Consider the following 115,343-nt stretch of genomic DNA (forward strand, 5'->3'; position numbering starts at 1 on the left):
ACTGGTCGATATTGTTGGCGTTGAGCCCGGCGCCTTCGATGGACACGCTGCCCTGGTCGACCTGATAACCCGACACCTGGCCGTTGCTGATCACCGGTTTACCGGTGGTCAGGGTCGCCTGCGGCGTGTTGATAAAGCCGCAGCCACTGCAACTGATGCCGTAAGGGTTGGCGACGATCACATGGGCCGACTGCCCCGCCACTTCGGTGTAGCCACGCAACTGGCTGGGGCTACCGCCGTTGACTTCGTTGAGGATGGTGGTGGCGGCACGGCCGTTGAGGTTGCTGTTGCCGAGGATGATGCCGCCCAGTTGGGTGGACTGGGTCCGGGCCGTGGCGTTGTTGAGGATGACGCCGTTGGCCCCGACGTTGTAGTCGTGGAACTGGTTATGGGACAGGCCGCTGCCGTTGGGCGCGGCGATATTGACGATGGGCACGCCATTGCCCGCCTGACCGAGCGTGGTTCCCGGCGCGCTGACCACGATACCGTCCGCCTGGGCCCACAGCGGCTGCCAGAACATCACGTTCGCCAACAGGAACGCCATGCCGCGCTTGGGCAGTCCCAGGAAGTGCCCGCGGGTTTTCAGGGCAGCAGAAGGTTGGCGCGCAAGGAAGGCGAAGTGGCGAACGTCCATGTCAGAAAATCTCGAATCAGATACAGCGGAAAATTAAAGGAAGAAATCCAGGCGGAAGTAGATCGGCGCTTCACGCTCAGTGATCGGCCCCGGTCTTTCCAGGGAATGGGCAAAGGTCACGGTGGCCGCCACGTGTTGCCCGCGGGCAAACAGTTCCAGCGAGTCGCTGGTCATGCGCCCGTGCTGCTCGGCGTTGTAGCGGTCGCGACGGATCACGCCCTGGTCGTAGCCGAGGCTGGTGCCATACTCGGCGAACACCGGACGCATCCAGTCCAGGGTCACCGGCCGTGTCCAGCGCAGGTCGTTGCGCCAGTAACCGCCGCTGTCGCCGGACAGGGTCTGGTCCTTGTAGCCGCGAATCGACGACTGTCCGCCCAGGCTCATGCGCTGCGAGCTGAACAGCACGTCTTCGCTGCGCTGGCCGGTCATCAGGCTGCTGAAGCTGAAGGACTCGCCCCACAGCTTGAATGGCTGCAGGTAGCTCAGCGTCGCGGTGTATTTGCGGTAGCGGGCATCGGCCTGGCCCGGTTTCGGGTCGTGATTGCCCTGGGCATCGAACGCACCGATGCCGTCCTGCATGCCCAGATCGACGTTGACGAACGCCCCGCCGATCCGCCGGCCGTGGTTGATGCCGAACTGGGCTTCGCTGATGCGGTTGCTGCTGACATCCAGCTTGCTGTCTTCGATAAAGTTGTTGGTGCGCAGGTAGGACACGCCGGTATTGAGTGAAGTCTTGCTCAGGGCATCGCGGTAGATGACCCGCTCCAGTTTCAACTGATGGTTCTGGCTGTCGCCGGTCTGCTTGAAATCGAAGCCACTGGCCTTGGCCAGCGAGCGGTATTCACTCTCGCTGTAGGTGTAGCTGAGGTTCCACCAGCCGAACGGCAGGTTGTAATACAGCATCGCATTGCGCGAGGTTTTCTGGTGATCGCTGAGGGCATCATGGCCGCCGCGCAGGGACAGCTGGTCGGCCAATCCCAGGGGGCTGTCCCAGTCGAGGCTGGTGCCCCACTGCTGTTCGCCGGTGCTGCGCTGGCCGTCGTTGTGCCGGGCCAGCCCGACCCGCCAGGGTTTCTGCGGAGTGTTCTTGACCAGCACTTCGCTGCCGCCGACCTCCTTGCCCGGGGCCAGCTCCATCTGCGCCTGGTTCGACGGCAGGCGATTCAACTGGTCGACCATCTGCTCGATTTCCCGCAGGTTCAGCAGATCCCCCGGCTTGCCGGGAAAAGTCATTGCCAACTGGCGGTCGGAAATACCACTGCCCTCGTCCCCCTTCAAGCCTTCGAGCCGACCTTCGACCACCAGCACCTTGAGGTTGCCGCTGGACAGGTCCTGCTGCGGCAGATAGGCACGGCTGGTGACCAGGCCTTTCTCGATATAGTGGTCGGTGATGACCTTGAGCAACTCGTTGAGCTGCGGCACACCCAGGCACTGGCCGATGTAAGGCTTTAACAGACGCTCGCGCTCGGCCTCGGACAGCGAGTCGGCGCCCTTGAGTTCGATGGTCTTGATCGGGAAGCAGCGGGTGTCGACCGGAGTCGTCGGCGCCACGGGGGCCGCGGCTTTGCCGGGCAGGTCCTTGAGCTCTTCGAGACGGCGGCGCTGTTCTTCGAGGAGGCGATCCTGGCGATCGCGGATCAGGTCGGTGACCCCGGGGTTATCAGCAGCATGAGCGGTATTCAGGGCAGAAACACACAGCAACGCAGCGCACAGCCTCGTCCCGAAGGCGAGTGGAGACATGATCGATCCCTCGAAATACAGCTGATATCAAAATAATGGCGCGATGGTAGAGAGACGACTCTATGGCGTCAACAAATGTAGCTATTTATTTCAGTCTCGATACGGACGTGAAAAAGCATCCGTTCCAGTCGAAACGGATGCTTTCTGGCAGGTTGATCAGGCCCTGGTATTGACCGTCACGGCAGCTCCGGTGCTGCCGAACTGCTGCAGGTTCTGCAGGACGTTGATGGCTTTCTTGTAGGCAGGGACCATGTAGTTGGAATACTGGTCGTTCTTCAGGTTGCGATCCTGGATGGTGTTGATCTGCGTGGCGAAATACTCCAGGGCATTGAAGTTGTCGTCCGGCTTCGTCTGCGCCCCGAACTTGTCGAAATCCTCACCGGCATTGAGCATCAGGCTCGCCGTGAAGGTATCGATCAGGCCGTTATCCTTCAGGAACGTACTGATCTTGCCCAACTGCGTGGGGCTCACCTGCTCCGGATTGAAGTCCTTGAACCTCGGCCGCAGCTTGGCACTGGCCATCTTGCCGGTGTCGAGCGCCAACGGATCCTTGCCGATCGTCTGCAACAACTGCTTGGCCTTGTCGCTCTGGATAGTCGACTTCTGTGCTGGACTGGCAGCATCCGGAACGAAGATCCTCAGCCCCGCCGCCGTGGCCCAGGCCCCCACCGCGCCCATGCTCATGACTGACCTCCCCGGCCCAGGCGCGTGAAAATCCGACCATGCTGCTGACGTGCGGTGGAGACGACCATGGAAAGTATCCCTGAACGATTGGATTTAGGCGCCCGGCGTCCCGATCGGATCAGCGTGGCGGCGGCTTATATTTCAATTGACCTATAATTTACCTACACAGTATTACATTTAGTTACATTTAAACAGCCATGTCATCAACGTCGCCATGAAGGCGCGCGCGACCGAGCCGCCCAGGAAAGTTGGGCACAAGATGGGTGTCGATCAGGCGGGAAAGGTCGGGCGAGTCGCAGCAAGAGGGCGGCGCGAAGACCGCGAAACACCCGCTCCAATCCGAAACGGGTGCTGGCAAGAGCCCTTGTCAGGCCTTGGTGTTGACCGTCACGGCAGCGCCGGTGCTGCCGAACTGCTGCAGGTTCTGCAGGACGTTGATGGCCTTCTTGTAGGCGGGAACCATGTAGTTGGAGTACACGTCCTTCTTCAGGCTGCGATCCTGGATGATGTTGATCTGGGTGGCGAAATACTCCAGGGCGTTGAACTTGTCGTCCGGTTTTTTCTGCACCCCGAACTTGTCGAACTCCTCGCCGGCATTGAGCATCAGGCTCGCCGTGAAGGTATCGATCAGGCCGTTATCCTTCAGGAACGTACTGATCTTGCCCAGTTGCGTAGGCGTCACTTGCTCCGGGTTGAAGTCCTTGAACTTCGGTCGCAGCTTGGCGCTGGCCATCTTGATGGTGTCAATCGCCAGCGGATCCTTGCCGATCGTGCGCAAGAGCTGCTTGGCCTTGTCGCTCTGGATCTTGGACTTTGCTGCCGGAGTGGCATCCTTGACGAAAATCTTCAGGCCTGCCGCGGAGGCCCACGACCCTACCGTTCCCATGCTCATGACCGTACTCCCTGGCTCAGGCGATTGAAAATCTGATCATGCTGGTGACTTGCTGATGAGGCAGTCATAGGAAACGTCCCTGAACGATAGGTATAAGAACTCCGGATTCTAGTCAGATCGATCTGACGGACAACCGATATTCCAATTCAGTTACAATTTATCTACATTTCATTACATTAAAATGGCCACCCCCTCGATCAGGCCGCTATCCCTCGCACCAGAGCCTTCCGAACTTCTTGTACGAACGTACCTAAAGACCCTCCATACAAAGCCGATAACCTGTCGAAGCCCTGAAAAGCTCACGAACAATAAAAGCCGCTTTGCAAGGACAGGTCCCATGCCCATGTTCCGTACGATCCAAGCCCGCTACACGCTGTTTCTGGTCCTGTTCATCCTGCTGCTGTTCGTACTGACCGTCGTTGGTATCAGCCAACTGGTCGCGCCGAAACTGCGGCACACCGAGGAACAGGTGGCACTCAACCGCATTGCCGAAGTGGCGGAACAGATCCAGGGCGAACTGAACAAGGTCCAGGCCCAGCAACGCAGCATCACCCAGACCATCCCGCTGCTCGACAGCGATGCCATCGACAAGGTCCTGCCGGGACTGGTGGATCAGTACGGCGAGCTGAAGGTCTTCGGCGGGGGCATCTGGCCCCTGCCCGGCCAGCGCACCCCGGGGCAGAACAAGCACAGCACCTTCTGGCACCGCGATGCCAACGGCCAGTTGAAGGTCAACACCTTCTGGAACAGCGCCGAAGCCCCCAACTATTACGACCAGCCCTGGTACAAGGGCGGCATGGCCACCCCGCGCGGCCAGTGCGCCTGGGCCGCGGCCTACAAGGACGACGCCAGCCAGGAGCCGCGCACCAACTGCGCCATGGCGATCCAGCGCAATGGCGTGCCTTACGGCGTGTCGACCATCGACGTGACCCTGGGCTTCTTCAACGACCTGGTGGCCCGCAAGGAAAAAGACCTCGGCGCCGAGATGCTGATCGTCGAGGCCGACGGCAAGATCATCAGCAACAGCACCCATATCAACAGCCCAGTGGTCCTGAAGAACATCAATGACCTGGCGGGCAACTCGCCCTTCGCTGCCCAGGTCAAGGCCGGCCTGCAGGAGCGCGACAACGGCCGGCGCCGGGTCGAGTTCGATAACGAGGGCGTCGCCAGCACCTTCTTCATGCGCCCCATCGAAGGTTCGCCATGGTTCCTCGCCACTTCGCTGCCGACCCAATCGATCACCGCCCAACGCGATGACGTGCTCAAGACCCTCAGCCTGCTGCAGATCCCGATGATCCTGCTGCTGGTGCTGCTGCAGATCTACGCCATCCGCAAGCTGGTGCAACGCATGCAGGCGCTCAAGGCCAATATCGATGCCCTGTCCAGCGGCGATGCCGACCTGACCCGGCGCATCACCATCCGCGCCGAAGACGAACTGGGCGCCATCGGCCATTCGGTGAACCGTTTTATCGTCTACCTGCAGAACATGATCGGCGAAGTCACCCAGGCCACCGGCGACATGGCCGGCAGCCTGGAAAAACTGCAACAGACCTCGGCCCACACCAACCAGATCCTGACCCGCCATGCCTCGGAAACCGACCAGACGGTAACCGCCATCACCGAAATGAGCAGCACCGCCGAGACCGTGGCGCAGAACGCGGCCGAAACCGCCGCCTTCACCCAGCGCGCCAGTGAACACGCCGACCGTTCGCGGGTGGTGGTGGGCGAGGCGTCCGGCAGCGTGATCGCCTTGATCGACGAAGTGGCCAGTGCCACCCACAAGGTCGAAAGCATGCAACAGGACGCCCAGCGCATTACCGAGATCCTCGGGGTGATCGGGGCCATCGCCGGACAGACCAACCTGCTCGCGCTGAACGCGGCCATCGAAGCGGCACGCGCCGGGGAACAGGGCCGCGGTTTCGCGGTGGTCGCCGACGAAGTGCGCGCCCTCGCCGCCCGGACCCAGGCCAGCACCTCGGAAATCAATGAAATGCTGACCCGCCTGACCCAGGGCGTCAGTTCCTCGGTGGCGGCCATGGAAAACACCCAGGCCAGTTGCCAGTCCGCCGCCGATGCAACGGCTCGGGTCAACTCGGGGCTGGATGAAATGGCCGGCTCCGTCAGCCATATCAACAGCCTGAGCACCCAGATCGCCACGGCCGCCGAGCAGCAGAGCGCGGTGACCGAGGAAATCAACCGCAGCATGGTGCAGATCCGCCACATGGTCGAAGAACTGGTGAACAGTGGTCATGCCACCGACAGCAACACCCGCAGCCTGCTGGAAGCCAACAACCGCGTCAGCGTACTGATGGGCCGTTTCAAGGTCCGTTGAACCGCGCACTGCCCTGCTCCCCCGTGCCCCGCACGGGGGAGCATCGATTGATTGTCACCCAAACGGGTGGAATCACCCGGCATCGCCTATGCTGACTCCTGCTTCGCCCTCCAAACAAGGAATGCAGCAGGAGTCGACATGGAACAGCCCTCTTTCCAGACTTACGCCAAGACCCTGAGCAACGAGATCTATATAGAAGCCGATATTGCGATGCTCTACGCCTACGTGACGCAGCCGGACCGCTGGCATGAGTGGCACCCGACCTCCGTCAGCGCCGAGACCGGCATCCGCGGCTCGCTGCCCAAGGATCACCGTTTCACCGAAGTCATCGACCTGCTGGGACTGCGGGTCGACATGAACTACCGCGTGGTCCTGGCCGACCCGCCCCATGCCTTCAAGACCGCCTTCACCTCCGCCGTCGTCGACGGCTGCATCCAGTACCAGTTGCAGCGCCAGGGGCGAGGCACGCATTTCACCCGCACCCTGCAGTACATCACCGAACTCAACCTGAATGGATTGCAGGGCCGCATGATCGACCTCTCGACCCAGGCCATGCACAACCTCAAGCGCGTGATGGAAACCTCGCCACACACCCTCGCCTGACAAATTCGTCATCTGTCCCTCAGGTTGCCGACAGCCACGACGGTGCACCCTGGCTGCCCGTCGTCGCCCGCCACAAGACTGTTTCAGACTGTTTCGCAAGCCGGACAACACGGTGTTATCGGCGAGAATACCCGGCCTCTCACTTCGCATCCCAGGACGTCCCCATGAAAAACTCCTTGCGCCTGGCCGCCCTGTCGGCCCTGTTCATCAGCAGCCTGGCCCAGGCTGGCGAACCGCTGTCCATCGATGTACACCGCGACGCCAGTTGCGGTTGCTGCAAAGCCTGGATCGCCCACCTGCAAGCCAATGGCTTCAAGGTCAACGACCATGTCGAAGCGGACATGAGCGCCGTGAAACAACGCCTGGGCGTGGCGCCACGGCTCGCCTCCTGTCACACGGCGGTGATCGATGGCAAGTTCGTCGAGGGCCACGTCCCGGCCGAGCAGATCATTGCCCTGAGCAAGCGCGCCGACCTGCGGGGCATCGCGGTACCGGGCATGCCCCTGGGCTCCCCCGGCATGGAAATGGGTGATCGCCAGGACGCCTTCCAGGTGATCGGCCTGACCAAGTACGGTACCGACCAGGTGATCGCCGACTACCCGGCCCGATAATCCGCGGGCCCTGGCACGGGGCCTGGCGCACGAAGGAGGCGCGCCCGTTAATCCAGGGTTAATCGCGCCTGAGCAGCATCGGGGGCAGATTCTTCCGGAGGTCCCGCATGTCCACTTCACGCTCCCTTGTCCTCGGCAGCCTGTTCCTCGCTGCCTCCCTGCCCGTGCTGTCCCATGCCGCCGAAGGCCCGTCCTATGGTCCGGAGCTGCAAGGCTTCGACTACCCCTACCCGGTCGAACACTTTGCCTTCCAGTCCCAGGGCAAGTCCCTGCAGATGGGTTACATGGACGTCAAGCCCAGCGGGCCGGCCAATGGCCAGAGCGTGGTGCTGATGCACGGCAAGAACTTCTGCGGTGCCACCTGGGATGAATCGATCAAGGCCTTGAGCGCCGCCGGCTACCGGGTCATCGCCCCGGACCAGATCGGTTTCTGCACATCCAGCAAGCCCGATAACTATCAGTACAGCTTCCAGCAACTGGCGAGCAATACCCACGCCCTGCTGGAAAATCTCGGCATCCACAAGGCCGTGCTGCTCGGTCATTCCACCGGCGGCATGCTAGCCACCCGCTACGCCCTGCTCTATCCGCAACAGGTCGAGCGCCTGGCGCTGGTCAATCCCATCGGCCTGGAAGACTGGAAAGCCCTGGGCGTGCCCTACCGCACCGTCGACCAATGGAACGAGCGCGAGTTGAAGCTGACCGCCGAAAGCATTCGCAACTATGAACGCAACACCTACTACGCCGGCCACTGGAAACCCGAGTTCGACCGTTGGGTCGATATGCTCGCCGGCCTGAACAAGGGGCCCGGGCATGTCGCGGTGGCCTGGAACTCGGCGCTGATCTACGACATGATCTTCACCCAGCCGGTGTACTACGAGTTCAAGGACCTGCGCATGCCCACCCTGCTGCTGATCGGCACTGCCGACACCACGGCGATCGGCAGCGATATCGCGCCGCCGGAGGTCAAGACCCGCATCGGTCACTATGATGTGCTCGGCAAGCAGGTGGCCAAGCTGATCCCGCACTCGACCCTGGTGGAATTCCCCGGCCTGGGCCATGCCCCTCAGATGGAAGAGCCGGCCCGCTTCCACAAGGCCCTGCTCGGCTGGCTGGCCGCCAAACAATAAAAGAGGAAACAGACAATGACGTTGCAGATTGCGGTAATCGATGACTGGCAAGGCGTGGCCGGCGACGTGGTGGACTGGTCCGCGCTCGAAGGCATCGGCCAGGTGCATTTCCTCCACGACTACCCGGCCGACAACGGGGTCATGGCCGAACGCCTGGCGGGCTTCGATGTGATCTGCGTGATGCGCGAGCGCAGCACCTTCAACGAAGCGCTGCTGCGCCAGTTGCCGCGCCTGAAACTGCTGGTGACCGGCGGCATGCGCAATGCCGCCCTGGATATCAAGGCCGCCACCGCCCTGGGTATCCAGGTCTGCGGCACCGACAGCTACAAGCACGCCGCCCCGGAGCTGACCTGGGCGCTGGCCATGGCCCTGAGCCGCAATCTGCTGAAGGAAGCCAACTCCCTGCGCGCCGGGGATTGGCAGCAGGGCCTGGGCAGCGATCTGTATGGCAAGACCCTGGGCATTCTCGGCCTGGGCAGCATCGGCCAGAAAGTCGCCCGCTACGGCCAGGCATTCGGCATGCGGGTGATCGCCTGGAGCGAAAACCTCACGCCGGAACGCGCCGCCGAATCAGGTGTGGAATACGTCGGCAAACAGGCCCTGTTCGAACAGGCCGACCTGCTGTCCGTGCACCTGGTGCTCAGCGAGCGCTCCCGCGGCCTGGTGGACGCCCGGGCACTGGGCTGGATGAAACCTTCCGCGTACCTGGTCAACACCGCTCGCGGGCCGATCGTCGACGAACAGGCACTGATCACCGCGCTTGAGCACGGTCGACTGGCCGGTGCCGCCCTGGACGTGTTCGAACAGGAGCCGTTGCCGGCCGGGCATCCCTTTCGCACCCTCGACAATGTCCTGGCCACGCCCCATGTGGGCTATGTCAGCCAGAACAACTACCGGATGTTCTACAGCCAGATGATCGAGGATATCCAGGCGTGGGCGGCCGATAAGCCGATCCGCGTGCTCGGCTAGACCATCAGGTGGACCGTGCCCGCTTCCATTCGGGCACGGCCGCACCGGGCCCGCGCACTTTTTTTGCTCCTGCCACGCCCCCTCCTCGAACACCCACCCCACCCGTCTGCGCCAATCGGGTGCAGCCGATCACGAACGATCGTTCCAAAAAAAACGCCAGCCATTGCCCCATATACCCGTCCGGTGTTTTTTTCCCATTTGTCGTCTAAACAAGGCCCTTCGCATGGGCGACATCTCTCCTACACTGTTTTTTGGGCCTACTGACCACTCAGTCATTTCATCGAAAAAAAGTCGAAACTTCTGAAACAGCGGTCGGTCAGGTTAAAGGTAAGGCGTCTGTTGCGGGTGTCATGGGCACAGACGCTTCCCACCCTTTCTTGTTCCGGTGCGTTGCGCGGTATTCGCTCAATCGCCCTGAACGGGTGTGTCCGACCAAAGGATGTGGTTTCGGCACACTGTGTGAAAGGCAGGGATCAGATCAAATAAAACGGGAGAGACACATGATCAGCGCTGCGTTGGAAATTCAGGGAGAAGGTTTGATTCAGGCCAGCGAATCGGTCCCCGTGTCGACACCCTTGACCGGAGGGAAGCCGTTGTCACCGGCAGTGGCCGCCAACCCGAACAAGAAGAAAGTGCTGTTTGTCACCTCCGAGTTCGCCGATCTGGTCAAGACCGGCGGCCTGGGCGACGTCTCCGCCGCACTGCCACGGGCCATGCACCACCTGCATGATGTCCGCGTGCTGATTCCCGGCTACCCGCAAGTGCTGCACAGCGACAACCCGATCCATATCATCGGCGAGCTCGGTGGTCATGCCGCCTTGCCGCCCTGCAAGATCGGCCGCATGGACATGCCCGACGGCCTGGTGATCTACGTGCTGATCTGCCCCGAACTGTTCGAGCGCGAAGGCACGCCCTACGGCGCCAACAACGGTCGCGACTGGCCGGACAACCATATCCGCTTTGCGCGCCTGGGCCTGGCCGCCGCCGATATCGCCGCCAACCTCGCGCAGATCCACTGGACCCCCGACCTGGTCCACGCCCACGACTGGCCCGCCGGCCTCGCCCCGGCCTACATGCACTGGCGCGGCCAGCGTACGCCGACGCTGTTCACCATCCACAACCTCGCCTACCAGGGCGTGGTCAGCCTGGCCTGCTGCCCGGAACTGGGGATCCCGCCCCACGCCCTGCAACAGGAAGGCATGGAGTTCTACGGCAAGCTGTCGTTCCTCAAGGCCGGCATGGCCTATTCCAGCCATATCACCACGGTCAGCGCCACCTACGCAGAGGAAATCACCACCCCGGAGTTCGGCTGCGGCCTCGACGGTTTCCTTGCCAGCAAAACCTACCAGGGCCTGCTCAGCGGTATTCCCAACGGTATCGATGAAAGCTGGGACGCGGCCACCGACAGCCATCTGGTCTGCCCGTTCAACATCGGCGACTGGGACGGCAAGGCGGCCAATGCCGCCCATGTGCGCCAGTTGTTCGGCCTCGAGCCCTCCAGCGGTCCGCTGTTCGCCGTGGTGTCGCGACTGGTCTACCAGAAGGGCCTGGACCTGACCGAAGCGGTCAGCGAATTTATCGTCCGCGCCGGTGGCCAGATCGCGATTATCGGCCGTGGCGAACCGGAAGAGGAGCAGGCCATGCGCCAGCTGGCCCTGCGTTTCCCGGGCCAGATCGGCGTACGCATCGGCTTCAACGAAACCGATGCACGGCGGATGTTCGCCGGCAGCGATTTCCTGCTGATGCCTTCACGCTATGAACCCTGTGGCCTGAGCCAGATGTACGCCCAGCGTTTCGGCTCCCTGCCGGTGGCGCGCAATACCGGCGGCCTGGCCGACACCATCGAGAACGGCGTGACCGGTTTCCTCTTCGACGAATCCACCGTGGAAAGCTACGAAGAAGCCCTGAGCCGGGCCTTCAAGGTGTTCGCCTACCCGCCGCTGCTCAATGCCATGCGCTGCCGGGCGATGGCCGCGCCGTTCAACTGGTGCAAGGCGGTGGAACCCTACGCACAACTGTATGAAACCTTGGTGGCGAATTCCCGGAGCAGATCGGGCAAGCACTGAGGAGGTCTTCATAGATGCCGTTACGGACTCTGGAAACCTGGCCTCATGGTGCTGTCATGCTGGACGCGGAGCATACCCGCTTCGCGCTGTGGGCGCCGGACAGCTATTACGTCAGCGTCGATCTGGAAGATGGCCGCTCACTGGCCATGCTGCCGCAGAACGATGGCTGGTTCACCCTGGAAACCCGCTGCGGGGCCGGTACCCGCTACCGCTACAACATCGACGGCGAACTGCAGGTCTGCGATCCGGCTTCCCGGGCCCAGGCCGGCGGCGTGCACGCGCCGAGCGTAGTGGTCGATCCCCTGGCCTATCACTGGCAACACAAGGACTGGCAAGGGCGGCCCTGGCATACCGCGGTGATCTACGAGCTGCATGTCGGCGCCCTCGGCGGCTACCGCGCGGTTGAGCAGCATCTGCCGCGCCTGGCCGCGCTGGGGATCACTGCCATCGAGCTGATGCCCCTGGCTGAATTCCCCGGCGAGCGCAACTGGGGCTATGACGGCGTACTGCCCTATGCGCCGCAGTCATCCTATGGCTCGCCCGAAGACCTCAAGCACCTGATCGACAGCGCCCATGGCCATGGCCTGATGGTGATCCTCGACGTGGTCTACAACCACTTCGGCCCGGACGGCAACTTTCTCGGCCGCTATGCCAAGGACTTCTTCCGTGACGACTGCCAGACGCCCTGGGGCGCGGCCATCGATTTCCGCCGCCGGGAAGTGCGCGACTTCTTCATCGACAACGCCCTGATGTGGCTGCTGGAGTACCGTTTCGACGGCCTGCGCCTGGATGCGGTGCATGCGATCAACGACAGCACCTTCCTGCGCGAACTGTCCCAGACGGTACGCCAGCAGGTCGACCCGGGGCGGCATGTCTGGCTGACCGTGGAAAACGAATTCAACCAGGCCAGCCTGCTGGAAGAGGCCTACGACGGCCAATGGAACGACGACGGCCACAACGCCCTGCATGTGCTGCTGAGCGGCGAAACCGAGTCCTACTACGCCGACTACGCCCGGGAAACCACCACCAAGCTGGCACGCTGCCTGAGCCAGGGTTTTGTCTACCAGGGGCATCCCAACCGCCACGGCCGCAGCCGCGGCGAGCCGAGCGCGCACCTGCCGCCCACCGCCTTTATCCTGTTCCTGCAGAACCACGACCAGATCGGCAACCGGGCACTCGGCGAGCGTCTCAACCAGCTCTGCCCCGCTCCGGCTTTGCGCGCGGCCACCGTGCTGTTGCTGTTGTCGCCGATGATCCCGCTGCTGTTCATGGGCGATGAAACCGGTGCCGAGCAACCCTTCCTGTTCTTCACCGATCACCATGGCGAGTTGGCCGATGCCGTGCGCGAAGGCCGGCGCGCGGAGTTTGCCGAATTCGCCGCTTTCGCCGATCCGGAGCGGCGGGCGCATATCCCCGACCCGAACGCCCCGAGCACCTTCGAGGCCTCGCGCCCGGACTTCGACGCCGCCGCCCACTTCACCCGCGAGGCCACGGCGCGGCTCTACCGGCAGTTGCTGGAGATTCGTCACCGCGAACTGGTCCCCCGACTGCCCGGCGCCCAGGCCCTGGGTGCCGAGGTGCTGGCCGAGGGTGCCCTCAGCGCGCGCTGGCAACTGGGCGATGGCAGCCTGCTGCGCATCGACCTCAACCTCAGTGCCTCCCCCGTCGCGCATAGCGCCGACAGCACCGCCCGCTGGTTGTTCGAAAGCACCGCGGGCGCCACCCGACAGCTGGACGAAGGCAGCCTGGCGCCCTATTGCGCCCTGGTCAGCCTGAGCAACGATGAAGACTTGTCGTCCCTTGATGGAGAGTCACGATGAACGATGCGCAGCTGGAAATTCTTGCGAGCCGAGCGGGCCTGGCCGTTGACTGGGTCGATGCCAATGGCCGGCCGCAGAAGGTCCGGCCCGAGGTCCTGCGCAAGGTCCTGGCCGGTCTCGGCCATCCGGCCGATGACGATGCCGCCATTGAACGCAGCCTGCTGGAACTGCAACGGGTGCAACAGGACAAGCACCTGCCGCCGCTGCTGACAGCGGACTTCGGCCAGGGGCTGGACCTGGCCCGCTACTTCAGCGCCGATACACCTTGTGAGATTCAGCTGGAAGACGGTGCGGTACTCAATCTGCGACTGGACCAGGACGCGGTGCTGCCGGGCCTGGTGCCGGTCGGCTACCAGGCCGTGAGCATCGAAGGCCAGCATTTCACCCTGGCCGTCGCCCCCGCCGCCTGCCACAGCATGGCCGACGCCACCGATACCCGGACACCCCGGGCCTGGGGCCTGAGCGCCCAGCTCTACAGCCTGCAACGTCCCGGCGATGGTGGCTTCGGCGATACCCTGGCCTTGGAAGACCTGGCCCGGGCAGCCGGCGAACGGGGTGCCGATGCCCTGGCCATCAGTCCACTGCATGCGATGTTCAGTTGCGACCCGCAACGCTACAGCCCGTACTCGCCCTCCAGCCGCCTGTTTCTCAACAGCCTGTATGCCGCGCCGGGGGCGATCCTCGGCGAGCGAGCCCTGCGCATGGCCATCGACACCGCCGGCCTGGCCGATGAACTGCAGGCCCTGGAACAGTTGCCGCTGATCGACTGGCCTCGGGCGGCGCGCGCCAGGCAGCGTCTGCTACGCGCCTTGTACGATGGTTTCCGGCTGGGCGACCATCCCCTCGGCGAGGATTTCAACAGCTTCCGCCTGGCCGGCGGCGAAGCCCTGGAAAACCACTGCTGTTTCGAAGCGCTGCAAGCCTGGCGAGTCGCTCGCGACGAAAGCAGCGACTGGCGCCATTGGCCCGAGGAATGGCGCCATCCACGCGGCGCGGCACTCGCCCGCTTCGCCGAGGAACAGGCGCAGGAAATCGGTTTCTATGCATTCAGTCAGTGGCTGATCGCCCGTTGCCTGGAACGCGCACAGAACGCGGCCCGGGGCAGCGGCATGGGCATCGGCCTGATCGCCGACCTCGCCGTCGGTGCCGATGGCGGCGGCAGCCAGGCCTGGAGCCGGCAGGACGAGCTGCTGGCCGAACTCACCGTCGGCGCGCCGCCCGATATCCTCAACCGCTCCGGGCAGAGCTGGGGCATCTCCGCCTTCGCCCCTGAAGGCCTGAAGCGCCATGGTTTCCGCGCCTTTATCGAAATGCTGCGGGCCAACTTCGCCCACGCCGGGGGCCTGCGCATCGACCATGTGATGGGTCTGCAGCGACTCTGGGTGATTCCCCTCGGTTCGCCACCGAGCGACGGCGCCTACCTCTACTACCCGGTGGACGACCTGCTGCGCCTGCTGACCCTGGAGTCCTCGCGACACCAGGCCATCGTCCTCGGCGAAGACCTCGGCACGGTGCCCGACGGCCTGCGGGAAAAACTCAGTGCCCGCTCGATCCTCGGCATGCGCGTGCTGCTGTTCGAACAGGAGTACGACCATCGCTTCAAGCCCATACTCGACTGGCCGGACAATGCGCTGGCCACCACCAGCACCCATGACCTGCCCACCCTCAACGGCTGGTGGCATGCCCGGGACATCGACTGGAATATCCGCCTCGGGCTGATCGATACCCCGACCGCCGACCACTGGCGCCAGACCCGCCAGCATGAACGCGAAGGCCTGCACCGGGCACTGAGCGCGGACCCACAGAATTTTCGCGACGAGTCCCACGAGACCGACCAGGTGGTGGATGCCAGTATCCGGTTCCTCGGGCATACCCGTGCGCCGCTGGTGCTGTTACCGCTGGAAGATGCCCTCGGGATGGAGGAACAACCGAACCTGCCCGGCACCATCGACAGCCACCCCAACTGGCGCCGCCGCCTGCCGGGCAACAGCCGTGGGCTGCTGGACGATATCGATGCGGCACGGCGCCTCGAACTGCTGGCCTGCGCCCGTCTCCAGGCCGCCGAGCGGGATCGATGAGCGGCCCGGCACAAGCGCCACTGCGCGCCACCCTGCGGCTGCAATTGCACAAGGGCTTCCCGCTCGACGCGGCCACCGCGTGGGTCCCTTATTTCGCCCGACTGGGTATCAGCCATCTCTATGCCTCGCCGCTGCTCAGCGCCCGGGCCGGTTCGATGCACGGCTACGATGTGGTCGACCCGACCCGGGTCAATCCGGAACTGGGTGGCGAGCCCGCGCTGCGGCGCCTGGTCGCCGCCCTGCGCGAACACGGCATGGGCCTGATCCTGGACATCGTCTCCAACCACATGGCGGTGGGCGGTGCCGATAACCCCTGGTGGCTGGACCTGCTGGAATGGGGGCGACGCAGCCCCTATGGCGAGTTCTTCGACATCCAGTGGCATTCGCCGGACCCGCTGCTCGAAGGCCAGTTGCTGATGCCGTTTCTCGGCAGCGACTATGGCGTCGCCTTGCAGGACGGCACGCTGCCCCTGCGTTTCGATGCCGCGAGCGGCGGTTTTCACGTCGAGCATTACCAGCACCATTTTCCGATCTGCCCCCGGGACTACGGGCAGATTCTCGCCGACCTGCCGGGCCTGGACGATCTGGCCGTGCGCTTCAAGGCCCTCAATACCCTACCCGACGCCTACGGCCAGGCCCGGCAACTGCGCGCCGCGCTGGCCAGCCGCACGGAAAGTCACCCGGCGCTGCTGGCCAGCCTCGAGCGCTACGACTCCCGTGAACCGGAGGGATTCCAGCGCCTGCACCGGTTGCTCGAACGCCAGCATTACCGCCTTGCCAGCTGGCGTACCGCCGGCGACGACATCAACTGGCGGCGCTTCTTCGATGTCAACGAACTGGGCGGCCTGCGCGTCGAACGCCCGGCGGTGTTCGAGGCCACGCACCAGAAGATCTTCCAGCTGATCGGCGACGGCCTGGTGGACGGCCTGCGGATCGACCATATCGACGGCCTCGCCGATCCCCGCGGCTACTGCCGCCGGCTGCGACGCCGGGTCGATGCCCTGGCGCCGGACAGGCACCTGTCGATCCATGTCGAGAAGATCCTCGGCCAGGGCGAAAACCTGCACCGCGACTGGCAGGTCGACGGCACCACCGGCTACGAGTTCATGAACCAGCTGTCGCTGTTGCAGCACGATCCCCGTGGCGCCGAACCGCTGGCCGAACTCTGGAGCCGTCTCAGCGAGCGCCCCGCCGAGTTCGCCCAGGAAGCGCGACTGGCGCGCCAACAGATGCTCAACGGCTCGCTGGCCGGCGATTTCGAAAGCGTCGCCCAGGCCCTGCTGCAGGTAGCCCGCGACGACCTGATGAGCCGCGACCTGACCCTCGGCGCGATTCGCCGCGCCTTGCAGGCACTGATCGTGCATTACCCGGTATACCGGACCTACATCAATGCCTGCGGTCGCCCAACCGAGGACGAGCGTTTTTTCCAGCAGGCCCTCGCTGGCGCCCGCACCACCCTCGGCGAAGCCGACTGGCCGGTGCTCGACTACCTGCAACAGTGGCTGGGCGGCCAGCGCTGGCGTGAGCGCGCGCCCGGCCGCGAGCGCAAGCTGCTCAGGCATGCCTGCGTGCGCTTCCAGCAACTGACCTCGCCGACCGCCGCCAAGGCCGTGGAGGACACCGCGTTCTATCGTTCGGCGGTGCTGCTCTCACGCAACGACGTGGGCTTTTCCACCGAGCAGTTCAGCGCGCCCGTGGAGGACTTCCACGAGGCCAACCGCCAGCGCCTGCGGGATTTTCCCGACAACCTGCTGACCACCGCCACCCATGACCACAAGCGCGGTGAAGACAGCCGTGCACGGCTGGCCGTCCTGAGCGAATGCAGTGCGACCTATGTCGGCTGGATCGAACAATGGCGCACGCAGGCGGCAACCTTGCGCGATGACCCGGCGGCGCCCTCGGCGGGCGACGAACTGATGCTCTACCAGGCCCTGCTCGGCAGTTGGCCGCTGGACCTTGCGGCCGATGACCTGCCCGCGCTGCGCGAGTACGCCGGGCGCCTGCGGGAATGGCAACGCAAGGCCCTGCGCGAGGCCAAGCTGCAAAGCAGCTGGAGCGCACCGAACGAGGCCTATGAAAACGCCTGCCACGGTTTTCTCGACACCCTGCTGCTCAAGCCCGAGGGCCTGGCATTACGCAGCGCCATCGCTGCCGCCGTGCAATTCATCGCCGGCGCCGGCGCGCTCAACAGCCTGGCCCAATGTTTGCTGCGAATGACCGTGCCGGGGCTGCCTGACCTGTACCAGGGCAATGAGTTCTGGGACTTCAGCCTGGTGGACCCGGACAACCGGCGGCCGGTGGATTTTGCCGTTCGACAAGCGGCGCTGGAGGCTTCGACGACAGCGCAGGCACTGCTCGCGGACTGGCGCAGCGGCCGCATCAAACAGGCGCTGATCGCCCGTACCCTGGCGCTGCGGACCAGCCACGCCAGCCTGTTCAGTCGTGGCGACTATCAACCCCTGGAGGTGTCCGGCGAACACGCCGGGAAGGTGTTGGCGTTCAGTCGCGCGACAGCGACGCAAACGGCCATTGTGATCGTGCCGAGACTGGCGCTGTCCCTGTTGGCCACTGACGATCCGCCGTGGGTAGCGGCACCGGTTTGGGGCGATACACGGGTCAGACTGCCGTTCACCACCCCGACCGGCAAATTAAAGGGACTTTTTTCAACCAGCGCAGTCACAACCCTGGGAGAACTGAGGGTCGGTGACGCGCTTGGAGACTTCCCGGTCAATCTCTTTATCCAACCTTGAGTTCACTTCAGGAGCATGGCGATGAGTACCGACGAAAAACGCATTCGTGAGTTTGCCTATCAGATCTGGCAATCGGAGGGACAGCCCGACGGCCAGGAAGCCCGTCACTGGGAAATGGCCCGCAAGCTGGCCGAAGCCGAGGCCCTGGCACCGAGCAAGCCGGCCACCGCCAAGGCCAAGCCGAAGGCCGCCACCCCGACGGCCAAGAGCGTCGCCAAGCCGGCGGTGAAAGCCGCTGCCAAACCGGCAACCCAGGCAGCAGAGCCGGCAGCTAAAAAGCCGCGCGCGCCACGCAAGCCGGCCAGCTGAGCAGCGGCTGACGCTGCGCACCACGCAGCGGACGCAAAGCGCGCCACAAGACATTCCCCCCACGGAGCATGAGGGCGATCGACCGTGGGAGCGGGCTCGCCCGCGAACAGCCCTCCAGGTCGCTGAAAGCACAGGAGCACCACATGACCAAGCCCAAGCAAACCACGCCGACACCCGATGGCGAAGCCTCACGCATCCGCGAAGGCCTGCCCTTCCCGCTCGGCGCCACCTGGGATGGCCTGGGGGTCAACTTCGCGCTGTTTTCCGCCCACGCCACCAAGGTCGAACTCTGCCTGTTCGACGCCACGGGCGAGGTCGAGCTGGAACGCATCGAACTCCCCGAATACACCGACGAGATCTATCACGGCTACCTGCCCGACGCCCACCCGGGGTTGATCTACGGCTATCGGGTGCATGGTCCCTACGACCCGGGCAACGGTCATCGTTTCAACCCCAACAAACTGCTGATCGACCCTTACGCCAAGCAACTGGTCGGCCAGCTCAAATGGTCCGAGGCGCTGTTCGGCTATACCATCGGCCACCCGGACGCCGACCTCAGCTTCGACGAGCGCGACAGCGCACCCTTCGTCCCCAAGAGCAAGGTCATCGATCCCGCCCACACCTGGGGCCAGGACCAACGGGTCAGCGTGCCCTGGGACCGCACGATCATCTACGAAACCCATGTGCGCGGCATCAGCATGCGTCATCCCGCCGTGCCCGAGGCGGTACGCGGCACCTTTGCCGGGTTGATGGTCGATGACGTGCTGGAACATATCCGCAAGCTGGGCGTTTCTTCGGTGGAACTGCTGCCGATCCATGCCTTCGTCAATGACCAGCACCTGCTGCACAAGGGCATGACCAACTACTGGGGCTACAACAGCATCGCCTTTTTCGCCCCCGATCCGCGCTACCTCGCCAGCGGCAAGATCGCCGAGTTCAAGGAGATGGTCGCGCACCTGCACGAAGCCGGCCTGGAAGTGCTCCTGGACGTGGTCTACAACCATACCGCCGAAGGCAACGAGCAAGGTCCGACGCTGTCCATGCGCGGTATCGACAACGCCTCCTACTATCGGCTGATGCCGGACGACAAGCGTTTCTATATCAACGACTCGGGCACCGGCAACACCCTGGACCTGAGCCATCCGTGCGTCCTGCAGATGGTCACCGACTCGCTGCGCTACTGGGCCACGGAAATGCACGTGGACGGCTTCCGCTTCGACCTGGCGACCATTCTCGGGCGCTATCACGATGGTTTCGACGAGCGGCACAGCTTCCTCGTCGCCTGCCGCCAGGACCCGGTGCTGCGCCAGGTCAAGCTGATCGCCGAACCTTGGGACTGCGGGCCCGGCGGCTACCAGGTCGGCGGTTTCCCTCCGGGCTGGGTCGAATGGAACGATCGCTTCCGCGACACCGTGCGGGCCTTCTGGAAAGGCGACGATGGCCAGCTCGCCGACTTCGCCGGGCGCATGACCGCCTCCGGCGAACTGTTCAACCAGCGTGGCCGGCGCCCCTACACCTCGGTCAACTTCATCACCGCCCACGATGGCTTCACCCTGCACGACCTGGTGTCGTACAACGACAAGCACAACGAGGCCAACGACGAAAACAACCAGGATGGCAGCAACAACAACCTGTCCTGGAACCATGGTGTCGAAGGTCCCACCGACGACCCGGCGATCAACGCCCTGCGCCTGCGCCAGATGCGCAACTTCTTCGCGACCCTGCTGCTGGCCCAGGGCACGCCGATGATCGTCGCAGGGGACGAATTCGCCCGTACCCAGCACGGCAACAACAACGCCTATTGCCAGGACAGCGAGATCGGCTGGGTCAACTGGGACCTGGACGACGACGGCAGGTCCCTGCTGCGCTTCGTCAAGCGCCTGGTCAAGCTGCGCCTGGCCTACCCGATCCTGCGCCGGGGGCGCTTCCTGGTGGGCGACTACAACGAGGAGATCGGCGTCAAGGACGTCACCTGGCTGGCCCCGGACGGCAATGAAATGACCACCGAGCAATGGCACGACGGTCACGGCCGCTGCCTGGGCATGCTGCTCGACGGGCGGGCGCAGGTTTCCGGCATCCGCCGCGCCGGTGCCGACGCCACCCTGCTGATCGCGGTCAATGCCCACCATGACGGGGTCAATTTCCGCCTGCCCGAAGTCCCTCAGGGCATGTACTGGACCTGCATGGTCGATACCAACGACGTGGTGATCAAGGGCCAGGAGCGCTTCGCGTTCAACAGCGAATACACCCTCACCGGACGCTCGCTGGTGATGTTCGAATTGCAACACGATGAAGAGGACTGAGGAGCCGGCGAGTCCGTAACAATAAAAGTCGCATTTCGGACAACTTGAGCGATACTTGCCGTCGGCGCTCCAGGATGGGGGCGCCCGCACCTGCTGTCTGAATCAACGTGCACACTCTCACCACACAAGGACGTGGCCACATGAAACATCAATCCGCAGCCCGCAACGAGGCTGCGCCGCTGATCTGGAACGCTTCGCGGCAACTGGCCCGGGTGCCGACGCTGAGTCTCAATCGCCTGGTCGAACCGGGTAGCCGGGTGGTGGTCATCGCCCCCCATCCCGGTGACGAAGTCCACAGCTGCGGCGGCCTGCTGCAGATGCTCTCGACCCTCGAACATCCCCTGCAACTGATTTCCATCACCGATGGCAGCGCCACCTATCCGGGTTCTCGGATCTGGTCGGAGCAGCGCCTGAGCGTGGTCTGTCCACAGGAAACCGCCGAGGCCCTGCGCCGCCTGGGCATCGAATTGCACAGCCTGAAGTGGATTCGCGGCGGCTTCCAGCATGGCGCCCTGGAACAACAGGAAGATGCCATCTACCAGTGCCTGCGGCGCTACCTGCGCCCCGATGACGTGGTGTTCACCACCTGGCGGGAAGATGGCGATGCCGATCATGACGCGGTCGGCCGTGCCAGCGCCCGGGCCTGTACCGCCACCGGCGCGCGACTGGTCGAGCTGCCGGTCTGGGCCTGGTTCCGGCCCCTGCGTGACGAAGGCCTGATCCCCTGGCACCGGGCACGCAAGGTGCGCGTCGACACCTGGGGCGTGGCGCGCAAGCTGCACGCGATCCATGCCTATCACAGCCAGTTGCAGGGCGACCCCGAGCGCGGCATCCAGCCGATCCTGATGCCGGCGTTGATCGAACGGGCGCGGCAGCCCTTCGAGATGGTGTTCATCTGAGTCAAACGGGCCGAAAAGTACGCTTTTCAGGCCTGTTCAGAATCAATGCGAATAGACTAAATAACCTTATGATCAATGGGTTGAAACCGCTGATTCAGCCCGTCTGTTTATTCGCTATTTTCTTGACGCAACCCCACACCTCTCCTTAGCTACAAAGTGACTATCCCCGGTTTTAAAACCCAAGGGACAAGCCCTCGGATGCCCGCCTGGAGCGGGTCGCCGAGGGTTTGCCCCGATGATTTCGGCCGCCCCTCGTTCGGGGGTAGGAGAGACGCCAGTGCAGGTATCTATGCGACAGCAAGGAACACCCGATGAAAACGTTCATGATCCACCCCACCCTGAGGACAATGGTCAATCTGGCTTCGACTTCCCTCCTGCTGTGTTCCGCCGTGGAACTGCAGGCGGCCCCGGCCGGGGACGATCCGCAGCTCTGGCTTGCCAGCAACACCCCCTCCCTGCTGCCTGCCGGCCAGCCATGGGCGCTGGACAACAGCGAGCGCCTGCCCGGAGCGCGCTTTGCCGCCATCGTGGCGAACAATGGCGACCCCGAAACCTACACGGGATTCCATGACCGGGCGCTGGGCCTGAACGAGGCCGGCAACCTCGACCCGTTGTTTTCCGGTGCCTTCGGCGACCTGCTGATCATCCCCGGCGCCTATGCCAATCGCAGCGGCGGGCACACTGTCAGGGCCGGGGTATTCACCGGACAAAGCGGACCGCTGGACCAGGTTGACGGATTTGTCATGGCGCCCCGCGATCCACGCGCCGACGGCCTGAATGCCGCGGGCAACAATGTCGGGGCGTTCTGGAGCCTGACCGGACAGCAGGGCTGGCACGTCAATCTCACCGCCATGAACAACCAGGGCACGACCTATATCCGCTCACCCCAAGGCACCCTGCAAGCCACGTCCTCCAAGGGCCAGACGTTTTCCCTGGAAGGTGGCTTCCCCATCGGCCTGGGGAACAACTGGGTCATAGAACCCCAGGCACAACTGGTCAACCAGCAAGTCAGCGGCAATGTCGCCGGCCTGACGGAGGCCTCGGCGGACCAGTCGCTCTGGAGCGGCAGGATCGGCGCCCGCCTCAAAGGCGCCTACGAGGTCCGTGGCCTGCCGGTGGAACCCTACCTGCGCACCAACTTCTGGCACACCTTCGGCACCGGCAACACCTTGAGCCTGGAGCAGGTAGACAAGATCAGCAGCAGTCGCAATGCCTCCACCGTGGAACTGGGACTGGGCCTGGTGGCCAGGGTCTCGCCGACCGTCAGCCTGTATGTCAGCGCGGACTACAGCGGCACCTCCGATGACAATGGCCTCAATGGGATCATCGGCAATATCGGCGTAAGGATGCGTTGGTAGGCACCGCCCCCTGTGGGAGCGGGCTTGTCGGGACGCCGCGCCGCCGCGAAGCGCCTGGCGTCCTCGCCGACCTCATCGCCGGCAAGCCGGCTCCCACAAGGATCGCGACCTCAGGAGTGCCCCTGCGGCTGCAGCATCAACACCGCCAGCGGCGGCAGGTTCAGCACCAGCGACGTGGCCTGTCCATGGCTGGCGTGGTCCTCGGTGAAAGCCCCGCCCCCATTGCCATAATTGGAACCGGCATAGATCGCCGCGTCGCTGTTGATCACCTCCTTCCACTGCCCGGCAAAAGGCACGCCGATCCGATACGCCTCGCGCGGCACCGGGGTGAAGTTGGCGACCACCAGCAGCGGTCGCCCTTCGCGGCTCCAGCGCAGCCAGGCGTAGACGCTGTTGGTCGCGTCATCGCCGATCAACCACTGGAAGCCCTGGGGGGCACCGTCCTGGTCGTACAGCGCCGGCTCGTCGCGATACAGCTGGTTGAGATCGCTCACCAGCTTCTGCACACCGAGGTGCTCGGAGTATTGCAGCAGGTACCAGTCCAGTTGCTGGTCGTGATTCCACTCGCGCCACTGGCCGAACTCACAGCCCATGAACAGCAGCTTCTTGCCCGGATGCCCCCACATGAAACTCAGGTAGGCCCGCAGGTTGGCGAACTTCTGCCAGCGGTCGCCGGGCATCTTGTCGATCAGCGAATGCTTGCCGTGCACCACTTCATCATGGGAAATCGGCAGGATGAAACGCTCGGACCAGGCGTACACCAGGCCGAAACTCAGCTCGTTGTGGTGATGCGCACGGTACACCGGGTCCTGCTGGATGTAGTGCAGCGAGTCATGCATCCAGCCCATGTTCCACTTGTAGGCGAAACCCAGGCCGCCCTGCTGGGTGCCCTGGCTGACTCCCGGCCAGGCCGTGGACTCCTCGGCGATGACCAGCGCGCCCGGGGCTTCCAGGGCTACCACATCGTTGAGATGACGGAGGAAATCGATGGCCTCGAGGTTCTCGCGGCCGCCATGCCGGTTGGGTACCCACTCCCCGGCCTTGCGCGAATAGTCGCGGTAGAGCATCGAGGCCACCGCATCCACCCGCAGCCCGTCGACATGGAAATGCTTGAGCCAGTGCAGCGCCGACGCCAGCATGAAGCCGTGCACCTCGGTGCGTCCGAGGTTGTAGATCAGCGTGTCCCAATCCTGGTGAAAGCCTTCCAGCGGGTTGCCGTACTCGTACAGCGCCGTGCCGTCGAATTGCGCCAGGCCATGGGTATCGGTGGGAAAATGCGCCGGTACCCAGTCGAGAATCACGCCGATACCGGCCTGGTGGCAGGCATTGACGAAGGCGGCGAATTCGTCCGGCGTGCCATACCGGGCACTGGGCGCGAACTGCGATAGCGGCTGATAGCCCCAGGAGCCACCGAAGGGATGCTCCATGATCGGCATCAGTTCGATATGGGTGAAGCCCAGTTGCCGGACATAGGGAATCAGCCGCTCGGCCAGCTCGCCCCAGCTGTACTGGCGGGACACCTCGCCCACCTCATCGATCTCGCACTGCCAGGAACCGGCGTGCAGTTCATAGATCGACAGCGGGGCGTCCGGCCGTTGCCGCTCGCCGCGCGCCTGCATCCAATCCTGGTCCTGCCAGTCGATGCGCAGCGGCGAGGCCACCCGCGAGGCCGTGTCCGGCGGCAACTGGGTCGCCAGTGCCACCGGGTCGGCCTTGAGCGGCAGGATCGCGTCGGCGGCGAGAATCTCGTACTTGTAGGCCTCCCCCGGATGCAGGCGCGGGATAAAGATTTCCCAGACCCCGCTCGAATGGCGCAGGCGCATCGGATGGCGACGGCCATCCCAGATATTGAAGTCACCGACCACCGACACCCGCCGGGCGTTCGGCGCCCAGACCGCGAAGCGCACACCGTCGATGCCGTCGACCGTCATCACCTGGGCACCGAAACAGCCGCTCAGGTCGCGATGATTGCCCTCGGCGAACAGGTACAGGTCCATCTCCCCCAGCAAGGGGCCGAAGCTGTAGGGGTCTTCGCAGATCTGCTCGCCGCCGGCCCACTGGATCCGCAGCAGGTAGGGCTGGCGATCGGCGAAACGGCCGACATACAGGCCCGGCACCGCGTTGCTGTCCAGGCGGCCCAGCACCTCCTCGCTGCCACGGGCCAGGACCTCGACGCTCAGCGCCCCCGGCAGGAACGCACGGATGAATTGCCCGCCCGCACCGTCGTCGTGGGGGCCGAGAATGGCAAACGGGTCCTGGTGTTCGGCCCGCACCAGCGCTTCGATATCGTGGCTGGCGGGTAACAGGCTGGCCTTTGTCTTACCTTGTTCCTTACTTGAACTCATTGCTGCTCTCCACCGGACAAGGATTTCACCTCACTCAACAACCCGCTCAAGCCGTGCAGGGGCACGGGTAGCCAGGTCGGACGGTTCTCCGCCTCATAGACAATTTCGTAGGCAGCCTTCTCCAGACTGAACAGGGCCAGGGCCGCTTGCGCGCCCGCCGGGTCCTGCCATGCATGAGCAAGACTAGTCGTTGCCTGCCGATATGCCCGGATAAACGCCTCGCGTGAATCTTTCAGGTAACGCTCGGCAACCCGCTGCAGCGCGGCTTGCGCCTCCGGCGAGGAGTCGCCGGCGTGGGAGCGGTCGAGCGCCATCGCCGCGGCATAGTCGAACGAGCGCAGCACCCCGCTGACATCCTTGTACGGGCTGTGCTTGCCTCGACGCTCCTGCAACGAACGCGCCGGTTCGCCCTCGAAGTCGATCAGGTAGGCATCGCCCTGCACCACCAGCACCTGACCCAGATGCAGGTCGCCGTGCACGCGAATGCGCAAGCCGCCCTGCACCTGCGCGGCAAGCGCCTGGACATGGGCGACGATGGCCTTTTTCCGGGCCGTCAGGTGCCTGACCAGGGCCTGGTCCGCGGGGGCCAGTTGCGCCTGATGCTGTTCGAGCAATTGCAGGGCCCGGGTCATCTGGCTGCCGATCTGCTTGCCCCAGGCCTGGCTGTCCTTGGCCGTACTCACCTGGGCGCTGAAATCCGCATTGGCGGTCGGCGCGGACAGCACCTGGTGCATCTCGCCCAGGCGCTGGCCCAGCAAGCCGGCGAAGTTCGCCAGTTCGTCGAGGGCATTGAACGGCTGCGGGTGCTCGACCGTGCCGTCGGCCAGTTCATCGCGGATCGCCCGCTCCAGGTTGTTCTGGGTCCAGACCCAGGCATCGCCCTGGTTGTTCAGCAGGCCCTGGGCAATCATCAGCAGGCTTTCCCCGCCCTCCGGATCACGGCGCACCACCGACCCCAGCAACGGCGAAATATGCCTGAAGCCGGCGGCACTCAGGTAGGCACTCATTTCCAGTTCGGGGTGAATGCCGGCGCTGACCTTGCGGATCAGCTTGAGCATCACCCGCTCACCCACCACCACCGAGCTGTTGGACTGCTCGGCGGACAGGTAACGCACCTCGGCATCCGCCGGCAACGGCTGCGCCAGCAGTTCGGCGCTGGCCTGGAAATGCAGCTCGCCGGCGCTGCCGCTGAGCACGCTGCCGGCCTGCAAGCCCTGGATCACCGCCCGCACAAAACTCTCGAGACTGAAGGCATCGGTGATCAGACCCACCTGGCGCCCGCGCCGGACCCGGGCCAGTGCCAGTTGCTGGGGCAGCGCGGCATTGATGTGCTCTTCGGCCAGCAGGCCGAAGGGTATCTGGTAGCGGCTGACCTGGCCGCCGACCGTCACCTCGACTTCGCCGAGCAGCACCGGTTGCTGGGCATCGCCGAAACGCAGGCCATAGAGCAGATGCACCTGTTCGATGGCGGCATCCTTGTTGGCGAACCAGCGCCGCTTGGGCAGCCACTCGGGCAACGACACCTGCTCCAGGGTGGTGCGCGAAGGGGCTTCGAGCAATTCTTCGAGGCGCTTTTTCAAGACCAGGGTGGTGAAGTCCGGCAGGCTCTGGGGGGCTTCCACATGCCAGCTGGGCATCTGCGTCTCGGCAGCCAGGAGGAACCAATAGAAGCCGTAAGGCGCCAGGGTCAGCAGGAAATTCAATTGCCCGATAGGCGGAAAGGCGTTGCCCCCGAGCATCTCCACCGGCACCTTGCCAGCAAAGTGCGACAGGTCCAGTTCCGCCGCCTGGGCGGTACGCGAGACGTTGGCGACACACAGGATGATTTCGCTCTTGCCATCCGCCCCGGTGTATTCGCGGGTGTAGGCGAGGATCCGGCGATTGGCCGGCGATAGCATTTTCAGGCTGCCGCGACCAAAGGCCTTCTGCTGCTTGCGCACCGCCAGCAGGCGTCGGGTCCAGTTCAGCAATGAATGGGGATCGCCGGCCTGGGTCTCGACGTTCACCGACGGATAACCGTAGAGCGGGTCCATGATCGGTGGCAGTACCAGGCTGGCCGGATCGGCGCGGGAAAAACCGCCGTTGCGGTCGATCGACCACTGCATCGGCGTACGCACACCATCGCGGTCGCCCAGGTAGATATTGTCGCCCATGCCGATTTCATCGCCGTAGTACAGGGTCGGCGTGCCCGGCATCGACAGCAGCAGGCTGTTGAGCAGTTCGATCCTTCGGCGGTCACGCTCCATCAGCGGCGCCAGGCGCCGGCGGATACCGAGATTGATCCGCGCCCGGCGGTCGGCGGCATAGTAATTCCACAGATAGTCGCGCTCACGGTCGGTGACCATCTCCAGGGTCAGTTCATCGTGGTTACGCAGGAAAATCGCCCACTGGCAGTTGGCGGGAATCTCCGGGGTCTGGCGCAGGATGTCGGTGACCGGAAAGCGATCTTCCTGGGCCAGGGCCATGTACATGCGCGGCATCAGCGGAAAGTGGAAGGCCATGTGACACTCGTCGCCGTTGTCGCCCTTCTGGTCACCGAAATACAACTGGGTGTCTTCCGGCCACTGGTTGGCTTCGGCCAGCAGCATGCGGTCGGGGTAATGGGCGTCGATTTCGGCACGGATCTGCTTGAGCACCTGGTGGGTCTCGGGCAGGTTCTCGTTATTGGTGCCGTCGCGCTCGATCAGGTAGGGAATGGCGTCCAGGCGCAGGCCGTCGATGCCCATGTCGAGCCAGTAGCGCATCACCGACAGCACCGCCTTCATGACCTGCGGATTGTCGAAGTTCAGGTCCGGCTGGTGGGAGTAGAAACGGTGCCAGAAGTATTGGCCGGCGACGGGGTCCCAGGTCCAGTTGGACTTCTCGGTGTCGAGAAAGATGATCCGGGTCTCGTTGTACTTGTCATCGGTGTCGGACCACACATAGAAGTCCCGCGCACTGGAGCCCGGCTTGGCCTTGCGGGCCCGCTGGAACCAGGGGTGCTGGTCGGAGGTGTGGTTGATCACCAGCTCGGTGATCACCCGCAGGCCGCGCTTGTGCGCCTCGGCGATGAACCGCCGGGCATCGGCGAGGGTCCCGTAGTCGCTGTGGACCCCGCGATATTCGGCGATGTCGTAGCCATCGTCGCGGCGTGGCGAGGGGTAGAACGGCAGCAGCCAGATCGTGTTGACGCCGAGGTCGGCGATATAGTCGAGCTTGGCAATCAGGCCGGGAAAGTCGCCGATACCATCGTTATTCGAGTCGAAAAAGGACTTTACATGCACTTGATAGATGACCGCATCCTTGTACCAGAGGGGGTCATTGATAAAGGTTGCTGGGCGGGATTTCTTCGCCATGCTTCATTCCTCTTTTGACGATCGTTCCCACGCTCCGCGCGGGCATGCATCCGGTGACGCTCCGCGTCACCAAAGCGCACGCGGAGCGTCCAGAGCCGCATTCCCACGCCAAGCGAGGGAACGATCATTGATCATCAGATCGTGCTGATCCGCCAGATCCCGAACGGCTGGTGCCAGGGTTCGATGCGCATCCACTGGGTCTTGCCGTACCAGGTCCAGGTATGGCCATTCATCAGGTCTTCACCCCGGGTCGGGGCATCGTCAGGCAGGCCGAACTCCCACAGCGGCAGTTCGAAATGCGCCTCCTGGGCGTTGTGCGGGTCAAGGCTGACCGCCACCAGGATGAAACTCTTGCGGTCGGCGGTGCGTTTGCCGAAGTACAGGATGTTGTCGTTCCAGGCGTTGTAGACCTGCAGCCCCAGGTGCGTCTGCAACGCCGGGTGCTGGCGGCGGATACGGTTGAGCTGGGCGATCTCGGCAATGATATTGCCCGGCGTGTTGAAGTCCCGCGGGCGGATCTCGTACTTCTCCGAGTCCAGGTACTCTTCCTTGCCCGGCACCGGCGCCGACTCGCAGATCTCGAATCCCGAATACATGCCCCACAGGCCAGAGCCCATGGTGGCCAGGACCGCGCGGATGAGAAAGCCGGCGCGGCCCGACTCATGCAGGAACGCCGGGTTGATATCCGGGGTATTGACGAAGAAATTCGGCCGGTAGCACTCACGCCAGGGCGACTGGTTCAGCTCGGTGAAATAGCTCGCCAGCTCGGCCTTGGTATTGCGCCAGGTGAAGTAGGTGTAGCTCTGGGAGTAACCGACCTTGCCCAGGCGCGCCATCATCGCCGGCGTGGTGAAGGCCTCGGCGAGGAAGATCACCTCGGGATGACGACCGCGCACATCGGCAATCAGCCACTGCCAGAAGGGCAGCGGCTTGGTGTGCGGGTTATCGACGCGGAAGATCTTCACGCCCTCCCCGACCCAGCCGAGGACGATATCGCGCAGCTCGATCCACAGGCTGGGAATGGCGTCGGCCGCATAGAAGTCGACGTTGACGATATCCTGGTATTTCTTCGGCGGGTTCTCGGCGTATTTGATTGTGCCGTCCGGCCGCCAGTTGAACCAGCCGGGATGCTGCTGCAGCCAGGGGTGGTCCTGGGAACACTGGATGGCGAAATCCAGGGCGATCTCCAGGCCATGGTCGGCGGCGGCGGCCACCAGCCGCCGGAAGTCCTCGCGACTGCCCAGTTGCGGGTGAATCGCCTCGTGCCCACCCTCCTCGCTGCCGATGGCATAGGGGCTGCCCGGATCGTCGGGACCGGCCGTCAGGGCGTTGTTCGGGCCCTTGCGATGGCGGCGCCCGATGGGGTGGATCGGCGGGAAGTACAGCACGTCGAAGCCCATATCGCGGATCGCCGGCAAACGCGCGTGCACATCATTGAAGGTGCCATGGCGCGACGCACGGTCGGTGACGGAACGGGGGAACAACTCGTACCAGCTGGCGAACTGCGCCAGGCCGCGCTCGACTTCCAGGGGAAAATCATAGCTGCGGCTGAGATAGGCATGATGATCCGCCAGACGCATCAGCACCGCCGTGGCCGGCTTGAGAAAACACTCGACCTGGCCGTCGTTGGACAGGTGGGACAGTTCCTCATGCAAGGCCGTCAGGCGCTGCACCAGGTCGCCCTGGCTGCGTTCGATGGCCTGGTGCACATGTTCGCGCCCTTCCTGCAACTCCAGGTCGATCGGCACCCCGGCCACGAATTTCTTCTCCAGTTCGTAGCAGAAGCTGCCGAACTGATCGATCCAGGCCTCGATCCGATACACATAATGGCCCTGGCCGCCGACCCGCAGCCGCCCCTGCCAGGCGTTATTGCCCTGGTCGGTCATCACCGAGCGCTGCCAGTCGGCGGCATCGGCGGCCTTCCAGGCCAGCATCACCGCCAGCTTGTCATGCCCATCGGTAAACACCTTGGCGTTCACCGTGAGTTCCTGCCCGGCCACTGCCTTGACCGCGAACTGCCCACCATCGACGGACGGCGTCACGTTCTCGATGGCGATGCGTGGCAGCAATAGCGCCTGGGACAAAGGCAGGACTTCGGTGATTTCCTCGTCCAACGATTTATCAGCTGTCATCGAGCATCACTCCTTACGTCCTGTGGACGCTCTACCCTGCATGATCATGGTTCGTCGCGACTGGCTTCATCCTGAAAGGCCGCTCAAGTTCGGAGCCGGAGGCCCGCTGAAAAGTTCAGACGGATTTGCCGGGAACGTCCACTCGTCCAAAAAGTGCAGTCAACCGCGAATGCACAGGGTCAACCGCTACACACGGTGCCCGGACCCTGCAGGCCCGGACCACGCATAAAAGAGGCCACTTCATGAATATTCCGATTCCGGCAGAAACGCCCGATCCCAATATCGACCAGCCGACCTTGCCGCCGACCGAGCCGCAACCGGTGCCGGAGCAAGAACCGCCCGGCACCACCCCGCCGCCGAAGATCGAGCCGCCGACCACCATGCCGCCGGTGATCGCGCAGCAAGAATAGACAACGCCTAGGGCGCGGGCGGCTGTTTTTCCAGCAGCCGCACGACCCGGGGCATCAGGCTGAACACCCCCAGGGCCAGCAGTGTGCTCAGCACCGCCGTCGACTCCCGCCCCAGGCCCGCCGCCACGCCGATGGCGGCGGTCATCCACAGGCCGGCGGCGGTGGTCAGGCCCTTGACGTGCTGGCCTTCCTCATCGGCATGGCCCTTGAGGATCGTTCCGGCACCGAGGAAGCCGATGCCGGCGATCACCCCTTGCACCACCCGGCTCATTGCATCGGCCTGGGCCCCGGACATCTGCGGCACCAGCACGAACAGCGCCGCGCCCAGGGCGACCAGCATATGGGTGCGCACACCCGCGGCCTTGCCCTTCTGTTCCCGCTCGAAACCCAGCACCCCGCCGAGCAGGGCGGCAATCAACAGGCGCAAGGTGATCCGGGTCACCTGCTGGGCATCGCCGATATCGGCGAATTCAGCTTGCAGCGTCATCCATACGGTGTGCCACCAGGCCTGCATGATCCTGCCCTCTTTGCGGTCGATAAGGGATGGACACCCCCGCGAGTGCGCCAGTTCGGTCCATGACCGCTAATCGGCTGCGACGAACGATGGCCGGCCCCGGCGACCTAATGTCTGTCAGCCAGAGAAAAAGGAGAACACCATGCCCGTGAAGATCGATCCAAGCAGCCAGACCTGCACCCTGGAAGGGGACCATGAAGGGAACCCTATCGAGGTCCACGGCTCGGCACGGGACGTGACCATCACCACCGATGACGCCCTGAGGATGTCCCGCGCGGAACTCGACGGCCAGTCGATCGTGATCACCGAACAGGAAGCCGATGCGTTGACCGTCGCAGGTGCATTCGATGGCCGCCACCACGTGAAGACCACTTCCAGTGATTCGGTGATTTGATTGACCCGTGTCAGCGTGCCTGCCGCGCCCTTGTGCCAAACGGCGGCGGGCACGCCGTTCGTGGCGTCGCAGGCGGTGAGGCAACTTGTCGCAGGCAGTCGCTCGCGGCCATCTGATCCGCTTTTTATTCAAATACCTGAGTCTGTTATGCAAACAGTTCGCTCGGCATAGTGCCCTGGCCTGATGGAGGCTGACGAGCGACAGACCATGAGCGAACGAATCCCGGTCCAGATAGTTGAAACCTTCGAACCTTTGCCGTCCGATTTTCAGCGCAGGAACATAAAGGCCAAGTCCAGCGACAACCTGATCCATACCCGCAGCTTCACCGGCCTGTTCCGCAACCTGCGGCTGAGCGGCGCGGGCTTTCTCTTCCTGCTGTTCTTCGGCACCGTCTGGCTGAACTGGGGTGGGCGCCAGGCCGTGCTGTGGGACCTGGCGAACAGCAAGTTCCATATCTTCGGCGCGACCTTCTGGCCCCAGGACTTTATCCTGCTCTCGGCATTGCTGATCATCTGTGCCTTCGGCCTGTTCGCAATCACCGTGTTCGCCGGACGGGTCTGGTGCGGCTACACCTGCCCGCAGAGTTCCTGGACCTGGCTGTTCATGTGGTGCGAGAAAGTCACCGAGGGCGAGCGCAACCAGCGGATCAAGCTGCAGGCGGCGCCCTGGGGGCCGAACAAACTGGCCCGGCGGGCCGCCAAGCACACCCTGTGGCTGGCCATCAGCCTGCTGACCGCACTGACCTTCGTCGGCTACTTCACGCCGATCCGGCCGCTGGTCCATGAACTGGCGACCTTGCAGATCGGCGGCGTCAGCCTGTTCTGGGTACTGTTCTTCACCGGCGCCACCTATATCAACGCCGGCTGGCTGCGCGAAGCGGTGTGCATGCACATGTGCCCCTATGCGCGATTCCAGAGCGTGATGTTCGACAAGGACACCCTGACCATCTCCTACGACGCCGCCCGTGGCGAGAACCGTGGCCCGCGCAAGCGTGAAGTGGCCCCGGCCAGCGTCGGCCTCGGCGACTGCATCGACTGCCAGATGTGCGTGCAGGTCTGCCCCACCGGCATCGACATCCGTGACGGCCTGCAGATGGAATGCATCGGCTGCGCGGCGTGCATCGACGCCTGCGACTCGATCATGGACAAGATGGGCTATGCCCGCGGGCTGGTCAGCTACACCTCCGAGCATCAGTTGCAGGGTGGCAAGACCCACCTGCTGCGGCCACGGCTGATCGGCTACAGCGCGGTGCTGCTGATCATGATCGGTGCCCTGGTGGTGGCGCTGGTCGAACGGCCGATGGTGTCGCTGGACGTCAGCAAGGACCGTGGCCTGTTCCGGGAAAACAGCCAGGGGCAGATCGAGAACATCTACAGCCTCAAAGTCATCAACAAGACCCAGCAACGCCAGCAGTACCGCCTGGAACTGCTCGACGGCGAAGGTTTCCAGTTGCAGGGCAAGACCGAGCTGAGCCTGGCGCCCGGCGAGATTGCCGACTTCCCCGTTTCGGTGGCGATGACCACCGACAAACCGGCGAGCAGCTCCCGCGAACTCGGTTTCCGCGTGATCGATGACGATGAGCCCGGTATCTACAGCGTGGCGAAGACCCGCTTTGTCGCCCCGCTGAATCGCTGATGACATAGAATCCCCGGGCGCGAGAAGCCCCGGGAACGCCCCTCGAACAAGACTTGCGTGCCTGCATCGAATGAGCCAAGCCACCATGAAACGCTACGAGAAATTCGCCGACGATATCGCCGAACTGATCCGCTCCGGAGTCCTCGGGCCCGGGCAGCGGGTGCCGTCGGTGCGATATGCCAGCCAGACCTACGGCGTCAGCCCGTCCACGGTGTTCCAGGCCTACTACCTGCTGGAGCGCCGCGGGCTGATTCGCGCCCGGCCGCGCTCGGGCTACTTCGTCAACACCCATGCACCCAGCCCGTTCTCGGAGCCGGTGATCAGCCACCAGGTCCACGAGTCAACCGAGGTCGATGTCAGCGAACTGGTGTTCTCGGTGCTCGATTCGATCAAGGACCCGACCACCGTGCCCTTCGGCTCGGCCTTCCCCAGCCCGATGCTGTTTCCCCTGCAACGCCTGGCCCGCTCCATGGCCAGCGCCAGCCGCGAGATGGACCCGCGCATGGTGGTCACCGACCTGTCGCCGGGCAACCCGCAACTGCGCCGGCAGATCGCCCTGCGCTACATGGTCGGCGGGCTGATGCTGCCCATGGAGGAACTGCTGATCACCAACGGCGCCCTGGAAGCGCTGAACCTGTGCCTGCAAGCCGTCACCGAGCCCGGCGACCTGGTCGCCATCGAAGCCCCGGCGTTCTACGCCTGCCTGCAGGTACTGGAACGCCTGAAGCTCAAGGCGGTGGAAATCCCCGTGCACCCACGGGACGGCATCGACCTCGGCGTGCTGGCGCAGACCCTCGAGCGCCACCCGATCAAGGCCGTGTGGTGCATGACCAGTTTCCAGAACCCCATGGGCGCGACCATGCCCGAGGCGAAGAAACAGGCACTGGTGGAACTGCTGCGCGAGCACCAGGTGCCGCTGATCGAGGACGATGTCTACGCCGAACTCTATTACGGGCAGCAGGCCCCGAAGCCGGCCAAGGCGTTCGACAGCGAAGGCCTGGTGATGCATTGCGGCTCGTTCGCCAAGAGCCTGGCCCCGGGCTACCGCATCGGCTGGGTCGCGGCGGGACGCTATGCGCAGAAGATCGAACGGCTGAAGCTGATGACTTCGCTCTGCGCCTCGATGCCAGCCCAGGCGGCCATCGCCGACTACCTGCAACACGGCGGCTACGACCGGCATCTGCGCCGCCTGCGCTATGCCCTGGAAGAACAGCAGAGCGCCATGCTCGCGGCCATCGCCCGCTACTTCCCGGCACAGACCCGGGTCAGCCAACCGGCCGGCGGATACTTCCTGTGGCTGGAGCTGCCGGAGCAGATGGACTCGTTGAAGCTGTTCCAGATGGCCCTGGCCCAGGGCATCAGCATTGCCCCGGGGCCGATCTTTTCACCGGCCCGGCGCTTCAGGAACTGCATTCGCCTGAACTACGGCAGCCCCTGGGACGACGCCTCGGAGAAAGCCATGGAAACCCTGGGACGCATCGTCCGTTCGTTCTGACGCTCAGGCCGGCACCTCGGCGGACCAGTGCATCAGGTACGCCGCGCCGGTCACCCGGATCAGCGGATGGGGCACCACCTGGCATTCACCGACAATCCGGAAACCGTGGCGGGTGTAGAACCGGCAGGCGCCGCTGTTCATCGCATAATCGATCAGGCTCAGGCCCTTGAGCCCCAGTGCCGCGCAGCGCTGACGGGCGAGCGCGAGAAAACGTGCGCCCAGCCCCTGGTTACGCCAGCCTTCGTGCAAGGCCAGGCTGGAGATATACAGCGTGTCGGGAATTTCCAGGTCGGCATAGGGCGCCAGGACCGGGTCAGTGGCCGGCGCCGGATCGGGGTCGTGCAGCATCGGGTAGCTGTGCAGCATACCGATGACCTGGCCGCCGGCCTCCGCCATCAGGCAGTTTTCATAGGAGAACTCCACGCCTTCGCGGCGGTAGCGGCGCTCGCCGACATCCAGCAGCGACTCGCCCTCCTCGGCGATCCGGCTCCAGATATAGTCGGCGGCCCCCTCCGAGGATATCTGGAACAGCCGGGCAATCTCGCGGGCATCCGTGCGTAGTGCCGGACGGAAGGTGACGGTCATCGGACAATCCTCTGTGACGGCTGAGCAAGTCAGCGCAGACGGTGAATTTCAGCCGTCACATACTGAGGATACGGGCGGAACGACGAGTGCACCGGAACGACACCCTGGCGACCGAAACCGACTCAGCGGCCGCCGGCCAGGTCGATAAAGGTCCCGGTGGCATAGGAAGCCTTGTCCGAAAGCAACCAGACAATCGCCTCGGCCACTTCTTCGGCGCGGCCGCCACGGCCCATGGGAATGGCCGACTCCAGCTTGCTGACCCGATCCGCGTCGCCGCTCAAGGCGTGGAATTCGGTGTAGATATAGCCGGGGCGCACCGCGTTGACGCGGATGCCCTCGCCCGCCAGCTCCTTGGACAAGCCGAGGGTGAAGGTGTCCAGCGCGCCCTTGGAGGCTGCGTAGTCCACGTATTCGTTGGGCGAGCCGAGACGGGCCGCCGCCGAAGACACATTGACGATATTGCCGCCCTGCCCGCCATGGCGCGGCGACATGCGCAACACCGCATGCTTGGCGCAGAGGATCGGCGCCAGGGTGTTGACCTTCAGGGTTTGCAGAATGCGGAACTCGGACATTTCATCGACCCGCGACTTATGCCCGACGGTCCCGGCGTTGTTCACCAGCGCGGTGACCGGGCCAAGCTCGGCGTCCACCCGGCTGAACAGGCGGATCACCTCGTCCTCGATACTGACATCCGCCCGCACCGTGATGGCCTGTGCGCCCAATGCCCGGACCTGCTCCAGTACCGCATGGGCGGCGTCCGTGTCGCTCATGTAGTTGATGCAGATCCGATAACCCTGCCGTGCCGCCAACAACGCAGTCGCCGCGCCGATACCACGGCTGCCGCCGGTGATGACGATGACTTTTTCCATTGATCCCTTCCCCCGCCAACTGGTAACCCTGTGCCCTCCAGAATAACCGCGCCGGACGCGGTTTGTGTAGCCATCAAACGTCCTGGAGCCGACCCGGGCGCTGCCACCGGGCCGTTCAGCCCAGTTCCCGCAGATACGCCCAGGGATAGATGCCCTGCTGGTGCCCGTCGTCGAACACCAGTTGCACACCATAGCCCTGGGGGTTGATCCCGACCAGGCGCACCTCGGCCGTGACCAGCTCGATACGCCCCCGCAGGCGCGCCGCCCGGCACTGGGCGCAGGGGCATGCGGCACGCAAGCGGGCATAAGCCAGGGACTGCTCGCCATCGGTCCAGGTCAGCACCAGTTGCCCGTCACTGCGCGCATGACGCACTGCCAGGGGCTGCATCAGGCGCCACCGACGCCCAACTGGGCCAGGGCGATACGCACCGATTTGCGCACCTCCGGATCACCGTCATGCTGCGCCGCCTGCAACGGCGCAATCGCTTCGCGCTGCCCCAGCTCGCCCAGGGCCAGGGCGGCTTCCTTGCGCAGGTTGCTGATGCTGTGACCGAGCAGTTCGATCAGCGCCGCCAGGGCTCCGGCATAGCGCAGGCGCCCCAGTGAGCGCGCGGCACGCAGGCGAACCTGCCAGTAGTCGTCGGCCAGCGCCGCTTCCAGCGCCGGACCGGCCTGCCCGAGACCGACCTTGCCCAGGGTGGTCGCCGCCTCTTCGCGAACCTGCCAGGCCGGATCCAGCAAGGCCGACTGCAACGCCGGCAACACCGCGGGATCACTGGCCAGGCCCAGGGCTCCGGCCGCCACGCGGCGCACTTCCGGCTCGGGGTCGGCACTGGCCAGGTGCGCCAATGCCGGCAACGCATCGAGTTGCTTGAGCCAGCCGAGAATCCCCACCGCCTCACGCCGGACGCTGGCTTCGGGGTCCTGCAGCGCTTGCAGGGCCACGGGGGCACTTTCAGCCAGGCGCAGCTCGCGCAGGGCCCGCAAGGCGCTGCCGCGGACAAACACATCGGGGTGGCCCGCCCACGGCAGGATCACGTGCCCGGCCTCCTCGGTCTTCAGCAGGCTCAGGCTCTGGGCCGCCACCACCCGGACCTTGTGGTCCCAGTCGAGCAAGGCCTTGCACAGGGCACTGACCACCTGCGGTTCTTCCCAGGCTTCCAGCAGGCGCGCAGCCTCGGCGCGCACGTCACCGTCCGGATCGGCCTCCAGGGCGTGGATCAGCCAGGGCAAGGCGTCCGGGTCTTCCAGGTCGGCCAGCTCGATCAGGGCGATGCGGCGAACGCCGGCATCTTCATGTTCCAGGCGCGGTTGCAGGTCGAGAATGTCGGGGTTGTCGCTGATCAGGTCGGTCATAGGGCAAATCGCGGTTGGGTGTTTTCAAGGGGCAGCCCGAGTGGGGTCAGGCGCGGTAGTTGACGGCCATCCTGGTGCCGCAGCAGTTCCAGGCAGTGGCGCTTGAGGCGGACGAATTCGGGGCTGGTCAGCAGTTCCGGCTGGCGCGGCCGGGGGAAGTCCAGGCGCAGGTCTTCGATAAACCGGCCCGGGCGCGGACTCATCACCAGGATCCGGTCGGCCAGGAACAGCGCCTCGTCGATATCATGGGTGACGAACACCACGGTGGTCTGGATCCGTCCCCAGATATCCAGGAGCAATTCCTGCATCTGGCTGCGGGTCTGGGCGTCGAGGGCACCGAAAGGCTCGTCCATCAGCAGCAGTTTCGGCCGGTTGATCAGCACCCGGGCAATCTCCACCCGTTGCTGCATGCCGCCGGACAACTGGCTCGGCCAGTGCCCGGCAAAGCCTTCCAGGCCGACCCAGCCGAGGAATTCGCGGGCCTGGCGCTGGCGCTCGGCCTTGCCGATGCCCTGCATCTTCAGGCCAAAGGCAACATTGTCCAGCACCCGGCGCCAGGGCAACAGGGTGTGTTGCTGGAACACCATGCCCCGGCTCGGCGAAGGACCGTCGACCGGCTGGCCATCGACCTGCAACGAACCGCCACTGGGCGCCAGGTGGCCGGCCAGGGCGCCGAGCAGGGTCGACTTGCCACACCCGGACGGCCCGAGAATGCAGACGAACTCCCCCGGTGTCACATCGAAGCTCAGGGCCTGCACCGCCTCGAAGGCCTCGGGGCCGTTGCCCAGGTGAATCGACAGGCCGTCGATGGCGATCCGGCCCGCGGCGGAAAAGCGTTCGGCGACACTCATCAGCGTTTCTCCTGCGGGCGATACCAGGGCGTCAGCCGCGCCCCGAAACGTTTGACCAGGCCGCTGCTGGCCATGCCGAGCACGCCGATCAGCAGCATGCCGACGATGATGTCCGCGTAGTTCTGCAAGGTGTAGGCCTCCCAGGTGTAGTAACCGATGCCCCATTGCCCGGAGATCATTTCCGCGGTGACCAGGCAGAACCACGAAGTGCCCATGCCGATGGCCAGGCCGGTGACGATGCTTGGCGCGGCGCCGGGAACGATCACCTCGCGCAGGATCGCCAGGCGCCCCGCTCCCAGACTGCGGACCGAGGCGATCAGGCGCCGGTCCACTGATTCGACGCCATGCACGGTATTGAGCAGGATCGGGAACAGCGCACCGGTGAAGGTGATAAAGATCATCGACAGTTCCGAGGACGGGAACATCAGGATCGCCAGGGGAATCCAGGCCACTGCCGGAATCGGCCGCAGCACTTCCAGCGGCGGCAGCAACAGGTCCTCGGCCCACTTCGAACGGCCGATGGCCAGGCCCAGCGCCACCGCGACCAGGGCCGCGGCCAGATAGCCGCTGGCGACCCGGCCGAGGCTGCTGAGCAGATGCCGGGGCAGCGCGTGGGAGTTGAACAACGCCCACGCCGCCTGCACCACCTCAAGCGGCGACGGCACGTTGCGAAAGGTCACCAGCCCGAGATCGAGATGCATGCGCGCCGCCACCTGCCAGGCTCCCAGGCAGAGCAGCAATGAAGCGAGGCGCAGAGTCCAGCGGCGCCCGAGATCGACAGACAAGCGACTCATGTTCCTCACCTCAACGCTGGGCCAGGGCCTGGCGGCTGGCATCGGCGAAATCCCGAACCTCGCCGCCATGGGCCTGGGCAAACTGCCGGGCCTGCTCCTTGAGCAGGAAGGCGTTCAGGCGGCCCTTGGCATCGCTGACAAACCAGGCTTGCGCAGCGAGCAGCTTGATCCCGCTGTCACTGGCCTGGGCATAGACCGCGCGCACTGCCTTGCCGGCCTTCTGCAGATTCGCCAGGTCGGCGAGCGCCGCCTGGGGCGAGGCGTAGCTGCGCACCTTGGGTTCGTCCTTGAGCCAGATCTGCGCGACCTGCTTCGGATCGGTGATCGGCTTGCCGCTCAGCGCATCGTTGGCAACCAGCGGCTGCTGGGCGTAGTTGGCCAGTTGCTTGTCGTAGTCGAGACCGGACTCCTTGAAGGCCTGGCGAATGAAGTGGTCATCGATAAAGGTCTCGGTGTTGAGTCCCCGATCCGCCTTCTTCAGCAATTTCAGGGTGTCGATGGCCGTGGCCACGGCCTTGCGGTACTCGGGTTTCCAGGTCAGGTCGCGGGTCTGCAGGCCCAGCGGGCCATGGAACAGGTAATTGACCTCGGCCTCGACCCCGGCAACCTTCTCGATCAATTGGCTGTACTTCTCCGGATCGGCCGCGAGCAACTGGTTGGCCTCGATACTGGCGCGCAGGTAGGCGACGACGATTTCCGGGTAACGCCTGGCGTAGTCGCTGTCCACCAGCGCACCATGGAAGGTCGGTGCCTTGGCCTGGGAGCCGTCATAGATTTTGCGGGCGAAACCACGGTTCTCGAACAGCTCGGCGAACGGCACGAAATCGGCATGGGCGGCGATCTTGTTGGCCTGCAAGGCGGAACCGGCGACTTCCGGCGGCTGGGCGATCACCGTCACGTCCTTGTCCGGGTCCCAGCCCTGGGCCGCGATGGCCCGTAGCAACATACCGTGGGCGGTCGAGGCGAACGGCACGGAAATGGTCTGGCCCTTGAGTTCGCTGAACGACTGCACCGGCGAATCCTTGGGCACCACGACGCCGTTGCCGCTGCCTTCGATGCTGCCCGACAGCACGCTGATAAACAGGCTGTGCTTGCCCGCCGCCTCATGGGCCACACCGTTGAGTGCTCCGGGGAAATCGGCCATGGCACCGAAGTCGAGTTTGCCGGCGACCATTTCATTGGTCAGCGGCGCGCCGCTGGTGAAGTTCTTCCACTGGATATCGTACTGGGCGTCCTTGTAGGCGCCGTCCTTGGGCAGGTACTTGTCGAGCAGCCCGAGTTCGCGGATCAACAGGCCGCCAGTGGCGCAGTTGATGGTGCTGTCCTGGGTGCCGATGGCGATGCGGATAGTCTCGGCCTGGACGCCAAAGGCGCTCAGGGCCAGGGCCAGGCCGGCAAGAGTGATGCGTGCACGCATGGGTGTTTCCCCTCGAATCATGAAAGATGGAGTCGTCTCCGCCGCCGGGAACCGGGGTGGGAAACGAGGGGGTGCTGGATCAGGCGTCCGGTGGTGGGCCGGTGGCGTTTTTTTTCTTGTGAGTCTTGCAAGTGTGGCGTTTGTCGCCTCAGCGCAGCAGGTAGGGAATCTCCACCTTTACCGCACCGGTCGGGCAGTCCTTTTCACAAGGCATGCAGTACCAGCACTCATCGAAGGCCATATAGGCCTTCTGGGTCGCCGGATTGATTGCCAGCAGGTCCATCGGGCAGACATCGACACAGACGGTGCAGCCCTTGTGGGCGATGCACTTGTCCTCGTCGACGGTGACCGGCGCATTGCTGCGAAAGAATATTTCCTGGGGCTGGAAGGCCATGGCATGGTGTCCTCTATATTCTTGTTAACAGTCGCTCAACCTGAAGAGATACACTCCTTGTAGGAGCCGGCTTGCTGGCGATAGCGGTCTGTCAGTTGAAACTTCCTGACCTGATCCACCGCCATCGCCAGCAAGCCGGCTCCTACAGGTTGTGGGTTTCAGGCCGCTTCGTTGGCGACCCGCAAACGGTTGTAGGCTTGTTGCTCATCGGCATCGAGGGCGATCAGGTAGGGTTCGACCGGCTTCTTGAAGCTGACCATCCGGCCGTTTTCATCCTTCTTCAGGTGGCAATGGCAGAACCACTCGGCGTCATCGCGCAACGGATAGTCGACCCGGTGGTGGTACAGGCCCCAGCGGCTTTCCTTGCGAAACAACGAAGCGCGAGCGGCCATTTCCGCGCAGTCGCGGATCACCGAAACCTCCAGGGCACGCATCAACTCGTGAGGGTTGCCGGCCTTCATCTGGTCGAGATCGGCCTCGATGGCAGCGAAACGCTCCAGGCCGATTTCCATCTTTTTCGTGACCTTGGGCGGCTGCAGGTAATCGTTGACGAAGCGCCGCAGCTTGTACTCGACCTGGGCTGGCGGCAGACCGTGTTCACGCTGCAACGGCGCGTAGACCCGGGCCTTTTCCCTGGCGATCTGCTCGTCGTCCAGCGCGGTGAAATCGCGTCCGGCGACATAGTCGGCGGCGTTGAAACCGGCGAACCAGCCGTAGGTGAAGGCACCGAGCATGTAGTTGTGCGGCACGGCGGCCATGTCACCGGCCGAGTACAGGCCCTTGACCGAGGTTTCCGCGCGTTCGTTGACCCAGACGCCCGAGGCGCTGTGACCGCTGCAGAAACCGATCTCGGAGATATGCATCTCGACCATCTGCTGGCGGTAGTCGGTGCCCCGCCCGGCATGGAACTGGCCGCGGCTCGGACGTTCGTTGCTGTGCAGGATTTCCTCGATGTTCTGGATGGTTTCCTCGGCCAGGTGATCGAGCTTGAGGAATACCGGACCGTTGCCGCCTTCGAGTTCCTGGTGGAACTCCCACATCATCTGGCCGCTCCAGTAGTCGCATTCGATAAAGCGCTCACCCTTGTTGTTCGCGGTGTAGCCGCCCAGGGGACCGGTGACGTAGGCGCAGGCCGGGCCGTTGTAGTCCTTGATCAGCGGGTTGATCTGGAAGCATTCCAGGTTCGCCAGCTCCGCCCCGGCGTGATAGGCCATGGCGTAGCCGTCACCGGCATTGGTCGGGTTCTCGTAGGTGCCCATCAGGTAGCCCGAAGCCGGCAGGCCCAGGCGGCCGGCGGCACCGCAGCAGAGAATCACCGCCTTGGCCTTGATCACATGGAAGTCGGCGGTGCGGCAATCGAAACCCATGACGCCATTCACCGTGCCTTCGGCATCGGTCAGCAGGCGGGTCGAGATCAACCGGTTGGTGATCTGCACCCGGGCGCGCTTGAGCTGGCGATACAGCACCTTCTTGATATCGTGGCCCTCGGGCATCGGCAACACATAGGCCCCCATGTGGTGGACCTTTTTCACCGCATAGTCACCGGTCTCGTCCTTCTCGAACTTGACGCCCCAGCGATCCAACTGCTGGATGGTTTCATAGCTGTATTCGGCGTAGGCCAGGACCGCCGCCTGGTTGACCACGCCATCGTTGGCGACGGTGATTTCCTTGGTGTACTGCTCCGGCGTGGCGTGGCCGGGAATCACCGCGTTGTTCAGGCCGTCCATGCCCATGCTGATGGCGCCGCTGCGCTTGACGTTGGCCTTGTCGATCAGCAGCACGCGCAGGTCGCGGTTCTTTTCCTTGGCCTTGATCGCCGCCATGGGTCCGGCGGTGCCGCCGCCGATGACGACGATGTCGTATTCCTGTTCGAGGGTATTGATCGGGTTCATGGGCGCGCGTCCTTCTGACGGTCGATACGCAGGCGGTACTGGAAGGAGTCGCCGCGGTAGTAGAGGTATTCGAAATCCAGCGGAGCGCCTTCGGCATCGTGGGTCAGGCGCTCGATGCGCATGATCGGCGCGCCCTCCTCCACGTCCAGGGCCTGGCCCAGCTCGGCGTCGGCGAGCACCGCGTCGACGGCCAGGTCGGCGTGGCCGAGGGCGATACCGCAGTCGTTTTCCAGAATCAGGAAGATGTCGCGCGTGACCAGGTCGGCCTTTTCCAGCTTCTCGCCAACGCTGTGGGGCAGATAGGTAATTTCCAGGGACACCGGCTCGCGGTTGATCAGGCGGACCCGCTTGATCTCGCTGACCAGACTGCCTTCGGGCAGCGCCAGGCGCTCGGCAACCCGTGCCGAGGCCGGCACCTGCTTGAAGCTGCGCACCCGGTTGAGCACTTCGTAGCCCATCTGCGTCACCGACTCGGCCAGGCCCTGCAGGGTGGAAACGTTCTGGAACGCCTTGGGCTTGGCGACAAAGGTGCCCTTGCCGTGGATCTTGAAGATCAGCCCTTCCTTCTGCAGATCGCCCAGGGCCTGGCGCACGGTGATGCGACTGACCCCGAAGGCCTGGCCCAGGTCGTTCTCCGATGGCATGCGCGCCAGGGGCGGATAGGTGCCATCAAGGATGCGGGTACGCAGCAAGTCCTTGAGCTGGCTGTAGAGCGGGACGGGAGACAGTGGAAGCAGTTGCGCCATGGGCTGGTCCTGACTTGTTATAACAAGATATGGCGTGAACCATATAGGAAATAACCCTGGCCGCTGAAATACCCAATTTATATATGGTTAGAAGAAAATACCGAACGGCCCGCCCGTCATGGGCAGGCCAGCCCTCAGTGAATGCTCAGGCTGCGAAGCCGGCTGGTGGCCACGTTGACATGGAAAAGCCGACCCTGGCGGTCGCTGAGAATCCAGTCCGAGCCACTCTGGCGGATGCGTAGCGTCTCTTCCTCGGGCCAATCCAGGATTGCGCATAATTGCGAGGTGTCGCGGTTCACGAAGTGAAAGCGCCGTCGTTTGCCATACACCGAAAAACCCGTCACCAGCCAGTGCTGATCGGCGTATACGCTGGCCTCGGTATCCTCGGTGATCTCGGGAAAACGAAAGCGCCGCAGACGATTCTGGCCGTTGACCACCAGTTCCTGTTGATCATCGGCCGGGGATTCGAACCAGCATTCGATGTATTCACCCAGGCAATACAACTGCCAGGAGATACTCGCCCGGATCGGCTTCGGTTGCGGATCACGGGACTTCAGCCGGCGCTCGGGCAAGCTGTAGGTCCACTGCTCCAGCGTGCTGTCAGGCAACCGCAGCAGCCAGTACTCATGGTCCGCCGTGACTTCGAGGGACACCAGGGGGCCGGGCAGATCGCCGACATGCCAGAGCGTGGCCAAGTCCCTGTCGATATCCACCACTCGCACCTGCCCATGGGTCACGATGGTCCAGGCCACCCCATCGAAACGCCTGGCAAAAAGCGCCAGGGGCAGAACGCCCAGATCCGTGGCAGTCCCAGTCACCAGGTCAAGCTTGCTGATACGCCACACCGAATCGCGCTGTATCAGTGCCAGGGCGACCCGGCAATTGTTGCCGATCACCAACTGACTGGCCGGTACGGTGAAACGTCGACCGATACTGCCCTGGCGATCCACCACCGCAACCCCCGACTCACCCAGCGCCACCAGGTAATTGTCATCACGCAGCGAGACGGCGTCGTACAGTGCATAGCTGCCCGGTGACGGTGCCGACCAATGCGGCACGGGGATCACTGACTGCAAAGCCTTCGATTGATTGGGGGTAATCACCCCGGCGGGCATATCGAGCTTCAGCAATTCGTCGCCGCTGAGCTTCACCAGGGCGTTCAGGTCCCTTGCCGTCACGCCGGGATGGCCGCCGGCATGATCGGCCAGCACCCCATGGACCATCGCCGCCGCCATCGACCGCACGCTGGGCGACGACGCAGACACCCTGATCAGCTCGATGGCCAGGACGGCACGCTCGTCAGCGCGCTCGCAATCGTCACGCAGTGCACGGACATAGGACTCATAGACCGCCAGGGTGTCGGGCAACAATACTGCTCGCTTGACCAGTGCAGCCGCGGCCAGGGTGCCGCCTGCGGCTTCGGCGTTGAGCAACCATTGCCGGGCCCGTTCGCGCTCGCCGGACAGCGGCCAGATCACTTCCACGGCGTCCAGCCAATCACCTTGCCCCACCAACATATCGGCCCACTCCAGACGCAGGCGCTCAGCCGCTTGCGGCCATTGGGCCTGGAGGCTCAGGACTGCCTCGGCGAACGCCCGATCCCGACGGGCCACCTGCAACGCCCTCTGCCAGTCGCCGGCCAGGCACAGCAGGCGAACAATCACCGCCGGCCGTGAATCCCAGGTCAACGCCAGTTCCGCCGCCTGCTGGTAGCGCTGGTGCTTTTCCAGATAATCCAGCGCTTCCTGGCGCACGTGCAGAAGCTCGGCGAGGACATACACCGCCTCTTCGATACGTCCCTGGCGGTCGAGGCGCTCGAAGGTCTGGCGGTAGAGCTTGCGCAGATGAGCCTGGAAATCCTCCGCCAGATTGAAGGTCAGTGTGGCCCCCCTGGACTGGCCCATCGTCAGTTCATCCCGTGGCTTCGGCGCGCCAAATGCCTGCCCGGCGGAAGGCTGGTCGCTGTCCAGGGGGATGGCATGGCGCAGGGCCTGGGCGATATCGCCTTGCTCGAACATATCGAGCATGCGCTGCATGTAGGCGGCCTGGCGCCGATCCAGCAAGGTCTTCAACTGTGACGCCATGGCCATCCGGCCCAGCCACTGGCGCCAAAGCGATGGTTTGCGGTGATTGGGCGGCTTGCGCTCGGGGACCGGGGTGTCGTCCGCGGGAGCAGTCGGCGGGGCCTGTTTCTTGTGGGCCTGGGCGGCCAGGGCCTGACGCTCGATTTCGATACGTCCGTGGAGCACGCGTCGCAGCAACCACAGGATAAAGGTCAGCACCGCACCCGAGAGAAAAAACCAGACCGGGTCGAAGCCTCCACCGGCCGACGCCTCGACCACCCGCATGGGCACGGTCTGGCCAGGCACGACAGGCGGGGAAAGTACCGCGCTCTCCCAATAGATAACCAGTACCGCAACGACAGCCAGTCCCGGTACCCACCAGGCCCGCGCCGAGGACGTTTCTCGTGGTTCACGGGATTTGCCTGCCGCTGCGGCGGGCATCTTGGCCCTGGCGGCAGCGGCAGCCTTGAGCGCCTTGCCCATCACATCGCGCTCGGCACTGGGGGCACCGATCACATCGCCCAGCACCTGGTGAATATCCTGCGGCTCCCAGACCTCCAGCACCGGTTCGGGCAGGACTTCACGGCAGTCGTAGGTTTCCAGCAAGGAATAGTGATCGATATCGAACCATTGGCCCGGTTGCAATTCGACCCCGTCAGCCAGGTTCAACGCCTGGACACGGGCATCGCGGATCAACCAGAGATCCGCCAGGGGCAGCGCGCTGATTTCAGCCGGTTCGAGCCTTGCCGAACACAGCGCCCTCCCCTGGCGGACCAGCGGCCAGGGCCTGAGACGATCGCAGGCCATCGACGTGGCCTGCTTGAAGCACAGCACATCGCCCTCGGCAAAGCGGTAGACACGGGCCCCCGGCTGCCAGTGCCGGACGATCTGCGCCTGGCTCGTCGCCTCATCGAACCAGTCACGGGGAAACCACAGCGCATCGACGGGCTGCCAGCCGACCAGTCCGGGACGCCGGATGGACATCGCAAGGACTTCACTCATTGGAAAGCTCCTTGCGGGCGGTCTGTATCTGTAGCCGTATCTGGCGTTCATTCACGTCGTAGACCACCAACTCACGCGTTTCGGTGATCAGGGCCAGGATCCCGGAAGCCGGGCAGAAACTGCTTTTCAGGATTCGCGAGGTCGCCGCGTAGAGTGTTTCCGTCCCTTCGGAACTGACCAGGAGGATACCGGTGCCCCCCTCTACGCTGACCACCAGGGCGCATTGCCCGCTCTTGTTCTCATGAAACAGACCGATGGCCCGATAACCTGGCCTCAGGTCGATGCGGGTCATCGGCTGGGGATGGCTGCTGGGAGTGAACACTGTCCAGCTCTCCCGCTTGCCATGACCATTCTGCACGGCACAGGCACCAAAACGACGACGCCAGAATGGCAGGAGAGAAAACAGTACCTGTGTCGCCTCGCGACCATCGCCCAGGGCGAAGGGTTCGTAACGGGTTGCGTTGAGAGTCACGTGACGAACAGACAACTGGCCCGCACTGCGACTGGCATACACCAGCGTATCGTCATCGATCCGCGCCATGCCCAGCACATCGCGATCACGGTAATGGGTGATATTCCCCGAAGAGCCCGGCGTACCATCCTTCTCGGCGGCCATCCAGAACGCCAGGGTGCGATTGCTTGTCAACAGGAAGACCCGGCTGCTCTTGGACGAATGCAGCCACACGACAGGCCGCAACGTAGCCGTGGCGGCAGGCACCAACAGTTCTTCCTGCGGAGGCCGGCTGGCCGGCGTGATGCGCGGTATCTGCCAGAAGCGCAATTGGTCGCCCGCACTCAGGATCGCGCCGATTTGCCGGTTCTGAAAGGTCATCCCCAGTGGCGTTGCCTCACGGGGCCAGAGTTGGCGAATGACCTTCGCGGCTTTCTTCTGCCCGAACCTGGGAATCGAGAAAACCAGCACACCGGGATCATCGAGCAGGCGCACAGCCACATGAGACCCGGTAGTGGAAATCATCGGCGGCAAGGTCAAGGCAATCCTGGCGGTCGTGGTCCTGTGCGCATCCACCGGCACGATATGATCGAACTGCCCCTTGAGCAGTCGCCTGGCCGCCGCCTCGTCGGGCAGAGGCAAGACAATCGGCACACGCCCCGCAGGCTGCGCCTGCAACTCCAGCGCCTTGCCGAACAGGCCCTGCTGGATCTGCAGGCGACGTACCGCCCGGTCCTGCGGGCCCGGCGCCACAGGCAGGCGCTGGCCCACCAGCCAGCACTCGCTTATCGACTCCTCCTGTTCACCGAAGAAATTCTGCCAATGCTGCCAATGCTGTGCGGTCACCGTCGCATAGGTGCGGGCGTCAAGCAGGCGGCGCAGTTGCGCCGGCGAATGCAGTTCGAACAGCCCTGGTTCCTGTTGCAATACACCCCAGCGGAACTGCGCACCATGCTCGCCCGCCCGCCGGGCCAGCAGGATCATCAGCGCCAGGTGAACCAGCCGTGCGCCTCCCAGTTGCAGGGGCCCGGCATCGAACAGTACGACGATCAGCCGCGACGCCTGCTGCGCCCGCAGTTGCGGCGCGAGAAACAGGTGCTCGCCACTGGAAGCCCGGCGCAGGAACTCATCGGCAAACTCATCGGCCAACAGCCACTCACTGGTCAGCAGCCGCTCATAGGAGCCCCGCCGGCGCAGGTCGCCCAGGCCATCCGGCTCGGGGACACCCCCCTGTTGCGTGCCCTTGAAGGGCCCGAGCACAGGGCTGATGCAGCCCAGCAAGGCGCCGAGGGTCGGCACCAGTTCCGGGGCAAACCACTCCAACCATTGGCGCCAGGGTTGCAAGGATTCGGGTAATTGCATGACAGACCTATGGCGCCGGACGAAGACAGGGACTGCGTGAAAGAAAAAGAACCGGCATGCCACTAGCCCCAGTACGTATCAATGCGTGCCAGCAGCTCGGTGCTGACCGGCAGCAAGCGGTCCAGCGGCACGCAGGTTGCCGGTTGATGCCAGACCAGCAGCGGCTGCCGATCGAATTTCGCCAACAAGGCCTGGGCCAACAGATCCAGCGCCGCATCCGGCTGCCACAGGCTGGGCAGCCAGAGCTGCGGGGCATGCTCACAGGCGCAGGCGTAATCGACACCCGGGACCCAGGGTAGACGTGAGGCCTCGCCACTGACGATCAATACGTCACGATTGGCCGTGGCCTGAAGGCCCCGCCGCTGCTCGCCGCTCATCGACGACAAGCGTGCATGCAGTTGCCTGGCGACGGCCCCCCAGGCCACCGCGGCAACCGGTGGCGCGGGATCGGGTTGCACAATCCAGCCCCAGGTCACCAGGGAGGACAAGGTCATGTCGCCGGCATCAGTTGCTTGGCCAGCAGCCCCCGCAGGCCGAGCAGTTCGGGAGGCATGCTGTCCTGTGAGAAGTTCGCATCGATCTCGCGCAATACCGCTTCGGACTCGGCCGGATCGAGCACCTGCCCGGAAGCCACGCGCATCAGGCAATTCTGCGCTGCTTCCACCAGGCGACTGGCGCGGGACAGCGGCTGCAACGTCGCCTCCTCCACGGCACTGAACAGGTTGCGATTACTCGACAGTTGCAGGACATCGCGCAGCACCTCACGGCCATGCTGTTGGGCTTCCTTGGTCGCCAACGCATACAGCAGCGGCCAGAGGTCCGCCTCGCTGGCCTGCAGGCGGCCACCCAGCAGTGCGGCGGCGGCAATCAGTCGCTGGGACTTGACGATGCGCCGGTCGGACAACTGGATGCCCGCCGCACGCAAGCGACGAATCGAGTTGGCCAGTGCAGGCCGAACCGTCTCCATGTCCACTTGCGGCACAGCCTGGCTGAGGGTGTCGAGCTCACCGAGGTTCATCAATTGCCGCACCGGCAGCCGGTCCGATTGCCAGCCGCCACTGAGCAGCGCCTCGAGCTGATTATCCGCAACCGCGTCGACAAACAGATGCAGCAGGAAACGGTCGCCGAATGCAGCCAGCGCTTCGTCGTCGGGTAAGCCGTTGGCGGCGCCGACGCAGATGCGCAGTGGGCAGTGGATCTGGGTATGCCCACGACGGAAGCGGCGTTCGTTGAGCACGCCGAGCAAGGTATTGAGGATCGCCGTAGAACCGAGAAAGACCTCGTCGAGGAAGACGATATCGGCTTCCGGCAGCATGCCGCTGACATCGGTCTCGACCGTGCCTTCTCGCAGCTTTTTCAGATCGACCGGGCCGAACAGCTCCGACGGCTCGGTGAAACGCCCGAGCAGATACTCAAAATAGCGCCCGCCCATGGCCTGGGCCACGCGACGTACCACGGCGCTCTTGGCCGTTCCCGGCGGACCGACCACCAGCAGATGCTCCTGGGCCACGGCGGCCAGCACGATCAGCTCGGCCAACTGCTCACGCCCGATCAGTCCTTCGGTTGCCGCCCTGACGCCCTGACGAATGTGTTGCGCGGCTAGCTGTATGGCGGCCAACATACGACGGATCCTTCCCGAAACAAAAGTGCGGATCTTGCCTCAAACATAGCTGATAGCAAAGCGCCTTCATGCTTTTTCCTTGCTTCGGCAGGCACGGGTGCAGTCGACTCTATGGTTATGCGAAGAGGTTATTTAACCAAAGCCCCCCGCCTCTCATAAGCTCCACCCACCGGACCACCGGCCCCACCCTTCTCACTGTTGTTCCTGCGAGGTGTTCATGGTCGCCCCGGTTCCCGGCATTACCCGTTCCCGCCTGTTGCTTTCAGTCCTGGCCGCCACGTTGTCCCTGGCCGCCTCCTGCGTCGACGCCAACGAGACCCTGCGCATCGGCTATCAGAAATCCTCGACCCTGATCACCTTGCTCAAGAGCCAGGGCACCCTGGAGAAAGCCCTGGCCAAGGATCATATCGATGTCAGCTGGCACGAGTTCCCCAGCGGCCTGCCGCTGCTCGAATCATTGAATGTGGGCAACGTCGATATCAGTGCGGATGTCGCCGATACGGTGCCGGTATTTGCCCAGGCGGCTCAAGCCAGATTGACCTACTTCGCCCAGGAGGCCGCGTCGCCCCAAGCCCAGGCGATCGTGGTCAGGAGCGATTCACCGGTCACGACCCTGGGCGACCTCAAGGGCAAGAAAGTCGCGGTGACCAAGGCCGCCGGCAGCCACTATCTGCTGATCGCGGCGCTGGCCAGGGCCGGGTTGAAATTCAGCGATATCACCCCCGCCTACCTGACTCCCGCCGACGGCCGTGCCGCCTTCGAGAATGGCAAGGTCGATGCCTGGGTGACCTGGGAACCTTTCCTCAGCGGCGTCCAGCGGCAACTACCGACCCGCACCCTCGCCGACGGCCAGGGCCTGGCGAACTACAAGCGTTATTACCTGGCGAGCACGCCTTACGCCCAGTCCCACCCGCAAGTCCTGAAGCAGGTGTTCGCCGAACTGCAGAAATCCGGAACCTGGATCAAGACCCACCCCAAGGAGGCCGCCGAGATTCTGGGGCCGCTCTGGGGTGGCCTGGATACGGCGACGGTCGAGGCCGCCAACCGCCATCGCAGCTATGAAGTGCAGGCGGTCAAGGCCGACCAGCTGGGTGAACAGCAGCAGATCGCCGATGCGTTCCTCGCGGCTGGCCTGCTGCCGCAGAAGATCGATACCCGGGACGTGGAGATCTGGCAGCCCTGAGTCAATGACGGCCACTCGCGAGGTCGGGTGACAGCTATCCGCAGACGCGGGTCAAGGTCACCTGGCCCGCGACATCGCACAGCCCACCGCACTCAGGGCAATCGCCAGGCCGGCCAGGGCATAGACCCAGCTGGCCGAGGCCACCGGCAACAGCACACCCGCCAGCAACGGCCCGACCCCGGCACCGATATCGCGCCACACCGCATTGGATGCCAGGGCCTGGACTCGTCCGGCACCGGGGTTACGCCGGGCTACCAGGGTCACCACCAGCGGCAGTTGCAGCGCCCGCAGGATCAGCACCGATCCGGCCCCGAGGATCAGCCAGTGGCTGCCGAAAGCCGCTAGGGCCAGGCCGCTGAGGATCGAGAACAGCAACAGCATGCGCACCACGCCGTAGCTGTCGGCGGCCCGTCCACCCAGGGGGCTGAGGAGCATTTCCGAGACATAACGCAGGGCCATCAACGCCCCGGCGATAATCACCGCGTTACCGCCCAGCACGGCGGAGGCCTGCAACGACAGCCCGAAGATAAACAGCCCGTCCAGCGCCACGCCTTCGACAAACGACCAGATCGCCACACTGTCCGGCCAGTTGAAACGCCGCCCGGAAGGTGCCGACAGTTCATGCCCCACCGTCGGCAAGCCACGCGCCACCCACAAGCCGATCAGCGAGGCCGCGCACAGCAGCAGGAAAATCAGCCTTGGCCCGAACTGCAGGCTCAACCAGCCGCCCGCGACCAGGGCGATCATCGGTCCGATGGCGATCACCGCCCGCGAGCGCCCTGCCCGGCGCGCCGCACCACTGGGTTCCAGGGTCGCCAGTACTTGCGTCGAGAGGTTCAACGCCGCATAGGACAGGCCCCAGCCCAGGCGCAGCAGCAACAGCCAGAAGAAACCGGAGATCAGCGAATTGCCCAGGGCGCACAAGGCACTGACCCCGGCCGCCAGCATCAGCGTCGAACGATCGCCGTGGCGGGCGTAGTAACGCAGCACGTACCCGTAACCGAAGATCCGCACCAGGCGGTTGGCCGCCAGCAGCACCCCGGCCTGGGCCAGGGTCACGCCAAAGGCCGCGGTGTTCATCGGCAGCAGCAGGTAAAGCAGGACATCGCTGGGCAGGCACAGGGCCAGGACGATGGCGGAACGACGGGAGGCGGAATCGGTCGGGTGAGCAGCCACGGCAGGCATGTGGGACGGGTCTCTACGACGAGGAGCAGGAGCCGGTAAGCATGCCGGTTTGAAACAATCTCTGACAATGTTTTTGTAGCCCCGCGGCCGATGTTGCTGGAGCAACAGTGCTTCAACAGAGTGTTCGCAAGACGACACTTACCAGCCTCGCCCAGCCAACAGACCGGCTTCCCCCTGTCGATCGTTCCCACACTCCGACGTGGGAGCGCAGCTCGTGACGCTGCGCGTCACACCGGCGGACGCAGAGCGTCCAGGGAGGCATTGCCACGCAGAGCATGGGAACGATCAGTCACGCTCGACAGGCAACTGGCACAGAGCCTGCATTATTCCATTTAAGCAGTTCATCGGAGCCATGACTGCTTATTCAGAAATAAGCACCGCCATCCCTCTCCTGGAGCATCCGATGAAAGCCCTCAACCCCATCACCCACGCCGCCCGCCTGCTGGCCGCCGCCACGGCCCTGGTACTGGGCCTGCAACCGCTGGCCCAGGCCGGCGAAACCGTCCCGGCCGAAGTCCATCTGGATTATGCCTATTACTCGCCGGTAAGCCTGGTGCTGCGGCATTTCGGCTGGCTGGAAAAAGCCCTGCCCCAGAGCAAGGTGACCTGGGTCCTGAGCCAGGGTAGCAATCGCTCCCTGGAATACCTGAACAGCGGTGGCGTCGATTTCGCCTCATCCGCCAGCCTGGCAGCGGTGCTGAGCCGCGCCAACGGCAGCCCGATCAAGTCGGTCTATGTCTACAGCCGCGCCGAATGGACGGCCCTGCTGGTACGCAAGGACTCACCCTACAAGACCCTCGCCGACCTCAAGGGCAAGAAGATTGCGGCCACCAAAGGCACCGATCCATACCTCTTCACCCTGCGCAGCCTGCAACAGGCCGGACTGGGCAAGGACGACGTGGAACTGGTCCACCTGCAACACCCGGATGGTCGCATCGCCCTGGAAAAAGGCGATGTCGACGCCTGGGCCGGACTCGATCCGCATATGGCCGCCAGCCAGATCCAGGCCGGTTCGCGCCTGCTGTACCGCAACCCCGACTTCAACAGCTACGGCGTGATCAGCGTCACCGAGACGTACGCCAAGGAACACCCGCAGACCATTGAGACGGTGCTCGGCGCCTACGAAAAAGCCCGTGAGTGGGCCCAGAAAAACCCCGACGAACTGGCCCGGTTGCTGGCGACCGAATCCGGCCTGCCACTGGATGTCGCCAAGCTGCAACTGTCGCGCACCGACCTGAGCAACGCCCGTCTCGGCCCGCAGGACCTGGTGTCATCAAAGGCCGCGGCACCGATCCTCGTGTCCGAAGAACTCGTCCGTCGTGGCGTCAACGTCGACCAGGTGATCGACCAGTTGATCGATACCCGCTTCAACAACGTCGCCGTCGCCAAGCAGTGACCCGGGCAACCCGCGTGCGGGCCAGGAGCGTCCATGACCAGCAAGAGTAAATCCCTCCCCCGCGTCGTTCCGGCCGGTTCCCTGCGTACCGGCAGTTGGCAGCGCAACCTCAAGGGACTGGTCGTGCCGCTAGCGATCATCGTCCTGCTGGAGTTCGTGGTGCGCATCGGCTGGGTGCCGTCCTACCAGATGCCGGCTCCCAGCGAAATCGTCCTGACCCTGCGCGACCTGGCCGAAGGCGCCTTGTGGAAACACATCAGCGCCAGCCTGCTGCGGGTACTCAGCGGCTTTGCCATCGGCGCCGGCCTGGCCCTGGTGTTTGCCGCCTGGGTCGGCCTGAGCCGGGAAGCCGAAGCGTACCTGGAACCGACCTTCGCCGGTTTGCGCTCGATCCCGAGCCTGGCCTGGGTGCCGCTGCTGCTGTTGTGGCTGGGTATCGACGAAACCTCGAAGATCGTCCTGATCGCCATCGGCGCGTTTTTCCCGGTGTACCTCAACGGCGTGGCGGCGATTCGCGATATCGACCGCAAGCTGGTGGAAGTCGGGCAGATGCTCGGTTTCAGTCGCTATCGCCTGGTCCGGCGGATTCTCCTGCCCGCCGCCCTGCCCGGCCTGTTCACCGGCCTGCGCAGCGGCATGAGCCTGGCCTGGATGTTCCTGGTGGCCGCGGAGCTGATCGCCGCCACCCGCGGCCTGGGTTATCTGCTCAGCGACGGCCGGGAAACCTCGCGTCCGGATATCGTGCTGGCGGCCATCATTGTCCTGGCGCTGCTGGGCAAACTCAGCGACGGCCTGCTGGCCGGCCTGGAAAAACGCCTGCTGGCCTGGCGCGACACTTTCAACGGTCAGGACCGGGAGTCATGAACATGAGCGAGCCATTGCTGGATCTGTATGTCGAACGCAAGGCGTTTGCCGAGACCACGGTACTCAAGCAGGTCAGCCTGCAACTTCATGAGCGGGAAGCGGTGAGTCTGCTGGGCCCCAGCGGCTGCGGCAAAAGCACCTTGCTGCGGATCGTCGCCGGACTGGAAAAGGACTTCCAGGGTGAGCTGAAACACAGCACCGCGCCCATCGCCTTCGTATTCCAGGAACCACGCCTGATGCCCTGGTTGACGGTGGAACAGAATATCGGCTTCAGCGAAGACGACCACTACGACCGGGCCTGGGTCACGCAACTGATCGAGGAAGTCGGGCTCGCCGGTTTTGCCCAGGCACTGCCCAAGGCGCTGTCGGGCGGCATGGCACAACGGGTGGCGATCGCCCGGGGACTGTACAGCAAGCCGCGGATCCTGCTGCTCGATGAACCCTTCAGCGCGGTGGATGCTTTCACCCGCATGAAACTGCAGGACCTGCTCCTGCAACTGGCCAGGCGCCACGGCATTGCTCTGCTGCTGGTGACTCACGACGTCGACGAAGCCCTGTACCTGAGTGACCGGGTGCTGGTGATGGATAACCGTCCCAGCCGTATTCGCCAGACCCTGTCGGTCGACCTGGCCCATCCCCGTGATCGCCGCGACCCGGTGCTAGCCTCCCTCAAGGCACAATCGCTGACCGAGTTGCACCTGGCCCAGGTGATCTAGTCCCACCCTGCCGGCCCGGAAGGATCCGAGCCGGCCCCTGTTCCCCCGCCTTTGCCCACGCCTTTTGGCGGATCCTCCATCAATAAAGCCCCTAAATCCGGCGCTTCTTGGTATCGTGTGCGCCGATTTAAGTAGCTACCTATTTATTTTTTCTATCAGCCATACCTTTTATCGTCAATTTTTCTTGCACAAAACAGGTTCCTCATGAGCGATCCCATTCATCTCAAGGATCACGAGACCGAAAAACGCCTGGTCAACAAGCGCCTGATCGCCTGTGGCCTGCTGGTACTGGGCCTCGCCGCCGCCCTGGTGGGCCGCCTGTATTTTCTCCAGGTCACCGAGTTCTCCTACAACTCCACGGTCTCGGAAAACAACCGGGTCCATGTCCTGCCGATCCCGCCTGAACGCGGGCTGATCTACGATCGCAACGGCGAAGTGCTCGCCGACAACCAGCCCAGCTTCAACATGACCCTCACCCGCGAACGCGCCGGTGACGTCGGCCAGGTGCTGGACACGGTGATGAGCGTCCTCAACCTGCCGGAAGAAGACCGGACCCTGTTCGGCAAGGCACTCAAGCAGTCGCGCCACCCCTTCGAGCCGGTGACCCTGCTCTACGAACTGACCGAACAGCAGATCGCCCTGCTGGCCGTGAACGAATTCAAGTTGCCGGGGATCGAGGTCGAACCGCAGTTCGTCCGGCATTACCCGCTGGGCGACCATTTCGCTCATTCGGTGGGTTACGTCGGCCGGATCAACGAGAAGGAAACCAAGCAGCTCGACCCGGTGGAGTACCGTGGCACCCAGTCCATCGGCAAGACCGGCATCGAGCGTTTCTACGAGAACGAACTGCACGGCCATGTCGGTTACGAGGAAGTCGAGACCAATGCCCAGGGCCGGGTCATGCGGGTGCTCAAGCACACCGATCCGATCCCCGGCAAGAACATCGTCCTGAGCCTGGATATCAAGCTTCAGGAAGCCGCCGAGAACGCCCTGGGCGACCGCCGCGGCTCGGTGGTGGCGATCGATCCGAAGACCGGCGAAGTGCTGGCGATGGTCAGCAAGCCGAGTTTCGACCCGAACCTGTTCGTCACCGGCATCCGCGCCAAGGACTACTCGGCCCTGCGCGACTCCATCGACCGCCCGCTGTTCAACCGTGCCCTGCGCGGGCTCTACGCTCCCGGCTCGACGATCAAGCCGGAAGTAGCCATCGCCGGCCTCGACAGCGGCGTGATCTCGCCCTCGACGCGTGTGTTCGACCCGGGCTATTTCCAGTTGCCCAACGTCGATCACAAGTACCGCAACTGGAACCACAGCGGCGACGGCTGGGTCGACCTGAACGCGGCGATCATGCGTTCCAACGACACCTACTTCTATGACCTGGCAAGCAAGCTGGGCATCGATCGACTGCACGATTACCTGAACAAGTTCGGGGTCGGGCAGAAGGTCTCCCTGGACATGTTCGAAGAGTCTTCGGGGCTGATGCCGTCCCGCGAGTGGAAACGCGCCACCCGCCGCCAGACCTGGTTCCCGGGGGAAACGGTGATTCTCGGGATCGGCCAGGGCTATATGCAGGTCACCCCGTTGCAACTGGCCCAGGCCACCACGCTGATTGCCAACAAGGGCGTGTGGAATCGCCCGCACCTGGCCAAGTCGGTAGGCCAGGTGGCGCCGGTGGACGAGAATCCGATCCCGAACATCGTCTTGCGCGACCCCAAGGAGTGGGAGCAGGTCAACTACGCCATGCAACTGGTGATGCATGACCCGCGCGGTATCGCCCGCGCGGCGGCCGTCGGCGCGCAGTACCGGATTGCCGGCAAGAGTGGTACCGCGCAGGTGGTGGCGATCAAGCAGGGCGAACGCTATGACCGCCTGAAGACCTCCGAGCGCAACCGCGACAACGCCCTCTTCGTCGGCTTCGCCCCGGCGGAAGACCCGCAGATCGTGATTTCGGTGATGATCGAGAACGGCGAAGCCGGTGGCCGGGTAGCCGGCCCCGTGGTGCGCGAGATCCTCGATGCCTGGTTGCTGGACAAGGACGGCAAGCTCAAGCCGCAGTACGCGCACCCACTCAAGCCCCATGAGGATCCCAAGGTCTGATCGAGGGCTGCACGCGCGACTCACGTTGCCATCCAACCGGGCCTTGAGCCCGGTTTTTTTATGCCCGCGCATTCTCCAGGGCGCCCGTTCAACGCGGCACTCCCATCAATAAAAGCGATTTGTTGAGCGGAGTATTTGTCGCTTTTTTTGCAGATTCACAATCATTACTTTGGCCGGACAACACCGATAAAAAAACAAGGTCTGCCCTCATGTCTCTGCCTGAAGTCATAAAACCTGCCGTGCGCAGTCATTACCGCTGGGTGGTGGCGGCGCTGATTTTCCTGATTTACACCATCGCCGCCGCCGACAGGGCAAACCTGGGTGTTGCCCTGCCCTTCATTCGCAAAGAGTTCGACATGAGCAATGCCGAGGCCGGTGGCCTGGTCAGCCTGTTTCTGCTGGCGTATGCCTTGGCACAGATCCCCTCCGGCTTTGCCTTCGGCCGCTTCGGCGTCAGCAGGATCCTCCCAGGCGCCATGGTATTGACCTCGCTGCTGACCGGCCTGGTGGGGACGGCCGGCTCGCTGCTTGCGCTGAAGCTGTACCGCCTGGGCCTTGGCGTTGCCGAAGGTCCACTGCCGATCAGCATGACCACGACCATCAACAACTGGTTTCCCCCACGGGAAAAGGGCACGGCTTCGGGAATCTTCCTGTCCGCCGTCAAATTCGGCCCGGTGATCGTGCCGCCACTCTGCGCCGTGATTATTTCGGTCCGGGGCTGGCGCGAAATCTTCTACTTTTTCGCCGTGCCCGGCATCGTCCTCGCGGTGGTCTGGTATTTCATGGTTGCCGATCACCCGTCCCGTAGCCGGTTCGTCAACAACGCCGAGCTCCACTACATCACCGAAGCAACCGACAACATCCAGACGGCTCAACCGACCCGCCCACGGCAGACCCCAGCTTGGCTGCACAGACTGGATCGCGTCATACGGGCTCGTCATGAAACGCCCCTGGAAACCAACAAGCAGGTGTTCACCTCCTGGAACATCTGGGGTTGCGCCACCAGCTACTGTTTTCAACTGGGCGTCTCCAGCGTATTGCTGGCATGGATCCCGACCTACCTGATGACCGTCAAGCAATTCTCGATCATGAACATGGGGCTGGTATCGGCGGCGCCATGGGTAGGCGCGGTGCTGGGCAACCTGATCGGCGGCTTCTGCTCGGACCGGCTGCTGGGCGGGCGGCGCAAGCCCGGCATGCTGCTATCGGCACTGGGCACGTCGCTGATGATGTACCTGCTGATCAATTCGCCTGCCGAACCGCTGCCTTACGGGCTGCTGCTGATGCTGACCGGCGTTGTCCTCAGCCTCGGTTTCTCTTCCTACATGGTCTACCCGATGGGGCTGGCCACCAAGAAAACGTTCCCCATCGCCAACGCCATCGTGAACATGATCGGGCAATTGGGCGCCGCGGCCACGCCTTTCATTACCGGCCTGCTGCTGGATAACTATGGCTGGGGTTATGTATTTGCCTGGCTGGCAATCGGCTCGTTCATCAGCTTCATCCTCTTGCTGACCATCTCCGAGCCAAAGGCAGGACCGGGTCACCCCGGCTGACCTCCCCTTTTGCCCCCACGGCCTGCCCACGACAGCGCAATGGGGGCTTTTTTCATGCCACAGCATCCAGCGCCTTTGCCAACAATCGGGCTAAGGCACAAGCGCCTCGCTGCTCCACTCACCATTCACCAAGCGCTTCACTTGCAGGGGGTTGGCGTTCTGCAACGCAGCGGGCAACAGGTCGTCCGGGTAGTTCTGGTAGCAGACCGGACGCAGGAACCGATCGATCGCCAGGCTGCCGACCGAGGTCCCCCGAGGATCGCTTGTCGCCGGATAAGGGCCGCCATGGACCATCGCGTCACAAACTTCCACCCCCGTCGGATAGCCATTGACCAGGATACGGCCAACCTTCTCCTCCAACAGGGGCACCAGCCATTGATACTTGCGCAGGTCGTCCGGCTCACCGATGAGCGTCGCGGTCAGTTGGCCGCGCAGGGCCAGCAACGCATGCTCGAGTTCGGCGTCGTCAGCCACTTCGATCAGCACGGTGGCCGGGCCGAAGACTTCTTCCTGGAGCAAGGGATGTCCCTCCAGCAGCAAGCCGACGTCGGCCTTGAACAGCTGCGCTTGCGCCTGGCTGCCCTCCTGCGGCTGACCTGCCAGGTGCGTGACGCCCGGGCATGACCTCAAGGCATCGACGCCCTTGCGGTAGCTGCCCAGGCCGCCCGCGTTGAGCAGGGTCTGCGGCGCCTGTACCGACAGGTGCTCCCTGAGCTGTTCGGTGAACGCCGTGAATGCCGCGCCACGGATACCGATCACCAGGCCGGGGTTGGTGCAGAACTGCCCTGCTCCCAGCACCACCGAGCCCGCCAGTTCGCCAGCGATTGCCGCGCCCCGGGCGGCCAGGGCTGCTGGCAGCAGGATGACTGGATTGATGCTCGACATTTCGGCGAACACCGGGATCGGCTGCGCACGCTCGGCGGCGATCCGGCACAGCGCTTCCCCGCCGTGCAGCGAACCGGTAAAACCCACGGCCTGGATCGCCGGATGCCTGACCAGGTCCGCACCGACACCCTGGCCAAAGATCATGTTGAACACGCCCGCGGGCATGCCGGTGCGCGTGGCCGCCCGCTCGATGGCGCAGCCCACCAGGTCGGCGGTCGCCATGTGTCCGCTATGGGCCTTGACGACCACGGGGCAACCGGCCGCCAGCGCCGAGGCCGTGTCGCCCCCCGCCGTGGAGAATGCCAGGGGGAAGTTGCTGGCACCGAACACCGCCACCGGGCCGACGCCGATGCGGTACTGACGCAGGTCGACGCGTGGCAGGGGCTGACGGTCCGGCAGCGCCAGGTCGATGCGCACACCGAGGAAGTCACCACGGCGCAGCACCTGGGCGAACAGGCGCATCTGGTTACTGGTTCTCAGGCGCTCGCCCTGGATACGCGCGGCCGGTAGTGCGGTCTCCCGGCAGACGATGGCCACGAAATCCTGATCCAGTGCATCCAGTTCCTCGGCGATTGCCTCGAGAAACTCGGCGCGCCGCGCCGGACTCAGTTGCCGATAGGGGCCGAAGGCATTCTTCGCGGCGAGGGCGGCCTGCTCGACTTCTTCGAGCGTGGCCTGGTGGAAAGCACAGGACAGGGCTTCCCCGCTGCTGGCATCAAAGCTCTGGTGACGGGGCTCGCCAAGGCCGCTGCGGGCACCCGCGATGAATTGCTGACCAAGTACAGGAAGCATTTTCAACTCTCTCTATGTCATCGGCGCCTGGCCGAAACCTATGAAATCAACAGGCCCAGCCGCCCCGGCTGCCTCTGTTCATGCCGGGGCACCCGGTTTACCTACCCCATTGCAACGCAATCGGATTGGCCGCCCTGGCCAGTTCGAGCAGGCCCTCACGTGTCTGCGGATGCAGTGCTTCCAGGGGATGGCGAACGCTGTCGGAGCGGATCACACCGCCCTCCTTCATCACCGTCTTGGCCGCACGTAATCCGCACTGGCGGTTCTCATAGTTGATCAACGGCAGAATCCGCTCATAAGCCTGGATCGCGTCCTGGCGACGGCCTTCTGCATGGGCGCTCATCACCGGACGGATCAGGTCCGGAATCATTGCGCTGGCCATGACCCCACGCGCACCGGCATCCAGATCGGCCATCAGGGTGATCGCCTCTTCACCGTTGAAAGGCCCCACGATGCTGCTGCCGCCCAGCGTGATCAGCTCGCGCAACTTGGCGGCGGTGCCGGGGACTTCGATCTTGAAGTAACGCACCAGCGGTAGGGTACGAGCCACTTCCGCCAGGAAAGCCGTGGAGAGCGTCACGCCGCTCAGCGGCGCGTCCTGGATCATGATCGGCAGCTGGCACGCCTCTGCGACGCGCTCGAAGTGCTCGCGGATCAGTCGCGGTTCGAGCTTGATGCCCGCGCCGTGATAGGGCGGCATCAGCATGATCAGCGCCGCCCCGTGCTCCGCCGCGTGACGCGCACGCTGGCTGGCGACCTGGGTACTGAAGTGGCTGCAGGTGACCATCACCGGCACCCGCCCCTTGACGTGCGCCAGGCAGAACTCGGTCAACTGCCGCCGCTCTTCATCCGAGAGCAGAAACTGCTCCGAATAGTTGGCCAGGACACAAATGCCATCCACGCCCTGGTCGATCATGCAGTCAAGCACCCGCCCCTGCCCCTCGAAATCGAGCTCGCCGGCGTCGCTGAATGGCGTCGGGGCAACAGGAAACAGCCCCGAGTACGGCCCAGTCGTTTGCATCGCAAAAACCTCTTCCATTGGGAAAACGGCAGGCCGGGCAACGGCCCGCCGCAGACATGAGTCAGCCTCGGCCGTAGGCCGTCAGCACTTTGCGGATCGCGTGGGCGATGCCTTGCAGGTGTTTCTCCTCGAAACGGTCGGTCCACCACATGCACACCGTTTCCTTGCAAACCGTTTCCGCCACCGGACAGACGCTGCTGGAGAAGTCCTGCGGGCTCGCGCCCGGCAAGGTGAAGGGCAGCCCCGACGAGCCGAACGTCTTGCGTTCACGGATGACCGGGTAGCTGTAGAGCGGCACCTCGCCCGGGTAACCGATGAAGCCATCGATCCCCTCGGCCACCAGCGCCTTCATGACCTCGCGCAGCGGGACCGTCAGTTGCGCGGTGTCCACGCGGAACGAATAGAAGAAGTAAACCCCGCGGGTGTCCGGCAACGGCAATACCGGCTGGATAGGCAACCCGTCCAGCAACCCGGTCAGGCGATCGGCCGAGGCGACGCGCGCCTCGACGAACTGATGCAGTTTCTCGACCTGCGCCAGGCCGACGGCAGCCTGCAATTCGGTCATGTGGTAGTTGGGTGCCAGGAACAGGTGGTCACGGCCACCGCGCTCGCGCGGCCAGCCCTTGTCGCTGCACGCGCGCAGGCGACGACCGTTGTATTCGTCGCGGTTGCTGATCACCAGGCCGCCATCACCGGTGGTCATGTGCTTGGACTGCTGGAAACTGAAACAGCCCACATCGCCGAAAGTGCCGCACAACTTGCCCTTGTAGTAAGCCAGGTGCGCCTGGGCACAGTCCTCGATGACGAACAGGTCGTGCTTGCGGGCAATAGCCATGATCGCGTCCATGTCCGCCGGATTGCCGAACACATGGGTCACGATGATCGCGCGGGTCCGTGGGGTGATGTTCTTCTCGATGGAAATCGGATCGAGGTTCTGCGTGAGCGGATCGACATCGGCGAAGACCGGCACCGCCAGTTGCGCGAGCACTGGAATGACCGTGCCGATATCCGTCACCGGCGACAGGATGATCTCGTCGCCAGGCTCGGGATTCAGGTAGATCACCGCGGTATGCAAGGCTGCCGTGCCGTTCGCCACCGCCACGGCCGTGGACACCCCATAGATCTCGGCAAAGCGTTGCTCGAACTGCCGGGTCTTGGGGCCGACCAGGAAGGACAGGCTGCCTGAGCGGATCACTTCCAGCAGCAGTTTTTCTTCCTCGGCACCGAACGTGCGCCCGGATGCGTCACGGAAGCTGGGCAGCGTCCCGTCTATGGCGCGTGGTCCGCCATGGATGGCTAATTCGTTCATCATCAATCCTTCTTGTGAAATGAGTGCGGCCCGTTACAGGCCAAGGAAGTCCGCCATCGACTGCACCTGGTGCTCCAGCATGTGGCGCCCCAAGTGGACCCGGCAGCCGATACCCTCGGCCGCGATCAGCAACGCGGTGCGCTCCGGTTCCTGGACCACTTCCGCCACGGTCATCTGCGGCGTCAGCCCGGCGACATCCAGCGGCAACGGGTCCGTGGCCTGCATACCCAGCGACGTACCGTTGATAATCAGTTGGTGGCCGCTGGGATCACGGCTGCCCAGAGAGACGTCCAGGGCCGGATAGTGACGCAGGAGCCGTTCCTTGAGCTCAAGGCTCTTGTGCTCACTGCGGTTGGCCAGGGTCAGCCGGGCGATGCCGGCCTGGGCCAGCGCGAAAGCGACGGCGTTCGCCGCGCCACCGGCACCGACGAGGTAGACCGACTGGCCGGCCACTTCGATACCGGCATGCTGCAACCCGCGCAGGAAACCGATGCCATCCAGTTGATCGCCGACCAGGCGTCCATCGGCCAGGCGCCGGATGACGTTGGCGGCGCCGACTGCGGCGGCCTGTTCACTCAGTTCGTCGCACAACGGCAGGATGGCCTGCTTGAAAGGCACCGTGACAATGGCCCCATCGAAACTCAACAGTGTCCGCAGACTGTTGACGAAACGCTCGAAGTCTTGCGGTGCAACATTCATGGGCACCATGATCGCGTCACAGCCACGCTCACGGGCAATCCTGTTGATCTTGGGCGGTGCTTTCACATGTTCGGTCGGGTGAGCAAGAATCCCCAGTACCCGGGTTCTGCCCGTCACTTCTTTATTGTTTTCCAGCCTGTCAGGCATATACGTGGCTCCTCTGTTGAAACAACCCGATCCCGTCGCGGCCTGCATGACGAAACAATAAACACCGCGAAACCGGCTGAACCCAAAGTACTGCACTTCATGCGGGGCGAGTAATGAGAAGTACACCCCTGTCGATAACCGTTGGCTATCGCCGGGTGCAGCGGCGTTTCCACAAGGGCTGGCGGCAGGACCGGAGGCGGCTGGAGTTTTCCCGCCTGCTGATGCCTAATGCGGGTCATCTCTTTGAAAAAGCGCACCCTGACGATGATGCCAACCCTGGAAACCATCTCCTCGCGCCTTCGCCTCAAGCAGTTGCGCCTGTTGATTGCCCTGGACGATCACGGCTCCATCCACCGGGCCGCGGAAATCATCGGCATCACCCAGCCCGGCGCGACCAAGGCCCTCCACGATGTGGAGGAAACCCTCGGCGCGACGCTGTTCGAGCGCACCAGCAAGGGACTGAACGCCAATGCGATGGGCCGTTGCGCGATTCGCTACGCACGCTTGATCCTGACCGACCTGGCGCACCTTCGGCAGGAGATGCACGGGATCTTCCAGGGACATGGGGGACGCATCACCGTCGGCACGATCATGGGCGGCGTGCCGCTGCTGACGGCCGGCCTGCTGCGGCTGCGCGAGCGTCAACCCCAGGCGACCATCGAGATAGTCGAAGACACCAGCGTCAAGCTGCTGAGCCTGCTGGACCAGGGCCGCCTGGATATGGCGCTGTGCTACCCCAGTGTGAGCCCGCGCCCCACGGCCTATGACAGCATCAGCATGAAACCCGAAGCCTTGATGGTGATGGCCAACCCCAAGCATCCGCTGGTGGGGCACACCTCGCTCACCCTGGAGGACCTGGCGGATTCCGGCTGGGTGATCTTCTCGGCGAACATGCCGCTGCGCCAGACGCTGGAGCGCGAGTTCCATGAGGCCGGCGTGAACTTTCCGGCCCACCCCATCGAAACCTCGTCCACCTTCGCCACGCTGCTGTTGCTGATCAGCGACCCCCACCTGGTCGCGGTACTGCCTACCGACGTGGCGGAACTGCCGTTGTTGCAGGCCATGTTGACGCAGTTGCCCTGCACCATCACACCAAAGACCGAGCCGTTCGCCATCGTCACGCGTACCCAGGTGGAACTCTCGCAACTGACCCACTTGCTGATCGAAGAACTGACGAAGTAATTCCCCTTGTCGACGCAACCGATATCAGTGCCACCGGGTTGGATATCGCCTGGTCTCGCTCGATTCGGTCACACAGATAACGCTCGGTTATCTCAAGCCTCCGGATTTTCATTACCCGCCCCGCCGGGCCGGCGCTAGGATCGCGCCATGAACCCTGCAGCAAAGCATCCGCTTTCCCCTCCAGTAAGGTGCCGTAATGGAATTGATTGCTAAAACAAGTGCGCAAAGCCAGATTGTGGCGGCCACGATCCGGCTGGATCCGCATGACGACGTGCTGATCGCGCGCCAGCCGCTCCCTGCCGGTCTGTTGCTGGAGGCGGAAGGCGTCGTTGTCCGGCAGGCGATTCCCGCCGGCCACAAGGTGGCCGTACGGCGTATCGAGGCCGGCGAGAACGTTCGCCGTTACGGCCAGATCATCGGGGTCGCGTCGGCCCTGATCGAGGCCGGCGCACACGTCCACAGTCACAACCTCGGCATGGCGCACTTTTCCCGCAATCATGAGTTCGGCATCGACGCCAGACAGACGCCGCATCGGGAAGCGACGTTCATGGGTATCGTTCGCCCGGATGGTCGCGTGGCGACGCGCAACTACATCGGCGTGCTGACCTCGGTGAACTGTTCGGCCACCGTGGCGCGGGCGATCGCCGACTACTTCCGTCGCGACATCCACCCCGAGGCCCTCGCAGAGTATCCGGGCGTCGATGGCGTGGTAGCCCTGACCCATGGCATAGGCTGTGCCGTGGACCCGGGCGGCGAGGCCCTGGCGATGTTGCAGCGAACCCTGGGGGGCTATGCGGTTCACGCCAATTTCCATTCCGTCCTGATGATCGGCCTGGGCTGCGAGACCAACCAGATCGACGACCTGCTCAAGGCCCGCCACCTGCAAGCAGGCCCGCACCTGCGTGTGTTCACCATCCAGGGGACCGGCGGCACGGCGAAATCCATCGCCAACGGCATCGAGCAGATCAAGGCCCTGCTGCCGACTGCCAACCAGGTACACCGGGAAGCGGTCAGTGCCAGGCATCTCATCGTCGGGCTGCAATGTGGCGGCTCGGATGGCTACTCCGGGATCACCGCCAACCCGGCCCTGGGCAATGCGGTCGACCGGCTGGTGGCGGCAGGCGGCACGGCGATCCTTTCCGAGACCCCGGAGATCTATGGCGCCGAACATCTGCTGACACGCCGCGCGGTGAGCAGCGAGGTCGGTGAAAAGCTCATCGCGCGGATCCGCTGGTGGGAAAGCTATTGCCAACGCATGAATGCCGAGCTCAACAACAACCCCTCGGCCGGCAACAAGGCCGGTGGGCTGACCACCATCCTGGAGAAGTCACTCGGCGCCGTGGCCAAGGGCGGCTCGACGAACCTGGTCGATGTCTACGAGTACGCCGAAGCGGTCACCGCCCATGGCCTGGTGTTCATGGATACCCCGGGCTATGACCCGATCTCGGCCACTGGCCAGGTGGCGGGAGGTGCCAACCTCATTGCCTTCACCACCGGCCGCGGATCAGCCTTCGGTGGCGCCCCCTCCCCCTCGATCAAGATCGCGACCAACTCGCACATGTTCAACCATCAGGAAGAGGACATGGACGTGAACTGTGGTGGCATCGCCGACGGCACCGATACGATCGAGGATCGGGGCGCCCATATCTTCGACATGATCCTGCGCGTGGCTTCGGGAGAGCGCAGCAAGAGCGAACGCCACGGCTATGGGCAGAACGAGTTCGTGCCCTGGCAGATTGGCGCGATCACCTGAGAGACAGGAACGTACTGTTCCACGCTGAAGGGGTGCATGGGTGATCAGCTTGAGATCCCATGCACCAAGACACTTGGACCACCAGAGCCCCTCGACGTGACAGAGCGTCCATCCGAGGGGCTGTGCCGCCGTCAGTTTCCGCCCAGGTTGACGGTGCCCTTGCGGATGATGACGTTGCCGTAGAACAGCGTTTCACCCGTGGCGATAATGGCAAAAGCTTCCTTGGCCCGGTCGTAGAAAGCAAAGCGCTCAATGCGACAGAGAGTCGGCGATTCGCCTGGCAGTGCGTCCAGTGCGTCCTGGATCACCGTGTGCGCCCTTACGAGGGTGTCGGGTTCATCTATCACTTCCATCCCCACGACCGGATCGGGTTCGGACTCATCGATCGGCATGACCGAGAGCACGGCCTTCAACATCCGTGGCAGGTCCGCCGCTTCCATGCGGATCAGCCGTTTGGCCACCGTCTGGGCGGGAAAGCTGCCATCGACAATGACGATCTCGTCACCATGGCCCATGGATCGCAAGGCAAAGAGGATGTCAGCGTTGAGGATAGGATCGATACCAATCAGCATGGGAACTCCTTCAGCTCAAGTCGTGGAGGTTTTTGGTGGTGGCCGGGCCGATGGAGAACGCTGAAAAACGCACGGTCAGGCCGCTTCGTTCCGGCGTGCAGGCGGTGGGGCCTACCTGATAACTTTCCGCCTCCGGGAATGGGGCAAGACGCAACAGCGGCCAGAAGACACCGTCACGGGAGGCCTGGATCCGCATCGTGCCTTTGGCCACGGTGACTCTCAGGTAGAAGTCCTCCAGTTCCTTGAAAGGTTGGGAGACCGACCAGTCCGACTGGCCGTCGGTGATGACGGTGCTCAGAAACAACTCACCGTCCGTGAACTCCACGCCGGTTTTCATCCAGCGCGTTTCGTCAATCCGCACCATCAGGCCAGCCTGGTCGTAAAGCGTCCGAAACGCCCCCTGGATCCGAATCTGCGCGGTGAATTCGCTCCCCGTCGGGAAACCGAGAAAGTGCCCCGTATCGCGGATGAAGCCGTAGTGCGTTTTCCGCCAGAAATCGGTTTTCTCGTCAGTGGTCAGGGTGAGGCCGGCGTCATCCGCCACCCAATGGGCTGGCGGGTTCAGCCAGGTTCCGGTACCGAGGTCGATGCTCATAGGGTTATCCTTTTCTTCCAGGGCCTCAACGCAGGTTATAGGCGTCGAGGGCGTTCAGTTCAAAAAAGCGGCTGGCAATCTCGGGGTGCGTTTCGACGAGTCGCTCGGCGATCGCCTTTACCCCGGAGTAGGTAGCCGCCAGGGTGCAAACGGGCCAGTCCGAGCCGAATAGAATGCGCCCGGGGCCAAATACCGTCAGTGCAGTGCGTGTATAGAAGTCGAAGGTTTCTGCTGCACATGACTCGGCGTCCGCCTCGGTGACCAGGCCAGAGACCTTGCACCAGACATTGTCGCTTTCGGCGAGAAGCTCGAACGCTTCGCGCCAGGCGGGGCTGAACCCTTCGGCGATCGGAGGCTTGGCAAGATGGTCAAGGACGAAGCGTCCCTGCGGATAGCGCCTGGCGAGCAGCGTCGCAGCCGGTAGCTCCCTTGTGCGAACCAGCAGATCGAACGTCAATCCAGCCTCTATGACCGCGCCAACCGCTTCCTGTACGCGGGAGCGACACAGCCAGTCAGGATCCGGCTCGTCATGAACGTTATGGCGTATTCCGACGAGCTTGTCGCCACCGGGCATTGCGCGCAAGGCGGCGATCTGCGCCGGCACGTCGTCCGACTGCAGATCGACCCAGCCGACAACGCCCATGACAAAATCATGGGACGCGGCTATCGCCAGGAGGTCCCGGGTCTCTGACAGATCATGCCGGCATTGCACGACGATAGTGGAATCGATGCCATTATCGGCCAACAGCGGCTGCAGGTCGTGCGGAGCGAAATTGCGGCGAAGAGCGCGCATTTCATCGCCCGCCATCCATGGATAGGATCCGGTGGTCAGATCCCAAAAGTGCTGGTGGGTATCGATTATCTGATTCGGCATGCTTTTCTTCATGCTGTTGGAGCATCGGCAGAGATCAGGCCCTGGGTCTTGAGGTCCTGCCACAGGGCACCTGGAATGGGCAGGCGGAACAGCTCAGCGTTTTCCAGCATTTCCTCGGCGGTTCTGGGCCCGGTGAGAACGCTGGCCACTGCCGGGTGAGCGAGGGGAAACTGTATGGCCGCCGCTTTCAAGGGCACACCATGGCTCAGGCAGACCTTCTCCAGCATCAACGCCCGCTCTATGAGCGCCCGGTCTGCGTCCTCGTAATTGAATTTCGCGCCGGCACTCGGATTGGCGAGAATGCCGCTGTTATAGACCCCGCCAATAATGATCGATATGTTTTTCTGGACGCAAAGAGGCAGCAGTTCCGTAAGGGCACCTTGCTCCAGGAGGGTGTAGCGGCCTGCCAGCAGAAAGCAGTCGAAATTGCCATTGCGAGCAAACTCGGCAAGCATCCGGCTCTGGTTCATGCCGGCGCCGACGGCACCGATGGTGCCGTCGGAGCGCAACCGGTCGAGCGCTTTATAGGCACCCTCGATGGCCTGCTGATAACTGGCGTCAGGGTCATGGATATGCAACACGTCAATGCGATCGAGGCCCAGCCGGGCCAGGCTCTCCTCCACCGACGTCATCACGCCGTCATAACTGAAGTCGAAGACCGGGCGCTCGGGCGGAGTGTCCTTGTAGTAACCATCAACGACCGGCGTTTCAGGCACCCGCAGAAGGCGGCCGACCTTGGTGCACACGACATAGTCATCGCCAGACTTGCGCTTTAGAAAAGCCCCCAGACGCTGTTCAGCCATGCCGTTGCCGTATTGCGGGGCGGAGTCAAAGAAGCGAACACCCAGGTCCCAGGCAGCCTCCAGCGTTTCTTCGGCGCTGGTGGCGCTGGTCGGCGAGTAGAGACCACCAATGGCCGTGGTGCCTACTCCCAGCCTGCTCACTCGAAGTTCGGTCAGTCCAAGAGGCACGGCCTCAAATATTTCCTTCATGAAATTTTTCCTCTCATATGCACAGCCATCCAGCTGTGACTTCTTTCATCACAGCAGGAAATAATAATGGCGGGGACTTCTTGTCTTTATTGATGCATCGACCCCACTACACGGCCGTTGCCTTGATTTCATTCCATAGTTCGATACGCCGACCAAAATCTTCAGGCGCCTGCAGGAAGACCAGTTTTTCCGAGTAGTTCAGACCTATCTTGATGTTTGCAGCTTCGTTCGTAGAGTTGCCATAACCGGTTTTTTCACTGATATAGGTGCCGACATCTTTCTCCAGCATTGCATCGACCCAGGCGTGTGCAAGACCGCTATCGCGGGCTTTGGCGCTGATACACCAGCAATCTATCCAGCCGATGGCGCCCTCTTTGGGAATAGTGAGCGCCGCATTGACGTTTCGCTTCTTGAGCATCGCGGCCTGGGGCTCGCCCATGGACATCATCAAATCGATGCCACCCTGGGCAAAGATGCTGACCCCATCGTCAAAGCCGGAATAAAAGCTGGCGATATTGGCTTTCTGAGCCAACAACTTCGTTTTGATCAATGCGAATTGATCATCCGTCAGATTGAAAGGATCCTTGATTCCCAGGGTCAGCGCCGCCGTCACAATGGCGTTGTTGGCATCATCGACGATGATCATCCGCCCCTTGTATTTCTCATCCCAGAGCACCGCCCAACTATCAGGGGCGACCTTGAATACATCAGCGTTGTAAATCAGCGGTATGGAACCCCAGGCGAAGGGCGCCGCGTAAGTCTTGCCATCAAAGACGATGGCCGAGACATTCTGAAAAGTGGGCATCAGGTTCCTGGCGTTCTGGAGCCTGGCCAGATCGAGAGGCTGGATCAGCTTTTCCTGGGTCAGACGCTTGTAGGAAGAGGTCTCGATGGCGATCACGTCATAATCGGCGCCCTGCGAAGCCGTCATTTTTGCGAAGATCTCGTCGACACTGGCAGCATAAGTAACGCTTACCGAAGAGCCTGTTTTTTTCTCGAAGGCCTTCACCCATTGGTCGTCAGCGTAACCTTCCCAGGTCAGCACCCTCAGTTCCTTGCCTGCCGCACTGGCCGAACGCATAAAACCCGGAGTAATTAGCGCACTTGCTGCGACGACTGTGCTCAAAGCCAAAAAGTCACGTCTTTTCATTTCGCCCTCTCTCGATATTTTTAAAGTTATTATGTGCAATATTCCATGGGCGCAATGTTCCGCCCATCCTAAGTTGCTACAACAAGAACGGCAGTCGCGAAGCAATTTTCCAAAGTTCCCCACGTCCATTTATCATGGTTTTATTTTTGAGTTGACGCCCTCTTCTCTCCTCATGCCTTGCGCTCGATACTCTGGCGCAGGGATATCGCGCCTAGCGTTGCAAATACCAGCGTCACACAGAGCACCACCGAGACCAGCGCGTTGATTTCGGGGGTGAAACCGGTTCGCATCATTGCCCATAAGCGCATTGGCAGTGTGCTATCCCCGCCGACCAGGAAGAACGTCACCAGCGTTTCGTCGAAAGAAAGGGCAAACGCCAGCAAGGAACTGGTCACCAGCGCTGATCGCAGCTGCGGGAAAACAATATAGATAAAGGTCTCGAAGCCATTCGCGCCAAGATCGAGCGAGCCTTCAATCTGCGAACTTTCAAGTGTATCCAGGCGGATCATGATCATCCGATAGATCACCGCCAGAATCAGCACGACGTGCCCGATGGTGACGGTCACCAGACTGCGTTCCAGGCCAACTTCCCGAAAAGCCACCAACAACGAAATACCGGTGATGATCGCAGGCAGCACGAACGGCAGGAATATTACAAACTCGATATATTTCTGCCCTTTGCGCGCCCCGGTCTTCATGTAATACGCAAGGGCCAGCGAAATAATTGTCGCGATGACTACAGCACAGGCACCGACAAGCAGTGAGTTCCCGAGCGATTCCAGCAACTGGGAATTCTCGGAAAACTTGCCATACCACTGCAAACTGAAATCAGACCAATCAACCTGGTGATCCTTGACACTGAAGAACGAGAGTGTGACCACTATCGCTGCCGGCGCATAAAGCACGGCGAACGCGAAAACCCCCATGATCCACAGTACAGCAACGGTGATACGTTCCATGGGTGTCATTTTACTCTCCCCGCGCGGGAAATCAGGGACGCAAGCCCGATGATGGCTATGACGGCTACAAGCAGCACGACTGCGAGTGCCGCACCGAACGGCCAGTTGAATGCCATGCCGAACTGACTCCAGATGGCGCGACCGAAAGTGAACCCCTCGCTCCCCCCTACCATTTGCGGAGTAAGGTAATCGCCCAGGGCAATGACCATCACAAATAGCGCCCCGGCAATCGATCCGGGCAGGCTGAGCGGAAGAATGACCGTCATGAAGATCCGGCCAGGCTTGGCCCCAAGATCAGCCGCGGCCGCAATCAACGAGGGTGGAATACGGTCTAGCGCGAGGAATATCGGCAATATGCCAAATGGCAGATAGATGACCGCCATCGCAATCATCACGGCTGTCTGGTTGAATATAAAAAGCCGACTGGGCACATCAATGATTCCCAGGGACAACAAAACCGAATTCAAGAAGCCGTTGTAGCCGAGAATACTGCGCATCGCGTAAATCTTTACGACGTAATTCATAACCAATGGCAGTGCACTGAACAAAAGCAGCAGGTAACGGGCCGAGCCTTCCAGACGCCAGATCAGGTACGAAATGATATAGCCAAAAACCAGGGCGACAAACGCAACGAAAAATGCCAGCTTCAGCGTGCCCAGAAAGACCTTGAGATAACTACCTGCAAAAAAGCCCGCGTAGTTGGCCAGGGTCAGGCTGCCGGTAAGGACACCGCCTTTCTGCTCCAGAAAGCTGTAGGCCAGGAAGGACACCAGCGGGACCAGAACCATCACCGTTGGCACGCCGTAGATAACCAGCTTTACCATGATCTTGGCGAGCTGTAGCCGATTCGGGTTGGCGGCTTCCATATTCAGGATCAGGGCTGTCATCTAGGATTCTCTCGGCACGAAGCTGATATCGGATTCCGACCAGCGCAGCGAGACCTCTGCGCCAACGCCGAGATTGTTCGTCCACAGTGCGGTCGGTATGCGCACTTTGATTCGGTGCGCCGCCGCTCCCAGTGAAAGCGATAACTGCGTGGTAGGTCCCAGGAATGTCACACCCTCAAGCTTTGCCGTCGTGACCTGCTGATCCGGCTTGCACTCGCTCCCATCATGCAGGCTGAAACTTTCAGGCCGGATCGCCAGTTGAAAACCCTTGCCCTTGGGCCCTGGCGACACGTGCCTGCCCAAGGGACTCTCAATCATGGATGCGCCACCTTGGGAATCCGTGATCGTGGGAAGTAAATTATTTTCCCCAAAGAACTTTGCTACAAACTCGCTTTTCGGCCTGTAGTAGATTTCCTTGGGCGTTCCAACTTGAACAAGATTGCCATGGTCCATGACCGCGATACGATCCGACATCGAAATCGCCTCTTCCTGATCATGAGTGATGAATACGAATGTTGTCCGGATTCTGCGCTGCAGATCCTTGAGAAACTCCTGCATCGATCGACGCAACTCGGCGTCAAGTGCCGCGAGGGGTTCGTCGAGCAAGACCACTTGCGGCTCACAGACGATGGCCCTTGCCAGCGCCACACGTTGCCGCTGGCCGCCGGAGAGCGCGGCAGGGTATCGATCCGCCTTGTCCGCCAGATTGACGGTCTCAAGTACGGCCCTGACCTTGGCCTTGATCTGATCGGCAGGCATGCGTCGGATACGTAGACCATATCCCACGTTGCTCGCCACGGTCATATGGGGAAAAAGCGCGTAATCCTGAAATACCGTATTGAACGGTCTTTTGAATATCGGCAGGCTTACAATGTCGGTTCCCCGCAGGAGAATCTGACCGGATGTAGGCGCCGTGAATCCGCCAATCATTCGTAGAATGGTGGTTTTACCGGACCCGGACGGGCCAAGGATAGTAAGAAACTCACCGTCCTTGATGTCCAGGTCAACGGGTTTTAATACATTGATGCTACCGTATGACTTCGTTACACCAACAAGACGAATCAAGTCCGATGTGACGGTGGACAAAACAGGATTAGCTAAAACAGTCATTTTTCTTGTTCTCACCCTAGCCTTAGACAAATACCAACTCACCTCACCCACCTTACCGACTTACTTACCCCATCGCAGGGCAATCGGATTGGCCGCCCTGGCCAGTTCAAGCAGGCCCTCACGTGTCTGCGGATGCAGCGCTTCCAGGGGATGGCGAACGCTGTCGGAGCGGATCACACCGCCCTCTTTCATCACCGTCTTGGCCGCACGCAATCCGCACTGGCGGTTCTCATAGTTGATCAACGGCAGAATCCGCTCATAAGCCTGGATCGCGTCCTGGCGACGGCCTTCTGCATGGGCGCTCATCACCGGACGGATCAGGTCCGGAATCATTGCGCTGGCCATGACCCCACGCGCGCCGGCATCCAGATCGGCCATCAGGGTGATCGCCTCTTCACCGTTGAAAGGCCCCACGATGCTGCTGCCGCCCAGCGTGATCAGCTCGCGCAGCTTGGCGGCGGTGCCGGGGACTTCGATCTTGAAGTAACGCACCAGCGGCAGGGTACGAGCCACTTCCGCCAGGAAAGCCGTGGAGAGCGTCACGCCGCTCAGCGGCGCGTCCTGGATCATGATCGGCAGCTGGCACGCTTCTGCGACACGCTCGAAGTGCTCGCGGATCAAGCGCGGCTCCAGCTTGATGCCCGCGCCGTGATAGGGCGGCATCAGCATGATCAGCGCCGCCCCGTGCTCCGCCGCGTGACGCGCACGCTGGCTGGCGACCTGGGTACTGAAGTGGCTGCAGGTGACCATCACCGGCACCCGCCCCTTGACGTGCGCCAGGCAGAACTCGGTCAGTTGCCGCCGTTCTTCATCCGAGAGCAGAAACTGCTCCGAGTAGTTGGCCAGGACACAGATGCCATCCACGCCCTGGTCGATCATGCAGTCAAGCACCCGCCCCTGCCCCTCGAAATCGAGCTCGCCGGCATCGCTGAATGGCGTTGGGGCAACAGGAAACAGCCCCGAGTACGGCCCAGTCGTTTGCATCGCAAAAACCTCTTCCACTTAACACCGCGAAACCGGATGAGTTGAAAATACTGCACTTCATGCGGGGCGAGTAATGAGAAGTACGCCCCCGCCGATAACCGTTGGCTATCCCCGGGTGGAGCGGCGTTTCAGCAGGCGCTTGCGGCAAGGTCGGGTGATGCGGGTGCGGCTTTGCACTGGGTGCGGGTCAAAGACAGTGTCAGATTTTTTATACTGAGGCGCAAAAACACCTTAAACGCTTGAAACTTTGGCATTTGTTTTTGCGGTGCACTTTATGCTCGGTATCATTCAAACTTCACTGATTCTGCACCTACCCCCCCACTCAAGGCTTAATCAGCATCCTTTAAGCAATGAGTTCCTGAGCGGTAATCATTAGCTCAGTACCTACTCGACTTTTTAACGTATCGATGAAGCGAGTAATTTTTGCATCGATAAACTGGCGTGATGTGTAGACGGCATAAACGTTGCGCTCGTATGTATGATACTCGGGCAAAACACGGACGAGCCTGCCTGAACGCAAGTCCTCGATGGCTGAAAAACCGGCCAGCAAACCTATGCCTGCGCCCTCTCGAACGGCAACCGCCATCGCGTCCATATCATTGACGCTGAAACTCGGGCCCTTGGGGGCAAATGTGGCATCCCCGGTCTTGCTCTTCAATTGCCACTCATCCCGCACATAATCGACGGTGCCCAACAGCAAACACTGATGATCATTGAGATCTTCTGGCGTCATCGGGGCGGCGTTTAGCTCCAGATACTCTGGAGACGCAACCAGCACACAATGGCTAACGCCGATCTTTTGGCTGACATACGCTGAATCCGGCAGTGTTCGGGCAATCAGAATCGAGACGTCCAGTTGGTCTTCCAGGAGGTTAGGCATTCGCTGAGAAAGCATTAAGTCCACGGTGACATCGGGGAATTCCTTACGGTACTCCAGCACGGCACCGGTGACCAATTGCCGCGCTAGCCCAGGCACACAATGCACCCGCAAGGTTCCCCTGGGCCGCAAAGCGGCGTTGCTCGCTTCGGCTTCTGCATTCTCAAGATCCGCCAGAATTTTGGTACAGCGCTCGTAGAAGCGCCGGCCAGCATCTGTCACCGAAAGACGACGGGTAGACCGCTGCAACAGGCGGGTGTCGAGTACGTTTTCAAGCGCGGACACCGCACGCGAGACATTGCCGACCGTAGAGTCCAGATGGTTAGCCACAGCCGTAAAACTACCCATCTCGACAACTTTTACGTACACGGACATGTTCGTAAGCTTATCCATCCAAATCTACCTGTCGATCTGATTCCAAGCGTTCTTCACTGCCGAAGTGCGCCCCCAAAAAACATTAAAGCCTTCAACTTCGAGCCAGATTACCGTTGCCACGTAACGTGGCTCGTATTTGCAGATGCTACACGCTCCTGCCTGGGCTCGATATTACCTCCAGACACAACAATGATTCCCTCCTGGCCGGCTAAATCAAACGGCTCGTACTCCATAGACTCGGTTACACAGGGCGCCTGGACAGTCCCGGCAACCCAGGCGCCGAGTTTTGTACGAATTTTTGATAAACCAACCGAAGGGCAACCCCATGAACACATCTTACGACCCCCTTTATCTTTTTATCGGTGGTGAATGGATCAGTGCCGAAGGGCGCGCAACCGCCGCCGTCGTCAACCCCGCAACCGCACGTGAGATAGGGCGCGTTCCACTCGCCACCGCAGTCGACCTCGATCATGCACTCGAAGTGGCTCAACTGAGCTTTGAACAATGGCGCCAAACCGTACCAGACCAGCGCGCAAAAATTCTCAAACGCGCTGCGGATCTCATCCTGGAACGGGCACCACACATTGCCGAGCAAATGACGCTTGAAGAAGGCAAACCGCTTGGGGAAAGCATGGATGAAGTGACGCGTGCGGCTGAATACTTCGAGTGGTTTGCCGAAAGCGCACGCCGTATCGATGGTCGTGTAGTCCCAGCCAACCGTCCCGGCGTACTGCAAATGGTAAAACGCCAGGCCATCGGCCCTGTCGCTGCGTTCACGCCGTGGAATTTCCCTGCCATTACTCCCGCACGCAAGCTCTCGGCGGCGTTGGCTGCAGGTTGCAGTGTCATACTCAAGCCAGGGGAAGAAAGCCCCTCTACAGCACTGGCTCTGGCGCGTGCTCTCGACGATGCAGGATTGCCTAAAGGCGTGTTGCAGGTAGTGTTCGGCGTACCGGATCAGGTTTCTAGCCACCTGATCGCTTCCTCCATCATCCGCAAGGTGACCTTTACGGGTTCGGTACCCATCGGTCGGCTGCTATCAGCCCGCGCCGCCGAGGGTGTCAAGCCCATTACCCTTGAATTGGGAGGACACGGGCCGGTGCTGGTATTCGATGACGCGGAAATAGAAAAAGCAGCCGTCGAAGGTGTTGCCAACCGGTTTCGCGGGACGGGCCAGGTCTGCATCTCGTCCACGCGCTTCCTGATTCAACGTAGCGTCTATAACCGGTTTGTTGATCACTTCGTGGCAGCCACCCTCGTGTTGAAAATGGGCGATGGCTTGACGCCCGGCATCCAGGTTGGGCCGCTCGCCAATCCAAGGCAACTGGCCAAGATGGAAGAGTTGGTGGCTGATGCTGTCGCCAAGGGTGCGCGCGTATTGGCCGGTGGTAAGCGCCTGGAATGCAGCGGCTACTTTTTTGAGCCCACCGTGTTGGCGGACGTGCCTATGAACGCCCGAGTCATGCATGAAGAACCCTTCGGGCCTATCGCCGTGCTGATGCCATTCGATCACTTGGCTGATGGTTTGAAGGAGGCTAATCGCCTGCCCTACGGGCTTTCAGCCTATGCGTTCACTTCTAGCGCTCGAACCGCCATCGACGTCGCTGACGGGTTAGAGGCCGGGATGATCGGTATCAACCAATACCGCATCGTCGCCACAGAACTTCCCTTCGGCGGCATGAAAGAAAGCGGTCACGGTTCAGAAGGTGGCGTTGAAGGCATCGAGCACTACCTCACCCACAAATTCATCAGCCAGGTTTGAGGAGACATCGTCATGTCCAATATCAATTTCAGCAGCCCTCGTGAAGCGGCGCGGGCGTTTACACCAAAGCTGTCGCACTTCGTCGATTCGACGCTGTACCCGCAGATCTGGAGCGATCCGGCATTGTCCCCGCGCGACCGCAGCCTGATCACAGTGGCCGCATTGATTGCCGGTGGTCACTCGGAAGAGTTGCCCGCGCATCTGCGGCGGGCCGTGAGCAATGGGCTGACCCATGACGAAATCGCCGCCGCGATCACCCACCTGGCGTTCTACGTAGGCTTTCCAGGCGCCATTACGGCATCCGCTATCGCCAATGCCACGTTCACCGAAACCGAGAAAAACTGATCATGAAAGCCATCAACATTAGAGAGTTCGGCGCGCCGGACGTGCTGGAACTGGCAGATGCTCCCAATCCCGAAGTACGCCCGGCTGACTTGCTGGTACGAGTCCATGCCGCTGGTGTGAACCGTGCGGATCTGACCCACCGCACCGGCGGCTATGGTCACCCTAACTTTGGTGATTCACTCATCATCGGCCTGGAGATCGCCGGTGAAGTGATTGCCAAAGGTGATTTGGTCACGGGTTTCGAGGTCGGCGATCGAGTGATGGGCGTTGTCGGAGGGGGGGCCTATGCCGAGCTTGCACGCATCGACTACCGCATGGCCATGCATATCCCTGCGCAGTTGGACTATGTACGCGCAGCGGCGATTCCCGAAGTCTTTGTCACTGCCCATGAAGCAATGATGCACCTGGCTCGGCTCAAGTCCGGCGACTCGGTATTGATCCACGCCGCAGCTGGAGGCGTGGGATCTGCTGCCGTACAGTTGGCCTACGCCACAGGGGCCACGGTGTATGCGACAACCGAAGGCAGCAAGCTGGCACGCGTGGAGCATTTAGGAGCAGATATCGCCATTGACTACAAGACGCAGGATTTTGCCGAGGTGATCGCAGACAAAACCAACGGTCGAGGTGTCGATGTCGTCATTGATTTCGTTGGCGAACCCTACTTTTCACGCAATATCGCATCTCTTGCCAAGGGAGGCCGGCTTATTCAGGTCGGTATTTTGGGCGGAGGCGGTAAGGTGAGCGTAGAACTGGAGCATATCCTTTACCGTCACTTGCAAATCATCGGTACTGTCATGAAGTCCCGTACACAACCAGAGAAGCACGACATGATCAGGCGCTTTCGCGAGCATTGGCTTGATCGCTTTGATGGCGCTGGAAGCCTGGAGCCGGTCGTTGACAGCACTTTCCCGCTGTCACGGGCTGCCGATGCCCATCGCCGAATGGAGTCGTCCGAAAACGTTGGGAAAATCATCCTGACGATGACTGGGTTCGAATCCTAGTATGTCGAAGTAGCGAAAAACTGGAGCAACGGCTATATCCACCATGCTGAGCTTCGTACCAGCGAAGTCATCGCCGTCCGATTTTTCAAGCTCGAATCGCTCCAGTTTGTGAATACCTACTGTTATTTCGACAACTCCCGCTTCCGGGCAGGAAGCGGGATGTACAGACTCGAAGGCGTGCCTATCTCGTTAAAGCGAGCGACCACCATCAACAATAATTTCCGTTCCCACCGTCCAACGAGACTCGTCCGACGCGAGGTACAGCACCGCCTTGGCTACTTCTTCAGGCGTGCCAAAACGGCCAAATGGGATGGTCGCAACAATATCTTTGTTGACCTGCTCGCGGTAGGCATCGGGGATACCCGCCTTGTCGTACAGCGGCGTGTCGATCGGACCAGGGCAGACCGCATTTACTCGAACACCCCGCGGTAGAAGCTCGCTAGAGAGCGTTTTCGACATGTTCAGGAAGGCAGCCTTTGTTGCGGCATAAATGGATGAACGCGCGGCGCCCAGGTGCGCACTGACCGAGGTGTTAAGAACCACCGAAGCAGGGTTGGAGAAGACCGGCAGCAGTGCTTGCAGGAGGAAGTAAGGGCCTTTGACATTGATGTCAAAGGAGCGGTCAAACATCTCCTCGTTCCAGTCTTCGATTGGCATCCAGACGGATACGCCGGCATTGAGGAAGGCAACGTCGAGCTGCCCGTAATGAGACTGAACAGCATGGGCCAGCTCCTTCTGGGCTGTGACACTGGCGGAGTCGGCTCGCAACACCAGAACCTCGCTGCCAAAGACAGCTTGGGCGTTTGCAATGGACTCAGGATTGACACCCGTGACGATCACCCGAGCGCCTTCTGCGAGGAATTGCTTTGCGGTCTCCAGACCAATGCCACTGGTACCACCAGTGATAAGCGTACGCTTGCCTTGTAAACGGGACATGTAGATTTCCTCTCAGTTGTGACGACCAGTCGGACGACTGACCTTCTGAGAGCAACTATGTATTCATGCCAGGGCGCTGATAAGATAGCCAGATAGAATACATCTCATGCAAAATCTGCATGAAAGAGGACGTGTGATGGATCGGTTGTTACTGATGAACTGTTTCGTACGCGCCGTCGAGACCGGCAGTTTTTCATCTGCGGGACGTGATCTCGGACTCGGACAACCGAACGTCAGCCGTTACGTCGCCGCACTCGAAGATCATCTGCAAACCAGGCTGCTTCACCGATCGACAAGAAAGCTGACGCTCACACCGGAAGGTGAGCGGTACTACGCAGATGCGCGGCGTATTCTGGAGTCAGTAGAAGAGTCAGAGTCCTCTCTGAGAGGGAGCGTGGCACCGTCTGGGTTACTGCGCGTCGCATGCCCGACTGCATTGGCGCACACCTTTATCGTGCCCCATGTGGCTAGCTTTCTGGAGCTCTATCCAGAAGTGTCGCTCGATCTCCAGATCAATGATCGCTACGTCAATCTGGTCGACGAGGGAGCCGAGCTCGCGATTCGCATTGGCCACCTGGAGGACAGCGCAATGCGTGCCCGGCCACTAGCATGGTTCGAGCGTGTGTGTGTGGCCAGCCGCGAGTACTTGGAGAAACGTGGCTCTCCCTCTTCGCCTGATGACCTGAAGGAACACGACTGCCTTGTTTACACTCTGCTATCTACCGGTACTAACTGGCGGTTCAAAGGCATCGATGTCCCGGTCTCCGGTCGCCTGCGGGTCAATTCACCCGAGGCGATACGTGAGTACGTCAATGCAGGATTAGGAATCGCGCAAGGCCCTCAATGGCTTTATGAGGAAGGGCTAAGAAGTGGCAATCTTCAGTTGCTGCTTAGGGACTACGTAGCACCACAGGTGCCGATCCAGGTCGTTTACCTGGCGAATCGGCTGCTGCGCAAGCGAGCCATCGTTTTCATGGACTTCATGGCGGATGTGTTTGCAAAAAGCTCTGCATTCCATGTGTAGCGGTCAACTGATCCCGAAGCAGAAAGGGAGCAGAAAGGGGACTGATTTATTTCCCACGACTTTACGCTCCGCTTTTGCCCGATTGCTGACTCTCACTTAACGCAAAACTGCCATGTTTTCCCTAAGCGATGGGTGAGCAATCGTATGGTCAGTAGGTAGTAATAGCGCGTCGATTCAGCGTTCTGGTTAACGTGGTGATTTAGAAACCATACGAGATGCTTTTGCTGCCAGGCCCATGGATTCTCTCGATGCCATCGGTTAGAGATTGCTGCCTGGATTGTATTCGCTTGGCGAAGGTGACGCTGACGAGTGGCGTACGACCCGGTCAGGACGCCCCGCAGGAACAGTTCCATATCGAATGGTTTGCTGACGAAACGCCACTCGACTGAGTAGCGTTTTTGTCAGTTCTAAGCGGGAAACGGGCTACCGCCCCCCGCTACAATCCACTGATTCCGAACGCTTTTGTCGTGCAACAACCTTGCTGATAAGCGAGATCATGGACAGCGGGATTGCGGCTGGCAAGTGCCTTTCAGTTCACGGCGGCAGCCGGTCAGTAGCCTGCCTCTCGCTGATGCCGGAACGCCAATACGTACACGGCTTCTTCCGGGGGAACAAAACGGTAAAGCGCGACATAGCCGGCGTCACCAAAGGCAATGACCAACTCTCGCAACTCAGGCAATTCATCAAAAGGTCGACCGATGTTGGGGTCGGTTTCCAGGCGAGTCAGTTGCTGCTCAATGGTTTGAGCCGCCCTGCGCGCGACCTGCGGGTCTTTCTCCAACAGGAAACGACGGCAACGCTCCAGCCCTTCACCAGCACCCGCGGTGACAATCAGTCGTGGCACTTGGGAAGCTCCGACTCTTCCTCAGTCCCCCAGGTTTTCAACCACTCACGGGTCTCGGCCCCGGTCAAATGCTGGCCCGTCTCCTGGTAGGCCCTCCATGAAGCGAGCGCCTCTTGCTTGAAGCTTTCGCGGGCCTCTTCACGCTCTACATACTGAGAGAGGGCTTCACGCATGATCCAGTGAGCCGAACGTTGCCGGGCGCCCGCCAACAGCTGGATGCGGTGCTTCAAGTCCTCATCGATTTTGATCGACGTCGCCATGCTGGCCTCTCCGATATTCATAGGTATTACCTTTGAATAAGGTAACAAGCACTATGAAACCTGTCTATTCAGCGGAATGCCTTGAATGGGCTTGCAAGCTGTAGCCTGACGGATGGTCACTTTGGCCACTACAACTGATCCCGGACACGACGTTAAGTTTTTCTCGGAATGCACCAATGCCGGCTTGGCGCCTATCACCGCGAAGCGAACTCAATCCTGCCGCTAGCCTAGTCGCGCCACAGTCAATCCTGTGGCCGGGTGTCGCAATCTGATGTGTGTCTGAGGCGCGGTTTCGCGTCATAGTTCTCTAGCTGGCGCTTTTAGCGTTCGGCTAGCGTATCTCTATGGCGAACCGTGCGGGGCAGGCTTCGGTCTGGCCGGTTTCCTCAGACGCCGGTTTGCGACCCTCGTACAGTCTGCCACCCTTTGTCCGTGTCGCAACGGTGGATGGCAGTTCCTTAACCCGTCTGAGGAGATAAGGATAATGGCCTACCCCCCTTTTACGCACGGGCACAGCCAAAAGCGGTCGCTCGCCGGTTAACGGTGTGTCATCGATTCGCACAGTAGTGTCAGAGCCGCACGTAGCTCTCGGTCGCTACCGCCTAACGCATTGCTGGCGATGGCTGCGTTTCTCAGCAGGATCGTCGCAGCATGTTCGACATGCTCTTTCAACAGACGCTCGGATGGGCCGGATAAGGTCAGCGCCCCTTTCAACTCATGGCCCATGGCAAACACCGGCACTGACACGGCGGTGGTCTCAGGGTCCCGCTCGCCGAAGGAAGAGGCCCAGAAGCGCTCGCGGACCTCAGCCAACGCAGGCTCTGCATCACGGGAGAATGCCCGAAGGATCTTGCCTGATGCCCCGGCCTGCAACGGAAAGCGTGCGCCCTCTAACACCGACACCCGCACCGCACGCTTGGGCTCGACCCGAAACAATACGACGCGACTGCCGTTCTCCAGCACATAAAAAGAAGATGTTTCGCCGCTTTCTTCGGTGATCGACTCCAGCAACGGATGAATCACGTCGCGCAGTCGGAACGAGGTCTGGTACAGCTGCGACAAACGCAGAGGCTCAGGGCCGACCGAGTAACGACCATCGGTCAGGCGACGGACGAACCCGGCTTTTTCCAGTGAGGCGATCAGGCGCAGGATTGTGCTTTTGTACAACCCCGTCCGCCGCGCGATTTCGGCCAGGGTCAGACAGTCCTGCTCGATATTGAAGGCTGACAAAATGGCAAATGCGCGGTCGACGGCCGCCACCCCGCCTTCAACATTGGCGGCCGGGTCGGAAATGTTTTTTTCAGATTCGGTAGTCATAGACACTCATTATCGATTCGTCGCTCGCAGGTGGGAGATGATTCACGAACCACCCCGCCAACCCGCAAGACAATATCAGAGCCGCCCGATCCCTTCTGAAAAAAGTGCAGCCGCTGCTCACTACTCGCGTAGGAAAAAACGAAGCAACACCACCATTCCTGCGGCGATGAACATGATGCAGCCCATGACCATCAGCCCAGCGGTGAACGAGCCGGTGTAATCCTTCAAAAAGCCCATCAGGTACGGCCCGACGAATCCGCCAAAAGCGCCAATGGAATTGATCAGTGCGATTCCACCCGCTGCGGCTTGCCCGCGCAGAAACTTGCCCGGCAGGGTGTAGAAAATGGTCTTACCAGCGATTGTGCCGATCAGCGCCAAAGTGATCCCTGCCAGTGCGGGAATCAGTGCATCCATTCGCAGCGCCAGGATTAACGCAAAGCCTGCCAGCAGCATGGCCACGGTCAGGTTGAAAATGCCTTTGCCGGTACGGTCCACATGTTTGGCCCATATCAGCAATGCTACGGTGGCGAAGAAGTACGGAATGGCTGCAACCCAGCCGATCATGCTGACTTCGACGCCGTGGGCCTTGAGCATCTGCGGTAACCAAATGCCGATGCCATAAGAGCCCAGGGTGAAGCTGAAAGTGATCGAGCTGAGAATCCACACGCGCGGGTCTTTTAGCGCGACCTTGAAGCCGTGGCTGTGCTGCCCTTTTGTCCGTTCTTCAGCCAGCATGCCGGTCAGCACATCGCGCTCTTCGGCGGTCAGCCATTTGGCCTCGGCCGGGTGGTTGCTCAGCACCTTCAAGGTGATCAGGCCGAGGATGCACGCTGGTACCCCCTCGATAAGAAACATCCACTGCCAGCCCGCAAGCCCGAGCAAGCCGTGCATCTGCAACAGCCAGATCGACAGCGGCCCGCCCACCAGAAACGAGATCGGCGTGGCCACGGTAAACCAGGCCAGCACCCGCGTGCGGTACTGGGCCGGGAACCACAGGGTGAGGAAGAAGATCACGCCGGGAAAGAAGCCGGCTTCGGCGATGCCGAGGATCAGGCGCACGATATAGAAGCTGTACGGCCCGACGATCATCGCGGTGGCGGCCGCGGCCAGGCCCCAGGTGATCATGATCCGCGCCATCCACAAACGGGCGCCGAAACGGTACATCGCCAGGTTGCTCGGCACTTCGCACAGGCAGTAGCCGAAGAACATGATGCCCGCTCCCAGGCCAAACTGCGTGGCGGTCAGGCCCAGTTGCTCGGTCATCTGCAACGCGGCGTAACCGACGCTGGTACGGTCCAGGTAATTGAAGAAATACGCCAGCGCGAGCAAGGGGATCAAGCGCCAGGCGGCCTTATGCAGGACGCGGGTCTGCTCGGCATCCAGAGACCGCACGCTGCTAATGTCGCTGCTGTGCGGGGGTGTCGTGACGATGGTCATGACGGGCTTCCTCAGCATTTATTTTTATAAGGCTGACGGCGGGAATGTCCGTCAGCGACAGGAATCAGGAGTCCCTTCCAGCGGTATCAGCGGACGATGCCACGCCCGCGCAACGCCTCGATGTCACCCGACGCGTAGCCCATTTCTTCGAGCAGCTCGGCAGAGTGACTGCCCAGCTGCGGCACATTGAGGCGGGTATCGAAGCGACGACCATTCATCTCGAACGGCAGCATTGGCACCTTGACCGCGTCGCCATTCTCCAGCGCCAGATGGGCCAGGCCACCTGACTCGTTCAGATGCCGGTCCTCGAACAGGTCCTGAGGACGCTGGATCGGCGAAAACGGCAGGCCCGTCTGCTCGCACAGGTCCATGACCTCCTGCTTGCTCATTTGCGCCAGACGCTCGCGGACCTGCGGCAGAATCTTCGCCCGGGCCTGCACGCGCTGGGTGTTTTTCGTAAGTTCAGGGTCGCGTCCAAGCTCTGTAAAGCCAAAACTCTTGCAGAAATTGACCCACTGGCTGTCGCTCACAACGCCCATGAACACCTGCTCATCGCCCAGGGTGTTGAAGACGTCGTAGATGGCCCAGGCCGACAAACGACTGGGCATCGGCGCGGCTGGCTTGCCAGTGGTCGCCATCTGCATCATGTGCTGGCCCACCAGAAACGCCGAGTTCTCGAACAGCCCGGTCTGCACGAACTGCCCTTCCCCGGTGTTCTTGCGCTGCCACAACGCCGCCAGAATCGAGATGGCGCTGAACATGCCGCCCATCACGTCGTTAACCGACGCCCCTGCACGCAGCGGACGACCTTCCGGGCCGGTCATGTACGCCAGGCCAGTCATCATCTGCACCACCTCGTCCAGCGCAGTGCGATGTTCATACGGTCCCGGCAGAAAGCCTTTCATCGAGCTGTAAATGATGTCCGGCTTGATCGCCTTGACCTGCTCGTACCCCAGGCCGAGTTTTTCCATGGCGCCGGGGCGGAAGTTCTCGGTGACCACATCGGCGCTTTCAATCAGCTTGCGCACCGCGGCCATCCCTTCCTCGGTCTTGATGTCGACCGCGAAGCTTTTCTTGTTGCGGTTGTAGGTCATCCAGTAGCCCGCGCCGGAACCGGTCAGGCGACGGGTATTGTCGCCTTCCGGGGTTGGCTCGACCTTGATCACCTCGGCACCCAGGTCCGCCAGCACTAGCCCGCAGGTCGGGCCCATGACCATGTGCACGAACTCGACCACACGCACGCCTGCCAGCGGCAGCGCCTGAAGGCTCTGATTGAGCAGGCTCATTGCCCACCTCCGGCGTAATGGAAATTCTTGCCGACGCCTGCGTCTGGGATGAAGCCATACAGCGGCTCACCCGGCAGGCCCTGTTTCAGCCAGGCGCGAGCGGCCACCAGCTTGTCGATGTCCACGCCGGTGCGCAGGCCCATGGATTCGAGCAGGTAGACCAGATCCTCGGTCACTATATTGCCCGACGCCCCCGGCGCGTAAGGGCAGCCGCCGATGCCGCCTTGAGAGGCATCGATAGTGGTGACGCCGACGTCCAACGCCGCGACCACATTGGCCAGGCCCTGCCCGCGGGTGTTGTGAAAATGCGCGCTGCCGGCCTTGCTGCCGATCTCGTTGCGCAGACGGGTGAACACGCGACGCACCTGGGCTGGATTGGCGTACCCCACGGTGTCGGCGAGCCCCACCTCATCGACGCCCAGCTCGACCATGGTCAAGGCCATGCGCAATACGTCGTCTTCGGGCACCTCGCCCTGAATCGTGCAACCGAACACCGTCGACAACCCGGCCTCGACCTCGACGTGCGGGAAGCGCTCGTTGCGCAGGGCCATGACCGCGCGCACTTCGTCGTACACCTGTTGGTGGGACTTGCGGATATTGGCCAGCGAATGGGGCTCACTGACGGAAATCGGCAGGGTAATTTTCTGCACGCCCGCGTTGAACGCCGCTTCGGCGCCCTTGAGGTTCGGCACCAGCGCGGTGACGAACACGTCCGGACGCTGACGCATGTGCGCCACCAGCTCGGCGGCATCGGCCATTTGCGGGAGCAGTTTGGGGGACACGAAGGAGCCGACCTCGATCTCTTTCAAGCCTGCATCAGCCAAGGCCGTCAGCCACTGAAGCTTGAGCGCCGTGGGCATGGTCGCGGTGACGCTTTGCAGGCCATCACGGGGGCCGACCTCGCTGATCAGGATGTCTACGTTGTTATTAGGATTCATCGCCGGTTCTCCGGGTGTGGAAATGCGCTAGTTCTATCTAACAGAACGACGTTCTAAAATAATCATGAGCCGATAAAATCCCACTGTCAACGCCCGTCATCCCGGGCGATGGGCGTGGCGCTCCTGAAAGTCTGAGAGTGTCCGGTGATCAACTGCGAAATGAAAAACAGACAATCCCGGCGGGTTGACAGCTGAAAAAATAAAGTCGAACCTTGTTCTGTCAGTAAACACAACGTTCTGTTAGATAGAACGATAACAATATGGCGAAATGGCTTCGTCACCGTCAAGATCGGTGCTTTCCGTTCGCCCCCGTAGGAGCTGATCCTGTGAGCCTGTACGCCCCGCCTCGCGATCTGTCGACCCGCGTGTTCACCGCGCTGCCCGAAGAATTCTGGAAAGACGGCGACTCCGACTGGGTACGTGCCAACAAGCCCGGGCAGAAGGTCAAAAGCTTTCTCGAAGGGCCGTCCTTCGACCGGGACGGCAATCTCTACGTCACCGACATCCCGTACGGCCGCATCCTACGCATCGATCCTCAGGGCCACTGGACCCTGATCGCCGAATACGATGGCTGGCCCAACGGTTTGAAAATCCACCGCGACGGGCGAATTTTCATCGCCGATTACAAGCAAGGGATTCTGAACCTCGATCCGCACACCGGAGCGGTGACCCCCTTCCTCACCCACAGCCGCAGCGAAGGCTTCAAGGGCGTCAACGACCTGTTCTTCAATGCCAGTGGCAAGCTGTACTTCACTGATCAAGGCCAGACCGGCCAGCAGGACCCGACCGGTCGCGTCTATGCCTATGACCTGGAAAAGCATACCCTCACGCGCCTGATCGACAACGGCCCGAGCCCCAACGGCCTGGTCATGGACCTGGCGCAGAACGCGCTGTTCGTGGCGATGACCCGCGGCAACGCGGTCTGGCGCCTGCCGATCCAGCGCGACGGCGGCACCAGCAAGGTAGGGATTTTCACAGCCATGGCCGGAGGCGTCAGTGGCGCCGACGGCATGGCACTGGACAGCGAAGGCAATCTGTATGTTTGCGATGCCGGCAACGGCTGCGTCTGGGTGTTCGACCCTCACGCCGTGCCGCTGTACCGCATCCGCTCGTGCACCGAAGGACGCACCCTGACCAACCTGGCGTTCGGTGGCGAGGATAATCGGCAATTGTTCATCACCGACTCCTCCACCGGTTCCATCCTGGTCGCCGACTTGCCCCACAGCGGTCAGCCGATGTTCTCGCACCGCTAGACCAATAACCCGCAGAACCCTGTGCGCCAGGCGCACGGGCTTCGCTCGGCCCGAAGAAAGCGAGCCCTGCTGCGCTCGCGCCCTACAAAACCAATAAAAGGGATGCCTATGTTGATTTTTCTGAGCTACGCGATGATCGCCTGCTTCATGTACCTGATCATGAGCAAGCGCCTTTCACCGCTGGTAGCGCTGCTGCTGGTACCGATCGTCTTCGGTTGCCTGGGCGGCTTCGCCACGCAACTGGGCGGGATGATGTACGACGGCGTGAAGATGCTCGCCCCCACCGGCATCATGCTGACCTTCGCGATCCTGTATTTCTGCATGATGACCGACGCCGGGCTGTTCAACCCGCTGATCAAGGTGCTGTTGCGGCTGGTCAAGGGCGACCCGCGCAAGATCGTTGTCGGCACCGCCGTGCTGGGGTTGTGCGTTGGCCTGGACGGCGACGGCGCGACCACCTACATCATCGCCACGGCGGCGTTTTTGCCGCTGTATCGTCTGACCGGCATTCGTTTACAGGTCATGGCAACCGTGCTGCTGCTGGCCATCGGAGTAATGAACATCCTGCCGTGGGCCGGGCCGTTCTCGCGAGCGGCCAGTGCCATGCACGTCGACATCACCGAGCTGTTTTTACAGATGGTTCCCATCATGATCGCTGGCGGTGTGTGGGTGATTTTTGCCGCCTGGTGCCTGGGTCGAATGGAATACCGCCGATTGGGCATTGTCAGCGTCACCGAAGACAAAGTGCTCGAAGGCTACGCGCACGTTCGCCTGAGCGATCCGAAATTTCTGTTCAACATTGTCCTGACGGTCGCCCTCATCAGCTCGATGATGCTCAGCCTGATGCCGCTGCCGATCCTGTTCATGGTCGCCTTCGGCCTGGGTTGCCTGATCAACTACCCGACTCTCAAACAGCAGAAGGAAGTCATCGGTCGTCACGCCGACAACGTGCTGGCCGTGACCCTGCTGATTTTTGCGGCGGGCATCTTCGTCGGCATCATGGGCGGCACCGGGATGATCAAGGCAATCTCCGATAACTTGATCGCCATCCTGCCAGAGCAGGCTGGCCACGGCATGTCAGTAATCACGGCTCTGCTTAGCATGCCGTTCACCTACGTGCTGACCAACGACGCTTTCTATTTTGGAGTGCTGCCCATCCTCGCCGAAACCGCTGCCCACTACGGCATCGGCCCCCACGAAATGGCCATCGCATCGTTGATTGGCCAGCCAGTGCACCTGCTCAGCCCGCTGGTGGCTTCCACTTACCTACTGTGCGGGCTGCTGGACATCGACTATGGCGATAACCAGCGGGTTTCGCTGAAATGGACCTTCGGCACTGTTTTGGTGATGCTGATCGCGGCCATCGCAATTGGCGCGATCACGATCATAAATTGAATTAAACGCAAAAGCTGCCAGGATTTTGGGGGATCCAGAGAGCGTACGGAAGCTCTATGGAATGCAAGATGGTGCCCGAAGCCGGGGTCGAACCGGCACGCCCTTACGAGCGGGGGATTTTAAAACCTTTATCTTTTCCTTATTATTCAAGACCTTAATATTGAATTCCTTTCCGCAAAACCCGGCAAATAGGCTTTATTTTACCCAGTAAAATCAAAGGTCTGAAAGTTTATAGCGGAAAGGAAAAATCCCTCCCCCGGCGTCCTGCCGAACGAACACCATTCCACCATCCCATGCATCTCGTCGCCTCACCCTCGCTGAAACCCGCCGCCTCGATTACTGTACATAAAACCAGCATCAACAAGGCGCGCACCAATGAGCATAGAAGAGGAAGATTTCGGCTTCCTGGGCTTTCCTTCGCCAGAAGGTGCGCAACCTCGAAGAGGTCTGCGCATACCGCGACAGCCTGAACGAGGATTTAGCCGGTAAATCCCCGCAAGACCTACCCGTTATCTGCGCTGAGAACATATATTTTCAGCGCATCATAGGCAGCCTCACAGACAAGCCCCCCTCACTCGGGCAGTATCAGCGATCGCTGCCAGTTCCCGATTTCGCTGGACAGATTTGTCGAGCACGACGGCGAGCAGATCGCCGGGGTTTGGCCCTGGTGTGCAGCTTCCGGAAGATCCGGGATTGCCGCGTGCGCTACTGGCCGCGTGTAGGAACTCTTGCACTCGCTGGCGCAGCCAGTCAGCAGCATTGGCACCAGCAGCATCAGTGCGGGCCTGTTCAAGTTTTTGAGTCGTATCACGTTGTACCTTCTCGGCTGATTGCTGGCGTTGCTGCTCAAGGGCACAGGCATCTGCCTCGGCGGTGACCCTCGCGTTAGCGTCTGCGGTGTCGCGGTCGTTCCAGCGGTGCCACTGTGCGTCCTTCACGCTTTCGCCGAATTGGTAGGCGCCGAACAGCGTAGCGCCCACAAACAGCAGGCAGACGAGATAAGGCGCCGCCCCAGCAGTGTCACAGCAGCACCTTCAGCGCGCGGGAATACAACTCGGCACGATCCGCGGCGCCATTCTGGCTACCGTTGATCCGACCGGTGATCTTCGTGAACTCGCCGGCGTCAGCCAGGGTGTTCCAGCCCCTGCTGCCCCAGAACCAGGCGATGGACATACAGGCCGGCCCGGCTTGCTCGAGCAGTTCCGGCTGGCTGACAAGACCCAGGCCCAGCACTTCGCCACAAGCTCTGTAATTTGCAAGCCCGGTGATCTGGATCAGCCCGCGCCCACGATAGCGCTGGCCATCTCCGTCGGCGTCCGAGGTGTTGCCCAGGCGGACGGCCAGGGCGCCGGTGTCATATTTCTCAGGTACTGGTCGCTGCCCAGTTCACGAACGTATTGACCGGACTCATGGTCAACCTGAGCGATGAACGCTGCAACACGCAGCCGGCCGATGATTCCGTACTTGCTCATTGCAGTGTTGAGAGTATGAACAAAAACGCCGGTTTGGCGGCCGGCGTTGGGAACGATCTGCAGCAGTTGCTGCTGGGTGATCGGCATAGGGGTTTCCCCAGGCAAAAAAAATACCCGTTCATGGCGGGTATTTTCAATTACTATGACGCTGTTTAAATACTAAACCGCATAGGACTCATTTTTAGCCAATCGTTTATAACCATGAACTCCTGCCCACTTCTGTATTTTTCTTCGGCAAGGCTCTTCGACGAAGTGATGTCCAAGCGCGGAAAGAAAAACGAGAATTACAAAGGCAAAAATGCACAAAAACCAGTTCATATCAAATACAGGGAATGCATCGACCAAATTTTTGTGAAACTTAATCAAAAGCAGCAACACAAGAGCCTGAAAGGAATAGAAGCAATAACTGATTTTTCCGAACCAAACAAAAACCCTAGATGACAATGCTCTTGAAATACGTCCATTAGATTGACATAGAGAAATTATCAGGCCGACCACCACTGGCATCACCATCCAGTTATAACCAATATACTGAATTCCTAGCGCACGCCGCTTAATCAAAAGAACGAACACTATCAAGATAACAACAACGGCAAAATTAGGGCGAGAGAACCTGAATCCTCTCTGAACGGCCAAAAACCCACAAACGCCCAAAAGAAACTCGGAAACCCTGAAAGCTGGCAGTGCATAGAAAAACGAAAATGGCAGACCAGGCCAAATTCGGCCGAGTTGCCCGGGCATAACTGACCAGATATATAATATAACTGCAAACGCTGCCAGACGCTTGCTTGAGAGCCTTGACATCCAAGGAGCTACAAATGGGAGTATTGCGTAGCAAAACACCTCAACAGAAATTGACCAACTACCGCCATTATTCCAAAAGTTAAAATAACTCGGAACCCATGCCTGCATAACAAATATATTCGTCACAACAAGAGATGTTGTTTCCCACGCAGTAAATACTTCCCCTCTCCACATCCACGGAATTGTGCTCAATGCTGCTATAACATATATTGGATATATTCTTGCAATGCGCTTCACAAAGTAATCTTTCTTATCCTCATACCGATCAGCATATTGATATGCTAGAAGAAACCCAGAGAGAATAAAAAAAATTGACATCCCTACAGCGCCTTGCTCAATGACTTTTTTTACTATTCCACTTGGCGAAAATGGCCAATTAATCTGCATATGAAATAGAAAAACATACAGAGCAGCGATAAACCTTAATCCAGTTAGCGGTAGTATTTCATTTTTGGTAGACAAGCCTAGCACCCCTCAAAGCAAAACTCCCTTAGAGATGTATCCTATCAGATACATAGGCGCCGGGCCATCATTCAACTCGTGTAGACGGCTTGATTACGGGTGCAGGTGCTGGTCCAGAAAATCAAGACGGAGGCTCTGGCCAGTCGATTGTGGAGGGGAATCCATCCTGTGTAAGCGTCTTAAGGCTACGTGGTACTCTTTCCAAAGCTTCAGGTTTGCCGTGTCGTCGTCGGTAGCCGTGCCAAGATCCACCGCATCTTGCAGCGGAGCAACGCGAAGACCGGCAGAAGCCAGAAGCGTGTTAATTTGCGCATTCGCCTCTGCAATCATCTGTTCGGCTGTAGGGGCATTTGCTGCTGCCTGGGCAGCTCTAACTTCCTCCAGGCTGGCTTCATCAAGCAGCTCAAAATCAAAACTTATAAATGCATCCTGAGAACCGGCAGACTCACATGCATAAATATCATTAGTAGATCTATCGGCGTAACATTTCACTACCTCAATTCTATCCAGTTAGTAATATTTCCTGCGGCGACATTATAAACACATGTGATGCCGCCAGGAGCAATCGCTGTAACTTGACAACCTAGACCGCCCGTCCCCTGAGCGACCCGCCCAACTTGAACGCCACTTACAGATAATATGACTACCGATCCAGCCGCCAAGTTAATTGATACCAAAATTGGTCGTCCAGTTGATTTTTTATATGTAGCACCAATTGCCCTCGATTAAGTAAAATCCTGCCATGCCTGACCAAAGCCGATTCCGACAATATCTACCGAACACCAACTGCTTGAGCTGCTTGACACAAGAACAATCCATGCACCAGTTTGAACAGAAAAAGTAGCTATAGCTGGAGACAATAAAATATTGCCAAACCCGCTTACAACAATAGTAATTATTCCAGCACCAAAACTTAATAACCATCTCAGCTGGCATGGCTGACGCAAGCGGAAAAGTCACATTTATCGCCGACAAGGCAGTGCTTACAATAATTGAGCGCGCATGCGCAGATGCTGTAAGACCAATATCCACAGACGCAGTTACCACGCTTCTAAATTTAAATCCAACACACTGGGAAAAATCGGTTGTTGCAATGCCCGTTGAGTTATCAAACTGCGCAGGAGTTACGCTCGTAGTGCTTGATAGCTGTCCGAGAAGGACAAAATCGACGCCATCGTAAACCACATCGCCAACCTAGTCGGCGAAAAACACTGCAGCAACCTTAGCGCCTACTGCGTTGTATTGCTTGAGGAACTTCGCCCCCTTGGCCGAGGCGTTCAGCGTTGGGTCTACGCCACTGCTCACATGAAACTTCACGCTGAACCGCTGGTTCGGGGCGTATGCAGAAATCGCAGGCGACGGGGTCAGGGTAAGCGCCGTTCCAGTCCCACCCGTGGCAAACGCCTGCGCGATCTGATTCTGGGCCAATTTATAAAGGGACTGAAGAATTTGGTTTTGGATGCCTTTTACGGGCGTCAACCCGGCGGCCGCCAAGACGCTCATTAGCTCTTCCTGAACATCATTCAGGAAATCATCAGTGACCACCGTTGCCTGGATGCCGCCGACCGGATCGCCTTCCGTGAAACTGTTGTCGACCGTGGCGCCCGGGCAGTCAATTCTATGCATGCGTCAATCTCCGTAGGAGAAGAGCGCGTTCGTGTGCGCTGGCTTCAATTGATTTATTTTGCATTCGAGGGTGTCGTTACCCCAGGTGCGCAGCCGTTCACCTACCGCAGACACGCCAGCCCTGAAGGAAATTACTGATGTCTCTGGAACGCGAATCAGCCAGGTGAAGACCCAGTCGCCATTGGTGACCGCTTCCCCAGCGCGAGAAAGCCCCGCGCGGAACGGTCGGTACTCTTGGATCGTAACTGTGTAACCAAGCACCCGGGCCAACTCGATGAAGTAGGCAGCAGAGTGCCCGCCAGTACTGGATAGTTTCTCCAATAGGGCGTTCTTCCGGCCTTGCACCGTTTCCTCGAGAACACCTGAGCATTTATCGGGGAGGCCTGCGCCCCTCTCCCAGTCGCTCAGCATCTCGCTGGTGGTGGACGGGTTAGCCTCCATTGGAAGCGCTTCGCCCCGGACATCTACCCGAGCCAGTTCAATCGACATGCTATCAAGCAGGCTGTGAAGCGTGGTTCCAGATTCCCACGGGAATGCTTGTCCAGGAGGCAGCAGCGTTTTCAACTGCTCCAGGTAGTCGGCAGCTGTCGGCATTACGCCTCCTTAAAAGCTGGAGTAGGTTATGGTGCCTGGCACCGCCATATGCCCGGTGGGGTGGGCGATATCCGCGGTCGGCGCCGTTATCTGATTGTCCGCTTCGCCTGCCGCAATGGAGACAGATTCGCGTAGGCGGCTGATCAATATCGGGCTGCCCGGTTTCGAGTCGCGGACAATCAGGTCGGCGACTTCTGCGCGCACCGCGGACTGGACAGCCGCGGTGTTCGGCGAAAGCTTCACCGCCAGATTGAGCGGATCGGCGATAGGAGCCGCAACAAACACCTCTGCTGTCACCGATGGAAGACGGCCAACCGATGACCGTGAGTATGCTACGCAAGCGCTTTGATGACGCCCGGGAGGCCGCCGACACTCCGAAAGCTGCGTTCCAGCTTCGGGATCTGCGTACCAAGGCCGCAACGGACAAAGAAGAGTCGACAGGTAGTGTCCGTGAAACCCGAGACCAGCTCGGGCATACGACCGTTGGCATGATAGAGCAGTACATCCGCAAGCGCCGCGGCGCAAAGGTCGCTCCGACGAAATGAGCGGATTGCGGAAAAGATTTTCTGATTGCGGAAAAAAATAAAAGGGCCTACCAGCTAAAAATACTGGTAAGCCCTTGATATATATGGTGCCCGAAGCCGGGGTCGAACCGGCACGCCCTTACGAGCGGGGGATTTTAAGTCCCATGCGTCTACCAATTTCGCCATTCGGGCGGCAGCGCGGTGAAGCGGTCAACACAGCGGCTCCTCGGCGGGAACCCCATGGCCTCATAACCTTTTGACGGTCCTGATGCCTGCGCGACAAGGGGACGAATATATACATCCCCTCCCCTTGAAGCAAGTTTGCCGGCGTCAATTTTCGGCAATCGACCTATTTCGCAAGTTTATGATTTTCAAAGGATTGCCTGTTGTTTCAGGTGAGTCGACGGAATATCGCGACGCATGCCGACTGCCATTCGTGCTTTCCCACACCATCACCGACACTTTCAAGGCGGCAACACAGGTCCCTTCTGATCCAGTTCGAGGAATTTTCCCTTGAGGAACTGGTACAAGGCCTGCACCGACGCCGAGATCTGCCGGCGGTGCGGGCACACCAGCTGGAGCCGGGTATGCTCGCCGTGGTACCCGGGCAGAAGCAGCTCCAGGTGGCCCGCCGCGATATCCGCCCGCACTTCCAGCCAGGCCTTGTAGGCAATGCCCTCGCCCGCCACCGCCCAGCGCCGGACCACATCGGCATCGTCGCTGAACAGCGTGCCCGTCACCGAGACTTCCCGGCGCTGCCCATCCTTGTAGAACCCCCACTTGTCATAGAAGCGCCCCTGCAACACATAACAAAGACAGCTATGCCCGGCGAGGTCCTCCAGGCTTTGCGGGCGACCGCGGGCTTCCAGGTAGGACGGCGCCGCCACCAGCACCCGGCGATTCTCCGCCAGGGGCAAGGCGACAAAACTCGCATCGCTGATCTGTCCGTAGCGCACCGCGACATCCACCGGATCGCGGAACACGTCGGAGACCTGGTCGGACACGAACAGCCGCAGAATCAACCGTGGATGCAGGCGCCGAAACTCGATCAGCCAGGGCGACAGCAGGTTGCGCCCCAGATCGGAAGACACCGCCATCTGCAGCGTACCCTGCAACTCCAGGCGCTCGACATGCAGTTGCTCATGGCCTTCGCGCAAGGTGTCCAGCACGCCGCGGGCATACGGCAGGTAGCGCTCGCCCTCGGCGGTCAGGCGCAGGCTGCGGGTGGATCGGGCAAACAGGCGGATATCCAGCTCACGCTCAAGGCGCTGGATCGCCGCGCTGACCTGACCAGGCAACAGGTCCACTTCCCGCGCGGCATTGGAAAAACTGCCCAGCACGGCGGAACGCACGAAGAGCGCCAGGTCATCGATTCGAATCATTTTCACACCCAGAGTGAAAGAGCTACCCGATGCTACCTCTTTATCCCTTTGATCGCGAAGATCAGAATCGCCGCCAACGCCTCAACCCATTCCCTGGAGCACCTGATGAACCTCGCGCAGATCACCACCCAGCGCTACACCACCAAAGCCTTCGATGCCTCGAAAAGCATTCCCCAGGCGACTATCGACGAGCTGCTGACCCTGCTGCGCAACGTGCCGTCCTCGGTCAACTCGCAGCCTTCGCACTTTATTGTCGCGTCGACCGCCGAGGGCAAGGCACGCCTGGCCAAGGGTGCCCTGGGGGCTTTCCCCAACAATGAGCCGAAGGTGCTGAACGCCTCCCATGTGATCGTGCTGTGCACGCGCACGGCGATGAGCGATGCGCACCTGGACACGATACTGAAACAGGAGGAACAGGACGGGCGCTTCTCGACCGATACGGCCAAAAGTGGCCAGCAGCAGATCCGCTCGCACTTCGTCAACCTGCACCGCTACGACCAGAAAGACCTGCAGCACTGGATGGAAAAACAAACCTACCTGGCCCTCGGCAGCCTGCTGCTCGGCGCCGCCGCACTGGGTATCGACGCCACGCCGATGGAGGGCTTCGATGCCAAATCGCTGGACGCCGAACTGAACCTGCACGAACAGGGACTGACCAGCGTCGTGATCGCCTGCCTGGGCTATCGCAGCGACAGTGATTTCAATGCCGCCCTGCCCAAGTCGCGCCTGCCGCAGGACTATCTGTTTACCCACCTGGCTTGAGCACCTGAGCAGTCCTTGACAGGGCCGGACTGCCTGACTCTCGTGAGCAGGCGGTCCGGCCATGCCGATATCATCGCCCGGGAGTTAACAAGGCAACCCTTGCGTTCATTATATTTTACTGACGCCTCCAATGAGGCTTTTGCTACTCCATGAAAATATTGATTTTTTTCTAGTCTCCGGTTTCAGCCCGCCTAAAATCAAACTAACCACGAACATAATATCGAACACCAACATTATCTTTTCCACATTGACAGTTACAGCTTTACGACTTTATGATTCGAAACAAGGACACGATACTTTCATGGAATGAAATCAATGCCCCGCCATATCCTTTTGTGTATTTCATCGCCTCATGATTCCCCCATCGCAACGCGATTCAGCAACACTTCCTAGTTGGAACAACCGTACCTGATCCCTCCGCACTGCGGCATCTTATGGATGCCTGAAATCTATTCGCATCGACTTCCCGCCGAGATTCAACTCAGCGAATGTCATTACTTGCGGGTGCAATATCTACAACGCCAATTAGCTTGAAACTTGCGCCGGAATAAAGCGCAGGAAAAGTTTCGCCTATAAAATGAAAGGATCTCTATGAAGCTTCTGGACAATGCTATCCATCTTTCCTATCCGCTCCCCAATGGGAAAACTGTAAAGCTCAATCTTGCAACAGAGGAACTCCTGGGCGCTCGCATGAATAAAAATGTGAAACGCCTGCTTGGTTGCTACGAACAGGACATGCTATTCCTGAACAAGGAAATCGAAGGAGACATCCAGCAGCATCTCGACGAACGATATGGTCGTGATAAAAGCAAGAAAGCCCTGGATGAGCTGAGAACCCTCGAAGCCGTCGTATTTGCACCGATCAGTTCGCAACTGGATAAAGTCGACTTCTCGGTTTCGGCAGAGCAGTTGAAGTCGTTCTTCGGCATACAGCTGGATGAGGAGTTTGGTCGACTCAAGAATGGCGAGTTTGACCCTACGCTTTCCTACATCCTCAACGACCCAAACGGCCAGGCACTGATGAGGAGCCTGTTGACGCAGTTCTCGATCGAGTTCCTTATCGAAGGCGCGCCGATGGGACTTTACGCAACAGGCGCGTTCGGCACCTTGCAGTCTCATTTGCTGCGGGTCTACCAGGACGAGATGGGCAATGGCGTCCCTGAGGACAAACACAGCCATTTGTATGAGAAGACGATGGTGGATCTTGGTCTGAGCGATACACCGGATGCCTACCAGGACCACTTCCTCACCAGCAACATGCTGGTCTCGGCTTATACCTACCAGATCTGCCACGATAAAAGTAAGTTCCTGCGTTACCTGGGCGCATTCTTCCGCAATGAAGCGTGCTTCATTGTATGGCAGAAACAACTGGGTGAATCCGTTCGCGAAATCTACAGCGGAAAAGTCGACTGTCACTACTTCGACGTTCACACTTCGGTCGACCAGGCACATGGTCGCTGGGTTCTTGACAACCTTATATCCCATGCCCTGGATCGCTTTGGTGATGATGCCGCGCCTCATATATTGCGCGGTTTTGTAGAGTTGATGATTTACCAGGATATTTTCGGGCTGGAGCTTGACCATCAGATATTGACAGGCACAACCGCTGACTCCACGGAACTGACAAGCTCGGACCTTAAACTTTCGAATCATGTCGCCTCCGGCCAGACCGAACATCTTTTCTCTGCTCAGGAGCTTCTAATCAATCTTCAGGGCGATGGAAAACTATTCCTCACTGATCCCTTGGCCGCCAGCACTTCGTCAGAACATGGACTGATTCGCCTTCCACCCTTTACTGCGGCCCATATCAAAGCCGGCAACAACGGCGCGTACTACAACTAATAACACGTGGCGCGCAGTTGATCCTCCATCAATCGCGCGCTCACCGAAACCTGATGACACAAGCGCTTGCATAACAAGCGCAAGGATTCCCCATGTCTGTAGAAAAGTCCCTGTCTGAACACGACAATACCTGGCTGCACTTCTTCCCTTCCGATCAACTTGGCAAGACCGATGCTTTTCCCTCGTCCCTGGTCAAGGCACAAGGCATCTACGTAACGGATTCGCAGGGCCGCCAGTATATGGACGCCATCAGCGGTGCGTACTGTGTGAATGTCGGATATGGTCGTGACTCGATTGTCGATGCCGCCAGCCAGGCAGCCAAGACGCTAGCATTCTGCTCTCCGTTCAGTTTTTCCAACCCCTATTCCACCCAGCTGGCTCAGACCCTGGCAAACCTGGCGTCCCCCGTCGTCGGCGCCAATGCACGGGTGTTCTTCACCAACAGCGGCTCGGAGGCAGTAGAGACCGCGCTGAAAATTGCCCGGGCCTTTGCCGTCAAGAGTGGTGAAAGCCAACGCAAATGGCTGATCTCCCGCGATCATGCCTACCACGGGGTTACGCTGGGCGCGCTGTCGGTCTGCGGTTTTGCATCGTTGAAAGAAGAGTTCGGTCCACTTCTGCCCATGACCGCGACCATTCCTTCGATGCACGACAGCAATGATCCCTTCAATGACCTCCTGAAGGCCACCCCAGGTCGTGGCAAGGATGTGGCAGGCGTACTGCTGGAAACCATCGAAACCAGCAACGGCATGGTGACGCCCGGCACCGAGTATCTTGATGGGCTACGCAGGCTGCGCGAGGAGACCGGCGCCCTGTTGATCGTCGATGAAGTCATTACCGGATTCGGACGTATGGGCAGCTGGTTCAGCGCTGAACACTATGGTCTCGAAGCAGACATCATCGTTTGCGCCAAAGGCCTCACAAGTGGATACGACTCCCTCGGGGCTACAATCGTCAGCGAACGTGTCGCTTCTGCCTTCGCCCAGGGCAACGACAGCATGTTCACCCATGGCGCCACCTTCGGTGGTCGTCCAGCCGCGGCCGCGGCCGCGTTGGAAAACATCAGGATTCTCGACCACGAGCAACTGCTCGGGAACGCCTCGTCCATGGGTGTCTACCTGAAAGACAGGCTGCATGGTTTGTTCGCAGGACATCCAAAGGTCTCCGGCCTCACCGGGACGGGCCTGCTCCAGGCCATCCACCTGAAGTCACCTGGTTCCCCGGCTCCCGCCACGACGGAAGAAGTCGCGGTGATTCGCGATCGTTTGTTGAACCATGGCGTGATCACCTCCCTGTACTACACCCGCAACGATCCGACGATCGAGATCGCGCCCCCGCTGTGTATCAATCAGGAACAAATCGATCATCTCTGCCTGGTTATCCAGCAAGCACTGAAATAACTGTCATTGAGCCGAAAACATAAAGGACTATAAGAGATGACATTCGATGAAATCGAACACACAGATTCGGTGCGCGATACACAAGTGCCTGGCGTGGAAAGCGAAAGTTCGACAGTGAGCCAGGCAGCGGTCAGCCTGGAGCGAGCGGACGCCGTGGGCACGACCGGCGCCGAATTCGAGGCCAGCCTGCTCACCGCCTGGCTGGTAGCCGCTTGCTGGTACGCCAACTGGGCGGAAGAAGTGAGCAGCGTTGTCGTCTCTCGCGCAGGGCATCTCGACTGCCCGAATGTGGATCCGCTGGCATCGGCAAGCGCACTTCGTGCTGATTGCAGAAAAGCCCTGAACGACATGTCCGGTGCACAGCATGCGCCCTGGCAGGTACGGGCCTGGTCGGACACCGAGCAATGCCAGGGCTTGTTCGGTGCCGCCCAGCTGCAGATGAATGTCCGCGAAGCCTCGGTCGAATTGTTGTTCGACAGGCAGGTGCTTGAAAAAGACCTGGCTCACGAGATCCTCGATGCGCTGCTGGCCATCGCGATGGCTCTTCAGAGTGACAATCATCTCACTCCACAACAGCTCGTGGAGTTCGCAAGACCTGTACAGTCGAACGCCGAGTTGCTGGGCAAACTACAGGGCGTCGTGGATCAGGATGTGCTGGAGGCATTCGAGAGCCATGCAGGTCGGAACCCTGAAAAAGCAGCCATTTGTGATGCCGGCACAACGATCAGCTACGGACAGTTATCGGCGCAGGCCCGCAAGCTCGCCACAGAGCTGGCACGCGAGGGGGTAACCGCCGGCAGCCGTGTCGCACTACGCCTGCCACGCTCAAGCGGTTTTATCATTGCCGCGCTGGCGTTGCTTTCGCTGGATGCCATCTACATTCCAATAGACCTCGAACTGCCAGCCGAGCGCAGCAAACTGATGCTCGAGGATGCTCGGGCGGGATGGATCATTGAGGGCGATGGGGTAATAACGAGGATTCGCTCGATGGCCGAAACCGAATCCGAAGGCAACTCGGGTTGCGGGTACGTGCTGTTCACCTCTGGCACAACCGGACGCCCCAAGGGAGTGATGGTTTCACGCTCATCGCTTTCGTACTACGCCAGCGTTGCCAGGTACACCTTCAGTCTCACGAGTCATGCCAGGGTCCTGCAATTTGCCACCGTCTCGTTTGACGCCTCCGTTGAGGAAATCTATCCCTGCCTGATGGCCGGCGGAACGTTGATTATCCGTGATTCGGAGGTCGATCTGCGACCTGCCAGGTTTCTGCAGTTCGTGCATGAACAACGCATCACTTTCCTGGACTTGCCCACCGGCTACTGGCGAGAGCTCAGTCTGGCCTGCCTATCGGAGAACCTCCACTTTCCACCCAGCGTCAATCTGGTTGTCATTGGCGGAGAAGCACTCTACAAATCCGATATCCACGCCTGGTTCCGTCTCCCGCCACCTCGTCCACACCTGATCAACTCCTACGGCCCAACCGAGACGACGGTTGTCACAGCCCTCCAGCGCGTGCGACAGCCCTGTGCCGGCGACGAGATAAAAAACGCTATCTCCATCGGTCGCCCCATTGCCGGCAGCAGGATTGTCTTGCTCGACCGGTTTGACCGGCCGGTACCGCTCGGGGGCATGGGGCAGATATGCATATCCAGTCCGGGCGTGGCCACCGGATACCTGAACAGCCCTGAAATGACCGATGAGAAATTCTTCATCCGGGTCGAGAGCGATCGAAGCCAGCATCGCTATTACAAGAGCGGCGATCTGGGACGCATCGGCGCCGACGGCGCATTGGAGTATCACGGCCGCATGGACAATGTGGTGAAACGCCAGGGCTTCAGGATTAGCCTGGGTGAAATCGAGTCGATCGTCCGAACGCTGCCCGAAGTATCGGATTGCTGTGTGCTCATGACCGACGCAGGTAGCAATGCCAAGCTGCTGTGCGCCGTGCAACTGATGCCTGGTATCGAGGCGACACAAACTGACTTGCGTCACCAGCTGAGCCTGGATCTTCCGTCCTATATGGTTCCGAACAGCTTCGTCCTGCTCGACGAAATGCCGCGCACTCTCGCTGGAAAGATCGATTACAACAGGGTGCGGGCTCTCGCGACGGCCATTGCCAAGACAAGCGAGAACAGCGATCTCGACCCACAACCAGAAAGCGAGCTCATGACAGGCATACGCTCGATAATGGGCGCACGCGAGCTGAACTGGGATGCCAGCCTGGCGGAGAATGGCGCCGACTCACTGGAGATCGTGCGATTGGCTGTCTTTCTGGAACGGCACAGCGGTCGGGAATGGCCGGTATCGACGCTGTACCATTGTGCGAGCCTGCGCACGATTCTCACCGACGCCGGTAAATCGGTACATGTACAACACAGGGCCCGACACTTCCGCGACTGGCGCGATGCGGAACTCGATCGGCTCAAGGGGTTGCTCCGGGTCGGCACGCCCCCCTCCACTCGTATCGCAGAAGGCATTCTTGTGACAGGTGCTACGGGGCTGCTCGGACGCCATGTGGTCAAGGACCTGCTGAAAAGAACGCTACGTCCAATCCACTGCCTGGTTCGCAGTTCGACCGCTGAAAGCCCCGAGGCCCTTCGTCGAAAACTGATGCAAACGCTCAACGTGCGCCATGAAGAGCGGCAAAGACTGCATGTCATCGTGGGCGACCTGAACCGCGACCAACTGGGGCTGGACAAGGATTGTCTGCACGCGCTGCAACACAGCGTCGCCGATATCGTGCATTGCGCCGCCGATACCCATATGTTGTCACCCTATTCGAAGCTGATGACGACCAACGTCCTCGGAAGCCTGAACCTCATCAACCTGGCTCTTGCAAGCGGCGCCGGCTTCCATTTTGTCTCATCTCTTGCCTTGTTTGACACCAAACCGCGTCTCGCGCACCTATCCCCCAGCACCAAAATGGCGGAAGTGGATAACGTGACCTCCGGTTATCTGCAAAGCAAATGGATGATCGAAATGTTGCTGGAGCAGCTCCGGGCTGAGGGCCTCAAGGCAACGATCTATCGCTGTGGTCGTCTGTGGGGCAGTGCCACGAACGTGGGTGAAGCCAGCAATGACTACGTCTTCCAGTTCTTGAGTGTCTGCCAGAGAATCGGACAATTTCCGATCATGCCCATGCAACTGGAAGTCTGCCCGGCGGATCGCATCGCGGGCCAGATTGCCTCCCGCGTAGTAAACCCGGCGAGCCTCCCCACGACGGCCACAAGCACCTATCATCTATGCTCCAGCAAAAGCTACACGATGGACGAAATCCATCAAGCCATGCGTCAGCAGGTGAAAGACCTGGTCCTGGTGAACTCGGCAACATGGCTGGCAACGCTGAACGCTCACATTCTGGCGTACCCGCAGGATGTCCCGGCACTGAGAGTGTTCGCTGTCGTGAAGTCGCTGTCGCTTTCCGACTGCATGGATGACCTTACGATCACTGAAGCGATCGCCTCACATGAATGCTGGGGGCAAGAAGAATCTCCAGGCCTCACGCCGGAGCAGATGGCCTATACCGTGATGGCTGGATCAGTTCCCCCATCCTTACAAGCTCAAACCGTCGCGCATGGATGATGCCGAACCGCGAGTTTCATTTAAAAGGGAGATACCGAATTGACGCGCTACATCAATTTTCTACTGCTGGCCTTGATGGGCAGCACCTGGGGGCTCCACTTCGTACTCGTCAAGAAAATCACCAGCGTCGGGGTTCATGCAGATCTGATCCTGTTCCCGACGCTGGTCGGTGTGGCCATCGCGTTTCTGGCAATGATGGTCGTCACACGCAGCTCGTGGCGCACCAACCGGTCATGGTGGGTCTTCCTGATCATCTGCAGTGTACTTGGCTATGCATTCCCGATCTGGCTCGAACTGGTGGTGGCGCCTTACATTGACTCGACCTTGCTTACCCTGATCGTTACAAGCACACCGGTTTTCTGCATTTGCCTGGGCTTTCTGCTTCGTCTGGCAACGGTCACGTTCTGGCATGTGCTGTGTGCCGCACTGGGTATTGGTGCAGCCATGATGCTCCTGCTGCCCAGTGCAGCGCTTCCGCAGGGATCGTCCCGTTTTTGGCTGGCGGTGGCCATCGGGGTCCCGGTGAGTTACGCGCTGTACAACCTGTACGTCGCCGCGGCCTGGCCGAAAGGTCTGGGGGTGTTCACCATGGCCGCCTATGAGTCGGTGCTGGCTGCGTTGTTGGCACTCCCATTGTTCTTTACATCGACGTCGGAAGCGGGCTACCAGGACCTCGTCCAGCATGGATCGGAAGTGGCACTACTGGTGATCGTCACCGCAGTTGAGGTCTGGTCCTTCTTCGAACTGGTACGACGGGCAGGTGGGATATACGTTTCGTTTGCCAGTTTCGCAGCACTGGCGGCGGGGATTGCGTGGTCTGCGTTGTTGCTGGATGAGCAGATCACTCCATGGATGAATGTGAGCATCGGAGCGATCGTGCTTTCGCTGGTGCTGTGTCTGATCGGGGACCGAAGCCAGACCCAGAGGACGTCCCTGGGCTGAGCCTCAAACCGGCTCCGGCCATGATCCGACAACCCCGTATGACACGGGGCTGTCGGACGCTCGTCGAAAGGAACTCAGTAGCGACGATGCGGATCGTTGTAGGCGCTCCAGTCGAAACTGAAATGGCCGCTTACGCAACCTTACTGCCCAGTCATTCCCTCCCCGACCGCAATCCGCTTGCCGTTCTGCTGGCCCACTTCCTGCGCCTGCCCATCGCGTTGCTTGCCTTGTCGGGCAAGGCCCACCAACCGTGGAATCAGCGGCCCTTCCGGCAGGTGCCGCCAGAAACGACCGGGCATGTGCTGGCGCATCGCATCGGGGTTGACCCGGGCCGGATTGAAGATGTGCCGGTAATAGGTCAGCCACAACTCGGCGCCCGGATCGTCGGCATGGCTGGCCCACTGCCGCCACTCCTCGGGGCAACGGCGTCGATAGTCCAGGACCTGACCATCGAAACGGATGCCGTCGCGGGAGGTTGCGATCAACCAGCGTTGCCGGCCCAACCGTTCGGCAAAATGACCGCTGGCACTTTCCAGGATGTCGTGGGCCGGTTCGTGGAAGGCCACCAGATCCAGTTGCAGCCGTTCGGCGAGCGCTTCGGGCAACGGCACGAAACGCACGAAGGCATGCAGGTGATGGGCTTCGCGGCTGACCTGGCGGATCCGCCGCTGCAGTTCGCTGCCCAGGCGGTCGCCGGCGAGCATGGCGGTACGGTCGCCGTGGGCAACCCGCCAGAGCACCTCGTAGAGCAGGCTCCAGCGCTGCTCGCCACGATAGCGCGCGGCCTGTTCGAGCTGGGCCAGCAGGGCCGCCGGGACTCGCGCGCAGAACAGCCCCGGCCCCGTAGGCAAGGGTGTCGCTACGGCCAGAAGATCGTCCATCGGGCCTTGCGTCCAGGTCACATCGACCGGATCGATACCGTGTCCGAGCAGTCTGCGGGCCTGATCGCGCCAGGTGCCGAAGTCGTCGTCACAGTCCAGCGCGATCATCCCCACAGCCCCATCTGCAACGGTGCCTGAGGCTCGCGCAGGCGCACCCGCAACAGGCCGCTGCGCATCTCCGCCTGGGGTGGCCGATAGTCGCTGGTGACGATAAAGGGCCGGGCCTTGTCCAGCACGCAACGCATCTGGATCAGGTCGTCATAGCGGATACGCCGCTCGCGGCGCAGCGCCACCAGCCGTTGCACACTGCGCAGGCCGATCCCCGGGATACGCGCCAGCAACGCCGGCTCGGCGCGGTTCACATCCAGCGGGAAAACCTCGCGGTTGGCCAGTGCCCAGGCAAGCTTGGGGTCGATGTCCAGTGCCAGGTGGGTGGATTGGGTCAACAGCTCACCGGCCTTGTAGCCATAACCGCGCATCAGGAAATCGGCCTGGTACAAGCGGTGCTCGCGCAACAGCGGCGGCGCAGCCAGAGGCACGCTGCTGGGGCTGTCGGGAATCGGGCTGAACGCCGAGTAGTAGACCCGCCTCAGGCCATAACCCTGATAGAGCGATTCGGCGTTGCGCAGGATCGTACGGTCGTCGCTGGCATCGGCGCCGACGATCATCTGCGTGCTCTGCCCCGCCGGGGTAAAGCGCGGCGCCCTGACCTCGCCGGCCACCGCCTGCTGGCCGCGGTGGATGGTACCCATGGCCTGGCGAATGGTGATCAACTGCTTCTCCGGCGCCAGCAGCTTGAGGCCCGCCTCGGTGGGCAACTCGATATTCACACTCAGGCGATCCGCCAGACGTCCCGCCTCCTCGATCAACAGGGGATCGGCATCGGGAATGGTCTTGAGATGGATATAGCCCCGGAACTGGTGTTCCTCACGCAGCAAGCGCGCCACCCGCACCAACTGCTCCATGGTGTAGTCGGCCGAGCGGATGATGCCCGAGCTCAGGAACAGCCCGCTGATGCAATTGCGCCGATAGAAGTCGAGGGTCAGGCGCACCACCTCCTCCGGCGTGAAACGCGCCCTGGGCACATTGCTGGAGCGGCGATTGACACAGTACTGGCAGTCGTAGAGGCAGAAATTGGTCAGCAGCACCTTGAGCAACGACACGCAGCGGCCGTCGGGGGTATAGCTGTGACAGATGCCCATGCCATCGGTGGCACCGATCCCCTCACGGCCACGGGAGCTGCGCTTGGGTGCGCCGCTGCTGGCACACGAAGCGTCGTACTTGGCGGCGTCGGCGAGGATGCCGAGCTTGGCGATAAGCTGCATGGGATCTATCTCTATACTGATTATCCATACAGTATTCCGAGATACGTCCGCGTGCAAGCGTCATCGGGCCAGCAAAGCGTCGAACCGATAAAAGCCCTGCCAGATCAAGGAGGCCTGTATCGCCGAGGTAGAAAAATTGAATTAGCCGCCTGTCCTCCTGGTCAGGAATTATGAACGCAGTCAATCTGACGAGGTAACAGCAATGACTATCGAAGCAGAGACACTCGTACAACTGACCGAAGCGCTGCAAGAACGCGGCATGATACTGGTAGCGGACGTTGCGTTTACCCGGGCCCCCTACCGGCACAACCATCGTTGGGTCTGCACCGTGGAGTAGCGATGCGGTCTTTCGAACGGATTCATGCCTGCCCGATACAGAAAGCCCGGCGAACGGCCCGGGGCCTGTTGCCCGACAGGAAACCTACCTGCCCGGCCAGATGACAGCCTGCGCCACCACCACAAACTCGCCGTTGAACGTTGCCGCTGGCGAGCCATAAAGCTGGTAGCCCAGGGCAAGGGCTTCAGACACTCGATGGCAGAATGACGCGTCATCCTTGCCTGTCAGGATCCGATAAATGGGTAAGCCTTCGGGAGGGGTCTTCTGCATGGCTGCACCTGTATGAATGGATAAGGAAACCTGCCTGGATTACTTGGCCTGGGTTTGTCCGATGATGCGTGGAGGGAGCGAGACTGTAGCACCAAGGGCGGGCTTGCCCCGGCCCAGCATCCAACAGCCAGGCCAGAACGTGCAACTACAGCATCACCGTGGAAAGCATTCCCAGAGCCCCCAGGCAGAACCCGATCAGTGCACCTCGCCCCGGTACCTCACCGAACAGAGACCAGACCACGATCGGCTCAAGAATCAGCAACGAAGTCACGGAAACCACAGTGACGATCCAAATGTCACCGACAGCCACATAACCCAGCCAATAGGCACCCAGCAAGCAAAGGCCTGCAAAGCACATCAGCACGACCGGAAGTATGAAGGCCTCCCCTGAACTGCTGCCCGTCTGGGCAAGCCTGGCAGTGACCACCTCGCTGTAGATTGCACAAAACTCACCTACTACCATCAGCCCTAGAGCAAAAACTCCGAGTAATTCTTTGGACATATCAAAAACTCCTTCGTATTCAGCGCACTGTTTTTCAGCTCCCAGTCGGCGATGCCGCCATCCAGGGATTCGTTGCAGTGATACGAAGCAGCCTTGAACAGGCCTGAATTACCGAAGTGCTTTTCCATGCTCTTGTCCTTTTGAAGGGGCGAGTCTCAGCGACTCGAACCGATCATACGTGCGTTGATTCCTGTGAACAATTTGTGTCGGAACGCTGCACCACCGCGCTGGGGCGCGAAGCGGCCTTGAAACAAGCAATCCAGGGGAATGCGATGACGCGATTAAAGCGCCTTGCACACTTTCGCGGCGACAGCATCGTCCGGGATAAACGAGTCCGGCGCACCAGGTTTCAGGACCACATACCCACGCCGCCAGGGTTGATCGTCAACCAGCTTCCAGCGATGTCCTGAGCCGGTATTGTCTTCGGCGACCAGCACTTCCCCCGGATGCAGGGTGAACTTCTCGCCGGTTCGGGTCACGAACGCCAGGGTGCCGGACAGCGTCATCACGTACTGGGGCTCCGGGTCCTTATGCCAATCATAGGAAGCATGTGCCGGGGTTTGCTTGAAGTGAATAGCTGTCACGCCGTTGCGCATGCTCTGGTCGATGGTTCCCTCCAGCACGTGCGAGTTGTTATCCACCCCCGTGCACAACTTGAACGCCTTGATGGTATCGGTGGCGGGAGTGGCCGCTTGTGCGCCGCCCAGGGTCGCCAGGGTGATTGCGACAGCACCTGCCGTACATAGGCTCATGCCGCACAGACTGTGGATGACAGCATGCCGCGGTGAGCGTTTTTTCTGATGCATGGAACAGATTTCCCTCGTGTTGAAATAGCATGATTGCCGTTGATTCCGAACCATGGTCCGTGTCGTAGCGATTCGGAACAACTAACAAATATTTCATTGGCGCTGATGAGCTTTAGCTGGTTTGGCGCAGGCTGTTGAATCACAGAAACAGGCGCCCCTACCAACAAAGCTCAATAAACAACCCAACGCTACAAACAACTAAACATATAAACACGCCTCGAAAAACACCACCACGCGAACCATCTACAGGTATCGAGACGCCCATAGCACATAATCAGCATCCAACAAAAAATAAAACGCTATATGAAAAAATAGCAAAAATTCTAACAGCCAAAAATCGAGCGATTATATTTTCCAGGCACCTGCTTATTTTCATAACTTTCTGAGGGAACCAGAATGAGCAATTTCGCTGAAGAACTTAACAGTATTCCTACTGGTGAATACCTTCGTATCTGGGGGCAATTTCCTGGAGCCATGTCGTCCCAATGCATACAGGGCAAGCTGAGGAATGTGGACACCCTGGCAGGAAAGGCCTTTCTTGAATCGACGACCTACAGCGGCCAGATCAATGAAGTCCCAATAAGCGGAATCACCTCGATCCAAAGGGGCTACACAGGGTCTGGAGCGTCGGGATCAGTGCAGAAACCGGACAAGGTGTACAACCCCAACTCCGGCGAATGGCAGGACAAGACGTTTAAGGACTACAGCTGATATCAATAGAAAATGGGGGCAGTTTTACTCTCGCACCTATAATAATCGCGAAAGTAAATCTGCTCCCTTTTCGTATATAAGGACAGTTGTGCGACTCAATATAATCAACGATTCCACCAGGTCACTGGCGGTCTTTTAGTCCAGCGAGCGCTTCGTACGAGCCGACCTGCGTTCATCCAGAACCGCTTGCACTAAAGCCATCGCTTGGTCATGCGGAATACCAGGCCCCGGATTATCAAGCGACGCCTGCACCTTGGCACGAAACCAACGGTCATAACTGGCCGCCTGCTCTTCTGTCTCGAACTCCGAAACGACGGGGGAAAGTCGAGTACTCATGATGGCCTCCTATGGAAAGGGATATCAGCCCTCGGGCGATGCCTGACCAGACGAGGAAGAGCCCTCAAGCAGCGCATCCACCACCGCACGCGCCACTTCCACTGAATGCAGCATGTTCCAGAACAATGCCCGTTCGACGGGATTGGCGTGCAGGCTGATTTCATCACCGTTGAGTTCTGCCGCTTCGAGCAGATGGGAAACGTAGGTCAGTGCATCCTGGGCATTGATGCCCGGTTGGATGGCGAACAATGAAGGTTTATCCCGGGCTTGTGGCGTAACAGCCTTGGAGCATGTGAACGTGAGGGTATCGAGTAAACGCAGTGTGTTCGCCAACTCCGACTCGTCAAGCCTCGAAGGGTCGTTGAGGATCTGACACAGGAACACATCCTTGTCGTGGGTGCTTGGGGCTTTGCCAGCAGTAGGCGGATCGGGCGTAATTTTCTTGGTCATGGTGACCTCCCTATTCAAATGTAGGAGTTCGCCATATTCGTTTCCACGCGAAGGGTGGCGAACTGTACGCGGGGTGGAAAACCGGAGAATAGGAACCCGGCACACCATAGGTGTCCCACGCACAGCCCGCCATAAAGCGAGTACAAAAATGCCGCTTATGCGCCGATTCCTTTACGAGTTTCCACACCCGTGTCGCTGAATTTGCAGCGACCTTCGGACTGTAGCCTCGGTGTGTGGCGCACACAATATTGTCCCATGCCTGAAGCATGTGGGAAATATGAGTTTTTTCGGCAGGCCGCTTCGCACCTTGATTAAGCGCCGCTCGGTCGTGCTTGAGGGATTAGAATTCGCCAGCATTAAGTCACCTGACGAGACCATTCTCAGTAGACCGGAGAGTCCTGGGAAGGCCAACGAACATTACTGTCAGCCCACAATAAAGACAAAGACTGTGGCCTATCCCTGAATCCGATCAGTAATTCGAACCTGTCGACCTTGTCGAGCAGGCGCCGTAGATACTCCATGCGCCTAGCCCAGTGAGCACTTTAATTTTCAGGCTTTAGAAATAGGTCTACGCTCAAAAAGTGGCGTTTCGCCATAATAAAAAAGGAGCGCAACATGTTAAGGTCAGTGCTAGTTATATCAGTACTCTTGGCTCTATCCGGATGTGGACTGTTTCAACAGACGGCGAAACCCAGCGAAATTACTCTAGTAAAAGCTATGGAGGATGTCGGCGCAGGGCTCAAAGCCATGCACGATAAGCAGGAAGGCATGACAACCGGCCTCATCCCTGCGTCCGTGGATGTAACCTTCAATATTGCGGCCAGCGATAAAAAAGGCGGGAATCTGACAATCGATCTATCGAAGTCGATAACCGGAGATGTTGCCAGGAGTCAATCTCTAGGTGGTGGCCTAACAAGCTCAGTCGAATCAAGCAGAGGAAATACAGTTACTGTCCGGTTCATAAACCTAATGACCGTCCCAAAGGAAACTATCGCCTATACACGATCACCAGCTGATATAGAGCTACTTTTCAAGGCGCTGCCTGGAGGACCGCAGTACATGATCGAACAAACGCAGGGAGCTAGGAATAGATAGCCGACTCAGTCAAAGGAGCTCGCTACATTTCATTACCAAGCGAAGGGGGTGGCGAACTGTACGCAGGTTGGTAAACCGGTGAATAGGAACCGGCAGGCCGAAGCCTCCTGCGTACAGCCCGCCATAACACGAACATAAAAAAGCCGCTCTCGCGGCGCTGTGCGTCTACTCAAATCCGGGTTACCAAGCCCGATCGCTGAATTTGCAGCGACACTTGAACAGTAGCTCCCGCGTTTGGCACACGCAATATTCTCCCACGCCTGAAGCAAGTGGGAAATATGATTTTTTTCGGCGAGTTGCTTCGCACATTGATTGAATCCTGCGCGGTTGTGCTTTGGAGATGAGAATCCATCAGCATCAGATCGCCGAGCGAAATTTTTATCATCTGACTGGAAAGCCCTTGGAAATCAGAGAATATAGCGGTCAGACCACGAAAAAGATAGAAATCGTGGCCTGCTTACACAAATACTCCTATTCCAGCTTAACAAATTTAGGCTTAGGAGATATTACCGTTGGCTGCATTTTCTTTACATGCAACCAATGAGGAGCATTGACGCTAACAAGCTTATGATTAGCGTTTAGCAAGTCCTGTTGCGCCGCTTCGTTTAAAGCTTCTACAACCTCAAGTGCCGTTGCGTCCTGATACTTTATGATCTGCTCCATTAGCTTCAGTGCTTTTGCACTAGGAATGGCCCAGTAATTTGCGGGTTCATGCTTACCCATCTTCAGAAAAGATCGCGCAACTGCGCTATAACCGTCATTAAATAACCCCATAAATCCATTGGGATCAGCTAACGACACCACCCATAGCCCCTTCGACTCGTCGAAAGAGACCTCTTTTCTATATGCTGTAGAGGCATGTTCTGGGACGATACCTATCCGTAGCCCTTGCCCACCCTCCAACTGCATTGCATTAGATTTTACTGTTGCCGCAAAGTATCGCGGATCATCCTCTACCGATAGGAAAAGGTCTGTCTTCCAGATTTTTTTGATCCTTTGGGTTAAACGCTCTTCGGCGGCGTAGCCTTCAGCAGCTACAGAGACCCAAGGACCAAAGCGAAAAGGACGACCACTACCTTGTGGAAGAAGGAACGACTCGGTCCCAGCCTCATCAACCATCGCATCAAGAAATCCTAGATATTTCGCTCTCTCTTGCCCAAAAAGCAGTGAAGTAGGAGCCGCATCTTTAAGTATCTTAGTAGAAGCACGATTCAGGGCATGACTAATAGGATTAATAACTTTTGGTTCTTTTCCAAGAATAGCTTCATGGACAGCCCATTCGAAGCCATCACCGCGCATCCCTTTATCCCTATCCAGCCGCGCAATCTTAGCAAGTTGCCGCAGCCTTACCTTATCAAGAGGGGTGTTGATGTCGGCCAAATCCTCTTCAGAAAGAGAATCTATAAAAGCGCGAATGACCGAGCGTGCAACAGCGTAGAGCGCTCGACCATAGTCATCGATAGGTGAATTTTGCTCAAGAAAAGTCACCTTTGCTTTACTGCCTGCTTTCCCTGCTTTTTTTCCAACCATGCGTCGTACTTCCAAAGGATTAAAGTTCAATTCGGCCTAGCCTATGTCGATGCAATTAATACCTTATTTCCTGGCGAATTGCCACCATCTAACACCTGCCATGACGGGTGCACATGTAGTGGTCAACTAATCCCGGACACGACATTAATTTTTTTGGCTTGACTGACGTCAGCCCACCGTTGAATTGGTGCGGTCAAATCCAGTTATACTGATGCATCAGATAGTGGCTGATGTCTCGGTGCGCTTTTTGGAGCGTCATGTAATCCACTCAGTGTTCAAACTCCGGAACACGCGCTCCGTCGGTCTATTATCCCAGCAGTTTCGACGACTCATGCTTTGGCGCATGCGGGTTGGCGAAACTGTCGGTTGCCATATTCGCGCGCCCTGATCCGAGTGAAACAACGGTCCCAGAGACCTATCTCGCTGCTCGTACGCCATATCCAGCGCTTTTGCGAAAATGGTGCAAAAATGGAGACAGATTTATTTCCACCCCCTACTCCAATGGCAAGAATTAAATCTGTCACCTTTTAGCCGTGTCACCTTTTAGCCGTCACCTTTTAGCCCCTTATCAAATCGCCCCATACTGCTTCTGCAAAGCATCCAACCGAGCCTGCTCGCTCTCACTCAGACCACTGGCATCAAACAGCGCCTTGCCGTCCGGACCATCAAGCCGGTAGACCTCGACAGACAGATACGCTCCGGCAGGCGCCTGGATATTGCCCCACTTGCCGAACTTGTCAGGCAGCAGCTTCCAGACAGCACCTTCGCCCGGCTCCAGTCCACCACCGATTTCATAGTGGAAAGCATCGACAAACCACGGGATAGCCCTTTCCGGACTGGCAATGGTTGCCTTGAAATAAGCCCGCAAGATCGGGTAGGACGTACCGTTTTGAACCGTGAGTTCAATAATGG

The 115,343-nt window shown here is 60.9% G+C and carries 100 protein-coding genes, 1 tRNA gene and 3 pseudogenes (1 of these 104 running past the window's edge); 39 read left to right on the top strand and 65 right to left on the bottom strand.

Features of this window, described 5'->3' with window-relative positions; translation table 11 throughout:
* The 4 genes from HX881_RS18945 to HX881_RS18960 form a co-directional block, all read right to left on the bottom strand.
* Positions 1-634, bottom strand: a 634-nt coding sequence (locus tag HX881_RS18945; RefSeq protein ID WP_177085956.1) for a filamentous hemagglutinin N-terminal domain-containing protein, incomplete at its 3' end; no start/stop codon positions are given.
* 33 nt (positions 635-667) lie between these two features.
* Positions 668-2,374, bottom strand: coding sequence for a ShlB/FhaC/HecB family hemolysin secretion/activation protein (locus HX881_RS18950; protein ID WP_042934881.1), 1,707 nt, complete (start codon positions 2,372-2,374; stop codon positions 668-670).
* Between the two features lie 156 nt (positions 2,375-2,530).
* Positions 2,531-3,058 (bottom strand): hypothetical protein, encoded by a 528-nt coding sequence (locus HX881_RS18955; RefSeq protein WP_017125032.1) that lies wholly within the window; start codon positions 3,056-3,058, stop codon positions 2,531-2,533.
* 367 nt (positions 3,059-3,425) lie between these two features.
* Positions 3,426-3,950 carry a hypothetical protein gene (locus HX881_RS18960; protein WP_017125031.1) on the bottom strand — a complete coding sequence of 175 codons (525 nt, stop codon included), beginning with the start codon at positions 3,948-3,950 and terminating at the stop codon, positions 3,426-3,428.
* Positions 3,951-4,287: 337 nt separating this feature from the next.
* On the opposite strand from HX881_RS18960, the gene HX881_RS18965 reads away from it, so the two are divergent.
* From HX881_RS18965 to HX881_RS19025, 13 genes are all read left to right on the top strand, one after another.
* Positions 4,288-6,282 (top strand): methyl-accepting chemotaxis protein, encoded by a 1,995-nt coding sequence (locus HX881_RS18965; RefSeq protein ID WP_177085958.1) that lies wholly within the window; start codon positions 4,288-4,290, stop codon positions 6,280-6,282.
* A 138-nt stretch (positions 6,283-6,420) separates the two neighbouring features.
* Complete coding sequence (locus HX881_RS18970) at positions 6,421-6,885, top strand: SRPBCC family protein (RefSeq protein WP_017125029.1); 465 nt, start codon at positions 6,421-6,423, stop codon at positions 6,883-6,885.
* 164 nt (positions 6,886-7,049) lie between these two features.
* Positions 7,050-7,496, top strand: coding sequence for a DUF411 domain-containing protein (locus HX881_RS18975; protein ID WP_017125028.1), 447 nt, complete (start codon positions 7,050-7,052; stop codon positions 7,494-7,496).
* A 107-nt stretch (positions 7,497-7,603) separates the two neighbouring features.
* On the top strand, positions 7,604-8,623 hold the full coding sequence (locus HX881_RS18980; protein ID WP_177085960.1) for an alpha/beta fold hydrolase: 1,020 nt from the start codon (positions 7,604-7,606) through the stop codon (positions 8,621-8,623).
* A gap of 15 nt (positions 8,624-8,638) precedes the next feature.
* Entirely contained in the window at positions 8,639-9,592 is a 954-nt protein-coding gene (locus HX881_RS18985) for a D-2-hydroxyacid dehydrogenase family protein (RefSeq protein WP_177085962.1), read from the top strand.
* Between the two features lie 500 nt (positions 9,593-10,092).
* Positions 10,093-11,658 carry a glycogen synthase GlgA gene (glgA, locus tag HX881_RS18990; protein WP_177085964.1) on the top strand — a complete coding sequence of 522 codons (1,566 nt, stop codon included), beginning with the start codon at positions 10,093-10,095 and terminating at the stop codon, positions 11,656-11,658.
* A 14-nt stretch (positions 11,659-11,672) separates the two neighbouring features.
* On the top strand, positions 11,673-13,478 hold the full coding sequence (treZ, locus tag HX881_RS18995; protein WP_177085966.1) for a malto-oligosyltrehalose trehalohydrolase: 1,806 nt from the start codon (positions 11,673-11,675) through the stop codon (positions 13,476-13,478).
* Positions 13,475-15,556 carry a 4-alpha-glucanotransferase gene (malQ, locus tag HX881_RS19000; protein ID WP_177085968.1) on the top strand — a complete coding sequence of 694 codons (2,082 nt, stop codon included), beginning with the start codon at positions 13,475-13,477 and terminating at the stop codon, positions 15,554-15,556. Before treZ ends, malQ begins: the two co-directional genes overlap by 4 nt.
* Complete coding sequence (locus HX881_RS19005; RefSeq protein ID WP_177085970.1) at positions 15,553-18,306, top strand: malto-oligosyltrehalose synthase; 2,754 nt, start codon at positions 15,553-15,555, stop codon at positions 18,304-18,306. Before malQ ends, HX881_RS19005 begins: the two co-directional genes overlap by 4 nt.
* Before the next feature lie 21 nt (positions 18,307-18,327).
* Entirely contained in the window at positions 18,328-18,615 is a 288-nt protein-coding gene (locus HX881_RS19010; protein WP_177085972.1) for a DUF2934 domain-containing protein, read from the top strand.
* Between the two features lie 143 nt (positions 18,616-18,758).
* Positions 18,759-20,918 carry a glycogen debranching protein GlgX gene (glgX, locus tag HX881_RS19015; protein WP_017125022.1) on the top strand — a complete coding sequence of 720 codons (2,160 nt, stop codon included), beginning with the start codon at positions 18,759-18,761 and terminating at the stop codon, positions 20,916-20,918.
* Between the two features lie 140 nt (positions 20,919-21,058).
* Positions 21,059-21,817, top strand: coding sequence for a PIG-L deacetylase family protein (locus HX881_RS19020; RefSeq protein WP_103033132.1), 759 nt, complete (start codon positions 21,059-21,061; stop codon positions 21,815-21,817).
* A gap of 311 nt (positions 21,818-22,128) precedes the next feature.
* Entirely contained in the window at positions 22,129-23,175 is a 1,047-nt protein-coding gene (locus tag HX881_RS19025) for an autotransporter outer membrane beta-barrel domain-containing protein (RefSeq protein ID WP_017125019.1), read from the top strand.
* 110 nt (positions 23,176-23,285) lie between these two features.
* On the opposite strand, the gene glgB is transcribed toward HX881_RS19025, so the two are convergent.
* The 3 genes from glgB to HX881_RS19040 all read right to left on the bottom strand — a co-directional run bounded on the left by glgB (position 23,286) and on the right by HX881_RS19040 (position 30,987).
* Positions 23,286-25,520, bottom strand: a complete 2,235-nt coding sequence (glgB, locus tag HX881_RS19030; protein ID WP_177085974.1) for a 1,4-alpha-glucan branching protein GlgB — start codon at positions 25,518-25,520, stop codon at positions 23,286-23,288.
* On the bottom strand, positions 25,517-28,855 hold the full coding sequence (gene treS, locus HX881_RS19035) for a maltose alpha-D-glucosyltransferase (protein ID WP_177085976.1): 3,339 nt from the start codon (positions 28,853-28,855) through the stop codon (positions 25,517-25,519). Before treS ends, glgB begins: the two co-directional genes overlap by 4 nt.
* A gap of 134 nt (positions 28,856-28,989) precedes the next feature.
* On the bottom strand, positions 28,990-30,987 hold the full coding sequence (locus tag HX881_RS19040) for an alpha-1,4-glucan--maltose-1-phosphate maltosyltransferase (RefSeq protein WP_177085978.1): 1,998 nt from the start codon (positions 30,985-30,987) through the stop codon (positions 28,990-28,992).
* A gap of 242 nt (positions 30,988-31,229) precedes the next feature.
* Here HX881_RS19040 and HX881_RS19045 point away from each other — a divergent pair, with 242 nt between their 5' ends.
* Complete coding sequence (locus tag HX881_RS19045; RefSeq protein ID WP_017125015.1) at positions 31,230-31,397, top strand: hypothetical protein; 168 nt, start codon at positions 31,230-31,232, stop codon at positions 31,395-31,397.
* A gap of 7 nt (positions 31,398-31,404) precedes the next feature.
* On the opposite strand, the gene HX881_RS19050 is transcribed toward HX881_RS19045, so the two are convergent.
* Complete coding sequence (locus HX881_RS19050; RefSeq protein WP_177085980.1) at positions 31,405-31,911, bottom strand: MgtC/SapB family protein; 507 nt, start codon at positions 31,909-31,911, stop codon at positions 31,405-31,407.
* Positions 31,912-32,053: 142 nt separating this feature from the next.
* Here HX881_RS19050 and HX881_RS19055 point away from each other — a divergent pair, with 142 nt between their 5' ends.
* The 3 genes from HX881_RS19055 (at position 32,054) to mapR (ending at position 35,435) form a co-directional block, all read left to right on the top strand.
* Positions 32,054-32,305, top strand: coding sequence for a DUF3203 family protein (locus tag HX881_RS19055; RefSeq protein WP_017125014.1), 252 nt, complete (start codon positions 32,054-32,056; stop codon positions 32,303-32,305).
* A gap of 207 nt (positions 32,306-32,512) precedes the next feature.
* Positions 32,513-33,940, top strand: a complete 1,428-nt coding sequence (gene ccoG, locus HX881_RS19060; protein WP_017125013.1) for a cytochrome c oxidase accessory protein CcoG — start codon at positions 32,513-32,515, stop codon at positions 33,938-33,940.
* A gap of 85 nt (positions 33,941-34,025) precedes the next feature.
* Complete coding sequence (gene mapR / locus HX881_RS19065; RefSeq protein WP_017125012.1) at positions 34,026-35,435, top strand: GntR family transcriptional regulator MpaR; 1,410 nt, start codon at positions 34,026-34,028, stop codon at positions 35,433-35,435.
* Between the two features lie 3 nt (positions 35,436-35,438).
* On the opposite strand, the gene HX881_RS19070 is transcribed toward mapR, so the two are convergent.
* The 14 genes from HX881_RS19070 to HX881_RS19135 form a co-directional block, all read right to left on the bottom strand.
* Positions 35,439-36,020: a GNAT family N-acetyltransferase gene (locus HX881_RS19070; RefSeq protein WP_017125011.1), complete on the bottom strand. Its 582-nt coding sequence runs from the start codon at positions 36,018-36,020 to the stop codon at positions 35,439-35,441.
* A 122-nt stretch (positions 36,021-36,142) separates the two neighbouring features.
* Entirely contained in the window at positions 36,143-36,889 is a 747-nt protein-coding gene (locus HX881_RS19075; RefSeq protein WP_177085982.1) for an SDR family oxidoreductase, read from the bottom strand.
* A 115-nt stretch (positions 36,890-37,004) separates the two neighbouring features.
* Positions 37,005-37,277, bottom strand: a complete 273-nt coding sequence (locus HX881_RS19080; RefSeq protein WP_425503517.1) for a gamma-butyrobetaine hydroxylase-like domain-containing protein — start codon at positions 37,275-37,277, stop codon at positions 37,005-37,007.
* The gene (locus HX881_RS19085; RefSeq protein WP_017125008.1) at positions 37,277-38,245 is read right to left on the bottom strand and encodes a HEAT repeat domain-containing protein; all 969 of its coding nucleotides are present in this window, start codon (positions 38,243-38,245) and stop codon (positions 37,277-37,279) included. The genes HX881_RS19080 and HX881_RS19085 overlap by 1 nt, the downstream gene beginning before the upstream one ends.
* Positions 38,242-39,096 carry an ABC transporter ATP-binding protein gene (locus HX881_RS19090; RefSeq protein WP_177085984.1) on the bottom strand — a complete coding sequence of 285 codons (855 nt, stop codon included), beginning with the start codon at positions 39,094-39,096 and terminating at the stop codon, positions 38,242-38,244. Before HX881_RS19090 ends, HX881_RS19085 begins: the two co-directional genes overlap by 4 nt.
* Positions 39,096-39,890, bottom strand: coding sequence for an ABC transporter permease (locus HX881_RS19095; RefSeq protein ID WP_177085986.1), 795 nt, complete (start codon positions 39,888-39,890; stop codon positions 39,096-39,098). Before HX881_RS19095 ends, HX881_RS19090 begins: the two co-directional genes overlap by 1 nt.
* 10 nt (positions 39,891-39,900) lie before the next feature.
* Entirely contained in the window at positions 39,901-41,307 is a 1,407-nt protein-coding gene (locus HX881_RS19100) for an ABC transporter substrate-binding protein (RefSeq protein ID WP_177085988.1), read from the bottom strand.
* 148 nt (positions 41,308-41,455) lie between these two features.
* On the bottom strand, positions 41,456-41,701 hold the full coding sequence (locus HX881_RS19105; protein WP_017125004.1) for a 4Fe-4S dicluster domain-containing protein: 246 nt from the start codon (positions 41,699-41,701) through the stop codon (positions 41,456-41,458).
* Positions 41,702-41,859: 158 nt separating this feature from the next.
* Positions 41,860-43,584: a fumarate reductase/succinate dehydrogenase flavoprotein subunit gene (locus HX881_RS19110; RefSeq protein WP_177086414.1), complete on the bottom strand. Its 1,725-nt coding sequence runs from the start codon at positions 43,582-43,584 to the stop codon at positions 41,860-41,862.
* Positions 43,585-43,589: 5 nt separating this feature from the next.
* On the bottom strand, positions 43,590-44,339 hold the full coding sequence (locus HX881_RS19115) for a GntR family transcriptional regulator (RefSeq protein ID WP_017125001.1): 750 nt from the start codon (positions 44,337-44,339) through the stop codon (positions 43,590-43,592).
* Positions 44,340-44,473: 134 nt separating this feature from the next.
* Positions 44,474-47,404 carry a bpX6 domain-containing protein gene (locus HX881_RS19120; RefSeq protein WP_017125000.1) on the bottom strand — a complete coding sequence of 977 codons (2,931 nt, stop codon included), beginning with the start codon at positions 47,402-47,404 and terminating at the stop codon, positions 44,474-44,476.
* The gene (locus tag HX881_RS19125; RefSeq protein WP_042934868.1) at positions 47,397-49,217 is read right to left on the bottom strand and encodes a hypothetical protein; all 1,821 of its coding nucleotides are present in this window, start codon (positions 49,215-49,217) and stop codon (positions 47,397-47,399) included. The genes HX881_RS19120 and HX881_RS19125 overlap by 8 nt, the downstream gene beginning before the upstream one ends.
* A 62-nt stretch (positions 49,218-49,279) precedes the next feature.
* A complete protein-coding gene (locus HX881_RS19130; protein ID WP_177085990.1) occupies positions 49,280-49,711 on the bottom strand; it encodes a bpX5 domain-containing protein in 432 nt (143 codons plus the stop codon).
* Positions 49,708-50,838 carry an AAA family ATPase gene (locus tag HX881_RS19135; RefSeq protein ID WP_177085992.1) on the bottom strand — a complete coding sequence of 377 codons (1,131 nt, stop codon included), beginning with the start codon at positions 50,836-50,838 and terminating at the stop codon, positions 49,708-49,710. Before HX881_RS19135 ends, HX881_RS19130 begins: the two co-directional genes overlap by 4 nt.
* Positions 50,839-51,055: 217 nt before the next feature.
* Here HX881_RS19135 and HX881_RS19140 point away from each other — a divergent pair, with 217 nt between their 5' ends.
* Positions 51,056-52,021: an aliphatic sulfonate ABC transporter substrate-binding protein gene (locus HX881_RS19140; protein WP_177085994.1), complete on the top strand. Its 966-nt coding sequence runs from the start codon at positions 51,056-51,058 to the stop codon at positions 52,019-52,021.
* Positions 52,022-52,078: 57 nt separating this feature from the next.
* Here the strand turns inward: HX881_RS19140 and HX881_RS19145 are convergent, their stop codons facing one another.
* Positions 52,079-53,206: an MFS transporter gene (locus tag HX881_RS19145; RefSeq protein WP_017124995.1), complete on the bottom strand. Its 1,128-nt coding sequence runs from the start codon at positions 53,204-53,206 to the stop codon at positions 52,079-52,081.
* Between the two features lie 403 nt (positions 53,207-53,609).
* On the opposite strand from HX881_RS19145, the gene HX881_RS19150 reads away from it, so the two are divergent.
* The 5 genes from HX881_RS19150 (at position 53,610) to HX881_RS19170 (ending at position 59,835) form a co-directional block, all read left to right on the top strand.
* Positions 53,610-54,602 (top strand): aliphatic sulfonate ABC transporter substrate-binding protein, encoded by a 993-nt coding sequence (locus tag HX881_RS19150; RefSeq protein WP_017124994.1) that lies wholly within the window; start codon positions 53,610-53,612, stop codon positions 54,600-54,602.
* A gap of 33 nt (positions 54,603-54,635) precedes the next feature.
* Positions 54,636-55,466: an ABC transporter permease gene (locus HX881_RS19155; protein WP_017124993.1), complete on the top strand. Its 831-nt coding sequence runs from the start codon at positions 54,636-54,638 to the stop codon at positions 55,464-55,466.
* A gap of 2 nt (positions 55,467-55,468) precedes the next feature.
* Positions 55,469-56,182 carry an ABC transporter ATP-binding protein gene (locus HX881_RS19160; protein ID WP_042934884.1) on the top strand — a complete coding sequence of 238 codons (714 nt, stop codon included), beginning with the start codon at positions 55,469-55,471 and terminating at the stop codon, positions 56,180-56,182.
* A gap of 204 nt (positions 56,183-56,386) precedes the next feature.
* A complete protein-coding gene (mrdA, locus tag HX881_RS19165; protein ID WP_177085996.1) occupies positions 56,387-58,279 on the top strand; it encodes a penicillin-binding protein 2 in 1,893 nt (630 codons plus the stop codon).
* Positions 58,280-58,488: 209 nt separating this feature from the next.
* Complete coding sequence (locus HX881_RS19170) at positions 58,489-59,835, top strand: MFS transporter (RefSeq protein WP_177086416.1); 1,347 nt, start codon at positions 58,489-58,491, stop codon at positions 59,833-59,835.
* A 90-nt stretch (positions 59,836-59,925) separates the two neighbouring features.
* On the opposite strand, the gene HX881_RS19175 is transcribed toward HX881_RS19170, so the two are convergent.
* The 4 genes from HX881_RS19175 to HX881_RS19190 all read right to left on the bottom strand — a co-directional run bounded on the left by HX881_RS19175 (position 59,926) and on the right by HX881_RS19190 (position 64,688).
* Positions 59,926-61,512, bottom strand: a complete 1,587-nt coding sequence (locus HX881_RS19175) for an aldehyde dehydrogenase (NADP(+)) (protein WP_177085998.1) — start codon at positions 61,510-61,512, stop codon at positions 59,926-59,928.
* A 97-nt stretch (positions 61,513-61,609) separates the two neighbouring features.
* On the bottom strand, positions 61,610-62,533 hold the full coding sequence (locus HX881_RS19180) for a dihydrodipicolinate synthase family protein (RefSeq protein ID WP_103033128.1): 924 nt from the start codon (positions 62,531-62,533) through the stop codon (positions 61,610-61,612).
* 61 nt (positions 62,534-62,594) lie between these two features.
* Positions 62,595-63,842 carry a DegT/DnrJ/EryC1/StrS family aminotransferase gene (locus HX881_RS19185; RefSeq protein ID WP_177086000.1) on the bottom strand — a complete coding sequence of 416 codons (1,248 nt, stop codon included), beginning with the start codon at positions 63,840-63,842 and terminating at the stop codon, positions 62,595-62,597.
* 33 nt (positions 63,843-63,875) lie between these two features.
* A complete protein-coding gene (locus tag HX881_RS19190) occupies positions 63,876-64,688 on the bottom strand; it encodes a shikimate dehydrogenase family protein (RefSeq protein ID WP_017129165.1) in 813 nt (270 codons plus the stop codon).
* 264 nt (positions 64,689-64,952) lie between these two features.
* Here HX881_RS19190 and HX881_RS19195 point away from each other — a divergent pair, with 264 nt between their 5' ends.
* Both HX881_RS19195 and HX881_RS19200 read left to right on the top strand, forming a co-directional pair.
* Positions 64,953-65,870 (top strand): LysR family transcriptional regulator, encoded by a 918-nt coding sequence (locus tag HX881_RS19195; protein WP_177086418.1) that lies wholly within the window; start codon positions 64,953-64,955, stop codon positions 65,868-65,870.
* A 196-nt stretch (positions 65,871-66,066) separates the two neighbouring features.
* Positions 66,067-67,623 (top strand): UxaA family hydrolase, encoded by a 1,557-nt coding sequence (locus HX881_RS19200; RefSeq protein WP_177086002.1) that lies wholly within the window; start codon positions 66,067-66,069, stop codon positions 67,621-67,623.
* Positions 67,624-67,754: 131 nt separating this feature from the next.
* Here HX881_RS19200 and HX881_RS19205 read toward each other — a convergent pair whose 3' ends face one another.
* The 10 genes from HX881_RS19205 to HX881_RS19250 all read right to left on the bottom strand — a co-directional run bounded on the left by HX881_RS19205 (position 67,755) and on the right by HX881_RS19250 (position 77,016).
* A complete protein-coding gene (locus HX881_RS19205) occupies positions 67,755-68,195 on the bottom strand; it encodes an RbsD/FucU family protein (RefSeq protein WP_017129162.1) in 441 nt (146 codons plus the stop codon).
* A gap of 10 nt (positions 68,196-68,205) precedes the next feature.
* Positions 68,206-68,790: a DUF1349 domain-containing protein gene (locus HX881_RS19210; protein ID WP_177086003.1), complete on the bottom strand. Its 585-nt coding sequence runs from the start codon at positions 68,788-68,790 to the stop codon at positions 68,206-68,208.
* A gap of 25 nt (positions 68,791-68,815) precedes the next feature.
* A complete protein-coding gene (locus tag HX881_RS19215) occupies positions 68,816-69,664 on the bottom strand; it encodes an amidohydrolase family protein (RefSeq protein ID WP_177086005.1) in 849 nt (282 codons plus the stop codon).
* 8 nt (positions 69,665-69,672) lie between these two features.
* Positions 69,673-70,656: an aldo/keto reductase gene (locus HX881_RS19220; protein ID WP_017129159.1), complete on the bottom strand. Its 984-nt coding sequence runs from the start codon at positions 70,654-70,656 to the stop codon at positions 69,673-69,675.
* A gap of 106 nt (positions 70,657-70,762) precedes the next feature.
* Positions 70,763-71,806 carry an ABC transporter substrate-binding protein gene (locus HX881_RS19225; RefSeq protein WP_042936851.1) on the bottom strand — a complete coding sequence of 348 codons (1,044 nt, stop codon included), beginning with the start codon at positions 71,804-71,806 and terminating at the stop codon, positions 70,763-70,765.
* A gap of 170 nt (positions 71,807-71,976) precedes the next feature.
* On the bottom strand, positions 71,977-72,765 hold the full coding sequence (locus tag HX881_RS19230; RefSeq protein ID WP_042936943.1) for an ABC transporter permease: 789 nt from the start codon (positions 72,763-72,765) through the stop codon (positions 71,977-71,979).
* 5 nt (positions 72,766-72,770) lie between these two features.
* Positions 72,771-73,652: an ABC transporter permease gene (locus tag HX881_RS19235; protein WP_212810994.1), complete on the bottom strand. Its 882-nt coding sequence runs from the start codon at positions 73,650-73,652 to the stop codon at positions 72,771-72,773.
* A complete protein-coding gene (locus HX881_RS19240; RefSeq protein ID WP_042936850.1) occupies positions 73,653-74,762 on the bottom strand; it encodes an ABC transporter ATP-binding protein in 1,110 nt (369 codons plus the stop codon).
* Between the two features lie 60 nt (positions 74,763-74,822).
* Complete coding sequence (locus HX881_RS19245) at positions 74,823-75,746, bottom strand: dihydrodipicolinate synthase family protein (RefSeq protein ID WP_103033127.1); 924 nt, start codon at positions 75,744-75,746, stop codon at positions 74,823-74,825.
* A gap of 343 nt (positions 75,747-76,089) precedes the next feature.
* A complete protein-coding gene (locus HX881_RS19250) occupies positions 76,090-77,016 on the bottom strand; it encodes a LysR family transcriptional regulator (RefSeq protein WP_017129150.1) in 927 nt (308 codons plus the stop codon).
* A gap of 307 nt (positions 77,017-77,323) precedes the next feature.
* On the opposite strand from HX881_RS19250, the gene HX881_RS19255 reads away from it, so the two are divergent.
* Genes HX881_RS19255 through HX881_RS19265 form a run of 3 tightly spaced genes read left to right on the top strand, consistent with a single transcriptional unit; the run spans position 77,324 to position 80,106 of the window.
* On the top strand, positions 77,324-78,760 hold the full coding sequence (locus HX881_RS19255) for an NAD-dependent succinate-semialdehyde dehydrogenase (protein WP_177086007.1): 1,437 nt from the start codon (positions 77,324-77,326) through the stop codon (positions 78,758-78,760).
* Positions 78,761-78,772: 12 nt separating this feature from the next.
* The gene (locus HX881_RS19260; protein ID WP_177086009.1) at positions 78,773-79,105 is read left to right on the top strand and encodes a carboxymuconolactone decarboxylase family protein; all 333 of its coding nucleotides are present in this window, start codon (positions 78,773-78,775) and stop codon (positions 79,103-79,105) included.
* Between the two features lie 2 nt (positions 79,106-79,107).
* On the top strand, positions 79,108-80,106 hold the full coding sequence (locus HX881_RS19265) for an NAD(P)H-quinone oxidoreductase (RefSeq protein ID WP_177086011.1): 999 nt from the start codon (positions 79,108-79,110) through the stop codon (positions 80,104-80,106).
* A 189-nt stretch (positions 80,107-80,295) separates the two neighbouring features.
* Here HX881_RS19265 and HX881_RS19275 read toward each other — a convergent pair whose 3' ends face one another.
* Positions 80,296-81,042 carry an SDR family oxidoreductase gene (locus HX881_RS19275; RefSeq protein ID WP_177086013.1) on the bottom strand — a complete coding sequence of 249 codons (747 nt, stop codon included), beginning with the start codon at positions 81,040-81,042 and terminating at the stop codon, positions 80,296-80,298.
* Positions 81,043-81,178: 136 nt separating this feature from the next.
* Here HX881_RS19275 and HX881_RS19280 point away from each other — a divergent pair, with 136 nt between their 5' ends.
* Positions 81,179-82,066: a LysR family transcriptional regulator gene (locus HX881_RS19280; RefSeq protein WP_177086424.1), complete on the top strand. Its 888-nt coding sequence runs from the start codon at positions 81,179-81,181 to the stop codon at positions 82,064-82,066.
* Positions 82,067-82,158: 92 nt separating this feature from the next.
* Here HX881_RS19280 and HX881_RS32820 read toward each other — a convergent pair whose 3' ends face one another.
* From HX881_RS32820 to HX881_RS19310, 7 genes are all read right to left on the bottom strand, one after another.
* Complete coding sequence (locus HX881_RS32820) at positions 82,159-82,419, bottom strand: hypothetical protein (RefSeq protein ID WP_246356531.1); 261 nt, start codon at positions 82,417-82,419, stop codon at positions 82,159-82,161.
* A gap of 197 nt (positions 82,420-82,616) precedes the next feature.
* On the bottom strand, positions 82,617-82,910 hold the full coding sequence (locus tag HX881_RS19285) for a type II toxin-antitoxin system RelE/ParE family toxin (RefSeq protein ID WP_177086015.1): 294 nt from the start codon (positions 82,908-82,910) through the stop codon (positions 82,617-82,619).
* Positions 82,898-83,170: a CopG family ribbon-helix-helix protein gene (locus HX881_RS19290; protein ID WP_177086426.1), complete on the bottom strand. Its 273-nt coding sequence runs from the start codon at positions 83,168-83,170 to the stop codon at positions 82,898-82,900. Before HX881_RS19290 ends, HX881_RS19285 begins: the two co-directional genes overlap by 13 nt.
* Positions 83,171-83,707: 537 nt before the next feature.
* Positions 83,708-84,487: an IclR family transcriptional regulator gene (locus HX881_RS19295; RefSeq protein ID WP_177086017.1), complete on the bottom strand. Its 780-nt coding sequence runs from the start codon at positions 84,485-84,487 to the stop codon at positions 83,708-83,710.
* Positions 84,488-84,607: 120 nt separating this feature from the next.
* Positions 84,608-85,924: an MFS transporter gene (locus HX881_RS19300; RefSeq protein ID WP_246356532.1), complete on the bottom strand. Its 1,317-nt coding sequence runs from the start codon at positions 85,922-85,924 to the stop codon at positions 84,608-84,610.
* An 86-nt stretch (positions 85,925-86,010) separates the two neighbouring features.
* Entirely contained in the window at positions 86,011-87,210 is a 1,200-nt protein-coding gene (locus tag HX881_RS19305; protein WP_177086019.1) for a CaiB/BaiF CoA transferase family protein, read from the bottom strand.
* Entirely contained in the window at positions 87,207-88,148 is a 942-nt protein-coding gene (locus HX881_RS19310; protein ID WP_177086021.1) for a hydroxymethylglutaryl-CoA lyase, read from the bottom strand. The genes HX881_RS19305 and HX881_RS19310 overlap by 4 nt, the downstream gene beginning before the upstream one ends.
* A gap of 326 nt (positions 88,149-88,474) precedes the next feature.
* Between HX881_RS19310 and HX881_RS19315 the strand changes: the two genes are divergently transcribed.
* Positions 88,475-89,401 carry an SMP-30/gluconolactonase/LRE family protein gene (locus tag HX881_RS19315; protein ID WP_177086023.1) on the top strand — a complete coding sequence of 309 codons (927 nt, stop codon included), beginning with the start codon at positions 88,475-88,477 and terminating at the stop codon, positions 89,399-89,401.
* A gap of 108 nt (positions 89,402-89,509) precedes the next feature.
* Positions 89,510-90,796 (top strand): CitMHS family transporter, encoded by a 1,287-nt coding sequence (locus HX881_RS19320; protein WP_177086025.1) that lies wholly within the window; start codon positions 89,510-89,512, stop codon positions 90,794-90,796.
* Positions 90,797-91,350: 554 nt separating this feature from the next.
* On the opposite strand, the gene HX881_RS33260 is transcribed toward HX881_RS19320, so the two are convergent.
* The 7 genes and pseudogenes from HX881_RS33260 to HX881_RS19355 all read right to left on the bottom strand — a co-directional run bounded on the left by HX881_RS33260 (position 91,351) and on the right by HX881_RS19355 (position 96,039).
* Positions 91,351-91,785 carry a DUF2514 family protein gene (locus HX881_RS33260; protein ID WP_425503526.1) on the bottom strand — a complete coding sequence of 145 codons (435 nt, stop codon included), beginning with the start codon at positions 91,783-91,785 and terminating at the stop codon, positions 91,351-91,353.
* A 31-nt stretch (positions 91,786-91,816) separates the two neighbouring features.
* Positions 91,817-92,355, bottom strand: a pseudogene (locus HX881_RS19330) (glycoside hydrolase family 19 protein).
* A 72-nt stretch (positions 92,356-92,427) separates the two neighbouring features.
* Positions 92,428-93,534, bottom strand: coding sequence for an acyltransferase family protein (locus HX881_RS19335; protein ID WP_177086029.1), 1,107 nt, complete (start codon positions 93,532-93,534; stop codon positions 92,428-92,430).
* Positions 93,535-93,627: 93 nt separating this feature from the next.
* A complete protein-coding gene (locus tag HX881_RS33060) occupies positions 93,628-94,026 on the bottom strand; it encodes a tail fiber assembly protein (RefSeq protein ID WP_177086031.1) in 399 nt (132 codons plus the stop codon).
* A 702-nt stretch (positions 94,027-94,728) separates the two neighbouring features.
* A complete protein-coding gene (locus HX881_RS19345) occupies positions 94,729-95,160 on the bottom strand; it encodes a hypothetical protein (protein ID WP_177086032.1) in 432 nt (143 codons plus the stop codon).
* Positions 95,161-95,163: 3 nt separating this feature from the next.
* Complete coding sequence (locus tag HX881_RS19350; protein ID WP_177086033.1) at positions 95,164-95,754, bottom strand: YmfQ family protein; 591 nt, start codon at positions 95,752-95,754, stop codon at positions 95,164-95,166.
* Positions 95,755-95,763: 9 nt separating this feature from the next.
* On the bottom strand, positions 95,764-96,039 hold the full coding sequence (locus HX881_RS19355; protein ID WP_177086034.1) for a baseplate J/gp47 family protein: 276 nt from the start codon (positions 96,037-96,039) through the stop codon (positions 95,764-95,766).
* Between the two features lie 14 nt (positions 96,040-96,053).
* On the opposite strand from HX881_RS19355, the pseudogene HX881_RS19360 reads away from it, so the two are divergent.
* Positions 96,054-96,299, top strand: a pseudogene (locus tag HX881_RS19360) (site-specific integrase); the annotation flags it as partial.
* Between the two features lie 84 nt (positions 96,300-96,383).
* Here HX881_RS19360 and HX881_RS19365 read toward each other — a convergent pair.
* Positions 96,384-96,470: transfer RNA gene (locus HX881_RS19365), tRNA-Leu, on the bottom strand.
* Positions 96,471-96,742: 272 nt separating this feature from the next.
* Positions 96,743-97,660 carry a LysR family transcriptional regulator gene (locus tag HX881_RS19370; protein WP_177086035.1) on the bottom strand — a complete coding sequence of 306 codons (918 nt, stop codon included), beginning with the start codon at positions 97,658-97,660 and terminating at the stop codon, positions 96,743-96,745.
* A gap of 105 nt (positions 97,661-97,765) precedes the next feature.
* Here HX881_RS19370 and nfsB point away from each other — a divergent pair, with 105 nt between their 5' ends.
* The 5 genes from nfsB to HX881_RS19395 all read left to right on the top strand — a co-directional run bounded on the left by nfsB (position 97,766) and on the right by HX881_RS19395 (position 106,188).
* Positions 97,766-98,422: an oxygen-insensitive NAD(P)H nitroreductase gene (gene nfsB, locus HX881_RS19375; RefSeq protein ID WP_042936937.1), complete on the top strand. Its 657-nt coding sequence runs from the start codon at positions 97,766-97,768 to the stop codon at positions 98,420-98,422.
* Between the two features lie 591 nt (positions 98,423-99,013).
* Positions 99,014-100,264 carry an iron-containing redox enzyme family protein gene (locus HX881_RS19380; RefSeq protein WP_017129137.1) on the top strand — a complete coding sequence of 417 codons (1,251 nt, stop codon included), beginning with the start codon at positions 99,014-99,016 and terminating at the stop codon, positions 100,262-100,264.
* A 92-nt stretch (positions 100,265-100,356) separates the two neighbouring features.
* Positions 100,357-101,664, top strand: coding sequence for an aminotransferase family protein (locus HX881_RS19385; RefSeq protein WP_177086036.1), 1,308 nt, complete (start codon positions 100,357-100,359; stop codon positions 101,662-101,664).
* A gap of 36 nt (positions 101,665-101,700) precedes the next feature.
* Positions 101,701-105,246 (top strand): amino acid adenylation domain-containing protein, encoded by a 3,546-nt coding sequence (locus HX881_RS19390; protein WP_177086037.1) that lies wholly within the window; start codon positions 101,701-101,703, stop codon positions 105,244-105,246.
* Positions 105,247-105,285: 39 nt separating this feature from the next.
* A complete protein-coding gene (locus tag HX881_RS19395; protein ID WP_177086038.1) occupies positions 105,286-106,188 on the top strand; it encodes a DMT family transporter in 903 nt (300 codons plus the stop codon).
* Between the two features lie 140 nt (positions 106,189-106,328).
* Here the strand turns inward: HX881_RS19395 and HX881_RS19400 are convergent, their stop codons facing one another.
* The 6 genes from HX881_RS19400 to HX881_RS19425 form a co-directional block, all read right to left on the bottom strand.
* Positions 106,329-107,177: a TIGR03915 family putative DNA repair protein gene (locus HX881_RS19400; protein ID WP_177086039.1), complete on the bottom strand. Its 849-nt coding sequence runs from the start codon at positions 107,175-107,177 to the stop codon at positions 106,329-106,331.
* Positions 107,174-108,394 (bottom strand): putative DNA modification/repair radical SAM protein, encoded by a 1,221-nt coding sequence (locus tag HX881_RS19405; RefSeq protein WP_177086041.1) that lies wholly within the window; start codon positions 108,392-108,394, stop codon positions 107,174-107,176. The genes HX881_RS19400 and HX881_RS19405 overlap by 4 nt, the downstream gene beginning before the upstream one ends.
* Positions 108,395-108,815: 421 nt before the next feature.
* The gene (locus tag HX881_RS19410) at positions 108,816-109,001 is read right to left on the bottom strand and encodes a DUF1737 domain-containing protein (protein ID WP_017129130.1); all 186 of its coding nucleotides are present in this window, start codon (positions 108,999-109,001) and stop codon (positions 108,816-108,818) included.
* Positions 109,002-109,146: 145 nt separating this feature from the next.
* Positions 109,147-109,464 carry a hypothetical protein gene (locus HX881_RS19415; protein WP_177086430.1) on the bottom strand — a complete coding sequence of 106 codons (318 nt, stop codon included), beginning with the start codon at positions 109,462-109,464 and terminating at the stop codon, positions 109,147-109,149.
* Positions 109,465-109,469: 5 nt separating this feature from the next.
* The gene (locus HX881_RS19420) at positions 109,470-109,631 is read right to left on the bottom strand and encodes a hypothetical protein (protein WP_017129128.1); all 162 of its coding nucleotides are present in this window, start codon (positions 109,629-109,631) and stop codon (positions 109,470-109,472) included.
* Between the two features lie 153 nt (positions 109,632-109,784).
* Positions 109,785-110,309, bottom strand: a complete 525-nt coding sequence (locus HX881_RS19425; RefSeq protein ID WP_177086043.1) for a cupin domain-containing protein — start codon at positions 110,307-110,309, stop codon at positions 109,785-109,787.
* Between the two features lie 396 nt (positions 110,310-110,705).
* Between HX881_RS19425 and HX881_RS19430 the strand changes: the two genes are divergently transcribed.
* Positions 110,706-111,020, top strand: a complete 315-nt coding sequence (locus HX881_RS19430) for a hypothetical protein (protein ID WP_017129126.1) — start codon at positions 110,706-110,708, stop codon at positions 111,018-111,020.
* A gap of 135 nt (positions 111,021-111,155) precedes the next feature.
* Here the strand turns inward: HX881_RS19430 and relB are convergent, their stop codons facing one another.
* Both relB and HX881_RS19440 read right to left on the bottom strand, forming a co-directional pair.
* On the bottom strand, positions 111,156-111,356 hold the full coding sequence (gene relB, locus HX881_RS19435) for a type II toxin-antitoxin system RelB family antitoxin (RefSeq protein WP_017129125.1): 201 nt from the start codon (positions 111,354-111,356) through the stop codon (positions 111,156-111,158).
* Between the two features lie 24 nt (positions 111,357-111,380).
* On the bottom strand, positions 111,381-111,806 hold the full coding sequence (locus HX881_RS19440; RefSeq protein ID WP_177086045.1) for a hypothetical protein: 426 nt from the start codon (positions 111,804-111,806) through the stop codon (positions 111,381-111,383).
* 615 nt (positions 111,807-112,421) lie between these two features.
* Between HX881_RS19440 and HX881_RS19445 the strand changes: the two genes are divergently transcribed.
* Entirely contained in the window at positions 112,422-112,901 is a 480-nt protein-coding gene (locus tag HX881_RS19445; RefSeq protein WP_177086046.1) for a hypothetical protein, read from the top strand.
* A 471-nt stretch (positions 112,902-113,372) separates the two neighbouring features.
* On the opposite strand, the gene HX881_RS19450 is transcribed toward HX881_RS19445, so the two are convergent.
* The 3 genes and pseudogenes from HX881_RS19450 to HX881_RS19460 all read right to left on the bottom strand — a co-directional run.
* Positions 113,373-114,431 (bottom strand): hypothetical protein, encoded by a 1,059-nt coding sequence (locus HX881_RS19450; protein ID WP_146049262.1) that lies wholly within the window; start codon positions 114,429-114,431, stop codon positions 113,373-113,375.
* A gap of 122 nt (positions 114,432-114,553) precedes the next feature.
* A pseudogene (locus tag HX881_RS19455) lies at positions 114,554-114,881 on the bottom strand (IS3 family transposase); the annotation flags it as partial.
* Positions 114,882-114,999: 118 nt separating this feature from the next.
* Positions 115,000-115,343, bottom strand: partial view of a DUF6694 family lipoprotein gene (locus tag HX881_RS19460; RefSeq protein WP_177086048.1) — the end only. 448 nt of this gene lie beyond the right edge of the window; the window shows 344 of its 792 coding nt (coding positions 449-792); its start codon lies off the right edge, out of view; the stop codon is at positions 115,000-115,002.

The sequence above is a fragment of the Pseudomonas gingeri genome, assembly GCF_013386115.1.
Taxonomy (GTDB): domain Bacteria; phylum Pseudomonadota; class Gammaproteobacteria; order Pseudomonadales; family Pseudomonadaceae; genus Aquipseudomonas; species Aquipseudomonas gingeri.

Excerpts from the sequence above, each read along its gene's own strand:
- HX881_RS19095 (WP_177085986.1), bottom strand. The coding sequence starts at position 39,890 with ATGAGTCGCTTGTCTGTCGATCTCGGGCGCCGCTGGACTCTGCGCCTC.
- HX881_RS19290 (WP_177086426.1), bottom strand. The coding sequence starts at position 83,170 with ATGGCGACGTCGATCAAAATCGATGAGGACTTGAAGCACCGCATCCAG.
- HX881_RS18980 (WP_177085960.1), top strand. The coding sequence starts at position 7,604 with ATGTCCACTTCACGCTCCCTTGTCCTCGGCAGCCTGTTCCTCGCTGCC.
- glgA (WP_177085964.1), top strand. The coding sequence starts at position 10,093 with ATGATCAGCGCTGCGTTGGAAATTCAGGGAGAAGGTTTGATTCAGGCC.
- HX881_RS19275 (WP_177086013.1), bottom strand. The coding sequence starts at position 81,042 with ATGTCCCGTTTACAAGGCAAGCGTACGCTTATCACTGGTGGTACCAGT.
- HX881_RS19195 (WP_177086418.1), top strand. The coding sequence starts at position 64,953 with ATGATGCCAACCCTGGAAACCATCTCCTCGCGCCTTCGCCTCAAGCAG.
- HX881_RS19080 (WP_425503517.1), bottom strand. The coding sequence starts at position 37,277 with ATGCAGCCCCTGGCAGTGCGTCATGCGCGCAGTGACGGGCAACTGGTG.
- glgB (WP_177085974.1), bottom strand. The coding sequence starts at position 25,520 with ATGAGTTCAAGTAAGGAACAAGGTAAGACAAAGGCCAGCCTGTTACCC.
- HX881_RS19385 (WP_177086036.1), top strand. The coding sequence starts at position 100,357 with ATGTCTGTAGAAAAGTCCCTGTCTGAACACGACAATACCTGGCTGCAC.
- nfsB (WP_042936937.1), top strand. The coding sequence starts at position 97,766 with ATGAACCTCGCGCAGATCACCACCCAGCGCTACACCACCAAAGCCTTC.
- HX881_RS19260 (WP_177086009.1), top strand. The coding sequence starts at position 78,773 with ATGTCCAATATCAATTTCAGCAGCCCTCGTGAAGCGGCGCGGGCGTTT.
- HX881_RS19055 (WP_017125014.1), top strand. The coding sequence starts at position 32,054 with ATGCCCGTGAAGATCGATCCAAGCAGCCAGACCTGCACCCTGGAAGGG.
- relB (WP_017129125.1), bottom strand. The coding sequence starts at position 111,356 with ATGAGTACTCGACTTTCCCCCGTCGTTTCGGAGTTCGAGACAGAAGAG.
- HX881_RS19175 (WP_177085998.1), bottom strand. The coding sequence starts at position 61,512 with ATGCTTCCTGTACTTGGTCAGCAATTCATCGCGGGTGCCCGCAGCGGC.
- HX881_RS19120 (WP_017125000.1), bottom strand. The coding sequence starts at position 47,404 with ATGAGTGAAGTCCTTGCGATGTCCATCCGGCGTCCCGGACTGGTCGGC.
- HX881_RS19005 (WP_177085970.1), top strand. The coding sequence starts at position 15,553 with ATGAGCGGCCCGGCACAAGCGCCACTGCGCGCCACCCTGCGGCTGCAA.
- HX881_RS19410 (WP_017129130.1), bottom strand. The coding sequence starts at position 109,001 with ATGCAGAAGACCCCTCCCGAAGGCTTACCCATTTATCGGATCCTGACA.
- HX881_RS19295 (WP_177086017.1), bottom strand. The coding sequence starts at position 84,487 with ATGACTACCGAATCTGAAAAAAACATTTCCGACCCGGCCGCCAATGTT.
- HX881_RS19170 (WP_177086416.1), top strand. The coding sequence starts at position 58,489 with ATGTCTCTGCCTGAAGTCATAAAACCTGCCGTGCGCAGTCATTACCGC.
- HX881_RS19010 (WP_177085972.1), top strand. The coding sequence starts at position 18,328 with ATGAGTACCGACGAAAAACGCATTCGTGAGTTTGCCTATCAGATCTGG.
- HX881_RS19040 (WP_177085978.1), bottom strand. The coding sequence starts at position 30,987 with ATGACAGCTGATAAATCGTTGGACGAGGAAATCACCGAAGTCCTGCCT.
- HX881_RS19300 (WP_246356532.1), bottom strand. The coding sequence starts at position 85,924 with ATGACCATCGTCACGACACCCCCGCACAGCAGCGACATTAGCAGCGTG.
- HX881_RS19190 (WP_017129165.1), bottom strand. The coding sequence starts at position 64,688 with ATGCCTGACAGGCTGGAAAACAATAAAGAAGTGACGGGCAGAACCCGG.
- HX881_RS19200 (WP_177086002.1), top strand. The coding sequence starts at position 66,067 with ATGGAATTGATTGCTAAAACAAGTGCGCAAAGCCAGATTGTGGCGGCC.
- HX881_RS18955 (WP_017125032.1), bottom strand. The coding sequence starts at position 3,058 with ATGAGCATGGGCGCGGTGGGGGCCTGGGCCACGGCGGCGGGGCTGAGG.
- HX881_RS19025 (WP_017125019.1), top strand. The coding sequence starts at position 22,129 with ATGAAAACGTTCATGATCCACCCCACCCTGAGGACAATGGTCAATCTG.
- HX881_RS19050 (WP_177085980.1), bottom strand. The coding sequence starts at position 31,911 with ATGCAGGCCTGGTGGCACACCGTATGGATGACGCTGCAAGCTGAATTC.
- HX881_RS19180 (WP_103033128.1), bottom strand. The coding sequence starts at position 62,533 with ATGCAAACGACTGGGCCGTACTCGGGGCTGTTTCCTGTTGCCCCGACG.
- HX881_RS19020 (WP_103033132.1), top strand. The coding sequence starts at position 21,059 with ATGAAACATCAATCCGCAGCCCGCAACGAGGCTGCGCCGCTGATCTGG.
- HX881_RS19105 (WP_017125004.1), bottom strand. The coding sequence starts at position 41,701 with ATGGCCTTCCAGCCCCAGGAAATATTCTTTCGCAGCAATGCGCCGGTC.
- HX881_RS19045 (WP_017125015.1), top strand. The coding sequence starts at position 31,230 with ATGAATATTCCGATTCCGGCAGAAACGCCCGATCCCAATATCGACCAG.
- HX881_RS18950 (WP_042934881.1), bottom strand. The coding sequence starts at position 2,374 with ATGTCTCCACTCGCCTTCGGGACGAGGCTGTGCGCTGCGTTGCTGTGT.
- HX881_RS19135 (WP_177085992.1), bottom strand. The coding sequence starts at position 50,838 with ATGTTGGCCGCCATACAGCTAGCCGCGCAACACATTCGTCAGGGCGTC.
- HX881_RS19205 (WP_017129162.1), bottom strand. The coding sequence starts at position 68,195 with ATGCTGATTGGTATCGATCCTATCCTCAACGCTGACATCCTCTTTGCC.
- HX881_RS19220 (WP_017129159.1), bottom strand. The coding sequence starts at position 70,656 with ATGAAGGAAATATTTGAGGCCGTGCCTCTTGGACTGACCGAACTTCGA.
- HX881_RS19250 (WP_017129150.1), bottom strand. The coding sequence starts at position 77,016 with ATGGATAAGCTTACGAACATGTCCGTGTACGTAAAAGTTGTCGAGATG.
- HX881_RS19070 (WP_017125011.1), bottom strand. The coding sequence starts at position 36,020 with ATGACCGTCACCTTCCGTCCGGCACTACGCACGGATGCCCGCGAGATT.
- malQ (WP_177085968.1), top strand. The coding sequence starts at position 13,475 with ATGAACGATGCGCAGCTGGAAATTCTTGCGAGCCGAGCGGGCCTGGCC.
- HX881_RS18965 (WP_177085958.1), top strand. The coding sequence starts at position 4,288 with ATGCCCATGTTCCGTACGATCCAAGCCCGCTACACGCTGTTTCTGGTC.
- HX881_RS19450 (WP_146049262.1), bottom strand. The coding sequence starts at position 114,431 with ATGGTTGGAAAAAAAGCAGGGAAAGCAGGCAGTAAAGCAAAGGTGACT.
- HX881_RS19160 (WP_042934884.1), top strand. The coding sequence starts at position 55,469 with ATGAGCGAGCCATTGCTGGATCTGTATGTCGAACGCAAGGCGTTTGCC.
- HX881_RS19225 (WP_042936851.1), bottom strand. The coding sequence starts at position 71,806 with ATGAAAAGACGTGACTTTTTGGCTTTGAGCACAGTCGTCGCAGCAAGT.
- HX881_RS19115 (WP_017125001.1), bottom strand. The coding sequence starts at position 44,339 with ATGGCGCAACTGCTTCCACTGTCTCCCGTCCCGCTCTACAGCCAGCTC.
- HX881_RS18975 (WP_017125028.1), top strand. The coding sequence starts at position 7,050 with ATGAAAAACTCCTTGCGCCTGGCCGCCCTGTCGGCCCTGTTCATCAGC.
- HX881_RS19125 (WP_042934868.1), bottom strand. The coding sequence starts at position 49,217 with ATGCAATTACCCGAATCCTTGCAACCCTGGCGCCAATGGTTGGAGTGG.
- HX881_RS19090 (WP_177085984.1), bottom strand. The coding sequence starts at position 39,096 with ATGAGTGTCGCCGAACGCTTTTCCGCCGCGGGCCGGATCGCCATCGAC.
- HX881_RS19210 (WP_177086003.1), bottom strand. The coding sequence starts at position 68,790 with ATGAGCATCGACCTCGGTACCGGAACCTGGCTGAACCCGCCAGCCCAT.
- HX881_RS19420 (WP_017129128.1), bottom strand. The coding sequence starts at position 109,631 with ATGGAAAAGCACTTCGGTAATTCAGGCCTGTTCAAGGCTGCTTCGTAT.
- HX881_RS19185 (WP_177086000.1), bottom strand. The coding sequence starts at position 63,842 with ATGAACGAATTAGCCATCCATGGCGGACCACGCGCCATAGACGGGACG.
- HX881_RS19240 (WP_042936850.1), bottom strand. The coding sequence starts at position 74,762 with ATGACTGTTTTAGCTAATCCTGTTTTGTCCACCGTCACATCGGACTTG.
- HX881_RS32820 (WP_246356531.1), bottom strand. The coding sequence starts at position 82,419 with ATGGAACTGTTCCTGCGGGGCGTCCTGACCGGGTCGTACGCCACTCGT.
- HX881_RS19075 (WP_177085982.1), bottom strand. The coding sequence starts at position 36,889 with ATGGAAAAAGTCATCGTCATCACCGGCGGCAGCCGTGGTATCGGCGCG.
- mrdA (WP_177085996.1), top strand. The coding sequence starts at position 56,387 with ATGAGCGATCCCATTCATCTCAAGGATCACGAGACCGAAAAACGCCTG.
- HX881_RS19400 (WP_177086039.1), bottom strand. The coding sequence starts at position 107,177 with ATGATCGCGCTGGACTGTGACGACGACTTCGGCACCTGGCGCGATCAG.
- HX881_RS19440 (WP_177086045.1), bottom strand. The coding sequence starts at position 111,806 with ATGACCAAGAAAATTACGCCCGATCCGCCTACTGCTGGCAAAGCCCCA.
- HX881_RS19445 (WP_177086046.1), top strand. The coding sequence starts at position 112,422 with ATGTTAAGGTCAGTGCTAGTTATATCAGTACTCTTGGCTCTATCCGGA.
- HX881_RS19390 (WP_177086037.1), top strand. The coding sequence starts at position 101,701 with ATGACATTCGATGAAATCGAACACACAGATTCGGTGCGCGATACACAA.
- HX881_RS19350 (WP_177086033.1), bottom strand. The coding sequence starts at position 95,754 with ATGCCGACAGCTGCCGACTACCTGGAGCAGTTGAAAACGCTGCTGCCT.
- HX881_RS19380 (WP_017129137.1), top strand. The coding sequence starts at position 99,014 with ATGAAGCTTCTGGACAATGCTATCCATCTTTCCTATCCGCTCCCCAAT.
- treS (WP_177085976.1), bottom strand. The coding sequence starts at position 28,855 with ATGGCGAAGAAATCCCGCCCAGCAACCTTTATCAATGACCCCCTCTGG.
- HX881_RS19235 (WP_212810994.1), bottom strand. The coding sequence starts at position 73,652 with ATGACAGCCCTGATCCTGAATATGGAAGCCGCCAACCCGAATCGGCTA.
- HX881_RS19085 (WP_017125008.1), bottom strand. The coding sequence starts at position 38,245 with ATGACCGACCTGATCAGCGACAACCCCGACATTCTCGACCTGCAACCG.
- HX881_RS18970 (WP_017125029.1), top strand. The coding sequence starts at position 6,421 with ATGGAACAGCCCTCTTTCCAGACTTACGCCAAGACCCTGAGCAACGAG.
- ccoG (WP_017125013.1), top strand. The coding sequence starts at position 32,513 with ATGAGCGAACGAATCCCGGTCCAGATAGTTGAAACCTTCGAACCTTTG.
- HX881_RS19430 (WP_017129126.1), top strand. The coding sequence starts at position 110,706 with ATGAGCAATTTCGCTGAAGAACTTAACAGTATTCCTACTGGTGAATAC.
- HX881_RS19130 (WP_177085990.1), bottom strand. The coding sequence starts at position 49,711 with ATGACCTTGTCCTCCCTGGTGACCTGGGGCTGGATTGTGCAACCCGAT.
- HX881_RS18960 (WP_017125031.1), bottom strand. The coding sequence starts at position 3,950 with ATGAGCATGGGAACGGTAGGGTCGTGGGCCTCCGCGGCAGGCCTGAAG.
- HX881_RS19215 (WP_177086005.1), bottom strand. The coding sequence starts at position 69,664 with ATGCCGAATCAGATAATCGATACCCACCAGCACTTTTGGGATCTGACC.
- mapR (WP_017125012.1), top strand. The coding sequence starts at position 34,026 with ATGAAACGCTACGAGAAATTCGCCGACGATATCGCCGAACTGATCCGC.
- HX881_RS19370 (WP_177086035.1), bottom strand. The coding sequence starts at position 97,660 with ATGATTCGAATCGATGACCTGGCGCTCTTCGTGCGTTCCGCCGTGCTG.
- HX881_RS19150 (WP_017124994.1), top strand. The coding sequence starts at position 53,610 with ATGAAAGCCCTCAACCCCATCACCCACGCCGCCCGCCTGCTGGCCGCC.
- HX881_RS19155 (WP_017124993.1), top strand. The coding sequence starts at position 54,636 with ATGACCAGCAAGAGTAAATCCCTCCCCCGCGTCGTTCCGGCCGGTTCC.
- HX881_RS19255 (WP_177086007.1), top strand. The coding sequence starts at position 77,324 with ATGAACACATCTTACGACCCCCTTTATCTTTTTATCGGTGGTGAATGG.
- HX881_RS19140 (WP_177085994.1), top strand. The coding sequence starts at position 51,056 with ATGGTCGCCCCGGTTCCCGGCATTACCCGTTCCCGCCTGTTGCTTTCA.
- HX881_RS19265 (WP_177086011.1), top strand. The coding sequence starts at position 79,108 with ATGAAAGCCATCAACATTAGAGAGTTCGGCGCGCCGGACGTGCTGGAA.
- HX881_RS19310 (WP_177086021.1), bottom strand. The coding sequence starts at position 88,148 with ATGAATCCTAATAACAACGTAGACATCCTGATCAGCGAGGTCGGCCCC.
- HX881_RS19425 (WP_177086043.1), bottom strand. The coding sequence starts at position 110,309 with ATGCATCAGAAAAAACGCTCACCGCGGCATGCTGTCATCCACAGTCTG.
- HX881_RS19320 (WP_177086025.1), top strand. The coding sequence starts at position 89,510 with ATGTTGATTTTTCTGAGCTACGCGATGATCGCCTGCTTCATGTACCTG.
- glgX (WP_017125022.1), top strand. The coding sequence starts at position 18,759 with ATGACCAAGCCCAAGCAAACCACGCCGACACCCGATGGCGAAGCCTCA.
- HX881_RS19305 (WP_177086019.1), bottom strand. The coding sequence starts at position 87,210 with ATGAGCCTGCTCAATCAGAGCCTTCAGGCGCTGCCGCTGGCAGGCGTG.
- HX881_RS19230 (WP_042936943.1), bottom strand. The coding sequence starts at position 72,765 with ATGGAACGTATCACCGTTGCTGTACTGTGGATCATGGGGGTTTTCGCG.
- HX881_RS18985 (WP_177085962.1), top strand. The coding sequence starts at position 8,639 with ATGACGTTGCAGATTGCGGTAATCGATGACTGGCAAGGCGTGGCCGGC.
- treZ (WP_177085966.1), top strand. The coding sequence starts at position 11,673 with ATGCCGTTACGGACTCTGGAAACCTGGCCTCATGGTGCTGTCATGCTG.
- HX881_RS19145 (WP_017124995.1), bottom strand. The coding sequence starts at position 53,206 with ATGCCTGCCGTGGCTGCTCACCCGACCGATTCCGCCTCCCGTCGTTCC.
- HX881_RS19405 (WP_177086041.1), bottom strand. The coding sequence starts at position 108,394 with ATGCAGCTTATCGCCAAGCTCGGCATCCTCGCCGACGCCGCCAAGTAC.
- HX881_RS19280 (WP_177086424.1), top strand. The coding sequence starts at position 81,179 with ATGGATCGGTTGTTACTGATGAACTGTTTCGTACGCGCCGTCGAGACC.
- HX881_RS19345 (WP_177086032.1), bottom strand. The coding sequence starts at position 95,160 with ATGCATAGAATTGACTGCCCGGGCGCCACGGTCGACAACAGTTTCACG.
- HX881_RS19100 (WP_177085988.1), bottom strand. The coding sequence starts at position 41,307 with ATGCGTGCACGCATCACTCTTGCCGGCCTGGCCCTGGCCCTGAGCGCC.
- HX881_RS19245 (WP_103033127.1), bottom strand. The coding sequence starts at position 75,746 with ATGCAAACGACTGGGCCGTACTCGGGGCTGTTTCCTGTTGCCCCAACG.
- HX881_RS19415 (WP_177086430.1), bottom strand. The coding sequence starts at position 109,464 with ATGGTAGTAGGTGAGTTTTGTGCAATCTACAGCGAGGTGGTCACTGCC.